The 115,343-nt window shown below is 52.9% G+C and carries 108 protein-coding genes, 5 tRNA genes and 5 pseudogenes (2 of these 118 running past the window's edge); 81 read left to right on the top strand and 37 right to left on the bottom strand.

Features of this window, described 5'->3' with window-relative positions; all coding sequences use genetic code 11:
* The 5 genes from EPYR_RS11260 to rmf all read left to right on the top strand — a co-directional run.
* Positions 1-1,534 carry the 3' portion of an ABC transporter ATP-binding protein gene (locus EPYR_RS11260; protein ID WP_012668527.1) on the top strand. Its footprint begins 383 nt before the window's first position, so only the last 1,534 of its 1,917 coding nucleotides appear in the window; its start codon lies beyond the left edge, outside the window; it ends in the stop codon at positions 1,532-1,534.
* A 15-nt stretch (positions 1,535-1,549) separates the two neighbouring features.
* Positions 1,550-2,824 (top strand): membrane integrity-associated transporter subunit PqiA, encoded by a 1,275-nt coding sequence (gene pqiA / locus EPYR_RS11255; RefSeq protein ID WP_012668526.1) that lies wholly within the window; start codon positions 1,550-1,552, stop codon positions 2,822-2,824.
* Positions 2,811-4,451, top strand: coding sequence for an intermembrane transport protein PqiB (gene pqiB, locus EPYR_RS11250; protein WP_041474010.1), 1,641 nt, complete (start codon positions 2,811-2,813; stop codon positions 4,449-4,451). The genes pqiA and pqiB overlap by 14 nt, the downstream gene beginning before the upstream one ends.
* Entirely contained in the window at positions 4,451-5,011 is a 561-nt protein-coding gene (pqiC, locus tag EPYR_RS11245) for a membrane integrity-associated transporter subunit PqiC (protein WP_012668524.1), read from the top strand. The genes pqiB and pqiC overlap by 1 nt, the downstream gene beginning before the upstream one ends.
* A 276-nt stretch (positions 5,012-5,287) precedes the next feature.
* Positions 5,288-5,455: a ribosome modulation factor gene (gene rmf / locus EPYR_RS19300; RefSeq protein WP_004156979.1), complete on the top strand. Its 168-nt coding sequence runs from the start codon at positions 5,288-5,290 to the stop codon at positions 5,453-5,455.
* A gap of 77 nt (positions 5,456-5,532) precedes the next feature.
* Here rmf and fabA read toward each other — a convergent pair whose 3' ends face one another.
* Both fabA and EPYR_RS11235 read right to left on the bottom strand, forming a co-directional pair.
* Positions 5,533-6,051 (bottom strand): bifunctional 3-hydroxydecanoyl-ACP dehydratase/trans-2-decenoyl-ACP isomerase, encoded by a 519-nt coding sequence (gene fabA / locus EPYR_RS11240; RefSeq protein WP_012668523.1) that lies wholly within the window; start codon positions 6,049-6,051, stop codon positions 5,533-5,535.
* 68 nt (positions 6,052-6,119) lie between these two features.
* The gene (locus EPYR_RS11235; RefSeq protein ID WP_012668522.1) at positions 6,120-7,883 is read right to left on the bottom strand and encodes an AAA family ATPase; all 1,764 of its coding nucleotides are present in this window, start codon (positions 7,881-7,883) and stop codon (positions 6,120-6,122) included.
* Positions 7,884-8,067: 184 nt separating this feature from the next.
* Here EPYR_RS11235 and matP point away from each other — a divergent pair, with 184 nt between their 5' ends.
* Complete coding sequence (gene matP, locus EPYR_RS11230) at positions 8,068-8,520, top strand: macrodomain Ter protein MatP (protein WP_012668521.1); 453 nt, start codon at positions 8,068-8,070, stop codon at positions 8,518-8,520.
* An 88-nt stretch (positions 8,521-8,608) separates the two neighbouring features.
* Here matP and ompA read toward each other — a convergent pair whose 3' ends face one another.
* Together ompA and sulA are read right to left on the bottom strand one after the other, a co-directional pair.
* Entirely contained in the window at positions 8,609-9,676 is a 1,068-nt protein-coding gene (gene ompA / locus EPYR_RS11225) for a porin OmpA (RefSeq protein WP_012668520.1), read from the bottom strand.
* A 350-nt stretch (positions 9,677-10,026) separates the two neighbouring features.
* Complete coding sequence (gene sulA / locus EPYR_RS11220) at positions 10,027-10,533, bottom strand: SOS-induced cell division inhibitor SulA (RefSeq protein ID WP_012668519.1); 507 nt, start codon at positions 10,531-10,533, stop codon at positions 10,027-10,029.
* A gap of 597 nt (positions 10,534-11,130) precedes the next feature.
* On the opposite strand from sulA, the gene EPYR_RS11215 reads away from it, so the two are divergent.
* Complete coding sequence (locus EPYR_RS11215) at positions 11,131-11,760, top strand: TfoX/Sxy family DNA transformation protein (protein WP_012668518.1); 630 nt, start codon at positions 11,131-11,133, stop codon at positions 11,758-11,760.
* Here EPYR_RS11215 and yccS read toward each other — a convergent pair.
* A complete protein-coding gene (gene yccS, locus EPYR_RS11210) occupies positions 11,757-13,895 on the bottom strand; it encodes a YccS family putative transporter (RefSeq protein WP_041474009.1) in 2,139 nt (712 codons plus the stop codon). The genes EPYR_RS11215 and yccS overlap by 4 nt on opposite strands.
* Before the next feature lie 9 nt (positions 13,896-13,904).
* Positions 13,905-14,351, bottom strand: a complete 447-nt coding sequence (locus EPYR_RS11205; RefSeq protein WP_012668516.1) for a YccF domain-containing protein — start codon at positions 14,349-14,351, stop codon at positions 13,905-13,907.
* A gap of 134 nt (positions 14,352-14,485) precedes the next feature.
* Here EPYR_RS11205 and helD point away from each other — a divergent pair, with 134 nt between their 5' ends.
* Complete coding sequence (gene helD, locus EPYR_RS11200; protein WP_012668515.1) at positions 14,486-16,540, top strand: DNA helicase IV; 2,055 nt, start codon at positions 14,486-14,488, stop codon at positions 16,538-16,540.
* Between the two features lie 20 nt (positions 16,541-16,560).
* Here helD and EPYR_RS11195 read toward each other — a convergent pair whose 3' ends face one another.
* Together EPYR_RS11195 and EPYR_RS11190 are read right to left on the bottom strand one after the other, a co-directional pair.
* Complete coding sequence (locus EPYR_RS11195) at positions 16,561-17,019, bottom strand: methylglyoxal synthase (protein ID WP_012668514.1); 459 nt, start codon at positions 17,017-17,019, stop codon at positions 16,561-16,563.
* 78 nt (positions 17,020-17,097) lie between these two features.
* Positions 17,098-17,736 (bottom strand): YccT family protein, encoded by a 639-nt coding sequence (locus tag EPYR_RS11190; protein WP_012668513.1) that lies wholly within the window; start codon positions 17,734-17,736, stop codon positions 17,098-17,100.
* A 190-nt stretch (positions 17,737-17,926) separates the two neighbouring features.
* Between EPYR_RS11190 and EPYR_RS11185 the strand changes: the two genes are divergently transcribed.
* Complete coding sequence (locus tag EPYR_RS11185) at positions 17,927-18,346, top strand: CoA-binding protein (RefSeq protein WP_012668512.1); 420 nt, start codon at positions 17,927-17,929, stop codon at positions 18,344-18,346.
* Between the two features lie 24 nt (positions 18,347-18,370).
* On the opposite strand, the gene hspQ is transcribed toward EPYR_RS11185, so the two are convergent.
* Together hspQ and rlmI are read right to left on the bottom strand one after the other, a co-directional pair.
* Complete coding sequence (gene hspQ / locus EPYR_RS11180) at positions 18,371-18,688, bottom strand: heat shock protein HspQ (RefSeq protein ID WP_012668511.1); 318 nt, start codon at positions 18,686-18,688, stop codon at positions 18,371-18,373.
* Positions 18,689-18,750: 62 nt separating this feature from the next.
* A complete protein-coding gene (gene rlmI, locus EPYR_RS11175; RefSeq protein WP_012668510.1) occupies positions 18,751-19,941 on the bottom strand; it encodes a 23S rRNA (cytosine(1962)-C(5))-methyltransferase RlmI in 1,191 nt (396 codons plus the stop codon).
* A gap of 89 nt (positions 19,942-20,030) precedes the next feature.
* On the opposite strand from rlmI, the gene yccX reads away from it, so the two are divergent.
* A complete protein-coding gene (gene yccX / locus EPYR_RS11170; RefSeq protein ID WP_012668509.1) occupies positions 20,031-20,309 on the top strand; it encodes an acylphosphatase in 279 nt (92 codons plus the stop codon).
* 3 nt (positions 20,310-20,312) lie between these two features.
* Here the strand turns inward: yccX and EPYR_RS11165 are convergent, their stop codons facing one another.
* Both EPYR_RS11165 and yccA read right to left on the bottom strand, forming a co-directional pair.
* Positions 20,313-20,639 (bottom strand): TusE/DsrC/DsvC family sulfur relay protein, encoded by a 327-nt coding sequence (locus EPYR_RS11165; RefSeq protein WP_012668508.1) that lies wholly within the window; start codon positions 20,637-20,639, stop codon positions 20,313-20,315.
* A 100-nt stretch (positions 20,640-20,739) separates the two neighbouring features.
* Entirely contained in the window at positions 20,740-21,396 is a 657-nt protein-coding gene (yccA, locus tag EPYR_RS11160; protein ID WP_012668507.1) for an FtsH protease modulator YccA, read from the bottom strand.
* A 164-nt stretch (positions 21,397-21,560) separates the two neighbouring features.
* Here yccA and EPYR_RS11155 point away from each other — a divergent pair.
* The 4 genes and pseudogenes from EPYR_RS11155 to agp all read left to right on the top strand — a co-directional run bounded on the left by EPYR_RS11155 (position 21,561) and on the right by agp (position 25,565).
* A pseudogene (locus tag EPYR_RS11155) lies at positions 21,561-22,770 on the top strand (IS256 family transposase).
* A 178-nt stretch (positions 22,771-22,948) separates the two neighbouring features.
* A tRNA-Ser gene (locus tag EPYR_RS11150) sits at positions 22,949-23,036 on the top strand.
* A gap of 247 nt (positions 23,037-23,283) precedes the next feature.
* Positions 23,284-23,371 (top strand) — tRNA-Ser (locus EPYR_RS11140).
* Between the two features lie 376 nt (positions 23,372-23,747).
* Positions 23,748-25,565: a bifunctional glucose-1-phosphatase/inositol phosphatase gene (agp, locus tag EPYR_RS11135; protein WP_012668505.1), complete on the top strand. Its 1,818-nt coding sequence runs from the start codon at positions 23,748-23,750 to the stop codon at positions 25,563-25,565.
* 99 nt (positions 25,566-25,664) lie between these two features.
* Here the strand turns inward: agp and EPYR_RS11130 are convergent, their stop codons facing one another.
* Both EPYR_RS11130 and EPYR_RS11125 read right to left on the bottom strand, forming a co-directional pair.
* A complete protein-coding gene (locus EPYR_RS11130) occupies positions 25,665-27,038 on the bottom strand; it encodes an NAD-dependent succinate-semialdehyde dehydrogenase (protein ID WP_012668504.1) in 1,374 nt (457 codons plus the stop codon).
* Between the two features lie 153 nt (positions 27,039-27,191).
* Positions 27,192-27,422, bottom strand: coding sequence for a YccJ family protein (locus EPYR_RS11125; protein WP_012668503.1), 231 nt, complete (start codon positions 27,420-27,422; stop codon positions 27,192-27,194).
* Between the two features lie 383 nt (positions 27,423-27,805).
* Here EPYR_RS11125 and EPYR_RS11120 point away from each other — a divergent pair, with 383 nt between their 5' ends.
* From EPYR_RS11120 to EPYR_RS11110, 3 genes are all read left to right on the top strand, one after another.
* Complete coding sequence (locus tag EPYR_RS11120) at positions 27,806-28,717, top strand: DMT family transporter (protein ID WP_012668502.1); 912 nt, start codon at positions 27,806-27,808, stop codon at positions 28,715-28,717.
* A 423-nt stretch (positions 28,718-29,140) separates the two neighbouring features.
* The gene (gene rutR / locus EPYR_RS11115) at positions 29,141-29,806 is read left to right on the top strand and encodes an HTH-type transcriptional regulator RutR (protein WP_012668501.1); all 666 of its coding nucleotides are present in this window, start codon (positions 29,141-29,143) and stop codon (positions 29,804-29,806) included.
* A gap of 24 nt (positions 29,807-29,830) precedes the next feature.
* Positions 29,831-30,811, top strand: a complete 981-nt coding sequence (locus tag EPYR_RS11110; RefSeq protein WP_012668500.1) for a metal-dependent hydrolase — start codon at positions 29,831-29,833, stop codon at positions 30,809-30,811.
* Positions 30,812-30,847: 36 nt separating this feature from the next.
* Here EPYR_RS11110 and cycA read toward each other — a convergent pair whose 3' ends face one another.
* Positions 30,848-32,278 carry a D-serine/D-alanine/glycine transporter gene (gene cycA / locus EPYR_RS11105; protein WP_012668499.1) on the bottom strand — a complete coding sequence of 477 codons (1,431 nt, stop codon included), beginning with the start codon at positions 32,276-32,278 and terminating at the stop codon, positions 30,848-30,850.
* A gap of 707 nt (positions 32,279-32,985) precedes the next feature.
* Here cycA and sdiA point away from each other — a divergent pair.
* Positions 32,986-33,708 carry a transcriptional regulator SdiA gene (gene sdiA, locus EPYR_RS11100; RefSeq protein ID WP_012668498.1) on the top strand — a complete coding sequence of 241 codons (723 nt, stop codon included), beginning with the start codon at positions 32,986-32,988 and terminating at the stop codon, positions 33,706-33,708.
* Positions 33,709-33,834: 126 nt separating this feature from the next.
* Positions 33,835-34,470, top strand: coding sequence for an autoinducer synthase (locus tag EPYR_RS11095; protein ID WP_012668497.1), 636 nt, complete (start codon positions 33,835-33,837; stop codon positions 34,468-34,470).
* Here the strand turns inward: EPYR_RS11095 and EPYR_RS21530 are convergent.
* Positions 34,467-34,589, bottom strand: a complete 123-nt coding sequence (locus EPYR_RS21530) for a hypothetical protein (RefSeq protein WP_375546910.1) — start codon at positions 34,587-34,589, stop codon at positions 34,467-34,469. The genes EPYR_RS11095 and EPYR_RS21530 overlap by 4 nt on opposite strands.
* A 187-nt stretch (positions 34,590-34,776) precedes the next feature.
* Positions 34,777-35,001, bottom strand: a complete 225-nt coding sequence (locus tag EPYR_RS11090) for a DUF2594 family protein (protein ID WP_012668496.1) — start codon at positions 34,999-35,001, stop codon at positions 34,777-34,779.
* Between the two features lie 483 nt (positions 35,002-35,484).
* Here EPYR_RS11090 and uvrY point away from each other — a divergent pair, with 483 nt between their 5' ends.
* From uvrY to EPYR_RS11060, 6 genes are all read left to right on the top strand, one after another.
* Positions 35,485-36,144 (top strand): UvrY/SirA/GacA family response regulator transcription factor, encoded by a 660-nt coding sequence (gene uvrY, locus EPYR_RS11085; RefSeq protein ID WP_012668495.1) that lies wholly within the window; start codon positions 35,485-35,487, stop codon positions 36,142-36,144.
* Positions 36,137-37,969, top strand: a complete 1,833-nt coding sequence (uvrC, locus tag EPYR_RS11080) for an excinuclease ABC subunit UvrC (RefSeq protein ID WP_012668494.1) — start codon at positions 36,137-36,139, stop codon at positions 37,967-37,969. Before uvrY ends, uvrC begins: the two co-directional genes overlap by 8 nt.
* Positions 37,970-38,040: 71 nt before the next feature.
* Entirely contained in the window at positions 38,041-38,589 is a 549-nt protein-coding gene (gene pgsA / locus EPYR_RS11075; protein WP_012668493.1) for a CDP-diacylglycerol--glycerol-3-phosphate 3-phosphatidyltransferase, read from the top strand.
* A 165-nt stretch (positions 38,590-38,754) separates the two neighbouring features.
* A tRNA-Gly gene (locus tag EPYR_RS11070) sits at positions 38,755-38,830 on the top strand.
* A gap of 73 nt (positions 38,831-38,903) precedes the next feature.
* Positions 38,904-38,977 (top strand) — tRNA-Cys (locus EPYR_RS11065).
* 12 nt (positions 38,978-38,989) lie between these two features.
* A tRNA-Leu gene (locus EPYR_RS11060) sits at positions 38,990-39,075 on the top strand.
* 150 nt (positions 39,076-39,225) lie between these two features.
* On the opposite strand, the gene EPYR_RS11055 is transcribed toward EPYR_RS11060, so the two are convergent.
* Both EPYR_RS11055 and EPYR_RS19290 read right to left on the bottom strand, forming a co-directional pair.
* Positions 39,226-39,474, bottom strand: coding sequence for an ogr/Delta-like zinc finger family protein (locus EPYR_RS11055; protein WP_012668492.1), 249 nt, complete (start codon positions 39,472-39,474; stop codon positions 39,226-39,228).
* Positions 39,475-39,513: 39 nt separating this feature from the next.
* A pseudogene (locus tag EPYR_RS19290) lies at positions 39,514-39,830 on the bottom strand (phage late control D family protein); the annotation flags it as partial.
* Between the two features lie 298 nt (positions 39,831-40,128).
* Between EPYR_RS19290 and EPYR_RS11045 the strand changes: the two are divergent.
* The 13 genes and pseudogenes from EPYR_RS11045 to EPYR_RS10995 all read left to right on the top strand — a co-directional run bounded on the left by EPYR_RS11045 (position 40,129) and on the right by EPYR_RS10995 (position 53,813).
* A complete protein-coding gene (locus EPYR_RS11045) occupies positions 40,129-41,037 on the top strand; it encodes a hypothetical protein (protein ID WP_041474175.1) in 909 nt (302 codons plus the stop codon).
* A gap of 49 nt (positions 41,038-41,086) precedes the next feature.
* A pseudogene (locus EPYR_RS19285) lies at positions 41,087-41,393 on the top strand (hypothetical protein); the annotation flags it as partial.
* 714 nt (positions 41,394-42,107) lie between these two features.
* Positions 42,108-43,160 carry a hypothetical protein gene (locus EPYR_RS11040; RefSeq protein WP_012668488.1) on the top strand — a complete coding sequence of 351 codons (1,053 nt, stop codon included), beginning with the start codon at positions 42,108-42,110 and terminating at the stop codon, positions 43,158-43,160.
* Positions 43,161-43,205: 45 nt separating this feature from the next.
* Complete coding sequence (locus tag EPYR_RS21095; protein ID WP_011078074.1) at positions 43,206-43,505, top strand: transposase; 300 nt, start codon at positions 43,206-43,208, stop codon at positions 43,503-43,505.
* A gap of 3 nt (positions 43,506-43,508) precedes the next feature.
* Positions 43,509-44,357, top strand: a complete 849-nt coding sequence (locus EPYR_RS21090; RefSeq protein WP_331387094.1) for an IS3 family transposase — start codon at positions 43,509-43,511, stop codon at positions 44,355-44,357.
* A 191-nt stretch (positions 44,358-44,548) separates the two neighbouring features.
* Positions 44,549-44,855, top strand: a pseudogene (locus tag EPYR_RS11025) (hypothetical protein); the annotation flags it as partial.
* Between the two features lie 714 nt (positions 44,856-45,569).
* Entirely contained in the window at positions 45,570-46,466 is an 897-nt protein-coding gene (locus EPYR_RS11020) for a helix-turn-helix domain-containing protein (RefSeq protein ID WP_012668486.1), read from the top strand.
* A gap of 319 nt (positions 46,467-46,785) precedes the next feature.
* Positions 46,786-47,217: a MarR family winged helix-turn-helix transcriptional regulator gene (locus EPYR_RS11015; RefSeq protein WP_012668484.1), complete on the top strand. Its 432-nt coding sequence runs from the start codon at positions 46,786-46,788 to the stop codon at positions 47,215-47,217.
* Between the two features lies 1 nt (position 47,218).
* Complete coding sequence (locus EPYR_RS11010; RefSeq protein ID WP_012668483.1) at positions 47,219-48,904, top strand: MFS transporter; 1,686 nt, start codon at positions 47,219-47,221, stop codon at positions 48,902-48,904.
* Positions 48,904-49,992, top strand: coding sequence for an HlyD family secretion protein (locus EPYR_RS11005; RefSeq protein ID WP_012668482.1), 1,089 nt, complete (start codon positions 48,904-48,906; stop codon positions 49,990-49,992). Before EPYR_RS11010 ends, EPYR_RS11005 begins: the two co-directional genes overlap by 1 nt.
* Positions 49,989-51,368 (top strand): efflux transporter outer membrane subunit, encoded by a 1,380-nt coding sequence (locus EPYR_RS11000; protein ID WP_012668481.1) that lies wholly within the window; start codon positions 49,989-49,991, stop codon positions 51,366-51,368. Before EPYR_RS11005 ends, EPYR_RS11000 begins: the two co-directional genes overlap by 4 nt.
* A gap of 618 nt (positions 51,369-51,986) precedes the next feature.
* Complete coding sequence (locus EPYR_RS20760) at positions 51,987-52,142, top strand: hypothetical protein (RefSeq protein WP_014539087.1); 156 nt, start codon at positions 51,987-51,989, stop codon at positions 52,140-52,142.
* A 198-nt stretch (positions 52,143-52,340) separates the two neighbouring features.
* Positions 52,341-53,813: a phospholipase D family protein gene (locus tag EPYR_RS10995; protein WP_012668480.1), complete on the top strand. Its 1,473-nt coding sequence runs from the start codon at positions 52,341-52,343 to the stop codon at positions 53,811-53,813.
* 615 nt (positions 53,814-54,428) lie between these two features.
* On the opposite strand, the gene mdoC is transcribed toward EPYR_RS10995, so the two are convergent.
* Positions 54,429-55,553, bottom strand: a complete 1,125-nt coding sequence (mdoC, locus tag EPYR_RS10990) for a glucans biosynthesis protein MdoC (RefSeq protein WP_012668479.1) — start codon at positions 55,551-55,553, stop codon at positions 54,429-54,431.
* A 252-nt stretch (positions 55,554-55,805) separates the two neighbouring features.
* On the opposite strand from mdoC, the gene EPYR_RS10985 reads away from it, so the two are divergent.
* The 3 genes from EPYR_RS10985 (at position 55,806) to EPYR_RS10975 (ending at position 60,299) form a co-directional block, all read left to right on the top strand.
* Positions 55,806-57,359, top strand: a complete 1,554-nt coding sequence (locus tag EPYR_RS10985) for a glucan biosynthesis protein G (RefSeq protein WP_012668478.1) — start codon at positions 55,806-55,808, stop codon at positions 57,357-57,359.
* Positions 57,352-59,910 carry a glucans biosynthesis glucosyltransferase MdoH gene (gene mdoH, locus EPYR_RS10980; protein WP_012668477.1) on the top strand — a complete coding sequence of 853 codons (2,559 nt, stop codon included), beginning with the start codon at positions 57,352-57,354 and terminating at the stop codon, positions 59,908-59,910. Before EPYR_RS10985 ends, mdoH begins: the two co-directional genes overlap by 8 nt.
* 158 nt (positions 59,911-60,068) lie before the next feature.
* Complete coding sequence (locus tag EPYR_RS10975) at positions 60,069-60,299, top strand: YceK/YidQ family lipoprotein (protein WP_012668476.1); 231 nt, start codon at positions 60,069-60,071, stop codon at positions 60,297-60,299.
* 13 nt (positions 60,300-60,312) lie between these two features.
* On the opposite strand, the gene EPYR_RS10970 is transcribed toward EPYR_RS10975, so the two are convergent.
* Both EPYR_RS10970 and EPYR_RS10965 read right to left on the bottom strand, forming a co-directional pair.
* On the bottom strand, positions 60,313-60,711 hold the full coding sequence (locus tag EPYR_RS10970) for a MysB family protein (RefSeq protein WP_012668475.1): 399 nt from the start codon (positions 60,709-60,711) through the stop codon (positions 60,313-60,315).
* Between the two features lie 183 nt (positions 60,712-60,894).
* The gene (locus tag EPYR_RS10965; RefSeq protein WP_012668474.1) at positions 60,895-61,815 is read right to left on the bottom strand and encodes a Kdo(2)-lipid IV(A) acyltransferase; all 921 of its coding nucleotides are present in this window, start codon (positions 61,813-61,815) and stop codon (positions 60,895-60,897) included.
* 208 nt (positions 61,816-62,023) lie between these two features.
* Here EPYR_RS10965 and trhO point away from each other — a divergent pair, with 208 nt between their 5' ends.
* Positions 62,024-63,076: an oxygen-dependent tRNA uridine(34) hydroxylase TrhO gene (gene trhO, locus EPYR_RS10960; protein ID WP_012668473.1), complete on the top strand. Its 1,053-nt coding sequence runs from the start codon at positions 62,024-62,026 to the stop codon at positions 63,074-63,076.
* Positions 63,077-63,126: 50 nt separating this feature from the next.
* Here the strand turns inward: trhO and EPYR_RS10955 are convergent, their stop codons facing one another.
* Positions 63,127-63,699: a YceI family protein gene (locus tag EPYR_RS10955; protein ID WP_162013510.1), complete on the bottom strand. Its 573-nt coding sequence runs from the start codon at positions 63,697-63,699 to the stop codon at positions 63,127-63,129.
* A gap of 23 nt (positions 63,700-63,722) precedes the next feature.
* Entirely contained in the window at positions 63,723-64,277 is a 555-nt protein-coding gene (locus EPYR_RS10950) for a cytochrome b (protein WP_012668471.1), read from the bottom strand.
* Positions 64,278-64,857: 580 nt separating this feature from the next.
* Between EPYR_RS10950 and EPYR_RS10945 the strand changes: the two are divergent.
* Positions 64,858-65,403: pseudogene (locus tag EPYR_RS10945) on the top strand (MFS transporter); the annotation flags it as partial.
* A gap of 100 nt (positions 65,404-65,503) precedes the next feature.
* On the opposite strand, the gene solA reads toward EPYR_RS10945, so the two are convergent.
* The 6 genes from solA to grxB all read right to left on the bottom strand — a co-directional run bounded on the left by solA (position 65,504) and on the right by grxB (position 70,345).
* Entirely contained in the window at positions 65,504-66,628 is a 1,125-nt protein-coding gene (gene solA / locus EPYR_RS10940; RefSeq protein ID WP_012668469.1) for an N-methyl-L-tryptophan oxidase, read from the bottom strand.
* 106 nt (positions 66,629-66,734) lie between these two features.
* Positions 66,735-66,989: a biofilm formation regulator BssS gene (gene bssS, locus EPYR_RS10935; RefSeq protein WP_012668468.1), complete on the bottom strand. Its 255-nt coding sequence runs from the start codon at positions 66,987-66,989 to the stop codon at positions 66,735-66,737.
* Positions 66,990-67,497: 508 nt separating this feature from the next.
* Entirely contained in the window at positions 67,498-67,743 is a 246-nt protein-coding gene (dinI, locus tag EPYR_RS10930) for a DNA damage-inducible protein I (RefSeq protein WP_012668467.1), read from the bottom strand.
* Positions 67,744-67,811: 68 nt separating this feature from the next.
* Complete coding sequence (gene pyrC / locus EPYR_RS10925) at positions 67,812-68,864, bottom strand: dihydroorotase (RefSeq protein ID WP_012668466.1); 1,053 nt, start codon at positions 68,862-68,864, stop codon at positions 67,812-67,814.
* Positions 68,865-68,990: 126 nt separating this feature from the next.
* Positions 68,991-69,554, bottom strand: a complete 564-nt coding sequence (locus tag EPYR_RS10920) for a lipoprotein (protein ID WP_012668465.1) — start codon at positions 69,552-69,554, stop codon at positions 68,991-68,993.
* A 143-nt stretch (positions 69,555-69,697) separates the two neighbouring features.
* Positions 69,698-70,345, bottom strand: a complete 648-nt coding sequence (gene grxB / locus EPYR_RS10915) for a glutaredoxin 2 (protein WP_012668464.1) — start codon at positions 70,343-70,345, stop codon at positions 69,698-69,700.
* A gap of 280 nt (positions 70,346-70,625) precedes the next feature.
* Here grxB and rimJ point away from each other — a divergent pair, with 280 nt between their 5' ends.
* The 3 genes from rimJ (at position 70,626) to murJ (ending at position 74,069) form a co-directional block, all read left to right on the top strand.
* Positions 70,626-71,219, top strand: coding sequence for a ribosomal protein S5-alanine N-acetyltransferase (gene rimJ, locus EPYR_RS10910; protein WP_012668462.1), 594 nt, complete (start codon positions 70,626-70,628; stop codon positions 71,217-71,219).
* A gap of 7 nt (positions 71,220-71,226) precedes the next feature.
* Entirely contained in the window at positions 71,227-71,883 is a 657-nt protein-coding gene (locus EPYR_RS10905) for a DUF480 domain-containing protein (protein WP_012668461.1), read from the top strand.
* Positions 71,884-72,530: 647 nt separating this feature from the next.
* Positions 72,531-74,069 carry a murein biosynthesis integral membrane protein MurJ gene (murJ, locus tag EPYR_RS10895; RefSeq protein ID WP_012668459.1) on the top strand — a complete coding sequence of 513 codons (1,539 nt, stop codon included), beginning with the start codon at positions 72,531-72,533 and terminating at the stop codon, positions 74,067-74,069.
* 59 nt (positions 74,070-74,128) lie between these two features.
* On the opposite strand, the gene flgN is transcribed toward murJ, so the two are convergent.
* The 3 genes from flgN to flgA all read right to left on the bottom strand — a co-directional run bounded on the left by flgN (position 74,129) and on the right by flgA (position 75,640).
* A complete protein-coding gene (gene flgN / locus EPYR_RS10890; RefSeq protein ID WP_012668458.1) occupies positions 74,129-74,560 on the bottom strand; it encodes a flagellar export chaperone FlgN in 432 nt (143 codons plus the stop codon).
* Between the two features lie 4 nt (positions 74,561-74,564).
* Positions 74,565-74,864, bottom strand: a complete 300-nt coding sequence (gene flgM, locus EPYR_RS10885) for a flagellar biosynthesis anti-sigma factor FlgM (protein WP_012668457.1) — start codon at positions 74,862-74,864, stop codon at positions 74,565-74,567.
* Between the two features lie 107 nt (positions 74,865-74,971).
* On the bottom strand, positions 74,972-75,640 hold the full coding sequence (gene flgA, locus EPYR_RS10880) for a flagellar basal body P-ring formation chaperone FlgA (protein ID WP_012668456.1): 669 nt from the start codon (positions 75,638-75,640) through the stop codon (positions 74,972-74,974).
* Positions 75,641-75,794: 154 nt separating this feature from the next.
* On the opposite strand from flgA, the gene flgB reads away from it, so the two are divergent.
* The 11 genes from flgB to flgL all read left to right on the top strand — a co-directional run bounded on the left by flgB (position 75,795) and on the right by flgL (position 85,740).
* On the top strand, positions 75,795-76,208 hold the full coding sequence (flgB, locus tag EPYR_RS10875) for a flagellar basal body rod protein FlgB (protein WP_012668455.1): 414 nt from the start codon (positions 75,795-75,797) through the stop codon (positions 76,206-76,208).
* A gap of 3 nt (positions 76,209-76,211) precedes the next feature.
* Entirely contained in the window at positions 76,212-76,616 is a 405-nt protein-coding gene (flgC, locus tag EPYR_RS10870) for a flagellar basal body rod protein FlgC (protein WP_012668454.1), read from the top strand.
* A gap of 11 nt (positions 76,617-76,627) precedes the next feature.
* Positions 76,628-77,302, top strand: coding sequence for a flagellar hook assembly protein FlgD (gene flgD, locus EPYR_RS10865; RefSeq protein ID WP_012668453.1), 675 nt, complete (start codon positions 76,628-76,630; stop codon positions 77,300-77,302).
* Between the two features lie 30 nt (positions 77,303-77,332).
* Complete coding sequence (gene flgE / locus EPYR_RS10860; RefSeq protein ID WP_012668452.1) at positions 77,333-78,541, top strand: flagellar hook protein FlgE; 1,209 nt, start codon at positions 77,333-77,335, stop codon at positions 78,539-78,541.
* Between the two features lie 21 nt (positions 78,542-78,562).
* Complete coding sequence (locus EPYR_RS10855) at positions 78,563-79,318, top strand: flagellar basal body rod protein FlgF (protein ID WP_012668451.1); 756 nt, start codon at positions 78,563-78,565, stop codon at positions 79,316-79,318.
* Between the two features lie 15 nt (positions 79,319-79,333).
* Positions 79,334-80,116, top strand: coding sequence for a flagellar basal-body rod protein FlgG (gene flgG, locus EPYR_RS10850; protein WP_012668450.1), 783 nt, complete (start codon positions 79,334-79,336; stop codon positions 80,114-80,116).
* Between the two features lie 90 nt (positions 80,117-80,206).
* A complete protein-coding gene (locus EPYR_RS10845) occupies positions 80,207-80,908 on the top strand; it encodes a flagellar basal body L-ring protein FlgH (protein ID WP_012668449.1) in 702 nt (233 codons plus the stop codon).
* 9 nt (positions 80,909-80,917) lie between these two features.
* The gene (locus tag EPYR_RS10840; RefSeq protein WP_012668448.1) at positions 80,918-82,024 is read left to right on the top strand and encodes a flagellar basal body P-ring protein FlgI; all 1,107 of its coding nucleotides are present in this window, start codon (positions 80,918-80,920) and stop codon (positions 82,022-82,024) included.
* Positions 82,024-82,965, top strand: a complete 942-nt coding sequence (gene flgJ, locus EPYR_RS10835; protein WP_012668447.1) for a flagellar assembly peptidoglycan hydrolase FlgJ — start codon at positions 82,024-82,026, stop codon at positions 82,963-82,965. The genes EPYR_RS10840 and flgJ overlap by 1 nt, the downstream gene beginning before the upstream one ends.
* Positions 82,966-83,098: 133 nt before the next feature.
* Positions 83,099-84,754 carry a flagellar hook-associated protein FlgK gene (flgK, locus tag EPYR_RS10830; RefSeq protein ID WP_012668446.1) on the top strand — a complete coding sequence of 552 codons (1,656 nt, stop codon included), beginning with the start codon at positions 83,099-83,101 and terminating at the stop codon, positions 84,752-84,754.
* 20 nt (positions 84,755-84,774) lie between these two features.
* Entirely contained in the window at positions 84,775-85,740 is a 966-nt protein-coding gene (gene flgL, locus EPYR_RS10825; RefSeq protein WP_012668445.1) for a flagellar hook-associated protein FlgL, read from the top strand.
* Positions 85,741-86,022: 282 nt separating this feature from the next.
* Here the strand turns inward: flgL and rne are convergent, their stop codons facing one another.
* Complete coding sequence (rne, locus tag EPYR_RS10820) at positions 86,023-89,886, bottom strand: ribonuclease E (protein ID WP_014539069.1); 3,864 nt, start codon at positions 89,884-89,886, stop codon at positions 86,023-86,025.
* A gap of 622 nt (positions 89,887-90,508) precedes the next feature.
* Here rne and rluC point away from each other — a divergent pair.
* Positions 90,509-91,471: a 23S rRNA pseudouridine(955/2504/2580) synthase RluC gene (gene rluC, locus EPYR_RS10815; protein WP_012668443.1), complete on the top strand. Its 963-nt coding sequence runs from the start codon at positions 90,509-90,511 to the stop codon at positions 91,469-91,471.
* Between the two features lie 38 nt (positions 91,472-91,509).
* On the opposite strand, the gene EPYR_RS10810 is transcribed toward rluC, so the two are convergent.
* Positions 91,510-92,094 (bottom strand): Maf family protein, encoded by a 585-nt coding sequence (locus EPYR_RS10810; protein ID WP_081441641.1) that lies wholly within the window; start codon positions 92,092-92,094, stop codon positions 91,510-91,512.
* 142 nt (positions 92,095-92,236) lie between these two features.
* Between EPYR_RS10810 and yceD the strand changes: the two genes are divergently transcribed.
* The 22 genes from yceD to EPYR_RS10700 all read left to right on the top strand — a co-directional run bounded on the left by yceD (position 92,237) and on the right by EPYR_RS10700 (position 112,022).
* On the top strand, positions 92,237-92,758 hold the full coding sequence (yceD, locus tag EPYR_RS10805; RefSeq protein WP_004169475.1) for a 23S rRNA accumulation protein YceD: 522 nt from the start codon (positions 92,237-92,239) through the stop codon (positions 92,756-92,758).
* Positions 92,759-92,772: 14 nt separating this feature from the next.
* Positions 92,773-92,943: a 50S ribosomal protein L32 gene (rpmF, locus tag EPYR_RS19265; protein ID WP_004157101.1), complete on the top strand. Its 171-nt coding sequence runs from the start codon at positions 92,773-92,775 to the stop codon at positions 92,941-92,943.
* A 22-nt stretch (positions 92,944-92,965) separates the two neighbouring features.
* Positions 92,966-94,000 carry a phosphate acyltransferase PlsX gene (gene plsX, locus EPYR_RS10795; protein WP_012668441.1) on the top strand — a complete coding sequence of 345 codons (1,035 nt, stop codon included), beginning with the start codon at positions 92,966-92,968 and terminating at the stop codon, positions 93,998-94,000.
* 6 nt (positions 94,001-94,006) lie between these two features.
* On the top strand, positions 94,007-94,960 hold the full coding sequence (locus EPYR_RS10790; protein ID WP_012668440.1) for a beta-ketoacyl-ACP synthase III: 954 nt from the start codon (positions 94,007-94,009) through the stop codon (positions 94,958-94,960).
* 34 nt (positions 94,961-94,994) lie between these two features.
* Entirely contained in the window at positions 94,995-95,924 is a 930-nt protein-coding gene (fabD, locus tag EPYR_RS10785) for an ACP S-malonyltransferase (protein WP_012668439.1), read from the top strand.
* Positions 95,925-95,938: 14 nt separating this feature from the next.
* Positions 95,939-96,673, top strand: coding sequence for a 3-oxoacyl-ACP reductase FabG (gene fabG, locus EPYR_RS10780; protein WP_012668438.1), 735 nt, complete (start codon positions 95,939-95,941; stop codon positions 96,671-96,673).
* Positions 96,674-96,826: 153 nt separating this feature from the next.
* Positions 96,827-97,063: an acyl carrier protein gene (gene acpP / locus EPYR_RS10775; RefSeq protein ID WP_004157115.1), complete on the top strand. Its 237-nt coding sequence runs from the start codon at positions 96,827-96,829 to the stop codon at positions 97,061-97,063.
* Between the two features lie 88 nt (positions 97,064-97,151).
* Positions 97,152-98,393: a beta-ketoacyl-ACP synthase II gene (gene fabF, locus EPYR_RS10770; RefSeq protein WP_014539067.1), complete on the top strand. Its 1,242-nt coding sequence runs from the start codon at positions 97,152-97,154 to the stop codon at positions 98,391-98,393.
* Positions 98,394-98,570: 177 nt separating this feature from the next.
* The gene (pabC, locus tag EPYR_RS10765; RefSeq protein ID WP_012668436.1) at positions 98,571-99,389 is read left to right on the top strand and encodes an aminodeoxychorismate lyase; all 819 of its coding nucleotides are present in this window, start codon (positions 98,571-98,573) and stop codon (positions 99,387-99,389) included.
* A complete protein-coding gene (mltG, locus tag EPYR_RS10760; protein WP_014539065.1) occupies positions 99,379-100,407 on the top strand; it encodes an endolytic transglycosylase MltG in 1,029 nt (342 codons plus the stop codon). Before pabC ends, mltG begins: the two co-directional genes overlap by 11 nt.
* Positions 100,397-101,029 carry a dTMP kinase gene (gene tmk, locus EPYR_RS10755; protein ID WP_012668434.1) on the top strand — a complete coding sequence of 211 codons (633 nt, stop codon included), beginning with the start codon at positions 100,397-100,399 and terminating at the stop codon, positions 101,027-101,029. Before mltG ends, tmk begins: the two co-directional genes overlap by 11 nt.
* Positions 101,026-102,030 (top strand): DNA polymerase III subunit delta', encoded by a 1,005-nt coding sequence (holB, locus tag EPYR_RS10750; RefSeq protein WP_012668433.1) that lies wholly within the window; start codon positions 101,026-101,028, stop codon positions 102,028-102,030. Before tmk ends, holB begins: the two co-directional genes overlap by 4 nt.
* Before the next feature lie 5 nt (positions 102,031-102,035).
* The gene (locus tag EPYR_RS10745; RefSeq protein WP_012668432.1) at positions 102,036-102,827 is read left to right on the top strand and encodes a metal-dependent hydrolase; all 792 of its coding nucleotides are present in this window, start codon (positions 102,036-102,038) and stop codon (positions 102,825-102,827) included.
* Between the two features lie 308 nt (positions 102,828-103,135).
* A complete protein-coding gene (gene ptsG, locus EPYR_RS10740) occupies positions 103,136-104,569 on the top strand; it encodes a PTS glucose transporter subunit IIBC (RefSeq protein WP_012668431.1) in 1,434 nt (477 codons plus the stop codon).
* Positions 104,570-104,796: 227 nt separating this feature from the next.
* Complete coding sequence (gene hinT, locus EPYR_RS10735; protein WP_012668430.1) at positions 104,797-105,147, top strand: purine nucleoside phosphoramidase; 351 nt, start codon at positions 104,797-104,799, stop codon at positions 105,145-105,147.
* Positions 105,148-105,173: 26 nt separating this feature from the next.
* Complete coding sequence (locus tag EPYR_RS10730) at positions 105,174-105,542, top strand: YcfL family protein (RefSeq protein WP_012668429.1); 369 nt, start codon at positions 105,174-105,176, stop codon at positions 105,540-105,542.
* An 11-nt stretch (positions 105,543-105,553) separates the two neighbouring features.
* Complete coding sequence (lpoB, locus tag EPYR_RS10725) at positions 105,554-106,150, top strand: penicillin-binding protein activator LpoB (RefSeq protein WP_012668428.1); 597 nt, start codon at positions 105,554-105,556, stop codon at positions 106,148-106,150.
* Positions 106,110-106,976, top strand: coding sequence for a thiamine kinase (gene thiK / locus EPYR_RS10720; protein ID WP_014539058.1), 867 nt, complete (start codon positions 106,110-106,112; stop codon positions 106,974-106,976). The genes lpoB and thiK overlap by 41 nt, the downstream gene beginning before the upstream one ends.
* A gap of 10 nt (positions 106,977-106,986) precedes the next feature.
* Positions 106,987-108,018, top strand: a complete 1,032-nt coding sequence (gene nagZ / locus EPYR_RS10715) for a beta-N-acetylhexosaminidase (protein WP_012668426.1) — start codon at positions 106,987-106,989, stop codon at positions 108,016-108,018.
* Positions 108,019-108,410: 392 nt separating this feature from the next.
* Positions 108,411-109,499 (top strand): PrpF domain-containing protein, encoded by a 1,089-nt coding sequence (locus tag EPYR_RS10710; RefSeq protein ID WP_012668425.1) that lies wholly within the window; start codon positions 108,411-108,413, stop codon positions 109,497-109,499.
* Positions 109,500-109,876: 377 nt separating this feature from the next.
* Positions 109,877-111,181, top strand: coding sequence for an NAD(P)/FAD-dependent oxidoreductase (locus EPYR_RS10705; protein ID WP_041474119.1), 1,305 nt, complete (start codon positions 109,877-109,879; stop codon positions 111,179-111,181).
* A 301-nt stretch (positions 111,182-111,482) separates the two neighbouring features.
* Positions 111,483-112,022: a glycine zipper 2TM domain-containing protein gene (locus EPYR_RS10700; RefSeq protein ID WP_012668423.1), complete on the top strand. Its 540-nt coding sequence runs from the start codon at positions 111,483-111,485 to the stop codon at positions 112,020-112,022.
* A gap of 226 nt (positions 112,023-112,248) precedes the next feature.
* On the opposite strand, the gene EPYR_RS10695 is transcribed toward EPYR_RS10700, so the two are convergent.
* Positions 112,249-113,349, bottom strand: coding sequence for a YopJ family acetyltransferase (locus EPYR_RS10695; RefSeq protein WP_012668422.1), 1,101 nt, complete (start codon positions 113,347-113,349; stop codon positions 112,249-112,251).
* Positions 113,350-113,635: 286 nt separating this feature from the next.
* Between EPYR_RS10695 and EPYR_RS10690 the strand changes: the two genes are divergently transcribed.
* Positions 113,636-114,676 carry an IS630 family transposase gene (locus EPYR_RS10690; RefSeq protein ID WP_012666458.1) on the top strand — a complete coding sequence of 347 codons (1,041 nt, stop codon included), beginning with the start codon at positions 113,636-113,638 and terminating at the stop codon, positions 114,674-114,676.
* A 189-nt stretch (positions 114,677-114,865) separates the two neighbouring features.
* Here EPYR_RS10690 and mfd read toward each other — a convergent pair whose 3' ends face one another.
* On the bottom strand, positions 114,866-115,343 hold the 3' end of the coding sequence (gene mfd / locus EPYR_RS10685) for a transcription-repair coupling factor (protein WP_012668421.1). 2,969 nt of this gene lie beyond the right edge of the window; the window shows 478 of its 3,447 coding nt (coding positions 2,970-3,447); its start codon lies off the right edge, out of view; it ends in the stop codon at positions 114,866-114,868.

Here is a 115,343-nt window from a genome sequence, read left to right as displayed (position 1 = left end):
TCACCAGAATCTGTGGCAGCTGGAAAGCCGTATTGTTGATGTGCTGAAACAGATTGGTCTAGACGGCGACGCGCAGCTGTCGTCGCTCTCCGGCGGCTGGCTGCGTAAGGCGGCACTTGGGCGCGCGCTGGTGAGCAACCCAAAAGTGCTGATGCTTGATGAGCCAACCAACCACCTTGATATCGAAACCATTGACTGGCTGGAAACCTTCCTGAAAACCTTCCAGGGCAGCATCATCTTTATTTCGCATGACCGCTCGTTTATCCGCAATATGGCTACGCGCATTGTCGATCTCGATCGCGGCAAACTGGTCTCATGGCCGGGCGATTATGACCTCTACCTGACCAGCAAAGAAGAAGCGCTGCGCGTTGAAGAGATGCAAAACGCTGAATTTGACCGCAAGCTGGCGCAGGAAGAAGTGTGGATCCGTCAAGGCATTAAGGCGCGTCGCACGCGCAATGAAGGACGCGTGCGCGCGTTGAAGGCATTACGTCGTGAACGTTCTGAGCGCCGCGAAGTGATGGGTAAAGCCAACATGCAGGTAGAAGAAGCCAGCCGCTCTGGCAAAATTGTCTTCGAACTGGAGAACGTCAGCTATGGCATTGCCGGGAAACAGCTGGTGCGTGATTTCTCACGCCAGGTACAGCGCGGTGATAAAATTGCCCTGATTGGTGCTAACGGCTGTGGTAAAACCACCCTGCTGAAACTGATGCTCGATCAGCTAAAAGCGGACAGCGGACGGGTGCACATCGGCACCAAGCTGGAAGTGGCCTATTTCGACCAGCATCGCGCGGAATTGGACCCGGACCGCACCGTCATGGACAACCTGGCGGAAGGTAAACAGGAAGTGATGGTCAACGGCAAGCCGCGCCACGTTCTGGGTTATCTGCAGGAGTTCCTGTTCCATCCGAAACGTGCCATGACGCCGGTGCGCGCGTTATCAGGCGGTGAGCGCAACCGTCTGCTGTTGGCGCGGCTGTTCCTCAAGCCAAGCAACCTGCTGATCCTCGATGAACCCACTAACGATCTCGACGTGGAAACGCTTGAGCTGCTGGAAGAGTTAATTGATGGCTATCAGGGCACGGTGCTGCTGGTGAGCCACGATCGCCAGTTTGTTGATAATACCGTGACCGAATGCTGGATCTTCGAAGGAAATGGCGATATCGGTGCCTTTGTCGGGGGTTATCATGATGCGCAGCTGCAACGTCGTGCATGGAAAGAGAATCGCGCGACGGCCAAAGTCAGCACTACCACTACGCCACAGACCAGTGCGAAACAGGAGATGGTAAAAAAGCCGGCTACTAAGTTAAGCTACAACCTGCAACGGGAGCTGGAGCAGCTGCCGAAGAAGATGGAAGATCTGGAAGCTAAACTGCAGTCTAATCAGGCACAGGTTGCAGATGCGAACTTTTTCAATCAGCCTCACGACGTTACTCAACCGGTGCTGGATGCGCTGGCGCAGTGTGAGCAGGAGCTGGAAGTCGCTTTTGAACGTTGGGAATATCTGGAGTCGTTACAAAACGGCGGCCAGTAAGACAGAGGGTGAAATATGTGTTCGTCGCACCATGCGCATCAATGGATGCTTTGTCCGCAGTGTGACCTGATGACACAGTTGCCCGATATCCGGCCGGGCAGCAAGGCGAGCTGCCCGCGTTGTCACACCACACTTCAGTCTAACTGGGTAGAGCCGCGCAGGCGGCCTACTGCCTATGCACTGGCAGCGCTGATTATGTTGGTGCTGGCAAATCTGTTCCCATTTATTAATATGCAGGTTGCGGGACTGAGCAGCGAAATCACGCTGATCCGCATACCTCAGGTGATGGTGAGCGACAGCTACAGCAGTCTGGCCACGCTGTTTCTGCTGTTTGTTCAGGGGGTTCCTGCCTTCTGTATGTTGGCGATCCTGCTGCTGGTCAATTCGGCGCGTATGCCGCTGGCGTTGAAACGTGCGATGGCGCGGGTGCTGTTCCATCTTAAAAGCTGGGGGATGGCCGAGATTTTCCTCGCCGGGGTATTGGTGAGCTTCGTTAAGCTTATGGCCTACGGCGATATTGGCATTGGCACCAGCTTTATTCCCTGGTGCCTGTTTTGCCTGCTGCAACTCCGGGCGTTTCAGTGTATCGACCGCCGCAACTTATGGCTGCGGGTTGCCCCTTTGCCATTGTTGCCCGTAAAGCCGCAGCCAGGAGTTAGCGGCCTGTGTCAGGGTTTGCGCTCCTGCCGTTGCTGTACCGCAGTGCTGCCGGGCGACACATTAGACTGCCCGCGTTGTCAAACCCGAGGTCATCCACGGCGCAAACACAGCCTGCAGTGGACGCTGGCATTACTGTTGACCTCGGTGCTGCTCTATATCCCGGCCAACCTGATGCCAATAATGATCACTGAAGCGCTTGGCAATAAAATCACTTCAACCATTATGGCTGGCGTCATCCTGCTGTGGAGCGAGGGATCCTACCCGGTGGCGCTGATAATTTTCATCGCCAGCATCATGGTGCCTTCGTTAAAAATGATCGCCATTGGCTGGTTATGCTGGGATGCCAAGGGGCAAACCAGTCGTGGCCAGGACAGTGAACGTATGCACAAGATTTATGAAGTGGTGGAGTTTGTCGGGCGCTGGTCGATGATTGACGTATTCGTCATCGCCGTGTTGTCAGCCCTGGTACGTATTGGAAGCTTAATGAATATCTATCCCGCTATCGGTGCGCTGTTATTCGCGCTGGTGGTGATCCTGACAATGTTTGCCGCAATGACGTTTGATCCCCGTCTCACCTGGGACCGGGTTAGAGAAAAGAGTGCTGAGGAGCCTGCAAGTGACGGACAATAACCACGCAACTGCCAGGGTGGATCAGATCAAACGCTGGTCACCCGTGTGGATCATCCCGATTGTGACCGTGCTAATCGGGGCATGGATCATTTTTTACCATTTCAGTCATCAGGGGCCGGAGGTGACTTTAATCACCACCAATGCCGAAGGTATCGAAGGCGGGAAAACCAAGATCAAAAGTCGCAGCGTTGATGTCGGCGTGGTTGAAAGCGCCGTCCTGACTGACGATTTGCACCATGTGGAAATAAAGGCACGGCTGAATTCCGGCATGGAAAAACTACTGCGCTCGGACAGTGCTTTTTGGGTGGTTAAGCCAGCAATAGGCAGCGAAGGGGTTACCGGGCTGGGTACGCTGCTTTCCGGTGTCTATATAGAGCTACAGCCCGGTGCCAAAGAGGAGAAAGCGGAGCATTATGCGTTACTGGACACGCCGCCGCTGGCACCGCCGGATGCTAAAGGCATTCGTATTACCCTGGACAGCGAGAAAGCCGGGCAGCTGAAAGCAGGCGATCCGGTACTTTTCCGTGGCTATCGTGTGGGTTCGGTAGAGACCAGCGCCTTTGATGCCGATAAACGCATGATGACCTATCAGTTGTTTATCGCGGCGCCCTACGATCGTCTGGTGACAACCAATGTCCGTTTCTGGAAAGACAGCGGCATTGCGGTGGATATGTCTGCTTCGGGTATGCGCGTTGAAATGGGCTCGCTGACCACGCTGTTCAGCGGTGGAGTCAGTTTCGATATCCCCGATGGATGGGAGTCCGGCACCACGGCAGAAAACAAAGCGGAATACCGTCTGTTTAATGACCAGCGAAGCATACAGGACTCGCTGTACAGCGTGCATAAAGATTTCCTGCTGTTCTTCAATGATTCAGTTCGTGGCCTGCAGAAAGGCGCACCGGTTGAATTTCGTGGCATTCGTCTCGGTACGGTGGCAGAAGTGCCTTTCACCATGCCGGGCATTGTCCAGCGTCTGAATAACGATTTCCGCATCCCGGTTCTGATCCGCATTGAGCCAGATCGTTTCAAGACTCAGCTTGGTTCAGACTTTAACTTTGAGCAGCATCTGAAAGATGGCGTCGCTGTCGGTCTGCGCGCTTCGCTGAAGTCTGCTAACCTGCTGACGGGTGCGCTATATGTTGACCTGGACTTCTATAATAATGTTAAACCGGCTTCCGGTCCGGCGACCTTTGCCCAATATAGCGTGATCCCCACGGCGAGTGGCGGTCTGGCGCAAATTCAGCAGAAGTTGATGGAATCACTGGACAAGATCAATCGTCTTCCGCTGAACCCCCTGTTGAACGAAGCAGCAGGCACGCTGAAGGAAAGCCAGCGGACGCTCAAAGAGCTGCAAAAAACGCTGGATAATCTTAACCAGCTAACTACCAGCCAGTCGATGAAAGAGCTACCTGCTGATATGCAGAGCACCTTGCGCGAGCTGAACAGAAGTATGAAAGGCTTCCAGCCCGGTTCGCCAGTCTATAACAAGATGGTGGGCGATATGCAGCGCCTCGATCAGGTACTGCGCGAACTGCAGCCGGTATTGAAGACGCTGAACAACAAAAGTAACGCGCTGGTGTTTGAAGCTAAACCCGGCCAGGACCCACAGCCGAAGAGAGCGAAATAATGATGAAATGGATCCCCATAGCTCTGGCCCTGATACTGAGCGCCTGTAGCGGAACCCCGAAAACGGTTTATTATCAGCTACCGATGGCGGCGACCAGCGCTGCCGTCAGCAGTACCTCAGTAATACAACCGGTTTGGGTCGAGCGGGTTACGCTACCTGATTATCTGGCGGGTAATGGTGTGGTTTACCAAAGTAATGATGTGCAGTACGTCATTGCCGCGAATAATCAGTGGGCCAGCCCGCTGGATCAGCAGTTACAACAAACGCTGATCGGCAGTCTCAGTGCTGCATTGCCGGGGGCGTTGATCTCCTCTGCGCAACCTGGCCTGCAGCATGACACGCTGAACGTTTCCGTTCATGATTTTCACGGCCGTTATGATGGTCACGCGGTAGTCAGAGGGGAATGGATCCTCGAACATAACGGCAAACTGTTTAAGCAGCCGTTTAATATGGCGCTGCCGCAGAAAGAAGATGGGTATGACGATCTGGTCAGAACGCTTGCCGCAGGCTGGCAGCAGGTTGCGGAGCAGGTGGCTAAGGCAATAATTCTCGAACAATAGCCAGATAGTTATGCAGGGCTAAGCCTTTGATTGTTGCGTGTCTGTATAGCCGCACGATCAAAGGTTTTTTTGTTTTTAATCAGCGTGCTGCGTTTTTATTACGCCATTTAGCCGGTCAGAGAGAGTCTGAGCGCGCTTCACAAAAATGACACTGGAGTGACATTTGTGCGTTGATTTTTGTGGTCAGTCGCGGTAGAAATTAAGCGTGGTTGCTCGTAAAGTAACCACTGTTTTCTTTCCACCAGATTCCACCAGACTAAATGAGGGAAACGCGGCATGAAGAGACAGAAACGAGATCGCCTTGATCGGGCGCATTCACGAGGTTATCACGCAGGTATTACCGGGCGTTCTAAGGAGATGTGCCCTTATCAATTGCTGGATGCACGATCTCACTGGCTGGGAGGTTGGCGACAAGCCATGGAGGACAGGACGGTTACCGCGTAACGCCTGTTCAGAGAAAAGGAAGAAACCTCCGCGTCTGCGGAGGTTTTCGTTTGTCCGATGTACAGGATAAATTCCTGTCAGAAGGCGGCAGTATCTTTAAACAGGCCAACTTTCAGGTCGCTGGCAGTGTAAATGACTTTACCATCGACCAGCACTTCACCGTCAGCCACGCCCATGACCAGCTTGCGGTTGATAACGCGCTTGAAGTGAATGCGGTAGGAAACGATTTTAGCAGTTGGTAGCACCTGGCCGGTGAACTTCACTTCACCAACGCCCAGCGCGCGACCTTTCCCTTCTCCGCCTAACCAGCCGAGGTAGAAACCCACCAGCTGCCACATGGCATCAAGGCCCAGGCAGCCCGGCATGACCGGATCGCCGATGAAATGGCAGCCGAAGAACCAAAGGTCCGGGTTGATATCCAGTTCAGCTTCAACAAAGCCCTTATCATATTTGCCGCCGTCTTCGGTCATCTTAACCACGCGGTCCATCATTAACATATTCCCGGATGGCAATTGTGGGCCTTCTGCGCCAAACAGTTCGCCGCGACCGGAGGCAATCAGGTCTTCTTTGCTATAGGATTCGCGTTTGTCTACCATATTTTTAATACGCCTTATTTTAGTGAATTTTGGATTTTAGCTTACAGGTGTAAGCTGAACAAATCCGATCAGCCTCGATTGAACCAGTTTAGCCAGCGCAGTGGCCAGGGTCGATGCCGGGCATCCTGCAGGGTAATTTGCGCTATGCGCTCCTGTATAGACTGAAGCAGGCAGGGACCCTGCTCCTTATCCCACTCTTTGCCGGTCAACAGCGGCAGGGCTTCATCAACACCAGATACCGCCCAAAGATGGAATTTACCCTCGCGCACAGCATCAACCACTTCCTGCTGTAGCGAAAGATGACGAATATTGGCGGCAGGGATGATAACTCCCTGATTACCGCTAAGCGTGCGCTGATTGCAGATGTGGAAAAAACCTTCAATTTTTTCATTCACTCCGCCAACGGGCTGCACGCGACCGAACTGGTCGACGGAGCCTGTAACCGCAATCTGCTGGTTGATCGGTTGTAACGCAAGGGCGCTGATAAGTGCGCAGAGTTCAGCAAGCGAAGCGCTGTCGCCATCGACTTCTGAATAGGACTGTTCAAATACCAGTGATGCTGAAAACGGCAGCTGTTGCTCAAGTTCCAGTTCTGCAATCAGCCAGGACTGCATGATCATCATGCCTTTCGCATGGATATTACCGCCAAGCTCGGCTTTACGCTCCACATCCGTGAACTCTCCATCACCAACGTGCACCACGCAGCTGATGCGCGAGGGTTCACCAAACGCACGCGGATGGCCGGGGAACTCCATCACCGACAGGGCGTTAATCTGCCCAATCATCTCGCCTTCAGTTTCGATCAGGATTTGCTCCTGCAGGATTTCATCGCGCATTCGTTCAGACAGGAAGCCCTCCCGCCATTCGCGGGTGCTCAGGGCATCCTGCAGATTTTCCGCACTCAGGCTTGCGCCGTCACTGTACAGCGCGGCCTCCTGAAGCTGACGTCCCAACCACTCGGGATCCAGCGGCAGCATATCCTGGTCGCCGGTGTCACGTACCGCTTCACGGATCAAAACCGGCCAGAAATCAGCGGCTGGGGCAGGGCAATCAAGACTTTCTGCAACGCTTTTTACCCACATCAGCCAGTGATGGAACTCATCGTCATCTGCCAGTTGGATATTATCTTCGAACTCGCTGTAAAGAGACATGCTGGCCAGTTCAGGCTCCATATCCTGGAAGTCGGCCAGCGCATCGCGCTCACCGATCAGTACCAGGCGGAACTGCATTGGCATTGACGGAATATCCAGCGGGAGAGGTCGGGTTTCGTCCTGGGAGTACCAGTCATATCGCTGATTGACGAGGATCTGTTTCAGACGCAGCCACATCAATGGCTGGGCAAGTAGGGTACGCAGAGACAGGATCAATACACCACCGTTAGCGCGGTGAACTAATCCAGGCGTCAGTGAAATCGTGGACTGATGGACGCGCACGCAGCCAAAAAGCTGCTCAGGTTCGATCCAGCCAGCCTGACAGATGCCCCCCTCGCTGGCGAAATTATCACTGACTGCTTGCGCTTTATGCCAGTATATCTGGTGTGTCGTGACTTCATAACGTCCACCCCAGATCTTCGATGAATCGTCTTCGTGATCCTCTGCCATTGAAGACAACATATTCTGCAGTAACGTCAGGTATACAGCGCTTTCGGGACTTTTGACCAGCATTAACGGTACTTTTGCCCGGGTTTGCAGTAACAGATTCAGGCCATTACATAGCCGTGCCTGAACGGCGTCAAAGCAACCGGCGTCGGTGGCCTGGTTCTGCGAAAGCAGGTGCTGGAAGCGTTCGGTATCGGGCTGTAGGGCGCGCCACTCTAATCGGTAGTTGGTCAAAGTTATCGTTTTTTTCTGAAATGAATAAAAGCGGCATTATACTAGATTTAGACCCGTTAAGCACCGAAGACGTGTGCTTTGCGGCGGCCTGGTATAACAATCCTGAGCCTGACTCTGTTTTCTTTAAGGCCACATGAAAAAAACTGTTATTCTTAAGCGGTTATATAGTCAGCATGAGATCCCGATGAAATATCAACAGCTGGAAAATCTTGAAAGCGGGTGGAAATGGAAATATCTGGTCAAAAAACATCGTGAAGGTGAATTGATCACGCGCTATATCGAATCAAGCGCGGCGCAGGCAGCCGTTGACGAGCTGTTGCAAATGGAGAACCGGCCGATTGATGTGTTGCAGTGGATAAACCTGCATATGAGCCCGGCGCTGGAAAACCGGATGAAACAGACTATTCGTGCGCGGCGTAAGCGTCATTTCAACGCAGAACATCAGCATACCCGCAAGAAGTCGATAGATCTGGAATATCTGGTGTGGCAACGTCTGGCCGCCCTGGCTCAACGGCGGGACAGCACGCTGTCTGAAACCATCGTGCAGCTTATAGAAGATGCCGAGCGTAAAGAGCAATATGCCAGTCAAATGTCTTCACTGAAGCAAGATTTGCAGGCGATCCTAGGTAAACCCTGAACCGAAAACGGACCGGCCTTGCTCTTTAGTGCAGTTATCCAGGCAAAAAAAACCCCGCAGCGGCGGGGTTTGATCAAAACGGGGCGACTTAAGCCTGTGGCTGAGTCACAACGTCTTTGATGCCTTTAACCTGGATTTCTACACGACGGTCTGGACTCAGGCAGTCGATTAGGGCTGCACGGCCTTTCACGCTGTCACAAGTATTGCCGGTGACAGGGTTAGATTCACCCTCGCCACGCGCAGAGATCTTGTTAGAAGGGATGCCTTTAGAAACAAGGTAGTCCACTACGGACTGAGCACGTTTCTCAGACAGTTTCTGGTTGTACTGCTCTGAACCGATACGGTCAGTGTAGCCCAGAACGACAACAGAACCATCTTTAGGATCCAGATTGCTCAGCTGAGTATACAGCTGATCCAGAGCCTGCTGACCTTCTGGTTTCAGATTAGCTTTGTTGAAGGTGAACAGCACGTCAGACTTCAGGGTGAAACGCTTGGTTTCCACAACTGGAGCTGGAGCTGGTGCTGGAGCAACAACTGGCGCCACGTCATCCTGACCGAAACGGTAAGAAACGCCAACGCTCAGCATAGAGTTATCAGGACGCGCACCAACGGTACCTGCATCACCGATGTTGTTAACCCACTGGTAGTCCAGGCGAGTTGCCCAGTTTTTGGTCACTGCATATTCAACACCAACGGCTGCCAGTGGAGAAACACCGGTGTCGTGGTTGCTGATGCGGCCAAAGGTTGGGTTGGTCTGAGTCGCGTCAGCGCGCCATACCATACCACCCAGACGAGTGTACACGTCCAGATCGTCAGCAATTGGGTAGCTTAACTTAGCTGCCATCTGAATGCCCTGAGCTTTGAAAGCACCGTTAGTGACGTCGCCTTTGTTAGGCATACGACCCAGCCAGTCATAACCCAGCTCGAAACCAAGGTACTGGTTCGCCTGATAACCAAGGAATGCACCAGCACCCAGTTGGCTTTCATGAGTTGGACCATCGTTGTTTTCGTAACCGTTACCGTAGTAACCAGTATCATGGTACTGAGACCAGCCCAGCTTACCACCGGTGTACCAGGTGTCATCTTTTGGGGCGGCCTGCGCTACGGTAGCGAAGCCAGCCAGTGCCACTGCAATTGCGATAGCTGTCTTTTTCATTTTTGCGCCTCGTTATCATCCAAATAGGCAATGAGCTTAAATTTAGCTCTTTGGTTTAATCCTTCGCCGGGTTGTAAAGCTCGATTATGACTCTTCCAGAAAATGGAGGTTATTGAGCACCCTGGCGAGCTAAAGTCTACAACGTACCAGCAAACTTACAAGTACGATGTGACGATGCTCAGCAAAAAAAAAGGACTTCATACACAAATTTTAACATTTAAGAGTGAATTTTTTGCTGAAAAAGGAGTCGTGAATGGCAGCTAAACCATTGTCCCGCCGCGCCCTGACTAACATCCGTCACACGGAAGCGGTTTGTTAAAAAAAATTTCTGAGAAAAATCTCGTTTTTACTTAATGATACAAACTTGATTGAATTCTTAACCCATGTAAAGGTCTGGCAGACGGCAAAACATTGCATTCCGATCTCATAATCAGCCCCAACGCCTGGCCGGACTTAGCTGCTTGCTGCAAACGCTTACGCTCAGTCTCAGATATTTCATCTGCCAGCCAGCCCAAAACGACACTATAGTTCCCCGTTTGTAAGGCTTTAATCATCGCCTCTACGGTGGTAATGGTGCCGCAATAGGGTGACTGCATAACTTTGTCCAGAGGCAGCCCGGAGCGCAGTAACCAGTCACGACTGAGTTTCTGTTGCGATGTTAGCCATAGCTGCCAGCGAGATTGCGTACCCAGTTGCTGCAACAGTGGCAGCAGCAATAGCTGAGTCATACCAGGATGATCCTCATTATGAACCAGTTCGCTGATCAGGCCGTCGGCACAGATCGATGCGGGGATCGCCGGTGTTGAAACGTGCTGATTGCGTTTAACGGATTGATTTTTCATGAAATGAGTACGCATAAGGTCTTCGCTCACCAGTTGACTGTATGAATATACAGTATAGCGAGGTTGAGTAAAGATCAACCTTAATCTTACTTTATACCCAGCCATAAGCAGGATGTTTCAGTCCGCCCGTCGTTCTCTTGCCTGATAAGGCGGCCCTTTGTGCATGTTTACGCGGTGAGCAAAAAAACAATGGCGTGTGCTTAACAAATTTTTGTCGACATCTTCTGCCCTGTCTCTGCGTATGTACGACATTGGTATCAACAATTTCAGATATATTATTGGATATCAGCGTTCATTCAGACTTCGATCCCAAAGCACAGTATTGATGGTCATTAACGCTTCAACCTTCAGGCGGATGTCGTAAACGCGCGAATCAACTCTTTTTCCCACAGCCTGGCAAGCCAGAAATGAACAGTGGCACACTGTGCAAAATCCGGGAGTTACCAGCGCATTTCACCGCCGCCAGATGTTTTTTCGTAACGTCTCGCAAAATCACAATGTAAACCCGCCGGACGCGATTTATTGATTGAACCCTTAATGAAGATTGCATACTTTCTAAAACGCAAATTAGAGAGGGATATACGCATTTTCTAATCGATACAGGGAGAGATCATGGATTGTTCAAGGCGTAAGACAGAAGAAGCTAAACAGCGGTTGGCCCGGCTTGGCGAAGTCAAGTCACGTACTCAGTTTGGCGGATATTGCCTGTCAGTGGAAAAAACTGTGTTTGCGGTCGTGGCTGAGGGGGAATTGTATCTGCGCGCCTGTGAGCAGGTGCAGCCCTATATCACCGAACGCAGGATGGAAGCACTAAGTCTGAACAAGCGCGGCGTGCCGGTGGAGCTAAACTATTATCGCGTCGACCGGGCGCTATGGTCCGACAATGACCTGCTGCTGGCATTCTCGCAGCTTTGTCTGCTGGGGGCGCGCAGGCAGCAGCAGGATCGGCAAAAGAATCGGCGACTCAAGGATTTACCCAACATGGGCATTCGTATGGAGATGCTACTGCGTCAGGTCGGTATTTGCAGTATTGAAATGCTGATACAGCAGGGCGCGAAGCGCAGCTGGCTAAGACTTCACGCATGTAACAAAAATTTGGGGATAACGGTTCTCCTGGCACTGCAGGGTGCGATTGTCGGAAGGCATTACGAGGCGCTGCCGCTGGCGGTGAAAGAAGAGCTGCGCAGCTGGTTTCACCGATATGCGCAGTGGGAAGCCAATAAGCAGCACTCCGGAAATTAGTCTCGCAGTGAGAGATCGTTTTTTAGCCTTGCAATCTCCGGTAGAAGAGCCACCAGCAGGCCCATCTGCTGTAGCACCAGTGGCTCTTTCGTTTCCGTGTCAGTCTCGCTTTGCCGGATACGTGAGGCCAGGCTGCCCATCATCTGTTTAGTCCTGTTCCCGTCCACTGTTTCAGTGTGCAGAACATCATTGACGTAGCTGACGGTGTCATCCATCAGTTGGAGCAGGGCAGCATTTTCCAGTTTTTCACGGTGAGCTCCCAGGGCAGAAATATAGCTGAGAAAGGAATGATTAAGGCATAACAGTCTGAAGGCCGCTTCACGGAGGGCAAGTCCCGCTTTATTTTCTACTGACAAATTAGACACCACTGATGCCAGTTCAGCATCGCCATTGTGGGCATCGCGCCGTGCAATACGATAATCCAGACGATTATCCTTGCCTTGATGGTATTGTTCCATAATGGCGTCCAGATAACGGCAGTTTGCATACAACGAACGCCCGGCCACGGCAGGAAGCCGATGAAAGTGCCAGTCAGGCCAGATAAACGCCACAGCCAGCCAGGCTATGCCGCAACCGATTAACGTGTCGACAATACGCGGTATCGCCACTTCAAAGCCTTCACCCAGCAGGTTAAAACAAAGTAATACCAGCAGGGTGATAAACGTTGTTGCATGAGCATACCGCACATGGCGGAAGGCAAAGAAAAGCACCCCGGAGACGACGATCAGTATCAGTTGCCCCTCGGTCGATGGAACCAGCCACAATAGCGGCAACCCAAGCACTATCCCCGCCAGCGTGCCGATGATGCGTAACGCCAGGCGACGGCGCGTGGCGTGATAGTTTGGCTGGCAGACAAACAAACTGGTCAACAATATCCAGTACCCGTGATCAAGTCCGGTGATTTGAATCAGGGCGTAACCGGTGCACAGTAAAAGCGAAAGCCGAACGGCATGACGAAACAGCGGCGACTCCGGGCTGAGATGACGGCTGAGACGCAGGCGAATATCGCTCCAGCCAGTCAGACCTTCGCTTGAAAGCGTATGGTTGTGCTGCGCGCTCCCTTCAGCCAGAATTTGTTCAGACTCGATGGTCGCCAGCTGGGCATCAATCGCTTTTAAATTGTTAAGCAGGTAGTTCATCGCTTTAACTTCGCTGCTGCCGGGCTGTTGACTTGCCAGACGCTGCATGGCAGCGTGAAGATTGGCGAAGACCCGCTCAAAATGGGGATTGTGATGCCAGGGTTCACTCAGCAGAATAGTGCGCGAAAGCTGCTGACATGCCTGAGCCTGCAGCGTCAACAGGCGCTGAAAGCGGAACAGGATATCGCTGTCCCCCCATGCTTCACGCAGCGCGTGATACTGGACATGGGACGAGCTGGCGCGTTCATGGATGTCTTGTGCTACGAAATAATAGTGCAGGGTGCGGCGCGTGCCACGTTGCCCCCGGTCACCGCGCAGCCGCGACTGAATAGAGGCTTTAGCCTGATTCAGCTGCATCACCAACTGGCTGTTAGCCATTGCCATATCGACCAGCGTCCGACGGTCGTCATCTCCCAGGTCGGGGTCAAACAGGCTGGCCTTGGCTTCGAGATAACCGGCCAGCAGGGAAAAGCAGCGCGAGATGCTCTCCTGCAGCGGGCGAATGGGAAACAACAGATGCCCTGCCAGCGTCAGCAGGTTGTACCAGACCGCGCCCAATAGCAGCAGGGCAGGTTGCAGATACCACTGTGGAAACAGGTTGATCCCCAGCATGGTATAGATAGCGATCAGTAGCGCACCGAAAGCAATGGTCGCATAGCGCGGGCCTAAAGCACCCAGCAAAATAAATCCCCAACCGGACAGAGCAAGGCCGATAATAAACAGCCAGGGATGGGGAAATAACAGTTCGACCGAAACCGAAGCAATACAAAAGCAGAACAGTGTAATGATGAGGTTGCGCAGTCTGCCACTCAGGCGGTCGTCAAGATCGGTCAGCGCCGCCGCCACTGCGCCCAGCGTCAGAGGAATGGTCCAGGTCACCTGATCCAGCCACCACGGTAAAAAAGCGGTTCCGGCCAGCGCCAGGCTAATACGGATAAGGTATAGCCAGGCACTGTTGTAAGCGTGACGGCGCCAGTTGTCGATCACCATGATAATATTGCTCTCTTAACGGAAGCGTGCACGGGCATTGGCTTCTCGTGCTGCCCGAGCCACTTCGACTGACACCACTCGCCGGCCCACTGGCCACAGTGCAATGGTGGCAATTTTGAAATTGGCAATGCCCACCGGAATACCAATAATGGTCAAGCACTGTGCGATACCCGCCATGATGTGCATTACGCACAACCACCAGCCAAAAAACAGCAGCCAGAGCATATTGAGCAGCGTACCACCCGAGTTAAGTAGCGCACTTTTGCTCGCGGGATTTAACTCATCAACGTGTATTGCTTCATTGCCATAAGGTAGCAGCGACAGCTTAGTGATTTCCCAACATGAACGCGTCAGTGGCAGAGTGAAGATGAAGATAATGCTGACAATCGTTGCTATCAGCCAGGAGAGGGTCGTAAGGAAACCACCCAGCACAAAATTCAGAACATTCAACACCGTACGCATGGCAGGCTACCTCTCTGTAATCAATGATTATTTGGCGACAATCCATTGATTGTACCGCGTTCAGGTACTGGAGAGGTATACTCCAGCCAGTTAAACTGTTGGATGATTAAAATAACCGCAGCCAGGGCATCTGAATGGAACTTAAAGCAACATCGTTGGGTAAACATTTGGCACAACACCCTTATAATCGGGTGCGGCTGCTAACCGCAGGCGTCGAGGTCAGCGGTGAAAAGCATGAATATATGATCCCTTTCAATCAGCTTTTGGCCATTAAATGCAAACGCGGACTGGTTTGGGGCGAGCTTGAGTTCACGCTGCCTGACAACAAAGTCGTGCGTTTGCACGGCACAGAATGGAGTGAAACTCAACGCTTCTATCACCATCTTAGCCAGTTATGGCAGCAGTGGAGCAGGGAAATGAGTGACGTTTCCGCCACGGTGCTCGCCGAGCAGAAGCACCAGATTCAGCAGGCGGAACGTCAGGACAAATGGCTGACGCGCAGTGACATTACAGGCTGGCAACAGGCAATACATCGAGCCTTCGCTTCTGTACCGCTGCCTGCTGAGCGGCTGGAGGAATTTGACAACTGCCGCAGCGCTTACTACTTCTGTCTTAAGTGGCTCAACGAGGGGGAATATCAGCGCATAAAGCGTAACGAAGACTGGACGGAACGGATGCTGCAACAGCATACCGGTTTCTTTAATCAGGTAGAGTCGTCCCCGCTTAACGCTTCGCAGGCGCGTTCGGTGGTCAATGGCGAAGACGCTGTGCTGGTGCTGGCAGGGGCAGGCAGTGGTAAAACCTCGGTGCTGGTGGCGCGTGCTGGCTGGTTGATGATGCGCAGGCAGGCCAACGCCGGGCAGCTCCTGCTGCTGGCGTTTGGCCGTCAGGCAGCGGAAGAGATGAACGACCGTATTCGTGCGCGTCTGGGAACGGAGGACTTGCAGGCGCGAACGTTTCATGCGCTGGCGCTGCATATCATTCAACAGGCTGGCAATAAGTCTCCTGCTATCAGCAGGCTGGAAACCGATAGTGATAAGCGGCAGTCGCTGCTAATTAACGTCTGGCGCCAGCAGTGTGATGAGAAAAAAGCCCAGGCAAATGGCTGGCGTCAGTGGCTGACTGATGAACTGAAATGGGACGTGTCCGACGGGAGTTTCTGGCAGGACGATCGCCTGGCGCGGCGGCTTGTTGGCCGGCTGGAAAGCTGGCTGGGACTGATGCGCATGCACGGCGTGGCTCAGGCGGCGATGATTGAAACCGCACCGGAAGAGGTACGATTACTTTTCACTAAACGCGTAAAATTAATGGCTCCATTAATGAAGGCCTGGAAAGGCGCGTTGAAAGAAGAAGGCGCTGTCGATTTCGCCGGGCTTATTCATCAGGCGGTAAACCTTCTTGATAAGGGGCGCTTTATCAGCCCGTGGAAGCATATCCTGGTCGATGAGTTTCAGGATATCTCGCCACAGCGTGCGGCCCTTCTTGCCGCGTTACGTCGACAAAATACGCAAACTTCGCTTTTTGCGGTGGGCGATGACTGGCAGGCTATCTATCGGTTCAGCGGTGCTGAAATGGTGTTAACCACCGCTTTCCATCACTACTTTGGTGCCGGCGATCGTTGCGTGCTGGATACAACCTACCGCTTTAACCAACGCATTGGTGAAGTGGCCAATACGTTTGTACAAAGCAATCCTTTTCAACTAAAAAAAACGCTTAACAGCCTGAGCAAGGGCAACAAAAAAGCGATTTCGCTGTTGCCTGAAGAGCAGCTGGAGCCGCTGCTGAATAAAATCAGTGGCTACGCCACACCCGCTGAACGAATTTTGCTGCTGGCTCGCTATCACCATCTGCGCCCGGACGTGCTGGATAAAGCGGCAACGCGCTGGCCGAATCTTAATATTGACTTTATGACGATCCATGCCAGTAAAGGGCAACAGGCAGATTATGTGGTTGTGCTGGGGCTGTCGGAGGGTAAAGACGGCTTCCCCGCTGCGGCCAGAGAGTCGGTGATGGAAGCTGCGCTGTTACCGGTTCCTGAAGACTTTCCGCATGCTGAAGAGCGCAGGCTGGCCTACGTGGCGATGACTCGTGCCCGTCAGCAGGTGTGGTTACTCTACGACCGTGATGCGCCTTCGGTATTTGTTGCCGAATTGAGCAGACAGGGCGTGCCAACACTGCGCAAACCCTGACATGATCTGCGCGTCGGGAATTATTTCAAACGTTCTTGCAGGTAACGCGAATAATCCGGGATCTGAATCTCAACCTGTTCGGCAAATAGCGGTGAGTGGATGATAAAGTCGGCGGAGGCGCGATTGGTCGCGACCGGAATATTCCACACGGTGGCGAGGCGCAGAAGCGCTTTGACATCCGGATCGTGGGGTACGGCATTGAGCGGATCCCAAAAGAAAATGAGCAGGTCGATGCGCCCTTCTGAAATCAGCGCGCCAACCTGCTGGTCGCCACCCATCGGCCCGCTCAACATGGCGGTAACGGGCAGCCCGGTGGCTCGCTGAACCAGATTGCCGGTGGTGCCGGTGGCGTATAACGTATGATGCTGTAACTTCTCTTTATGAATACCAACCCACTGCATCAGAGAGCTTTTACAGTGGTCGTGAGCCACCAGCGCAATATGCTTTTGCGCCTGGAGGGTGCGGGTAGTCTGATCCATTCGGTTATCCTGGTTGGCTGGAGCCGGAAATAAATGAGCAAACAGAGGGATGAGTGTAGCTCCTGAACTAAACGGCTATCAACTGGTATGCAGGGCATCCATCAACATAATAAGACGCTGACGCGTGGCGCTATCGACCTGAAGAAACCACATGCGCAGCATCGGTTGTGCGGGCTGGAGACTGCTGGCCATATCAGGCAGGTGGCCAGTCTGCGCGCTGGCAGGTAAAGGTCTGGCAAAGCGCGGTACTGATGCCACTTTGTTCGCCAGATTATAGACTTGCATCGCTTGCTCACAACTGTCGTGCAAATTTGCCGTTAAGTGGTCGCGTTTTGCCACCACCTCTGCGCCATGCTCATCGTTCAGGGTAAACTGCGGATTATTATCGAAACGTTTAGCCTCGTGCAGGCTATGGAGTGCCGGCAGCTTGATATACACGGATGTCGTACCGGCTACAAAAGTGGCGATCTGGGGAAAGGATGTCCAGTTCACAGGGTCGCCTGACCGATCTTTAACCGTTTTTTCCACTCGAAACACTAACTGATGTTCACCACGTTCCAGCTCCAGCCCGTCTGCCCCTTTGAGTAACGAACCCGAAATTTTTCGTCCATCCAGAACCAGAAGGTCAGTATCAGCAGACAGTTTCAGCGTTGTCGCCTGTAAATTTGCAGCCACCAGCAATGCCAGTAACCCGGTGATGGCCATACGCAGCTTCATTGTGACTCCAGAGCGGAACAGCGAGAGATAAGACACGAGTGTATCAAAGTCTTACAGTATGGCAGCATATTAACATTTGAACATATTTATTTGTGCAAAATATCGCAAAAAGTCAGTTCGTTATATTTTTATTCTCCATATAAGGCGCAAAATTAGCGCAGACAAGTGAATTATTAAGCAGGAGGCTAAAATGAGTGATCAAACGATCGCAGATATTCTGCGAACAACAAAAACGATTGCCCTGGTCGGGGCCAGTGATAACCCTGCACGCCCAAGTTATGGCGTCATGGCATACCTGTTGCAACAGGGTTATCAGGTTATACCGGTCAGCCCTAAGCTGGCCGGGCAAAAGCTACACGGGCAGACAGTTTATGCCGCACTGGCGGATATGCCCATGAACGTTGATATGGTCGATGTATTTCGTCAACCGAAGGCGGCTTGGGAAGTCGCACAGGAGGCGATAGCAATCCATGCCAAAACATTATGGCTGCAAATTGGGGTGATAAACGAGCAGGCGGCGGTGCTGGCGAAAGAGTCGGGATTACAGGTGGTGATGGATCGCTGTCCAAAAAACGAGATCCCACGACTGGGGCTGGCGAAGATACGGTAAAACCCCGCGCAGGGCGGGGGTCAATCAGTTTCTCAGACGAGGTGCCTGCAACTGTCGGCGGATAGAGGCTGCAAGTTCATCCATAGAGGGCTGTTCCGGGTGTTCGCCGTGAACTTCCCATGACAGCTGAGCTTCAGCCAGGTAGGTTTGAACCGTCTGGCCGTTATCATCTTCCATCACAACATGATACCAGGGGGCGCTTCTTAACGCTTCACTGGCGGCGATATCGTCTGCCTCCGTCTCATCTAATGAGTATTCCGGATCGACATCAACGATTACGCCAAGAAAACCGAATAGCTGATGGCGTACCTGCTGCCCAAGACCAAATTTGCTGGCAATCATTCTAACCTCCTGAGAAACGTTGCGCCTAACCTCTATATGGAGACGGCAGTGACGTTTTCAAGTCAGATGACGCGGCAGGCAAAACCTTTCAGATACATACCTTCAGGGTAGCTGCTGATCACCGGGTGATCGGCGGCCTGGCGGAACTGTTCGATAAACTGCACCTCTCGCTGTGCATCGACAGCCGCATCCGCAAGGATTTTCTGAAACAGGTCGGTTGCCATCAGGCCGGAGCAGGAAAAAGTCATCAGCATTCCGCCCGGGTTCAGCAGCTGCATCGCCAGCATATTGATATCCTTATAACCCCGGCATGCTCCTATGAGCTGATTTTTGTTTTCAACGAATTTGGGCGGGTCCATGATAATCAAATCGAACTTCTCGCCCTCGTCGCGATAGCGGCGCAGCAGCTTGAAAACGTCATCGCGCAGAAACTGAGCCTTGCTGACGTCCAGTCCGTTCAGCGCAACGTTTTGACGCGCGACATCCAGCGCCACCTGTGAGGTATCAACACTGATAACCTCAGTACAGTTACCCATCAGGGCAGAGACGGCAAAGCCGCCGGTGTAGGAGAAGCAGTTCAGTACGCGACGACCCTGAGCGTAGCGCCGGGTTGCCAGACGGCTGTCGCGCTGGTCGAGATAATAGCCCGTTTTATGCCCGGTCTGGATATCCACCAGCAGCTTCATGCCGTGCTCGGTGATGGGCAACAGTGGCGGCGGTGCGTCACCAAGCACCACGCCCTGAGTGAGTTCCAGTCCCTCTTTCTTACGCACGCTGACATCAGATCGGTCGTAGATCGCACATTCAGGATAGCAGCGTTGCAGCGCAGTAATCAGCGCAGCGCGCTGGTACTCGGCACCAGCTGATAACAGTTGCAGCACGAGGAAGTTGCCGAAACGGTCGATAGTGATCCCCGGTAGTCCATCAGATTCACCGGCGATCATGCGGTAGCTATCGAGATTATCGCGCTGCGCCAGCCAGTCACGCAGCTGCTGTGCAACATGGAGTCGGCGTACGAAAAAGTCGATATCTATCGACTCATCCTGCTGCCAGCTCCAGACGCGTGCGCGTATCTGGGACGACGGTGACCAGGCAGCCCGCGCCAGCCATTTACCCTGGCTGTCACAGACATCCAGCGTTTCTCCAGGCTGGGCTTTACCTTCCATACGGGCAATGGCACCGGAGAATACCCACGGATGACGACGAAGTAAGGACTTTTCACGTCCTTTGGCAAGAATTAAACGAACAGTCATGTTTTGCTATGCTTACATTCAGAGGTTCAGACGATATTGTCCGGTGCCATCCGTTAAAAAGCAAACGGTGTTGATCAGAGGAGGTGGAAATGGCAATTATTTGTATCCGCGTAGGGGTTCATGGCAGGGTGCAGGGCGTCGGGTTTCGTTACAGCACCCGGGTAGAGGCACAAAAAAATGGTCTGAGTGGTTACGCTATAAACAGGGATGATGGCAGCGTAGATATCGTCGCCTGTGGCGAGGCACCGCAGGTCGAGGCGCTGCTGGCGTGGCTAAAAGCCGGTGGTCCCCGCAGTGCCCATGTCGATAAAGTATTGGCTGAACCCTGGCATCCCGCCCGTTTACCTCAGGGTTTTATCACCGGTTAATGTCTACAGACATTTAGCCGGCTTAGGCAGCCCGGCAATTTTTGTTGCCTGTTTAGCCGGGCCTTTTGGAAACAGGCGGAAAAGGTAGCGACTGTTGCCTTTGTCTTCACCATACTTTTGTGCCATCGCTTTGACCAACATACGCACCGCAGGGGAAGTATTAAACTCCAGATAGAACGCTCGGACAAAATGCACCACTTCCCAGTGAGCTTCACTCAGTTCAATCTCTTCCTCTGCCGCCAGTTCCCGCGCCAGATCCTCGTTCCAGTCCGTGGTGGACTTCAGGTAACCTTGCGCGTCGCGCGCTATTTCTTTGCCATTAAACTGCACTGTCTTGCCTCACCCTTGTTGACCCGCACCAAGTTTAACTTTTTGCTCCGGCAAAAATAAAGCCCCGCAATGACGGGGCTATGGTTACTGCGGACATGGCTTAGCTGCTGCGCGACATCCCCAGCAGGCTGAGCAGGCTAACGAAAAGGTTATAAATTGATACATACAGACTGACGGTGGCACGAATATAGTTGGTTTCGCCGCCGTGAATGATATTGCTGGTTTTCCACAGGATTGCTCCGGTAGAGAACAGCACGAACAGGACGCTGATCGCCATATGCAGGGCTGGAATATTCAGGAACAGGTTGGCTACCACGGCGATGAGCATGACGACAAAGCCAGCTATCAACATGCCGGACAGGAAAGACATATTCTTGCGGGTGGTCAGCACATAAGCCGAGCAGCAGAAGAAAACAAGAGCCGTACCACCTAAGGCCAGACCAATAACATCGCCCATTCCGGCAGAAAGAAAACGGTTTAGAACCGGGCCGAGACAGTAGCCAAGGAAGCCGGTGAAGGCGAATGCTGCGAGAATACCGCTTGGGCTGTTTGCCAGACGGTAGGTTAAGAACATCAGGCCATAAAAACCGGCAAGCATCAGAATAAATCCCGGTGCCGGTAAGGATAAAAGGGTGCTTAGTGTGGCGGTCACAGCGGAAAATGCCAGCGTCAGGCCGAGAAGAAAATAGGTATTACGCAGAACTCTGTGCGTGCTCAGTAATGAACTGTCGCGCGTGGAGGAAACGATGCGATCCATAAAGCGCCTCTCAGGATTAAGAAATTGGGGAAAAGTCTGCCAGCGAGCATAAGGAGAGCAACCTGGCGGGAAAAGGCGTTTTACCCTTCTTTAGAGCCTGTAATTTAAATTGTGTATCTGCCTGTTTTTGATATGTTCATTCCAACAACGGAGACAGGCACATTATGGACGAAAAGAAACTCAAGGCCCTTGCGGCTGAACTGGCTAAAGGCCTTAAAACCGAAGCCGANCTCAATGCGTTTTCCCGCATGCTGACGAAGCTTACCGTTGAAACAGCACTCAATGCTGAGCTGACTGACCACCTCGGGCACGAGAAAAACGCCCCAAAAGCAGGCTCCAATACCCGCAACGGCTATTCGTCAAAAACTCTGCTGTGCGATGACGGCGAGATTGAACTCAGCACACCGCGTGACCGTGAAAACACCTTTGAACCTCTGCTGATAAAGAAAAACCAGACGCGTATCACGCAGATGGACAGCCAGATTTTGTCCCTGTACGCCAAAGGCATGACGACCCGAGACATCGTCGCCACGTTCAGGGAAATGTACGATGCGGACGTGTCGCCCACGCTGATTTCAAAAGTCACGGATGCCGTTAAAGAGCAGGTTGCTGAATGGCAGAACCGCCCGTTGGATGCACTTTATCCCATTTGTTTATCTTGACTGTATCGTGGTGAAAGTTCGTCACGATGGCAGCGTGATTAACAAGGCCGTCTTCCTCGCTCTGGGCATTAATACCGAAGGCCAGAAAGAGCTGTTGGGCATGTGGCTGGCAGAAAACGAAGGCGCGAAGTTCTGGCTCAGCGTGCTGACAGAGCTTAAAAANCGGGGCCTTCAGGACATCCTGATTGCCTGTGTGGACGGACTGAAGGGCTTCCCGGATGCGATAAACAGCGTTTATCCTCAGACGCATATCCAGCTGTGTATTATTCATATGGTGCGCAACAGCCTGAAATACGTGTCGTGGAAGGACTACAAAGCCGTCACCGGCGGGCTGAAAAAGGTGTATCAGGCTCCGACAGAAGAGGCGGCGCTGATGGCGCTGGATAAGTTTGCAGGCATCTGGGACGAGAAATACCCGCAAATCAGTAAGAGCTGGCGCACACACTGGGAAAATCTTAATACGTTCTTCGGCTATCCGCCCGATATCCGTAAGGCTATCTACACCACGAACGCCATCGAATCACTGAACAGCGTGATCCGCGCAGCCATCAAAAAGCGAAAGGTGTTCCCGACAGATGACTCGGTGAGAAAGGTCATTTATCTGGCGATCCAGTCGGCGTCAAAAAAATGGAATATGCCGATCCAGAACTGGCGGCTGGCAATGAGNCGTTTTATTATCGAGTTCGGTGANCGCCTGAGCGATCACCTTTAATACGGTGGCAGTTACACAGAATTATTTACAGGTTCCTTCTTTACGCTAACCGCTGCTGGTTTTGTCAACGCTTTGGTGATAATTACAGCATATTCGGGCCAGATGAGTTTTATTTGCGCGACTGAAACAAAAGCTGCTTTACAAGCTTAACGCGGATGTTTATAGTGCCGCCCATCGTGGAGGAGTGGCCGAGTGGCTGAAGGCACCGGTCTTGAAAACCGGCGACGGGAAACCGTTCTAGAGTTCGAATCTCTACTCCTCCACCATCAAATTTAACGGGTCAGCGTAAAGCTGGCCCGTTTTGCTATGTGCGAAAAAATACCGTTCCGCCGCCCGGGCTGTGCAAAGAAACTCATCCGGCGTCCGCGATTGCTGATTTTTTTTGCCACTTTAGCGCAAATGCTCACAAAATCAACAAAGTAGCAAAAAATAGTGTTGGCAAAGGCAAAAACATTCCCTATACTGCGCCCCATCAGTTAGCGGAATGCATAATTCGTTAGCGGGTAACCGTGTGGAGGAGTGGCCGAGTGGCTGAAGGCACCGGTCTTGAAAACCGGCGACGGGAAACCGTTCTAGAGTTCGAATCTCTACTCCTCCACCATCAAATTTGCCCCTGAGCTTGCAAAAGCTCGGGGGTTTTAGTTTTCGGCCTTTCCGGATGAGCGCTTCTGCCGCTGCGCGCAAGAAAGCGCTTACGACGCGCATTTACCGTTTTTTTACCCGCTGTCTACCGGCTTTCAAGGTTGATGCCAAATGAAGCACGTTTAAACATCTTGTTGCTTTTATCCCTTTTAAGCCACTCAACCCCCGGTTTAGAATCTGATATATTCTCATTAATTTATGATTGATATGAACCTCTGGTCTTTACTCTGGAGAGGTGGCCACCCCCAGTCAGCCTGTAAGACGCGGGTTGTTGCCCGGGCGTTAAGCTTCGCTGGCCAGCAGATTCATTCCCTTCGCATCAATGGAACACACACATGATTAAAAAGTTCAGTCTCTGCGCATTGGCCGTTTGCTCAGCACTTCCAGGCATTTCTGCTCGCGCAGCGGAAAGTGATTATCAGCTGGAACAAGTGCTGATGATGAGCCGCCACAACCTGCGAGCGCCTTTAGCGGATAATGGCAGCCTGCTGGATAAGGCGACCCAAAAGGCCTGGCCAAAATGGGATGTGCCCGGCGGAGAGCTGACCACAAAGGGCGGCGTGCTGGAAGTTTATATGGGGCGTTATACCCGCGAATGGCTGGAGCAACAGGGGGTAACTAAACAGGGTGAATGCCCGGCTTCCAACGCCATCTACGCCTATGCCAACAGCCTGCAGCGCACCGTGGCCACCGCACAGTTCTTTATTACCGGCGCTTTTCCGGGCTGCGATATTCCCGTCTCGCATCAGGACGCCATGGGCAGCATGGACCCGATATTCAGCCCGGTGATTACCAATGACAGCGAAGAGTTCAATAAACAGGCGCTGACCGCTCTCAACAGCCAGAGCGAAAAACTGGTGCTTAAGCCCGCTTTCCAGCGCCTGGAGAAAATCATCAACTATAAAAACTCCCCGGCGTGCAGCGGTAAAAAGTCGTGTGATCTGACCAGTGACAATCAGAATACCTTCACGGCAGATAATGGAAAGGAACCCGGCGTTTCTGGCCCACTGAAGGTGGGGAATTCGCTGGTGGACGCATTCACCCTGCAATATTACGAAGGCATGCCGATGGAGCAAGTCGCCTGGGGGCAGGTCAAAACGCCCGACCAGTGGCAAGAGCTGGCGGCGATCAAAAATGGCTATCAGGACACGCTTTTCGCATCGCCGGTGGTGGCGCGTGAAGTTGCTGCCCCGCTCGTGGATTATATCCGCAGCGCACTGGTCGACCAGGATCAATCCACTGCGCCGAAAGTGACGCTGATGGTTGGCCATGATTCGAATATCGCCTCACTGCTGAGTGCGTTGGATTTTAAACCTTACAAGTTGCCAGGACAGAATGAGCAGACGCCAATTGGCGGTATGGTGCAGTTCCAGCGTTGGCATGATAAGAAAAATGACCGTCAACTGGTCAAAGTGGAATATGTCTATCAAACCTCCTGGCAACTCCGCGATGAACAGCCGCTATCACTGAGTAATCCGCCGCAGCGCGTCACGTTGCATATGGCGGGTTGTCCGACCGATGCCAACGGTTTCTGCCCGTGGGATCGGTTCACTCAGGTGCTGAATAAGTCATTGCAGGGAACGCCGCTTCAGGTGCCTGAAACTGCGCCGGCAGAACCTGTTGCATCGGATCATGATGCGAAACCGGTCGATCATGACACAGCAGTCAATAAAGCGCTGGCTGCAAAGGCTGCTGAAGACAGAGCCGCCATGGAAAAAGCCGCCGCTGATAAAGCGGCTGCGGACAAAGCCGCTGAAGCTGAAGCTGCCGCAGAGAAGGCCGCCGTAGAGAAAGCGGCTGCTGATAAAGCCGCTGCAGAGAAAGCTGCGGCCGAAAAAGTCGCCACAGACCGGGTTGCCGCAGCGAAAGCCGCCCTTGAAAAAGCGGCTGCAGGGACTGCACTGCCTAAACAGGGGGCGCAAGATAAAGCCGAAGCGGATAAGGCTGCCGCCGATAAAGCCGCTGCAGACAAAGCAGCGGCGGAAGAAGTCGCCGCGCACAGAGCTGCCGCAACCCAAGCCGCTCTCGAAAAAGCCGCTGCCGGGACGGCATTGCCAAGGCAGGCAGCGCAAGATAAAACCGAAGCGGATAAGGGCAAAACGGATAATAAGCAGGCAGATAGCGGATCCGCTTCTCCAACGTCTGCCAAGTGATCAACAGCAGGGGCGAGTTTGCGCATTACCCGCCCCGAGAGGTGAAGTCTGAGATAAGCCGATACCCGTGCGCTCCGTTACGCGCTGCGCACGGGCGGTTTAGCCCTTACTCACCACCACCAGTTTCTGGTTAACGAACTCTTTAATTCCCAGGTCAGATAGCTCGCGACCAAAACCGGAACGCTTAACCCCGCCAAACGGCAGTTCTGCCGAAGTATTAGTGGCAGAATTGATGTAGACCATGCCGGTTTCAATTCGTGATGCCAGCGCCTTACCACGCGCAACATTTTGGGTAAACACAGAACCCCCTAAGCCATAATGGGAATCATTGGCCAGTTGCACAACTTCATCATCATCCTTCACGACGTACACCTGGGCTACCGGGCCAAAAAACTCTTCAAAATAGGCCGGATTGCTGCGCTTGATGTCAGTGAGGATGGTTGGCTGATAAAAACACCCTTCACCCGCCACCGGGGCGCCGCCCAGCACCCGTTTTGCACCTTTAGCAATGGCCTGCTGTACCTGCTTATCCAGACCATCGCGTGCCCCGGCAGAAGAGAGTGGGCCAAGCGTGGTGGATTCATCAAGCGGGTCGCCGATTTTTATCGCCTTAAAGGCAGCGGTGAATTTCTCCAGGAATTGATCGGCAACCTTTTCGTGCACCAGGAAACGTTTGGCTGCGGTACAAACCTGTCCGCAGTTACTCAGGCGCGCTCCAGCCGCCGCCGCAACGGCTTTATCCAGGTCAGCATCATCCAGCACCACAAAGACATCGTTGCCGCCCAGCTCAAGGGTCGTTTTCTTCAGATATTTGCCGGCCTGCTGGGCAACGGCGCTACCTGCACGCTCGGAACCGGTCAGAGCCGCGCCCTGGACGCGGTCATCGGCGATAAGAGCCGCGATCTGTTCGCTGCTCACAAACAGGTTGGTCCAGGTGCCTTGTGGGGCGCCGGCTTCGTGAACCAGTTGCTCAAATAACGTAGCGCAATGAGGAACGTTGCTGGCATGTTTGACCAGTACTGGGTTACCGGCCGCAAGGTTGGGGGCCAGTACGCGCATCAGCTGGTAATACGGAAAGTTCCAGGGTTCCACGGCAACCAACACGCCTATCGGATGATGTTCAACCCAGGCTTCACCCAGCTCACTGGGGTAACGGGTTGGAGCAAGGAAACGTTCTGCATTCTCGGCGTAGTAACGCGCGATTTGCGCACAAAGTTCGACTTCGCTACGGCTTTGCGCAATCAGTTTACCCATTTCCACGCTGGCAACTTTCGCCAGCTCTTCAACACGGCTGTCTATCAGGTCAGCCATTTTTTTCAGCACCTGCAGGCGAGGCTGAATATCACCTTTTGACCAGTTCGAGTGGTATAACGCATCAGCCGTGGCCAATGCCTGTTCAACCTGACGTTCACTGTGTTCAGGCCAGGATTTAAGTAGCTTATTACTTGCGGGGTTGATCGTCTGATAAGGCATAACGCACTCCTTGATGAGTAATCAGCCGGGTTCTGGCTGTCAGTGAATAAAAAGGATGGGATTTAGCGTAGTAAACAAGTCGGCAACATGACAGTTTATCGGACCAGTCAGAAGATGGAGAGCGATGGGCGGATCTCTCCGCCCGGCGAGGAGTCAGACGTTTTTACGCTCAACCACTTTATTATCCCAGGTCAGCACGTCCCGGTCGGTTTTTTCGAAGGCGCGTAACAAAACTTCGTCACTACCCTGTTGTTCCCAGATACTTTCAGCAAGCTTTTCATCATAATTAGCGACTTCAAAGATCGCTTCGGCGATTTCTGTTGAGGTACTACGCACGTTTGCCCATTCCCCAACGCGATGAGCTTTAGATTGTTGCGTTGCCATATTGGTCTCCGGTAGTTGATATTATCCGTTTTGAACCTGACTTTTCAGTATAGAAGATAGCGGGTGGTCTGCCCGCCAGCCGCTGGAATTTTGCTCAAATGCCGTTATTTACCGCACGTTGCAACAAGCAGCGTTAAGGATCGTTCCCATCCCGCACTTCGGATGACACAAAGTTTTGCCGGCACGCGCCGATCGTCGAATAAATTTCGCTTATCAGTGTGGCGGTCAAATAAGCGGCGGGAAGCCCTAAACGGACTGGCCACGCGGTACGACACCATCATTAATATAATGATTCAGGTGGTGTAACAGGGTTACCTCTCTCGTTCTTGCCCCTGCGGCATTAATCACGCAAACTGACGCCAAATTTTTTGAAGAGTACGCTGATGGTCACTTTTTTATCTCGTTATAAATTTGTCGTGAACCCCCAGGAAATGGTGTTAATCCTCATTACTGTGGTCTGGGGGGGGACATTCCTCGTCGTTAATCATGCAATGACTGTTAGCGGGCCGTTCTGGTTTATCGGGCTGCGCTTTGCTACTGCGGCAGTGCTTTTGGCGCTGATATCATGGCCGGCACTGCGCGGGTTAACCTGGCAGGAAATCAAAGCCGGTACGTTCGTGGGGCTGGCAATCGGCGCTGGCTATGGTCTGCAGGCTTATGGCATGCAAACTATTTCCGGCAGTAAATCGGCGTTTATTACTGCCCTTTATGTGCCACTGGTGCCGCTATTGCAGTGGATATTTCTCGGACGTATGCCGGGCCTGATGTCATGGATTGGCGTAATACTGGCTTTTTGTGGTCTGCTGTTGCTGGCAAACCCGGGGAGTGGGGCAATCTCGTTTAACCCGGGTGAAATGGCCACTTTGCTCAGCACCCTGGCTATCGCGGCAGAGATTATACTGATTGGTGCCTGTGCAGGTAAGGTCAACGTGCAGCGTGTAACGATTATCCAGCTGGCGGTCGCTTCATTATTCGGATTTATTGTTATGGTGCCCAACGGCGAATCGGTGCCGCCTTTCAGCCCTTATCTGTTGTATAGCGCCGTCGGGCTGGGTATTGCCAGCGCGCTGATCCAGGTAACGATGAACTGGGCGCAGTGCAGCGTTTCACCAACACGAGCTACGGTAATTTATGCCGGCGAGCCTGTCTGGGCGGGAATAGTTGGGCGCATAGCCGGGGAACGACTGCCGGGAATGGCCCTGCTGGGAGGCGCTCTTATCATCCTGGGTGTACTGGTCGGTGAACTGAAAATCAAGCGTAGAAAGAAGGATAAGCGGCGAGCTTCTGCTTCTTAAGCACCAGCGCGGCAATGATAGCTTTCAGTAGGGTTTGTCGGTCAAAGGATGTCAGGCCGGGCAAAATCACTTGCTTGTCCGGTGTATTATCAGAGATAAATTAGCCATTATTGCCGAACGACATCCACAGGCCACTTTTATTGTGCCTTCTGAGTCAGTGAAAAAACGAAATTCGCTGCCGTTGAGGATTCAGCTATATTCTGATGACGCTATTGTTAATATAAATTATATAATCGCGCAGACGATATCACTGTAAATAAGGGTAATATCAAACAGCCGATTGTGAATTTAAGAAATCAATATCACGTTGTTGCTCCGTGAGAGCACTTTAGCCAGTTGCGTCTGCGCAATTAACGGGTGGCGTTGTGCCAGTATAGTGAACGGGTATATCTGGAGCGATTGGCTATTATCCCCTAACCGCACATGAATTATGGAGTCAAGGTGAATTCTGTCAATCATTTACCTGCTAATGCCCCTACGCGCCGTTCGCGCGCGGTAGCGGCAAAACGTTCGGCCATACTAGCCGCCGCGCTGGAATTTTTCTCACAGTATGGCATTCATGGCACCACCCTGGACAAGGTGGCCGAACGTGCGGGTGTCTCAAAAACCAATATTCTCTATTATTTCCCGTCAAAAGAAAAACTCTATATTGCGGTTTTAAAAGATTTGCTCGATGTCTGGCTCACCCCATTACGCGCGCTGCGCCCCGAGCAGCAGCCGCTTGATGCTATTCGCCACTATATCCGCATTAAGCTGGAAGTGTCGCGAGACTATCCCCAGGCATCCAGGCTGTTCTGCCTGGAAATGCTTCAGGGCGCGCCGTTGTTGAAAGCGGAGCTGGCTGGTGGACTGCGTCATCTGGTGGAGGAGAAAACAGCGGTAATGGAAGCCTGGATGTTACAGGGCAAAATGTCGGCGGTGCAGCCGCAACATCTGATCTTTATGCTGTGGGCCACCACCCAGCACTATGCGGATTTTGCCACCCAGGTACAGGCAATAACCGGGCAAACTCTTGAGGACGAACACTTCTTTAACCAGACGGTGGAAAACGTCCAGCGCATGGTGGTTGAGGGTATTCGCGTACGCTAAACACACAGATTACCGGGAGCGACAATGGATTTCGTTTCACAGTTAATACTGGGCGCGGTAGTTACCGTCGCCCTGTTAGGGCGCAGAATGCCGGTGTGGCAAGCGGCATTAGTTGGCGTAGTGTGCGGTACGCTACCCGATCTGGACATGTTTATTGACCGAGGTGACGCCATCAGCAATATGACTCAGCACCGGACCGAAAGCCATTCTCTGCTCTGGCTGACACTGATATCACCTTTACTGGCCTGTTTGCTCTGGCGCATATTCCGTCAGCCATCGGCGTTCGCCCGCTGGTGGACAGCAGTGTGGTTGGCGCTGATGACCCATCCGTTGCTTGATCTCACTACGATATATGGTACGCAGCTGGCGCTTCCTTTTACCGATCGCCCTTTTGCCATTGGCTGTATGTCTGTTACAGACCCGCTGTACACTCTGCCGCTGTTGGTCGGGCTGATTGCCGCGCTGATATGGCGCAACAGAAAAGGATGGCGCTGTAACTCATCAGGCCTGATTTTTAGCTGTCTGTACCTGGCCTGGAGTATGGCCGCGCAAACGTGGGTCATCCATGTCGCACACCGTCAGCTTCTGATGCATCATGGGGACGTGCGGCAATTGCTGGTTACCCCAACCGCGTTTAACACGCTGCAATGGCGCATCATGGTGGTGACACCTGAAAGCTATCTGGAAGGATTCTATTCACTACTTAATCCCTTAAAGCCGCTGGTATTAAGTACGCATGCCAGAGGGTGGGAGTTATATCAACAGTACAGCGCTAACCAGTACGTGCAGCGTGTAGCGTGGTTTAGCCGTGGTTTCTTTGCGATGAAAAAGGTGGGTAACCGGGTTGAAATCACCGATCTGCGAATAGGCGAGGAAGCGGCTTACCCATTTTCCTTCGATCTCGGCACTGAACCACTGGAGGAGACTCCGGGTAAACCAGAGCGGGTGAGTTTTAAGCGCCTGCCGTTAAGAAAGGCGCTGGATAAATTGTGGTCACGTTTTTGAAGCTATGAATGGCTATGGCAAAAGGCGGCTTTAGCTTTACCGCCTCTTGCCCGGCGCTAGTCTGTTGTCAGGCGACCCTGCTTTACGCTTGCGCAAGAACCAACCTGCTGCCAGCATCACAAACCACAGTGGCGTTACCATCAGCGCATGGCGAGTATCGTCTTCCAGCGTCAGCAGAACCAGTACAAAAGCAAAGAATGCCAGACACACCCAGCACATAAATTTACCCAACGGCATTTTATAACCCGACGTGGCATGACGCTGCGGGTGCTTCTTACGATACGCCAGATAGGAGCAAAGGATAATGGTCCAGACAAACATAAACAAAATTGCTGATACGGTTGTGACTAGCGTAAATACCGTCATCACGTTCGGGATCAAATAAATTAGCGCCACACCTCCCAGCAGACACAGGCAGGAGAAAAGCAGCCCGGTGGTAGGTACTGCGCGGCGTGAAAGGATACCAAAACTGCGATGAGCCACACCCTGTTGCGAGAGGCCATAAAGCATACGGCTGGTTGAGAAGATGCCGCTATTAGCCGAAGAAGCAGCGGAAGTCAGCACCACGAAGTTGACAATGCTGGCGGCTGCCGGCAGGCCAATCAGTACAAACATTTCTACAAACGGGCTGCGATCGGCTACCACATGATCCCATGGGGTGACGGCCATAATGACGACCAGTGCCAGTACATAAAACATGATAATGCGCAGAGGGATAGCGTTAATTGCACGCGGCAGCACGGTTTTTGGGTTATGCGTTTCCGCTGCTGCCGTGCCAACCAGTTCGATGCCAACAAAAGCAAACACCGCAATCTGGAAACCGGCAAAAAATCCGCTCAAGCCTTTAGGGAACATGCCACCGTGATCCCAGATATTGCTCAGTGCAGCGTGGCTACCGCCCGGGGAAGGGTAGTGCAATGCCACCAGCATGATGCCGGTGACGATCAGCGCCACGATGGCGACAATTTTAATAATTGCAAACCAGAACTCCATTTCGCCAAATAGCTTAACTGTGGCAATGTTCAGAGACAAGAACACCACGATGCAGAGAAGGGCGCTCATCCATATGGAGAAGTTCGGCAACCAGAGTTGAAAATAGGAACTGATGGCGACAACATCGGCAATGCCGGTAACCACCCAGCAAAACCAGTAGGTCCAGCCTGTGAAGTAACCTGCCCATGGCCCCAGCAGATCGGCGGCGAAATCGCTAAAGGATTTGTACTCAAGATTAGACAGTAGCAGCTCACCCATTGCCCGCATGACAAAGAAAAGCATAAAGCCGATGATCATATAAACAAATATGATCGATGGCCCGGCAAGGCTGATGGTTTTCCCAGACCCCATAAACAGGCCGGTGCCGATAGCGCCACCGATGGCGATTAGCTGGATATGACGATTATGCAGATTGCGCCGGAGTGTGTCAGGCGCTTCTTCACAGGCGAAAGGTTCTTTTGATTGATCAACCATTGGGGTTTCCTGTCCAGTTTTATTGAAAATAAAGCTCTGTTGGCTTTTAACGTATCAGAAGATATCAGCGTTGTGCGTTCAAGAGCTTAACGCAAAACTTTACGCTATAAAGCAAAATTGAGACTAAACTGCTCATACGGCGTATTACCCGGTTAAAAACCCGGCACTGCCCAGCGCCAAAGCGATTCCGGGCGCTGGGTGGCAGAAGAAAAGATGATTCGTGAGAGGGACATTTACTGACAAATATCATCAAAACTCTTTAATGTGCTTAACCCATCATCCATAAGCCAAATGGTGACAAAATTTGAATAAGAATTCACATTATCTTCATTTTTGCTGTTAATCCTGGCGTTTGCCTGCGGGTGACATTATCATGATGCTATCGATTCAGCTAAAATCACCGCTGATAAATAGAACAAATAGCCGGTCAAAATTATTGAATGTTTACAGGAAAAATCCTATGCTAATCGGGTGTGTTCAGATCGAATAAAGTCGCTGAATATACCGGTGCAGGATAAAAATAATCACTAATATGATTATTTTTATCTGGGCATTTACCGCTGCTGTCAACCTATCATGTGCCATGGTGTGGTTCCTGCAAGTTTAATCCTGGTGATAAGAAGATTCGATTGCGTTCTTTTTGCTGCTGCTTGTTTACATAACAATAATTTGGGTGAAGGTTTTCACCTTCCTCCGCTGAGGTGTTGATGACATCCGAAGACTATTTCATTTGGCGAGCCGATATAAAATCAGCCTATGAAAAGGGCGGTGGCATTGTTCACATTACACGTATAATTGAGCAACAGTTGAGAGAACTGGAACTCGATTTTTACTCACTTTTTATTCGGCACCCGGTGCCATTTACCCGGCCGAAGACCTTTCTTTACAGTAATTATCCTGAAGACTGGCTTGAACACTATTTTCGGGAAGATTTCTATCAGCTTGATCCGGTGCTGAAAATGTGCGGTTCACCAGGGAAAATCTGGCTCTGGGATGATGAAGCGATTAGCAGTGGTGTGCGCGTTTTTGAAAATGCCAGAAATTACGGTATTTTTCATGGTCTTTCTTGCTCTGTGATGGCCAGTAATAGATCCGTTGGTATCTTTTCGATGTCGACAGCAAACTCCCTTAAAACCATAGAGTTAACTCCAGTGATGGAGCTAAAAATACAATATATATCGGAATTGTCGATGGCTTCCCTGATCAAGATTAATGATATTTCCATGGCGACAACTAAACTGGATTTAAGCCAACGAGAATTAGAAATCCTTAAATGGACCGCAGAGGGAAAAACATCGGCTGAAATATCACTGATCCTCTCTATATCGGAAAACACGGTTAACTTCCACCAAAAAAAGATGCAGAAAAGGTTTAATGCGCCTAACAAAACACAAATTGCCTCCTATGCAGCAGCAATCGGTTTAATCTGAAAAACCCTTAACTACCAATTTTGGTAGTTTCCTATTGCAAGGGGCTTGTCTAACCTGCGCCCAAGTCATACCGCTGCCCAAACCATCAGGAGAGGCACTCACAAGGGAATGCGATCGGGGATCAAAATGAAAATAATTCAAACCAAGCTCAAGGATATGCCATCCTCCTTTCTGGCAGAGTTAGGGAGTTATCGCTATAACGTGTTTGTTAAAAGCGAAGGATGGGCTATTCCCTCACGTCTCAGTTCTCCCGGGCAGGAGTACGATCGTTACGATTGTTCTGATGTTATCTGTTTGATCGCCTGGACTGCGCAGTATGGCATTTGTGGTTATGCTCGTCTGATGGCTGGCCGTTTGTCCGGCAGCAGCGGCTTGGAAGCAGGGGGTACGCCAAGTACAGGAGAACAAGACATCTTTTGGGAGATGTCACGCTTTTCTGCCCGGATGGAAATTGATGCTGAATTGCCGCTGAATATCCTGTGGCATGCGACACAGCTGGCTGAGCAATCAGGCATACATTATCTGTATAGTGCTGCAACGCCGATGCTGGAAAAGATGTTTGACCAACATCAAATCAGTTATCAGTCTCTGATGCCGGGGGTTGTTCAGTCGGAAGATAATCTGTTTTCGATAAAAATACCGGTAAACCAGCCTTGTCTTGCAGCAAAATTTCGTGGCTCACGGCGCTTCACTCCTGAAGAGGTGTTACCCACTTTCGGCGTTTCCGCCAATTTTGGGCTGCGCGGACGCCATAATAATTAAATGTCTACCATTTTGACCACAGCACTACCAGCACCCACGCTGCTAACCCCCCAACATGAAACCGCTGCCAGCAGCGCTGCAGTTCCTTGCTCACTGGCAACAATGAAATGGGCCAGCAAGGCGAAGGCAGGGAAAAGCGCTATCAAACCGGCAAGGTGGTAGTGATTTGGACAGGATGACGTTCAACACCGCCGCCGCCCCTAAAACAGCGTTGAAAAGTAACCCCATTGCTGTTTTCAATCAGTTAAAACGGCCGAGAAAGCAATGGGCATTTTCTATCTGCCTGCAGCAGATGGCTGATGGTTTTTACTGGCGAAAGGCTTGTTTGATTTGATGGACGGTATTAGTGAACACTTCTGCCTGCTGCGGGTCTTCTAAATCCGCGATGCAGCGCTCCATCTTAATGATCACTTTACCGGCGTCCGCCTGACCCATTGCTTTAAGCATCAGCGTGACCAGGGCTTTCATACAGGTTACTTCATTAGCTAACGCCTGCGCTTCTTCGCTGGTTGAAAAGTCAATCTGACTCATAATCTCTCCCGATAGTCATAAAACCGTGTCGCCAGCACCTGTGGCATCCACTAAAGTTGTTGAAAGTATATCATATAATAGCATCACGAAATCAAAGCATCAGTTGAATGCTGTACGTTAGAGCCAATGCTTTCCAGACGGAAAATAGGCTGATATGAAGCCTGTTATGCCAGCAAAATGAGTTATCGACAAAACTATCAGCTGAGTTAAATAATGTTGTCGTAATTTAATCTTTTGTTATTTATGATTTATTTTCAAACGTTAGTGATCTGTTATATGTATTTTATCCATATTAAAATTTACCGTTAAAATGTTAATTTGCAGGGTGGTTGCCTTATTCTCAATCCGTTTAATATTACCCGTCATTTGTAGTTGCTCCGACTGCTACGTTATTTCTGTTCTAACAGCATGGAAAAAGGAGTAAGATAACCGACCTGCCACTGTCGCAATAGTTACCTGCCTTAGCTATTTAGGGAGCTTCGTTTGATTAGCGTTTTTCTTGTTGATGACCATGAACTGGTGCGCGCAGGTATTCGACGCATCCTGGAAGATATCAAAGGTATTCAAGTAGTCGGTGAAGCTAACTGTGGCGAAGATGCAGTGAAGTGGTGCCGCACCCACAGTACTGATGTGGTACTGATGGATATGAATATGCCGGGTATTGGCGGTCTTGAAGCCACGCGGAAAATTATCCGTTACGCGCCAGATTGTAAAATCATCATGCTGACCATCCATACCGAAAACCCGCTACCAGCCAAAGTGATGCAGGCGGGAGCTTCCGGGTATCTGAGCAAAGGTGCTGCACCGCAGGAAGTGGTTAGCGCAATCCGTTCAGTCAATTCAGGACAGCGCTACATTGCCTCTGATATCGCTCAGCAGATGGCGTTGAGCCAGCTTGAGCCGCAAAAGTCAGAATCTCCGTTTTGCTGTTTGTCGGAACGCGAATTGCAGATTATGCTGATGATTACCAAAGGCCAGAAGGTGACGGAAATTTCCGAACACCTTAATCTGAGTCCTAAAACCGTCAACAGCTATCGCTACCGCATGTTCAGCAAACTTAGTATCAGCGGTGACGTAGAGTTGACACATCTGGCCATTCGACATGGCCTGTTCAGTGCGGAGTCGTTAATCAGTAGTGAGTAATGTGTTTGATTCCAAATATTTCCTGAAAACGGTTACCAGCCAGCCGGGCGTCTATCGAATGTACGATTCGGCGGGTACGGTTATCTATGTTGGTAAAGCGAAAGATCTTAAAAAACGTCTTGCCAGCTATTTTCGTGGCAACCTCGCCAGCCGTAAGACCGAAGCGCTGGTGGCATTGATCGAGCAGATAGACGTGACGGTTACCCACACGGAAACCGAAGCGCTGCTGCTGGAACATAATTACATCAAGCTTTACCAGCCTCGTTATAACGTGCTGTTGCGCGACGATAAATCCTATCCCTATATTTTTCTAAGCGCCGACCATCATCCCCGTCTTGCCAGCCATCGTGGTGCCAAACATGCAAAGGGTGAATACTTCGGCCCCTTCCCCAATGGCTATGCGGTACGTGAAACCTTGTCGCTATTGCAAAAGATTTTCCCGGTTCGCCAGTGCGAAAACAGTGTTTACCGTAATCGCTCACGACCTTGCTTGCAGTATCAGATTGGGCGCTGTCTCGGGCCATGTGTTGAAGGACTCGTTACGGAAGAGGAGTATGCCCGTCAGATTGACTACGTTCGCTTATTTCTCTCTGGCAAGGACGATCAGGTACTTAACCAGCTGGTAACGAGAATGGAACAGGCTAGCCGCGAACTGCGCTTCGAAGAAGCTGGACGTCTACGCGATCAAATCCAGGCAGTACGCCGGGTTACGGAAAAACAGTTTGTGTCCAATCAAGGCGATGATATGGATGTTATCGGCGTCTCTTTCGATTCCGGTATGGCCTGTCTGCATGTGCTGTTTATCCGTCAGGGCAAGGTGCTTGGCAGCCGCAGCTATTTTCCTAAAGTACCCGGCGGCACCGAGCTAGCCGAAGTCGTGCAAACCTTTGTTGGCCAGTTTTATCTGCAGGGTAGCCAGGCTCGAACCTTACCTGCAGATATCCTGATTGACTTTACGTTACCGGAAAAAGAGTTGCTTGCAGCTTCCCTGACGGAGCTGGCGGGGCGGCGAGTCACTATTCAAAGTAAGCCGCGCGGCGACCGTGCTCGTTACCTGAAACTGGCGCGCACCAACGCGGCTACCGCTCTTACCTCCCGCCTGGCGCAGCACTCAACAATCCACCAGCGCCTGGCAGAGCTGGCGCAAACGTTGAAGCTGCCGGCCATCCGCCGTATGGAATGTTTCGATATCAGTCATACGATGGGTGAACAAACCGTTGCCTCGTGCGTGGTTTTCGACACCAATGGGCCGTTACGCAGTGAATATCGCCGTTACAACATTAGCGGTATTACGCCCGGCGATGATTATGCAGCGATGAATCAGGTGCTGCGTCGTCGTTACGGCAAGGCAATTGAGCAGAGTAAAATCCCGGATGTCATCGTCATTGATGGCGGAAAGGGGCAGCTGGCACAGGCCAAAGAGGTCTTTGCGCAACTTGATGTCGCCTGGGACAAATCGCATCCGCTGTTACTGGGTGTGGCAAAAGGCAGCGATCGTAAAGCCGGACTGGAAACGCTTTTCCTGGAGCCGGAAGGTGAAGGCTTTTCTCTGCCGCCGGATTCCCCGGCATTGCATGTCATTCAGCATATCCGGGATGATTCCCATAATCATGCCATTACCGGACACCGAAATAAGCGCGCAAAAGTGAAAAATACCAGTGCTTTGGAGACAATCGAAGGTATTGGGCCAAAGCGCCGTCAAATGCTACTTAAATATATGGGTGGCCTGCAGCCGCTTATTAACGCTTCAATGGAGGAGATTGCCGGCGTACCGGGGATTTCACACGCGCTGGCCGAGAAAATCTTTCATGCGCTGAAACACTAAGCATTGCAACACCTTTAGCAATATAGGAACATAGAGACAAATTGGACTTTGCCCAGGCAGTTTGCATAACTATGCCACTTAATATTCCGACCTTGCTCACCCTGTTTCGCGTAGTTTTGATCCCATTCTTTGTGCTGGCTTTCTATTTGCCATTTCAATGGGCTCCGCTGGTCTGCGCGTTGATTTTCATTTTTGCCGCGATGACCGACTGGTTCGACGGCTTTCTTGCCCGTCGCTGGAAACAGACGACCCGATTTGGTGCCTTTCTTGACCCGGTAGCCGACAAAGTGATGGTGACAATGGCGCTGGTACTGGTCGCCGAACATTTTCACTCGTGGTGGATCACATTGCCAGCAGCAACCATGATTGCCCGCGAGATCATCATCTCTGCACTACGTGAATGGATGGCGGAGATCGGTAAGCGCAGCAGCGTGGCGGTATCGTGGATTGGCAAGGTGAAAACCACGGCGCAGATGCTGTCGCTGTTCGCGTTGTTGTGGCGTCCTGACAGTATTGTCGAAGGGGTAGGGGTGGTGGCGCTGTACATTGCTGCGGTGCTGACATTCTGGTCAATGTTCCAATATTTGAATGCCGCACGCGGTGATCTGTTCGAACACTGATCGAAGCGAGTTAAAAAGCAGCAAACGAATGCATTTTGAGGATAATTTTATTGACTCATTCCACTAAGTCAGTAGAATGCAGCGCATCGAAAGGCAGTAGCGTCTGCCAGAAGATAAGGCAAATCAGCAAGTTCTGTTAGTACGGTATTATGCATAACAGGCTAAGCGGGAATAGCTCAGTTGGTAGAGCACGACCTTGCCAAGGTCGGGGTCGCGAGTTCGAGTCTCGTTTCCCGCTCCAAATTTTGCCCGGTTTATCTTCACGATCTAATCAAGTCTCACAAGAAACAGTTTTTTGTGTAAGCAAGAATTAAGGCGCGTTGGCAGAGTGGCCATGCTACGGATTGCAAATCCGTCTACCTCGGTTCGACTCCGGGACGCGCCTCCACTTTACACCCTGGCCCGGGTGGTGAAATCGGTAGACACAAGGGATTTAAAATCCCTCGGCTTATGGCTGTGCGGGTTCAAGTCCCGCCCCGGGCACCATCTTCAGAATCAACAATAAAAACAAGCAGTTAAAGCAATATCCTAACCGCCTTTAAGGGCGGTTTTTTTGTGCCTGTGATTTGGGGATTGGCGATGAAATGGCAGCAGGGTGGCAGCGTAAGAATTGCCCCGCGTTGCGGGGCAGGTAAATCACAGCGCCAGATTTAACTGGTCTCTGCCGTAGTGTGATGCCGGAAAGGCATCGCGTGGCACAAAATCAGGCGGTAGCGGTTTAGCATCTGCACGCCGGGTCACTTCGCGTTCAACGCTGTTTAGTGTGGTAAATGAACGGCTGCATTCCAGGTTCTGGCACTGGTGATATTGCCGGATGGTCATATCGGTTATCTTACGGCTGGTACGGGTACGAGCCATAGCGCCGCAAAAAGGGCATCTGAACATAATGGTGGCTCCCCTGTGGGAGTTGAACTCCATGACATTTTATTCAGTTTCTGCTATCCAGTCAGGTATTTTTGCTTCCAGCTCCAGCCGGGTGGTAAATCCGTTGTCGTCGATCGTATGTTCGGCGCGGGCAATTATCCAGTCCTGACTGTCAATTTCATCCTTAAATCCACTGATGGTAAGGTGCAGTCCGGGTACAGTTCGGCGCGGCCGCGTGTCAGGGTGATTGAGAATACCGCCGCACCGCGCTGAAGCTGCTGCCACTTTGCTGCCGCTGCACGTTTCGCGGCGGCTTCATTCTGGTAAGTTTTGCGCAGCACATACACGTTGCCGTCCGCCCACTCCATATAGTCACCCGGATTTTTGTGTCTGATTAACCGTCCGCGATTATTNTCAATCTTTCCCGACCCACCGGTAAGGCGAANGCTTTAATTTTTGCGTTATAAATGCCAGACCGCTCAACTCTCCTTATACTCCGGCATCGCCCCTGTTTATTATNTGAATAATCATCTCAATGAAGTTTATCATTTTTTCTGCCGAATTTATGATGAGTTATTTGAATATGCCTGAAAGATCNAGAAGCAATTTTTTATATACGGCTACTGATATCGTGTATATAAATAGTACTTGTGTCTCGTTCACTCAGGAAAATTAATGTTTACTCCTATTAAATTGCAGCCACCTCATGGGAATGATATCAGCGGCTGGATGAGCCAAAGTTCACGGGCAGTCCCGCATNACAGCGTTCTTAACCGGATAAGCGGGGTTCAGAATGGACCGGTTCATCTGCTGCCAGCTAATGACTATATGAAAACTGTCCAGGATGGAAAACTCTTGATAAACAATCTGGCGTCAGTAAAGCCTGCTGAGGCTGCACAATCTTCGTCATCCCATCCCAGTNAGCCAGAGATTTATCGCAGACAGAGATATTACCCTAAATTTGTTGAAATAATTAAACAAGAGCTGCTCACCAAAACAGTTCGGCAAGTGGCAGAACAATATGGTCTTCCTTATCAAACAGTCTACAAATGGGCGAATAAGCCTGATGGTGCCATAGAGAAGATTAAGTGTGATAATATTAGTGAGATAGCTATACAGAGCCGTTTTCACTTACTATCTGAGCTAAGAAAGCATTGTATTGATAGGGTGAACGATCTCTGCTCACAGCGGAAAAACCTCCGCTGGATAAGTAAAAGAGAGATTATCATTCAGGTTGCAGAGGAAGAGGACATTAAAATAACGACAGTCAGCAACTGGGTAGCGAGGGGAAGAAAATATTCGTCAGATTCCAGGCGTGTCTCTCAGTTACCGAAGCGTACCCCGTATGAAAGACACAGTGTTAAAAACGTTCAGACACATCAGAGTGTCAACCGTAATTCCGATGCACATCAGCTAAATGCACAGAACAATATTGGTTCAGTTGAACTTTGGGCGAATGAGTCATCCACAGCACCTCCCACCGTCCGGACTGATTCAACAAATGATGAAAAAAACGCAAAAAGTTTTGCAGAGTGTTTACAAGAACTTAAAGAATGGCAAGATAAACATNTTTGTCGCATGTGAGAGCGCGCTCTGCCACTATCGTATAAAGCGGATGTTGCCACCTGGTCTGATGCGCATTTGTCGTGAACCCTGGGGCAAGGGCAGGTCACAAAAGGGGATGATGGCATTAGTGCGCGAAAATTTTACCCACAGCAAACTTAATGAGTTTATGGCAGACTGCACAATGGCTACCGTTGTGATGGAGGCCTGTGTCGGTACCCATTTTATGGCTCGCCGGATCGCTGATACAGGTCATGAAGCAAAATTGATTTCCGCAGTTCGTCCGCCCTATTGTTAAGAGCAACAAGAACGATTTTGTCGATGCGGAAGCTATATGCGAAGCTGCATCCAGTCCTTCCAGGCGAGTTGTGCAACCATGAACCGAAGCTCAACAGGTCATGCGGGCGCTTTACCGGGCCAGGCGCAGCTGGCAAGAACTGCGTAGGGTGTTGTGCGCTGGCCAACAAATTAGCCCGGATAGTATGGGCAATCCCCCTCACGGCAGACCGTGTTCTAAAGGTAACGATGACGCCAGTTTGACTGGCAGGTTAATCGTTAATCAAGCCGTTCCCAATCTGGTTTTGCGGAGACTGATTATTGATGACATGAACGGTCTGTCGGCCTGCTGAAAAACTTACAGACAATATGACTCTCTGNAGCCGTGCGGTTTTATAAGGCTCCATCAGGTGCGGAACGCATCAAGGCGTGGGCATCCATGCCCATAGTGACGCCGGATAGATTCAGGCAAGCCAACAGGAATCAAAAATCAGCGATGCAAAAATGGTGGTAACCCTGGATTTTTGTGTCTGATTAACCGTCCGCGATTATTNTCAATCTTTCCCGACCCACCGGTAAGGCGAAGGCTTTAATTTTTGCGTTATAGATGACAGGCCACTCAACTCTCCTTATACTCCGGCATCGCCCCTGTTTATTATNTGAATAATCATCTCAATGAAGTTTATCATTTTTTCTGCCGAATTTATGATGAGTTATTTGAATATGCCTGAAAGATCNAGAAGCAATTTTTTATATACGGCTACTGATATCGTGTATATAAATAGTACTTGTGTCTCGTTCACTCAGGAAAATTAATGTTTACTCCTATTAAATTGCAGCCACCTCATGGGAATGATATCAGCGGCTGGATGAGCCAAAGTTCACCGACAGTCCGGCATGACAGCGTTCTTAACCGGATAAGCGGGGTTCAGAATGGACCGGTTTTTCTGCTGGCAGCTAATGAGTATATGAAAAATTTCCAGGATGGAACATTCTTTAAAAACAATCTGGCGGAAGTAAAGCCTGCTCAGGCTGCAGCATCTTCGTCATCACATTCCAGTCAGCCAGAGATTTTTCCCAACAAGAGATATAGCATTGAATTTGTTAATAAAGTTAAACAAATGCTGTCCACCAACACAATTCGAGAAGTGGTAGAACGATATGGTCTTCCTTATCACACAGTCTACAACTGGGCGAACAGGCCGGGTGGTGCCAGAGAGAAGAATAAGCAGAATAATATCAGTGATATGGCTAATCGGAGCCGTTTTCACTCACTATCAAAGCCTGATCTGACTGCAGCCAGTCAGCAAAAGATTCATAGCAACCGGAGATTTAGCCCTGAATTTGTCAATCGAGTTAAACAAAATCTGTTGACCCAATCAATTCAGCAAGTGGCAAAAATATATGGTCTTCCTTATCAAACAGTCTACGCATGGGCGAATAAGCCGGGTGGTAACAGAGAGAAGATTAAGAAGGATAATATCACAGAGATAGCTAAACGGAGCCGTTTTCACTCACTATCTGGGCTAAGAAAGTATTGTATTGATAGGGTGAACGATCTCTGCTCACAGCCGCAAAACCTCCGCGAGATAAGTAGAGCAGAGATTATCAGACAGGTTGCAAAGGAAGAGGGCATAAAAATAAGTACAGTCATCAACTGGGTATCGAGGGACAGAAATTATTCATCATATTCCAGGCCTGTCTCTCAGTTACCGAAGAGTACCCCGGATGAAAAACACAGTGTTAAAAACGTTCAGACACATCAGAGTGTCGAAGGTGATTCTGGTGCACATCCGTTAAATAAACGCCTCAGTATTGGTTCAGTTGAACTTTGGGCGAATGAGTCATCTGATCCTACCCGCCAATAGTGGACACGCGACTAAGTGAGTAAACTCTCAAGCAAGAGGTGACTCATGACAAAACCAGCATCAACCAGCAAAAAGCCACGCAAACAACATACGCCTGAATTTCGCAACGAAGCCCTGAAACTTGCTGAGCGTATCGGTGTGGCTCCAGCTGCCCGTGAACTCCGTCTGTATGAATCGCAGCTTTATGCCTGGCGCAGCAAGCTCAAAAATGCACATTCCTCTTCTGAACGTGAGCAGGAAATGTCTGTTGAAATTGCCCGCCTTAAGCGGCAACTGGCGGAGCAGGCTGAGGAGCTGGCCATTCTCCAAAAGGCCGCGACATACTTCGCGAAGCGCCTGAAATGAAGTATGTCTTTATCGAAAAAAATCGGGCTGAGTTCAGTATCAAGGCCATGTGTCGTGTGCTTAGAATTGCCCGAAGCGGCTGGTATGTCTGGTGCCTGCGTCGCCATCAAATCAGCCCGCGCCAGCAGTTCCGCCTCATCTGCGATAAGGCCGTCGGTAAGGCATTTACTGAGGCAAAACAGCGTTATGGCGCACCTCGTCTTGCTGACGAGCTGCCGGAGTACAACATCAAAAACCATTGCCGCCAGCCTGCGACGTCAGGGGCTGCGGGCGAAAGCGGCCCGCAAGTTCAGTCCGGTCAGTTATCGTGAACACGGCCTGCCCGTGTCAGAGAACCTGCTGAAACAGGATTTTTACGCCAGCGGCGCAAACCAGAAGTGGGCAGGTGACATCACCTACTTACGTACAGATGAGGGCTGGCTGTATCTGGCGGTGGTCATTGACCTGTGGTCGCGTTCCGTCATTGGCTGGTCGATGTCGCCGCGTATGACCGCACAACTGGCCTGCGACGCACTGCAGATGGCGTTGTGGCGGCGAAAACGTCCTGAAAAAGTGATTGTTCACACTGACCGTGGTGGGCAGTACTGTTCATCGGATTATCAGAGCTTGCTGAAATGTCATAATCTGCGCGGGAGCATGAGCGCAAAAGGCTGCTGTTATGACAATGCCTGCGTGGAAAGCTTCTTTCATTCGCTGAAGGTGGAATGTATCCACGGAGAACGCTTTGCCAGCCGGGAAATAATGCGGACAACGGTGTTTAATTATATCGAGTGTGATTACAATCGGTGGCGTCGTCACAGTGCCTGTGGCGGCCTTAGTCCTGAACAATTTGAAAACCAGAACCTCGCTTAGGGCTGTGTCCACATTACGTGGGTAGGATCAATCCACAGCACCTCCCACTGATTCAACAAATGATGAAAAAAACGCAAAAAGTTTTGCAGAGTGTTTACAAGAACTTAAAGAATGGCAAGATAAACATNTTTGTCGCATGTGAGAGCGCGCTCTGCCACTATCGTATAAAGCGGATGTTGCCACCCGGCCTGATGCGCATTTGTCGTGAACCCTGGGGCAAGGGCAGGTCACAAAAGGGGATGATGGCATTAGTGCGCGAAAATTTTACCCACAGCAAACTTAATGAGTTTATGGCAGACTGCACAATGGCTACCGTTGTGATGGAGGCCTGTGTCGGTACCCATTTTATGGCTCGCCGGATCGCTGATACAGGTCATGAAGCAAAATTGATTTCCGCAGTTCGTCCGCCCTATTGTTAAGAGCAACAAGAACGATTTTGTCGATGCGGAAGCTATATGCGAAGCTGCATCCAGTCCTTCCAGGCGAGTTGTGCAACCATGAACCGAAGCTCAACAGGTCATGCGGGCGCTTTACCGGGCCAGGCGCAGCTGGCAAGAACTGCGTAGGGTGTTGTGCGCTGGCCAACAAATTAGCCCGGATAGTATGGGCAATCCCCCTCACGGCAGACCGTGTTCTAAAGGTAACGATGACGCCAGTTTGACTGGCAGGTTAATCGTTAATCAAGCCGTTCCCAATCTGGTTTTGCGGAGACTGATTATTGATGACATGAACGGTCTGTCGGCCTGCTGAAAAACTTACAGACAATATGACTCTCTGNAGCCGTGCGGTTTTATAAGGCTCCATCAGGTGCGGAACGCATCAAGGCGTGGGCATCCATGCCCATAGTGACGCCGGATAGATTCAGGCAAGCCAACAGGAATCAAAAATCAGCGATGCAAAAATGGTGGTAACCCTGGATTTTTGTGTCTGATTAACCGTCCGCGATTATTNTCAATCTTTCCCGACCCACCGGTAAGGCGAAGGCTTTAATTTTTGCGTTATAAATGCCAGACCGCTCAACTCTCATTATACTCCGGTATCGCCCCTGTTTATTATGTNAATAATCATCTCAATGAAGTTTATCATTTTTTCTGCCGAATTTATGATGAGTTATTTGTATATGCCTGAAGGATAGAGAAGCAATTTTTTATATACGGCTACTGATATCGTGTATATAAGTAGTACTGGTATCTCGTTCACTCAGGAAAATTAATGTTTACTCCTATTAAATTGCAGCCACCTCATGGGAATGATATCAGCGGCTGGATGAGCCAAAGTTCACGGGCAGTCCCGCATAACAGCGTTCTTAACCGGATAAGCGGGGTTCAGAATGGATCGGTTTATCTGCTGCCAGCTAATGAGTATATGAAAACTGTCCAGGATGGAACACGCTTGATAAACAATCTGGCGTCAGTACAGCCTGCTCAGGCTGCACAATCTTCGTCATCCCATCCCAGTGAGCCAGAGATTTATCGCAGACAGAGATATGACCCTGAATTTGTTAAAAACATTAAAGAGGAGCTGTCCACCAAAACAGTTTGGCAAGTGGCAAAAGAACATGGTCTTAATTATCGAACAGTCTACCACTGGGAGAATGGGTCGGGTGGTGCCAGAGAGAAGATTAATAAGAATAATATCAGTGAGATAGCTACACGGAGCCGTTTTCGCTCAACATTTGCTCTAAAAAAGCATTGTGTTGATAGGGTGAACGAACTCTGCTCACAGCAGCAAAACCCCCGCGAGATAAGTAACGAAAAAAAGATTATCAGTCAGGTTGCAAAGGAAGAGGGCATTCATAAAACGTCACTCACATGGTGGGTAGCGAAAACCAGAAAAAATTCGTCAGATTCCAAGCGTGTCCTTCTGTTACCGAAGCGTACCCCGGATGAAACACACAGAGTTAACAACGTTAAGCCACATCAGAGTGTCAGCGGTAATTCCGATGCACATAAGCTAAATGTACAGAGCAATATTGATTTAGCTAAACTTAGGGCGAATGAGTTACCCACAGCACCTCCCACCGTCCGGACTGATTCAACTAATGATGAAAAAATCGAAGAAGGTTTTGCAAGGTGTTTTCAACACATTGAAAGATGGTTAAATAAATAATATTGTCGCATGTGAGAGCGCGCTCTGCCACTATCGTATAAAGCGGATGTTGCCACCCGGCCTGATGCGCNTTTGTCGTGAACCCTGGGGCAAGGGCAGGTCACAAAAGTTTACTACACAAAGAGTATGTTATCCCGCCGGGCGTGCAGGACGATCGTTCGCAACATAACATGACCCCTACCTGTGACGCATCCTTCCCTGGCAGAGAAGGTCACTATTATCTAAACTCAGGGCTGACTCGCTTCCATAGTTTGCCCGGGCAGGTTTATAATGGCCGGATGTTTTTAGTTAGAACCCTAATAATCAGGCATCTCACAATTTGAACTCTCATGAACTTAACTTCTCGCGGCTGCTACACCTGACTGCCAATGCCTGGCGTCAGGCGATAGATCGCCGGATGAAGGATAATGGACTTAGCATGAGCAGCTGGATGGCGGTGGCGACCATTGCTGTTCAGGAACAACCGATGAATCAGAAAGAGCTGGCGCAGGCGCTGGGGCTTGAGGATGCCAGCGTGGTGCCGCTGATCGACCGTCTGGTCAAACAGCAGCTGGTAGAGCGTGTTCAGCCGGCGGAGGATCGCCGTAAACGGCTGCTGCATGTCACGCCGAAAGGGCTGCTGCTCAACGAGCGCCTGAAAACTGAAGCCGATGCGTTACGTAATGAACTGCTATCTGGCCTCAATCCTGATGAGCTGGCGACCACCCAACGTGTTTTGCAGCAACTGCTGACGGCCACCGAGGCGAAATAACGTGTCGGGTAAGCAACAAAATCCTTATGCGCCGCGTGAGTGGGCGCCCGGCGAAAAACCCATGTTGCCCGGTTCTCCTTCCACACCGCTGCATCCGCCCCATAAGCGCATAGCCTTTTGCATTGTTGGCCTGCTGATCTGCATCACCGGGGCGCTCAGTAATGCGCTGGTCACTGCGAATCTCACCAGTTTGCAGGGCGTTTTCGCTGCCTATAACGATGAAATCGCCTGGCTTCCGGCCGTGTATGTGATGGGCAATATCTCAATTAACCTGCTGTTGGTGAAATTTCGCCAGCAGTATGGTCTGCGCATATTTACCGAAGCATTCCTGGTGCTCTATGTGCTGGTGGCATTTTTCCATCTGCTGGTTAACGATCTCAGCTCGGCAATTATCGTCCGCGCGTCACACGGTATGGTGGGGGCCGCGCTCAGTTCGCTTGGCATCTATTATCAAGTGCAGGCGTGGCCGGCAAGACATCGGCTAAAGGCGTTGGCGATAGGCTTAGGGGCTTCGCAGCTGGCGATCCCGCTGGCGCGCTTGTTTTCCACCGAACTGTTACAGCTGGAACAGTGGCGCGGTCTGTATCTGTTTGAACTGGGGTTGGCGTTAATGGCTTTGGGCGCGGTGCTGATCCTCAAGCTGCCACCCGGTGAACGCACCAAAGTCTTCGAGAAAAAAGACTTCCTCACCTTCTTTTTGATGGCACCGGGCATGGCGCTGTTCTGCGGCGTGTTGTCGCTGGGGCGCATTGAGTGGTGGACCAGCACGCCGTGGCTGGGTATTTGTCTGGGGCTGGGGCTGGTGTTGGTGACGGCAGCGGTGCTGGTAGAACATCATCGCAGCAACCCGCTAATTAACACGCGCTGGCTCGGTAGCGGAGCAATATTCCGCCTGGGTATTGTAATGATCCTGCTGCGCATTATGCTCGCGGAGCAAAATACCGGCGCAATGGGTTACCTGCAACAGATCGGGTTGCAGAACGACCAGATGCAGGGCCTGGCGCTGGCTATTCTGGCAGGTGTTGCTGCGGGGATTATTTGCAGTGCGTTGACGATTAACCCCAAACATCTTAACTGGCCGATTGCACTGTCGCTGGTTATCGTGATGGTGGCCTCGCTGATGGATGCGCAGTCCAGCCCGTTGACCCGTGCCAACAATATATACTTCAGCCAGTTCTTGCTGGGTTTCAGCACCTCATTCTTTATCGCCCCGGCCATGCTGCTGGGCGTCAGCAGCGTGGTCACTCAGCCGAAAAACCTGGTCAGCTTTGTGGTGTTGTTCGGCATGAGCCAGAACCTCGGCGGGCTGATGGGGTCGGCCCTGCTCGGCACGTTTCAGACCTGGCGCGAAAAGTATCACTCCAGCCTGTTGGGCGACAGGCTATCGCTACTCGATCCTAACGTCACCGACCGTTTGATGCAGTACAACAATCTGTTTGCCAGCCAGATTGGCGATAATACCCTGCTCAGTGCACAAAGCACCACGCAGCTACAAACGGCGGCAACGCTGCAGGCAAACGTACTGGCGTATAACGATGTTTATATTTTGACGGCTGCGCTAGCGGGAGTCACTTTACTTTGGGTGCTATGGCGTTTGTCGCGCCTACGCTACCTCAACTGGCAGCAGGCCAAACGCGAAGCGGAATCGGAACAGCGGGCCATGCAACAAATGAACGTGGAGAAATAATGAGTCAACAGGAACAGCAACTCGCTGAACGTCAGAGAAATAACAAGCTGCGGATTATCTCCATCGCGCTGGGATCTGGCTTTGTGCTGGTTGGTGTGCTGGTGATCCTCTATGCCTGGCAGCTGCCGCCGTTCACCAGCCAAAAGCAGTCTACGGAAAACGCCTACGTACGTGGTCAGGTGACCTTTATCAGCCCCCAGGTCAGTGGTTACATTACTGCGGTGGAAGTGCTGGATTTTCAGCCGGTGCATCGCGGCGATCTGTTAATGACCATTGATGACCGCATTTATCGCCAACGCGTGCACCAGTCCGCCGCACAGCTGAATATGAAAAAAGCCGCGCTGGCCAATAATCAACAACAGCGGCGTAGTGCCGAAGCGGTTATCAAGCGCAACGAAGCCGCGCTGCACAACGCGAAGGCACAGGCGCTGAAGGGCGGGCTGGATTTAAAACGCGTGGAAAATCTGGCTGCCGATGGATCCTTATCCGTGCGTGAGCGTGATGCCTCTCGCGCCAGCAACAGCCAGATGCTGGCGGGGGTCCAGCAGGCGCAGGCCACGTTAGAAGTGTCGCGCCAGGATCTGCAAACCACCATCGTTAACCGCGCTTCGCTGGAAGCGGATGTCGCCAATGCTCAGGCGGCGCTGGAATTGGCACAGATTGATCTTGATAACACCCGGATTAGTGCACCACGCGACGGGCAGCTGGGGCAGATTGCGGTGCGCCAGGGCGCCTATGTAACGGCCGGTTCCCGCCTGACTTCGCTGGTTCCGCAGCAAATGTGGGTGATTGCCAATATGAAAGAGACGCAGATGGCGCGCATCCGCCCCGGTTTGCCGGTCAGTTTTACCGTTGATGCGCTGGATGGTGAAGGTTTCAACGGGGAAGTGGAGTATATCTCACCCGCAGCCGGTTCTGAATTCAGCGCCATATCGCCGGATAACGCTACCGGTAACTTTGTCAAAATCGCTCAACGTATTCCGGTGCGCATTAAGATCACCGGCGATAACGCCGCCCGTCTGCGTCCGGGCATGTCGGTGGAAGTCACTATCAATACTGCGGATGCGCAGGATGGAGCGAAAAAATGAGGTACGTAGCCAGATCGCTCAGTGTGATAACGCTGGTGGTCGCGCTGACGGGGTGTGCCACCCACCTTGAGCGTGCGCCGTCTTCGTTGCCGATCCCCACGCAGTGGCGCCATCAGGTAGGGCCGGGCGCGGCCGTTGAGGCCGGCTGGTGGCGCGCCTTCAACGATCCTGTACTGAATCAGCTGGTGGAGCAGGCGCTGCGCCATAACCCGGACATACTGATTGCCCGCTCGCGGGTCGATCAGTATCGTGCTCAACTGCGTGGTGCAGAAGGGGATAACTTCCCGACGCTGGATGCAGGCATGGCGGGCAGCCGTGCGCGGGCAATCTCGGCGGTGACCGGTCAGCCTTATCAATATTCGGTTTTTCAGGGGTTGTTGCAGGCTAACTATAACGTCGACTTATGGGGCGAGCGCAGCAGCAGCATTGATGCGGCTAAAGCGACCCTGGCAGCGCAGCAGGCTGCCGCAGCCGCAGCCGGGTTAACCATTGCCAGTTCGGTGGCGTCCGGCTATATGACGCTGGCCTCACTGGATGAACAGCTGCGTGTGACCGAAGCCACGCTGGCATCGCGCAACAATTCGCTGAAACTGGCGCAACGTCAGTTTGAGACGGGTTATACCTCCCGGCTGGAGTGGCTTCAGTCGCAGTCCGAGTATCAGACGGCGAAGGCACAGATCCCGCTGTTGCAGCATCAGATTGCGGAACAGGAAAACGCTCTGAGTATTTTGGTGGGCATGAACCCACGCCAGATCGCGCGGCAGAATCACTTTGAACATCTGGCGGTGCAGACGATGCCCGCCGAGATGCCGTCTCGCTTGCTGCAGCGCAGACCGGATATCGTACAGGCCGAACGTCAGCTTCTGGCGGCGGATGCGTCGCTGCACTCCGCGCGCGCCAGCCTGCTGCCGTCGCTGAATCTGACCGCAAGCGGCACGTTGCAAAGCTCGGTGCTGCATCAGCTGGTCGATAATCCCTTCCGGTTGTGGAGCGTTGGCGGCAGCATACTTGCCCCGTTGCTTAATCGTGAAGCGCTGACGGCGCAGGTGGATGTGTCGATGGCAACGCGCAACCAGGCGCTGTACAACTATGAGAAAGTGGTGCGCGCAGCGTTCAGTGAAGTGAACAACGATCTCGATGCCATCACCCGCTATCAGCAGCAGCAGGCCGAATTGCAGATCCAGCAGCAGGTGGCTCAGGAGGCGCTGCGTATTGCCAGAAACCGCTATCAGAACGGCTACGCATCTTATCTTGATGAGCTGGATGCCCAGCGCACGCTGTTCACTACCCAGCTCAGCGTAGTGCAGGCAAAAAATAACCTGCTGCTGGCGCAGATCGATCTTTACCGTGCGCTCGGCGGGGGCTGGCAGCCCTGATATATCACTGCGGGTCTGTCGGCCCCAAACCCGGGACAAAGTAAACCCCAGGTAATACCGGCAGGCGCCAGGTTCATACCGCTGGCATTCAGTCGTACAACTATGCTTTTGGTGGCATTAATTCCTCGCTTATCCTCCGCCGCTTGAACAGATAGCGCGGCTCGAAAGCCTCATCAACGAGGCTGCGCCGCGCCCGATTACCCGAACTAAGTCCAGGGTTTATTCATAATCTGGCGCAGCCTGACCACATTCAAACAGCAAGGAAGCGGGCTGCATTACCCGCCGACTGAAAATTCAATCATAATTAACAATCAAACTTTAAAAAAAATTAACAGTAACTTTGCCTGATTATTCAACAGCAACGGCTGAAATTGTCCTGTTGATAGATTGTTTCGACGCATTTTATGTTTTTGGTAACGTCCTGAAATCAATTTGTTACGCTAACCAATTCGGGCTTTGTGCTATCCTTCATGACTGACAGGTAACAATAATTTCTAACCAACAGAGACTCACGCTGTTTGATCCCGATTGAGTTAGCGTGAAGATCTCTTATTCTCCTTGTGAAACGGACGTCTTTTCATTTTTTTACCGGCCCCTTAAAAGGAATGTTTTGCCGGTATGCTGTGGTTAAACATGAAAAACAGTTCTGAAACTGAGCCAGAAAAAAAAGAGCGAGTACCGTTAGAAGACGCGCCTTTTACCATTATGGTTTTTGCCATCGCCTCCTTTACGCTGATCGCTTTTGTCCTCGTTATTACACTGTGGGTATCATGATGATGCCCCGTCATTGAATCGATTCGCATCGCCATCTTGCCAATCCTGAATGTCATTACCGCTCAACGGCAAGATAAAATGCTGTCGGGATGGATGAATGCGCACGCTGCCGCTAGCTGATGTTTGATTAACCGGGCATAATCTTAGGCTGCCGGCGCTGTCAGGCCGGATTACCGTAGAGCAATTCAAGGATCGTCGATGACCGAACTACAGCAGTCGCCCGATGCTAACCTTTCGGCGGCTGTGCGTCCACGGCTGGCGCAGGCCGTTGTACCGCTGGCGCAGCAACACCCGGAACACAGCGGCATTTTTCCTCTGTCGGAGGGGCTTGATGCTTTTGCCGCTCGTTATCTGTTGATTTCCATGGCTGAACGGTCACTGGATATTCAGTATTACATCTGGCAAAACGACATGTCAGGGCGATTACTGTTCAGTGCCGTGCTGGACGCAGCACAGCGCGGGGTGAAAGTGCGGCTGCTGCTGGATGACAACAACACTCGTGGGCTGGATAACACCCTGAGTGAGCTTAATCGTCATCCCAATATTGCCGTGCGCTTATTTAATCCTTTCTCATTTCGAACGCTGCGGGCTATTGGCTATATTACGGATTTTGCTCGCCTTAACCGCCGCATGCACAATAAAAGTTTTACCGTAGATAACACCGCAACCATTGTTGGCGGTCGTAATATCGGCGATGAATATTTTGCTGCCGGAGACGAACCTCTGTTTACCGATCTCGATGTGCTGGCTGTCGGGCCGGTGGTGGATGATGTCGCGCAGGATTTTGACCGTTACTGGCAGAGCAAGGCCGTTGCACCACTCAACAGGGTGGTAGACGAGGATGTGGGGGAACCTTCTGCCGTCACGCTGCCGCACACCTGGCGCGACACCCCGCAGGTGCAGGGCTATCTGCGCCGGGTCGATGAGACGCCGTTCGTCAGCCAGCTGGAAAACCGTTCTTTGCCGTTTATCTGGGCAAATACCCGCCTGCTAAGCGACGATCCACGAAAAGGGCTGGGGCGTGCCAGAACCAGTACACTTCTGCCACAGCGCATGCTGTCGGCGATTGGCAAACCGCAACGCCAGTTCGATATTATCTCTGCCTATTTTGTTCCGACACGCGCCGGGGTGGCGCAGCTGCTGTCGCTGGTGCGTAACGGGGTGAAAATCGCCGTTCTGACCAACTCGCTGGCGGCCAATGACGTTTCGGTGGTTCATGCTGGCTATGCCAAATGGCGAAAAAAACTGTTGCGTCACGGCATTACGCTGTATGAATTAAAGCCCCACGATGGCATGAGTCAGGCCCCGCACGACCGTGGCTTAACCGGTAACTCAGGTGCCAGCCTGCATGCTAAAACCTTTAGCGTGGATAATCAGCAGCTTTTTATCGGCTCGTTTAATTTTGACCCGCGCTCGGCAATGCTGAATACCGAAATGGGGCTGGTGATTGAGAGCGAATGCCTGGCGACGCAAATTCATCAGCGTTTTATGGCCAGTATCCCCGACAGAGCATGGACGCTGCGGTTGGATAAGTGGGGGCGTATCAACTGGGTGGAATATCCCGGTGACCCGCAAAAAGAGGTGGTGCATAAGCACGAGCCACGAACCAGACTGATGCAGCGGCTGTTAGTGCGCCTGGTATGGCGTTTGCCGATTGAATGGCTATTGTGATCCGCTGTGAGCGGGGCGCAGACCCTGTGCGCTTCACTTAACAGAGCAACTTGAATTGGATCACCTCTTGTGCTGGCAGTGGCCATGAGTGATTTTGCCTTGAGAACTTCTCTGGTTTACTTATCTTAGAAAAGATTGGCACAGCATTCTTTACGATTGTTTTTTGGCTGTTTCCTGTCGGATATAAAGATACTGTCGTATCTGTTTTAAAACAGGGAGCAGCATCATGCCGATTAAAGGTATTGGAAATCCGGAGGTTAGTCCTGTCAGTGACAGATCAGAACCTAAACAAACGGATCAGGCTATATCAATATTCCTTAGAAGTATGTTCAATGTACAGCAGTCTGAACCCGGGACCGAGCCAGGCGAATTCCAGTCAGGGCATCGGCGAACTAACGCTGTATGCCTCACCAAAAACACACCTAAACTCGACAGCGCTTCTGGCTCATCAAGCGACCGGATACTGCTCACCAGGTCCGGAGATAGTTTTGATCATAGTCGCCGTCCACCAGGTGCCCTTGGCCCGATTGATGAATAGGTATCCAGCCTCAATGCTTCGCTATGGCTCCACCTTCGTGGGGCTTTTCGCCTTTGAGCAGACGCCCGGGTGGCATATTAACGCTGCGCTTTTCCGGAGAACAGAAAACGCAGCAGCGGAATACGCAGGTGGATTTCGTACAGCAGAAAAGCGAGACCAAAGACAAACACCAGACCGGCGAAGAACCCGACGGTGTTATTGCCTATCTCGTTGACAAAAAGAATGCCGTAGAGAATGGTCAACGGGTGATGCACCAGATAAATAAACAGCGAGGCGTTAACCAGATATTTCACGCGCGGTGAGTGTGAGTTCAGCAGGCGATGACCGAATGAAAACACTACGTTGATCATCCACAACCCCATCAGCATCGATACCACTGCATCAATTTCGTACAGCCAGCCGCCGCCATGACTCAACGTCTGATTGGCGACATAAGCAGCGAATGCCAGGGCGGAACCGACAAAGACCCGGGGAGCCGGATGAACAAACAGCGCTTTAATGGCGGGATATTTCCATGCCATTGCCCCCAGTACAAAGAACGGCAGGTAAAACAGCGTCTGCATCACCGCGATACTGAACAGAGCATCGCCAAGGATCGACGGGGCGCAGACAAACATCACCCGACGGAAAATCGCCCAAGCCAGGCCGTAAAGCAGTAACCAGAGGGTAAGTTGGCCCCAGCTTATCTCGGAATAATCTGATTTTTCTCCTTTACTGTTGCGCAGCACGGTAAAAATCCAAAAACCGGCGAGCGTCAGCAGCACCAGCACTAACAGGAACCAGAGATGGGAAACCAGGTCCCATACCAGCGCATTATAGCGCTGATATAGCGTCATGCTGGCCCAGTCCCCGATTTTGCTGGTCCACTCTTTAAGCATAAAAAATTGCGGCAGGGTGACTAGCGGTATCGCGGCCAGCAGCGGGATGCCAACCCGCTCCACGCGCACCTTCAGCCATTCAGAAGGGCGGTAACGCAGGAAAAGCATGTAGGAAAAATAGCCAGAAATCACAAAGAATACCTGCATACGAAAAGCATGGATGAATTCATTCAGCAACGTCAGCCACTCAGACGGCGAGCTGCTGTTAACCGACCAGCTTTGTGCGGAATAAATCAACGAAACATGAAATGGCACGCCTAATAGCATCAGCCAGGCGCGAATCGAATCGAGGTAGTGCTCTCTCTGCTGTGTTTCTTTAGTCATAAATTTCCGTTATTCAACACGTTATACTTTCGGTGGATCCTTGAGCAGCCTAAAGCTTACCGCTTACTTTAACCGTAAGAATAAGCGTATACTATCAGCCGAATCTGTTTCCGTTAAACGCTTGAGAATCGTATGCTTAGCGAATCAGATTATCGGAACAAAAACGCGCTCATGCTGTCGGAATGCCAGATTATCCTTTAAGATGAATTAATTGTTTTAAGCACCCGAAATGGGGGGGATGTACGAATTAAAATGAACAATAAACCAAAACTCTTGCAATTGCGCTGGGTTGGCGCCGCCGTTTTACTTTCAATGTATGCCAACAGCAGTTGGGCTTTCAACATTGATGATGTGGCAAAACAGGCGAAAGATTTAGCTGGGAAGGGCTTTGAAGCGCCCAAAAGCAATCTGCCATCACAGCTGCGTGAAATGAAATACGCCGATTACCAGCAAATCCAGTTCAATCATGATAAAGCTTACTGGAACAAACTGAAGACCCCTTTCAAACTTGAATTCTACCATCAGGGTATGTACTTCGATACGCCGGTACGGCTCAATGAAGTGACTGCCAACAGCGTGCGCGAAATCAAATATTCTCCCGAATACTTCAACTTCGGTAACGTCAAACACGACGCGGATACGCTGAAAAACCTCGGTTTTGCGGGTTTCAAGGTGCTTTACCCGTTGAACAGCAAAGACAAGAGAGATGAAATCACCAGTTTTCTTGGTGCAAGCTACTTCCGCGTGATTGGTGCCGGACAGGTTTACGGACTTTCCGCCCGTGGTCTGGCAATAGATACCGCACTGCCTTCTGGCGAAGAATTCCCGCGCTTCAAACAGTTCTGGATTGAGCGCCCTAAACCGCAGGATAACCATCTGGTCATCTATGCGCTGCTTGACTCGCCGCGCGCGACCGGAGCGTATCGCTTCCTGATTACCCCGGGCCAGGAAAGCACTGTTGACGTGCAGTCTAAGGTTTATCTGCGCGATAACGTTGGAAAACTGGGCGTTGCGCCGTTAACCAGCATGTTTCTGTTCGGCGCTAATCAGCCTTCCCCGCAGACCAACTTCCGGCCGGCGCTGCATGATTCGAACGGCCTGTCGATTCATGCCGGTAATGGCGAGTGGATCTGGCGTCCGCTGAATAATCCGAAACATCTGGCGGTCAGTACCTTCACCGTCGAGAACCCACGCGGTTTCGGCCTGCTGCAACGCGGTCGTGGTTTCGATAACTATCAGGATCTGGATGACCGTTACGACTTGCGCCCCAGCGGCTGGATAGAACCGCAGGGCGATTGGGGTAAAGGGCGCGTTGAACTGGTTGAAATCCCCACGGCTGACGAAACCAACGACAATATCGTGGCATTCTGGTCGCCGGAAAGCCTGCCTGAACCGGGTAAAGAGATGAAGTTTGCCTATCGTTTGCACTTTACCCGTGACGAGAGCCAGCTGCATTCACCGGAAACGGCGTTCGTGAAAAGCACGCTGCGTTCAATCGGGGATGTTAAGCAGTCCAACCTGGTACGTCAGCCGGACGGCACTGTTGCCTTTGTCGTCGATTTCGTTGGCCCGGAGATGAGTAAACTGCCTGAAAACACCCCGGTGACACCACAAGTCAGCATTGGTAATAATGGTGAACTGGTGGAAAACAGCGTTCGCTATAACCCGGTAACACAAGGCTGGCGTCTGGTGCTGCGTATGCGCATCAAAGACGCCAAACAACCTACGGAAATGCGTGCTGCACTGGTAAACGGTGACAAAACGCTGACGGAAACCTGGAGCAATCAGTTGCCTGCCAATGAATAAGTCTACCGTAATACCCGCTGAATATATTGATGCGCTGCCCCTTTCCCCTGAAAGAAAAGGGGCGCTGCGTGACGCGCTGCCGGCTAACCCGGAAGAGACCTTCAGCCAGCTGCATCACCAGCTGGCTGAACGTGCTGCGGGCGAAAAGCGCGCCGACGATGCGCCGCAGCAGTCGGTGAAAGCACGTATCGAAATGAGCTGGCCTGAATCGATCGACAAGGGCCATCAGTTCGACCAGGATGCGCTGGAACGAACCACGCTGAAAGCGATGCCGGAGCACACCCGTTCTTCGATGTATCCTGAAGAGTGGCGTACTAACCCGGTGGCTCGTGCGTGGGACGCAGTACGCGGGCGTAAAAGTACCCCGCGCTACGCCAGCAAAGAAGAGCAAAAGAGGGAGGATAAATGGCGTCACGTTGGCTCTATTCGTCGCTACATCTTGCTGTTTCTGACCCTCTTTCAGACGGTGGTGGCGACCTGGTACATGAAGACCATCCTGCCATACCAGGGCTGGGCGCTCATCGACCCGATGGAGATGATCAACCAAAACTGGCAGCAGTCGGTACTGCAAATTCTGCCTTATGTGTTGCAGACCGGGATCCTGTTCCTGTTCGCCGTGCTGTTTTGCTGGGTGTCTGCCGGGTTCTGGACGGCGCTGATGGGCTTCCTGCAGCTGCTGATCGGTAAGGATAAATACAGTATTTCTTACCTGACCAGCGGCGATGAGCCGATTAACCCGGAACATCGCACGGCGCTCATCATGCCAATCTGTAACGAAGACGTAGAGCGTGTGTTTGCCGGCCTGCGTGCCACCTGGGAATCGGTGGTTCGTACCGGTGAGCAGGCGAACTATGACGTGTATATTCTCAGTGACAGTTACAACCCGGATATCGTCATGGCCGAGCAAAAGGCCTGGATGGAACTGGTGCGTGATGTGGGCGGGGAAGGGCGCATTTTCTATCGCCGCCGCCGCCGCCGCGTAAAGCGTAAATCCGGTAACATCGATGACTTCTGCCGCCGCTGGGGCAGCCAGTACAGCTACATGGTGGTTCTGGATGCGGATAGCGTCATGAGCGGCGGCTGCCTGAATGGCCTGGTACGCATGATGGAAGCCAACCCGAATGCGGGTATTATCCAGTCATCGCCGAAGGCATCGGGTATGGACACGCTGTATGCACGCTGTCAGCAGTTTGCTACCCGCGTCTACGGGCCGCTGTTTACCGCCGGTCTGCATTTCTGGCAGTTGGGTGAGTCGCATTACTGGGGCCACAACGCCATTATTCGCGTTAAGCCGTTTATAGAGCATTGCGCGCTGGCTCCGCTGCCGGGTGAGGGTTCCTTTGCCGGTTCCATCCTCTCGCACGACTTTGTCGAAGCCGCGCTGATGCGTCGTGCCGGCTGGGGCGTGTGGATCGCTTATGATTTGCCCGGCTCCTATGAGGAGCTGCCGCCAAACCTGCTGGATGAGCTGAAGCGTGACCGCCGCTGGTGCCACGGTAACCTGATGAACTTCCGTCTGTTCCTGGTGAAAGGTATGCACCCGGTTCACCGTGCGGTATTCCTGACCGGCGTAATGTCCTATCTGTCTGCGCCGCTGTGGTTTATGTTCCTGGCGTTATCAACCGCTTTGCAGGTGGTGCACACGTTGACGGAGCCGCAGTACTTCCTGCAACCGCGCCAGCTGTTTCCGGTGTGGCCGCAGTGGCGGCCTGAACTGGCCATCGCACTGTTCTCCACCACGCTGGTTCTGCTGTTCCTGCCGAAGTTGTTGAGCATCATACTGGTTTGGTGCAAAGGGGCGAAACCCTATGGCGGCGCGCTGCGCGTACTGACTTCTCTGTGTCTGGAGATGCTGTTCTCGGTGCTGTTGGCACCGGTACGTATGCTGTTCCACACCGTCTTTGTGGTTAGCGCATTCCTCGGCTGGGAAGTGGTATGGAACTCACCGCAGCGTGATGATGATGCCACGCCGTGGGGCGAAGCGTTTAAGCGCCACGGTTCGCAAATGTTGCTTGGCCTGGTCTGGGCTGGTGGCATGGGCTGGCTGGATCTTAATTTCCTGTGGTGGCTGTCACCCATCGTCTTCTCGCTGATCCTGTCACCGTTTGTTTCGGTTTTGTCCAGCCGTCGTAGTCTTGGTCAGGCATCTAAACGTGGCAAGCTGTTCCTGATACCGGAAGAGTACCAGCCGCCGCAAGAGCTGCTGGACACCGACCGCTACGTGGAGCTTAACCGCGAGCGCGCGCTGCAAGATGGCTTTATGCATGCCGTATTCCATCCGTCGTTCAACGCGCTGGCAAGCGCGATGGCAACATCGCGTCACTTGCACAGTGACATCCTTGACTTCGCCCGCGACCGGCGCGTAGAGCAGGCGTTGAGCGGGTCGCCGGCTGAGCTGGATCGCGATAGTCGCCTGGCGTTGCTAAGCGATCCGGTTACGCTGTCGCGCATGCATTATCGTTTGTGGCAGAACGCCGACAAGTACCATGACTGGGCAGATTATTACCACACGCTGAAACTGAATCCGCTGGCGCTGAACAACGCGAAATAACGCCGAGGTGATCCATCGCGCCAGCACGCGACAGCCGGGACAAACGTCCCGGCTTTTTTTATTTATTTTTTGCACCTGCGCTGATGGCATATTCACCAGCAGACGCTAGAATAGCGTGCTTTAATGTCGGAAAATCTGGGGGCTAAGCGGTGACAAAGATGATACGCGCAGTGGTAACAGGGTTTAGCATCCTGTTATTGAGCGGCTGTGGCAGCATTATCAGCAGAACCCTACCCGGACAGGGGCAGGGTAACCAATATTACCCCGGCGTGCAGTGGGATGTGCGCGACAAGCCGTGGCGTTTTATCGCTATTATTGACCTGCCGCTATCGCTGGTGGTTGATACGCTGTTGTTGCCGGTGGATGCGCATCACGGGCCATACGAATAATTCGCCAGCCGGTTCAGAGCAGGTTATCAGACTCGCTGTTATCATCTTCCCACTCTTCAGCTGCCGCCTTACCCTCTTCGCTATCACCAGGGGGTTCCAGCTGGAATTCGCCGTCGTCCCATTCGTGCAGGGTGTTTTCCGGCAGCCACTCCCGACGCAGCTCCACCTCATCAAAGTCGCCATCAAATATCGCCTGTGCGGCTTCACCGCTGCGCGACGCCGGGCATTCACCTTCGTCGCCCTCGTCGGTGAGGAATTCGGCCTGCCACATGATGTCGCCATCCTGCATCACGTATTTTTGCAGGTTGAACTGGCTAACTGAAGCTTCATCCTCTTCCTGTTCCGGGTTGGCAGCCAGGTACTCCTCGCGTGCGGCATCAATGGCTTCTTCCAGCGTGGCATAAAGGTTCATCGTTATCTCCGTGGTGTGAATAACTAAAGGGTAATTGTTGTCGCTATACGTAAAGTTGCAAGGGCGAGGCAACAAAATATCTGTTTGAAGACCACAGAATGTTAAATGCGATGGTGTGGCAAAAGAAACAAGCGCAGTGCGGACGTAACCTTGAGGCAGGCCGGAGAACCGGCCTGATGCAAATCAGTACAGGGCTGGATGGCCTTCAGGACGGGTCTTAAAGCGGCGGTGCAGCCACATGTACTGATCGGGAGCCATCAGTATGCCATGTTCAACAATACTGTTCATGCGCGCCGCCGTAGCCGCTTCATCGTCCAGTGGAATGCTCTGCTCTTCAGGCAGGATCACCATCTCGTAGCCTTTACCCTCTGGCAACCGGCGTGGCACGAATGGGATCACCGCCGGGTTTCCGCTGCGGATAAGCAGGTAGCTGCCTTTAGTCGATGCCGCCTGGTCAACGGCGAAAAACGGAACAAACACGCTGCTTTTTGGCCCGTAATCGTGGTCTGGCGCGTACCAAATAATATCGCCATTTTTCAATGCGCGGATCATCCCCTTTAAATCTTTGCGATCCAGCATGCTCTTATTGGAACGCATACGTCCCCACGTCTGCAACCAGTCGATCAGCGCATTATCATTCGGACGATATACGCCAATACCCGGATTATGAATGCCGAAAATACGTGCTCCCAGTTCCAGCGTCAGAAAATGCATACCGATAAGCAGTACCCCTTTCTGGTCGGCTGCGGCCTTGCTGATATGTTCTAACCCGCTAACCCGGAACCATTTTGTAATGCGCCAGTCCGGCCAGAACCAGGCCATGCCGGTTTCAATCAGTCCCATGCCAAGCGACTCAAAGTTACGCTTTACCAGCGCTTCACGCTCGGCACCGGGCATCTGTGGAAAGCACAGTTCAAGATTGCGCCGGGCAACGTCTACACGGCGTTTAAGGAAACGCATGGAGAGTCTTCCCAATCCGCAGCCAATATAATAAAGCACCGGATAAGGCAGTAAAACCATCAGCCAGAGCAGAGCCATACCCAACCAGGTAAGCCAGTAACGGGGATGCAGCAAAGCACGACTAAATTGAGGCAGCTGAGTCATGAGTTTCCAGATCGTCAAAAAAAGGAGCTATTGTGAAGCTCAAAAAAGTTTTGTTATGGCCTATTGTGCCATTATTAACAATATAATTAAAATTATCTGCTGCTAATGCATTAGTAGCGATATCTCAAGGCTGAGGACAGGGCGCGTTAACTGATGTATTATAGGCGCGCAAAAAAATTTACCCTATTTGAATTCAGGAAAGTACACCATGCCAGTGTTACATAACCTTGTTTCCAATGAAGAGTTAAAGGCGCGCATGCTTGCGGAAACCGAGCCGCGCACCACCGTCTCTTTCTATAAATATTTCACTATCCAGGATCCGCGCGCCTTTCGGGATGCCCTCTACATAGAGCTTACCCGGCTGAAGGTTTTTGGCCGTGTTTATGTGGCGGCAGAAGGGATTAACGCCCAGATCAGCGTGCCGGCAAGCCAGTATGAGCAGATGAAAAGCACCCTGTATGGTTTTCATCCGGCGCTGGACAATCTGCGCATGAACATTGCGCTGGACGATGATGGCAAATCCTTCTGGGTACTGCGCCTGAAAGTCCGCGAGCGCATTGTGGCGGACGGGATCACCGATGAGAGCTTTAATGCCAGCGATGTTGGAGCCTACCTGAAAGCGGCTGAAGTGAATGCCATGCTGGACGATCCCGACGCAGTTTTTGTCGATATGCGTAACCACTATGAATATGAAGTGGGGCATTTTGACAAGGCGTTGGAAATCCCGGCTGATACCTTCCGCGATCAGCTGCCGATGGCGGTTGATATGCTGCAGCAGGAAAAAGACAAGAAGATCGTCATGTACTGCACCGGTGGGATCCGCTGTGAAAAAGCCAGCGCCTGGATGCGTCATAACGGATTTGACAATGTTTACCACATTGAAGGCGGCATTATTGAATACGCCCGCCGTGCTCGCGAGCAGGGCTTGCCGGTGCGTTTTAAAGGAAAGAACTTTGTCTTTGACGAACGCATGGGCGAACGTATTTCCGACGAGGTTATTGCACATTGTCACCAGTGTGGTGAAAGCTGTGACAACCACGTTAACTGTCTGAATGACGGTTGCCATCTGCTGTTTATTCAGTGTCCGGCCTGTGCGGCGAAGTTTAATCACTGCTGTAGCCCGCTGTGCATGGAAGAACTGGCATTGCCGCCAGAAGAGCAGCGCGCCCGCCGGGCGGGACGTGAGAACGGGAACAAGATTTTCAATAAATCGCGTGGCCTGCTGAGCACAACGATGCATATCCCTTCTGCGAAAGAGTAATGCGCTATCTCGCCGGGATGCTTCCCGGCGAGACGATCTACGGCCGGCCTTTACTGGCGCACGCCTTCCAGTGAAATAATCAGGTCTACTTCCTGCGAAGCCGGGCCTAAATCCGTTTTGATGTTGAACGCTTTCAGCGCAATCGTGCCTTTTGCCTCGAAGCCAGCGCGGTAGCCCCCCCACGGGTCTTTGCCTTCGCCAATCAGTTTCGCCGCCAGTTTCACCGGTTTGGTGACGCCGTTCAGCGTCAGATTACCGTTAACGGTTAATCCATCACCCTCCTTCACCACGCCGGTAGAGACATAGGTCGCCTGTGGGAATTTAGCGACGTTAAGGAACTCGGCGCTGCGCAGATGCTTATCACGTTCCGCGTGGTTGGTGTCCACGCTGGCGGTATTGATAATGACATTGACCTTATCTTTGGCGGTATCGGCTTCGTCAAACGTGAACCTGCCATCGAAATCCTTAAAGCTGCCGTACAGCCAGCTATAACCCAGGTGCTTGATACGGAACTGGACAAATGCATGCTGCCCTTCCTTATCAATTTTATATTCGGCTGCGCTGGCGGTGGCTGCCGTCATGAATAGCGCGGCGGTGGTCAGGCCAAGAATCGTTTTCTTCAGCATTGCTTTCTCCTTATGAGAGGTTAGTCGATGCGGGTTCCCAGCATCCTTTTCAACGTGATGTCGCGATCGATAAAATGGTGTTTCAGTGCGGCCAGCCCGTGCAGCGCGGAAAGGATCACCACGCTCCATGCCAGCCAGAGATGGACGTCGCCGGCCAGGTCGGCCTGTTCGCCCGTCCCGCTAAACAGGGCGGGCACCGGCAGTACGCCAAATACATCGACAGGTTTGCCCTCTGCCGTAGAGATCAGATATCCGCTAAACATAATGGCGAACAGCAGGCCGTAAAGCAGCACATGGGCTGCCATTGCGCTGTGACGCACCACCGGACTGTAACTGGCAAGCGGTTTGGGTGGGGGAGAAAGGAAACGCCATATCACGCGCAGCAGCATGACGGCGAACAGCACCATGCCGATACTTTTATGCAGCTCGGGCGCCTTGTGATACCACTCGTCATAATAGCCCTGCGTGACCATCCACAGCCCGAGAGCAAACATGGCATAGACCACGGCCGCCACCAGCCAGTGCAGACCGATGCTGAATGCACCATAACGTGAAACGCTATTTTTCCACTGCATAGTAATACCCGCCTGTCATAAATTTAAACAAGACTGACCATAACTTCTGGCAAAATCAACAAATAACTTTGCAGTTTTTGGTATTTATTATCATCGTGAAATATTTTGACCAATTCTCTTTCTTTTGAACAGAAAATCAGAAAACAGACCGGTCGTAACGATAATCAGTATTGACTATGAAAGGGTTTGTGCCCGACGTGCGGGTTATTTTTATTTTTCTGATTTTTTGCACGCTTTACCGGCGACTGTCACTTTTAAGCTCTGATTTGTCAACGAATTGAAGCAGATATCGTTATGCAATTTTATGGTTTTCAGCAATCTGGTTACGATGGAGTCGCGAAAGTTTCGTCAATGATGATTTCATCGATGTGAAATATCGTAATTTTTCATTGTTTCAGCTAACGCTGCGGAAATCTTAAATATTTGCGATTTCTTGCCTGGGTTAGAGTGTGTAAATAATCACTATTATAAGATTTACTTTTAATGACACGCTAATGTGCTGTGCTATCGCTTTCTCCGACCACTATTTCACTCATTTCAGGGCGAGGAAAGTTATCTGTGGCAACAATCGGGAGCGCTAATGGGCGATACGTCAGCGGGGCAGCAGCCTCAAAAACAACATTTCTGGAACAAAAACAAGCCGGCCAGCCAGGAACTCCACATTGACGACATCACGATTGTTGATAACTCGATGCTGAAACGCGCTGTCGGTGCCGCCGCGCTCGGTAATGCGATGGAGTGGTTCGATTTCGGCGTGTACAGCTATCTTGCCGTCACTATCGGCAAGGTGTTTTTCCCCGGCGGCAGCCCGGCGGCACAGCTGCTGGCTACTTTTGGTGCCTTCGCCGCCGCGTTCCTGGTGCGCCCGGTCGGTGGACTGGTCGTCGGGCCGCTTGGTGACCGCATTGGGCGTCAGAAAGTACTGGCGATCACCATGATGATGATGTCGATTGGCACCTTCTGTATCGGGATTATTCCCGGGTATCATTCGATAGGGATTATGGCACCGGTACTGCTGCTGCTGGCACGTTTGTTACAGCGGTTCTCAACCGGTGGCGAATACGGCGGAGCGGCAACCTTTATCGCCGAGTACTCAACCGATGAACGCCGTGGCTTTATGGGAAGTCAAGCTGCGTATGCGCCGTAAAAAAGCGGCTCCGGCGGCAGAATAAAGAGCGACCCACTGCACAATGGCTCAGAGGACGAGCCATTGTGCCTTTGGCCGGTTATGCATCTGGCGCAAAGCGTGACAGCGAAAATGGCGTTAAATCAAATTCGCTCTGTTTCTCCTGAGCAAACTGCGCCGCAATCTCCCCCAGCACGCTGGCGAATTTAAAACCGTGGCCGCTTAACCCGCTTATCACCATGCGGTCAGGTTCATCCGGCAAGGTATCGATAATAAAATCGCCGTCCGGTGAGTTATCGTAGGTACAGGATTCGCCCCGCAGACAAACCCCCACGCCCGGCAGAAACTGGCGTATAAAAGTTAACAGTTCGCTGCCATCGGACGCCAGGCTGCCGAAGGGTTTACGCCCGACGGGCGAATCGATTGGCTGGCCGCCCTCATGCTTGCCCATCTTGATGGCGTTGTTATCGGCGGGAAAACCGTAATAGTGATTGCCGTCCGGCATCTGCACGGCAAATGCCGGGAATTGATTGTTTTCACTGTAGCGGCCGTCCGCCTGGTGCCAGGCAAAAACTTTGCGCATCGGGTTGATGGGTAGCCGGGGGCAGAGCGTTTTCACCCAGGTACCGGCGCTGAGCAAAAGCTTTTTCGCCTGATAAACGCCGTCTGCCGTGGTCACGGTCTGCAGGCCGTTCTGCGTTTCGATATGGGTAACCGGGCAGTTAAACAGCTGTGCGCATCCTGCCTCTTGCGCCATACGGATCCAGCTTTTGACCGCGATTTCTGCTTTCAGATAGCCAGCGGCGGGTTCAAACACGCCGATGTAGCCTTTTGGTACGGCGAACTGCGGCCAGCGCTGCACGATCCCGGCATCATCAAGGATTTGCACTTCCAGTTGGAATTGCTCCGCAGTGCGTTTCACGTTGTGGATAAATTCTGAGTGGTGCGGCGCAAGGTTGAGCACGCCGCTGCGCTGCATAACGCGTTCACCGCTCTCCTGCTCCAGCTGGTGCCAAAGCTGACGGGCGCGCAATATCATTGGCACATAGTCAGCCCCCTCGCCGTAAGCGTAACGTATCAGACGGCTTTCACCATGATGGCTGCCTTCACGGTGCGGCGGATGGTGGGCATCTATCATCAGCACTTTCAACCCTGCCTGAGTGGCGTACCATCCGGCGGCGGCGCCCACGGAGCCGCTGCCAACCACAATCAAATCGTAAACCATTGATATCAACCTTAGTAATGGATGCAATTCAGGCAGAATAACAAATTATCACGGGCATGAAAAAGGCACCTTTATGAGGTGCCTTTGAGAAACCGGATCGGTTGATTTAATGCTTCTTGTAGTCACGATCCTGGTAGTCGGTGGCTTCTATTTTGGCAATGCCAGCTTCGAGAATAGAGATAAATTGCCTGGCAACATCGGTAGTCAGCCAGTAGGTCTGGCCTACTTCGGCTTCATCAGTTTGCTGTTGGTTGGAAGACAGCGAATGCAAACGGATCATCATGGCATCATAGCTGTCTACGGTACTGATATCCCACCCGATGAGGGGATGTGTCTGGATGACATCTTTGTTACTGTCCATTATAACCCCCTTATTACTCGTGAATGATGACAACGAAGTGATTTTTATCGAGGTTCAATGCGGCTTTTTTCCTGGAGCCAACTGATTATAACAGCAGTTCTATTCGCGCGCAGGATTTAACGTTAGCGCTGCATTTATCGGCTGCGTCTGGTGCAAATAAAACATCAGCGCATCCTCTTATGATAAATAACGGCATTATGCAGATGTTACTATCAGATTAAACTGATACTGGAACTGGGCGGGCTATCCGTTGCTGATGGGAATCAGAGGGTATGGGCGATCCGGTCAGGGAAAGCGGGGGCTGCTTGTCCGGGTTGAAACGGTATCCCAGCAATGTGACTGCCGCTGTTGAATCACTGACAGCATGATGAAAACCTGCTGGATAACCTGTCGGTCCCGTCAACGATTTATTTCTGCCGTTTTAACTGCCCGGTTTTAGCAACAAAATGACATAAAAAAGCCGGAAGGCGTTTCCGGCAAAGTTGACACAATTTTAGCAATACGGCCTTTAATCTGTCATAAACCAGTCGTCTGCGCTCTCCCATGTTTCCTGTAAAATATGGGTAATCTGATCCTTTGCGTCTTTCCCTCCTCCCATCACCGTCAGGTTATTGGCGCTGGCGTAGCGTACCGAAATGGTATTGCTGCCATCAGGGAAATGCCTATCAATCCGTTTGGTTAACTCCAGCGTAAGCGCATCAATAGCGCCGGCAGGCAGGGAAGTGGTTTTTGCTACAGTGACTTCAATACGCATGATAGCCTCCGGTTGAATAACTGTAAATATATACAGTTATTCCTCTGGGGGCAATCACTATTAAGAGGTTAAATGCTTACCCGCCAGTTCAGCGTTTCACCGGCAAGGAACGGCACCACGCGATGGCCATCACTGCCGACCGCAATGCTTGCCGGCACCGTCCAGGGTTGACGCAGCAGCGTCACCTCACCGTCATTGAGCGGCAGCCCGTAGAAGCGCGGGCCGTTTTCAGAGCAAAAGGCGGCAAAATGCCCCAGTGCACCCATTTCTTCGAATACCGTAGCGTAGGCGGCCAGCATCGACGGAGCGTTAAATACGCCAGCGCAGCCACAGCTGGTTTCCTTACGATCTTGTGTATGAGGCGCGGTGTCGGTACCGAGGAAGAAACGCGGATGACCGCTGGCAGCGGCATCACGCAGCGCCTGCTGGTGAATATTCCGTTTGAGAATCGGCAGGCAATAGAGATGCGGGCGAATACCGCCAACCAGCATATGATTACGGTTAAACATCAGGTGCTGTGGCGTAATGGTGGCCGCAAGGTATTCGTTCCCTTCCAGCACATAAGCCGCGGCTTCCTTAGTGGTGATATGCTCGCAAACGACCTTCAGCTGCGGGAATTGCTTGCGCAGCGGGTGCAGCACGGTGTCAATAAAACGCGCTTCACGGTCAAAAATATCGATCTGCGCGTCGGTGACTTCACCGTGGATTAACAGCGGCATACCGATTTTCTGCATCCGATCCAGCACCGCAGCAATTGAGGCAATGCGGGTGACGCCGTGGGCAGAGTTAGTCGTGGCGTGCGCCGGATAGAGTTTGGCTGCGCTAAAAACGCCTTCAGCAAAGCCGGTTTCGATTTCATCCGGATCCATACCATCGGTCAGATAGCAGGTCATCAGCGGGGTGAACGCGTGGCCGGCAGGTACGGCTGCCAGGATACGCTGGCGGTAGGCGCGGGCGGCGGCTACGCTGCCGATCGGCGGTACCAGATTAGGCATCACAATGGCGCGGCCACAAATCTCACTGGTAAACGGGACGACCGCCTCCAGCATTTCTCCGTCACGCAGATGGATATGCCAGTCGTCAGGGCGACGTATAGTCAGTTGTTGGGGGGGGATGTTCATGTCATATGCTCCGGCAATAAGAGTAAGCAGGTTTCAGCCGGGTTCTAAGAATAGGGATAACGCGCCGGAATTGCATCAAATTTATGCGCGGGTGAACAGGTACGGTCAAGCCGTACCCGGCGGTTTTCACTCGGTAAATGGAATCACTAATTCACCCGGTTTAACTTCCAGTCCTTTGGCGAAGCGTTTCGCCAGCGACTCGGCTTTGCTGCGGTCGCTGCTCAGCGCCCAGGCGGGCTTCTGGTTAAAGTAACTTTTCAGCGATTGATTCAGGTAAGGCGTCAGGGTTTTCAGCACACCCTGCATTTTTTCCGGTTGAACCTGGATATCGGTCAGTTCCATGTCCTTCAGATAGACAGCCCCTTCCTGCTGATTAAATACCGGTTGGGCTTTCATGGTCAGGTTCATTTCTGCCTGCTGCGGGCCGAAAAGTGAGCTGATACTGACGTTAGCCTTGCCGGTCAACGTGACCCGGTCAGGTTCTTCGCGACCAATCTGGCTGTGCAGACTGCTCAGGGTTATATGCGCATCGACCAGCCCGGAAACGCCGATATTTTTCTCATAGCGGTTATGCTTTTCCAGCGCCTGGTTAATTTCCTGTTCACTGATGCGGTATTGGGCAATCTGGTTACAACCGCTGACCCACAGCGCTAACAGTAAAGCACTGATGGCAAAAAGGGGTTTCTTCACGATATTCCTCTGTTTCATTTCACCGCTCAATCCTGAGGGCACCAGCACATAGCATGCATCAACGCGACGCATTCGTCACCAGGAGAACGCCGGATAATGCGTAACGCAGATGAGCGGGGCCGCCGGGTGGCGGCCGGTGAGCGTCAGGATGCGACGGAGGAAAGCAGGTTGATTTGCGTCTGTTTAGCCATATTATCGCGGTAATCGGCCACCCGTGTAGGATATTCAATCCCGGCAACCAGCGACAGCGAACGCAGCAGTGGGAACAGATGAATATCGTCAAGCGATAGTTCACCGTTGACCGCATTCGGTTGCATGATCAGCTTGTCGAGTTTGCGCAGGTCATCGTTAACGTTTTTGATTAAACCGGGTGAATGTTCCTTCAGTTCGGCAAAATCACCGTAAACCCCCTGCTTTTTGTTTTTGAAATAGCCACGGGCTTGCGGAGTGGCGAACTCGGCAAACGGCGCTTCCGCCACGCGGGGAATCAACAGTTTGTTGACATAACCCCCGATGTGGCGCAGCCAGTCGGCAATCGCCGCGTTGCTACTGCCGGTGAGCAGCGGCTGGTGGTCGAGGGCATCAACGTAATGGACGATATCAAGGCTTTCTGCCATACAGCTGCCGTCATCTTTCATCAAAATGGGTGCCATTTTCTGACCAATCATTCGCTGTGGCGTGGCTTCATCGTCATTCAACATCACCACCAGCTCCAGCGGAATATTTTTCAGGCCAAAGATCATACGCGCTTTAACGCAAAACGGGCAATGTTCATAAATATAGAGTTTCAACGTTGTCTCCTTTTACCCTTACTATTGGAAGGGGATGTTGCTGATTAATCATCCGAATATCATTGATAAGTATGGAGGCGAACAGGCAGAAGGGCAAACGGAGGGGCGAAGTGTTGGCTTGTTTGCTATGTTCCGCTACTTTTCGTGCAATATTATCTCGCCGCATTTCACTCTTCCACGGCATGGCGTTTATAGTGATATATGCGGAATGATGCGCGAATAAACCCCGGTCAGCTCCGGCGCATAACGTTGATACCCGTTACAAATTTCAGGAGAAAAAATGTTTGGCTATCTTACCCACGCGCCAAAAGTGCGGTTAGCGACCGATCGCCTGGTGGTGCGTTTGATCAATGAGCGTGATGACTGGCGACTGGCTGACTACTACGCCGAAAATCGTGCTTTCCTTAAGCCCTGGGAACCGGTGCGTGACAACAGCCACTGTTATCCGTCGGGCTGGCAGACTCGTCTGGCGCTTATTGGTGATATGCACAAGCAGGGTAACGCGTGCTATTTCGCCGTGTTGGATCCACAGGAAAATGAGGTGCGCGGCGTGGCAAATTTCAGCAATATCGTGCGCGGCTCGTTCCACGCCTGCTATCTCGGCTATTCGCTGGGAGAGAAATGGCAGGGCCAGGGAATGATGTTTGAAGCGCTGCAAAGCGCTATCCGCTATATGCAGCGTCAGCAGCGGATGCACCGTATCATGGCGAATTATATGCCGCATAATCACCGCAGCGGAGCGCTACTGGCACGCCTCGGTTTTGAAAAGGAAGGGTACGCCAAAAATTATTTACTCATTGACGGATGCTGGCAGGATCATGTCCTGACGGCATTGACCTGTAACGAATGGATGCCGGAGCGGCGGGGAACGTAACACTACAATGAATAAGCTGATTTTTAACGCCGTTGAGGCGCGGGTGGTCGGGTGCCTGTTAGAGAAACAGGTGACAACTCCGGAGCAGTACCCCATGTCGCTGAACGGCGTGACCACCGCCTGCAACCAAAAATCCAATCGCGAACCGGTGATGTCGCTCAGCGACGGCGAGGTTCAGAACACCCTTGATATGCTGGTGAAAAAACACCAGCTGACGGCGCTGAATGTTGGCGGTAGCCGGGTGGTAAAATATGAACAGCGTTTCTGTAATTCGACGTTTGGTCAATTGAGGTTCAGCGCCGCCGAGGTGGCGCTGATCGCGACTCTGTTACTGCGTGGCGCGCAAACGCCGGGAGAGCTACGCATACGCAGCGCGCGCCTGCATGACTTCGCTGATACGTCTGAAGTGGAGCAAACGCTGGAGCGGCTGGCACAACATGAACATGGCCCGCTGGTGGTGCGTCTGGCACGCGAACCGGGTAAGCGCGAAAGCCGCTATATGCACCTGTTGAGCGGGGAGGTAGATGAGAACCCGCGTGCCGACAGTCTTCGTGCGGATGATAACACGGGCGAGCTGGAAGGGCGCGTGACGCAGCTGGAACAGCAGGTGGCAACGCTGCAACGGCAGATCGCCCTGCTGCTGAACAACGGGGAGGCGCAATGAGCGCAATGTGGGTGGGTATTATTGGATGTTGCCTTTTTTAGGCTACGTTTCTCTACTTTCATCCAGCGTCAAAAGAGGTAAAGGCCGCGTATTCTCATAACACGGCTGACTCAGGGTTCCGTTCAGGCAGGGCGCTCCGGGCTGGGCTGTGTGCATAATCCCCCCGTTCAGCCCGGCCGCTGCCTCTGTTGCGGTAACTATCGTTTGAGTCCAGCCCGCTATCATGTGCGCTGCTGGCAAACGCCATCCTCACATACGGCCAGCAGGCAACCAGAATAAGACCCGCGATGAAAACCACACTCATCAGGACAACGATAGCTCTCCCCATAACCCCATTCCGTGTTGTTTCACTGCGGCCTGATTGACGATAACGCCGGTTGCGCGTTCCGGATAAGCGTGGGTTGTCGACATCTTGCGCAAAAAAAAACCGCGCATAACGCTGAACATGTGCAGGGTTTAGCGTTATACGCGGGGCCTTAACCCACGCCAACATTGGCTTGCATCCTCCCCCCGGACAAAGGGTGTAACAATCGACAGTGGTTATTTCGTTCTATATCAGTAGACTATTCCCACCTTGAACTGGCCGGGCGACTCTGGCCAGAGATTGCCGCAAGCCGGAACTCCCGGATATCAAAATCAGGAAACACATGAACCTGTTGAAATCACTGGCAGCGGTCAGCTCCATGACCCTGTTTTCGCGCGTGCTGGGCTTTGCCCGCGATGCGATTGTGGCGCGCGTATTTGGTGCCGGCATGGCGACCGATGCCTTTTTCGTGGCCTTCAAACTGCCTAATCTGCTGCGCCGTATCTTTGCCGAAGGCGCTTTTTCCCAAGCCTTTGTGCCGATCCTCGCCGAATATAAAAGTAAGCAGGGAGAAGAAGCGACGAAAGTCTTTGTCGCCTATGTCTCCGGACTGCTGACGTTGATACTGGCGATAGTCACGGTGCTGGGGATGCTTGCCGCCCCTTGGGTGATCGCCCTCACCGCGCCCGGCTTTACCGACACCGCAGACAAGTTTGCGCTGACTTCGGCGCTGCTGCGCGTGACGTTTCCCTATATCCTGCTGATTTCTTTAGCATCACTGGCGGGAGCCATCCTCAACACCTGGAACCGTTTTTCCGTCCCGGCGTTTGCGCCGACATTGCTGAATGTCAGCATGATTGGCTTCGCGCTGTTTGCCGCACCGCATTTTCACCCACCGGTGATGGCGCTTGCCTGGGCGGTGGTGGCGGGTGGCGTGCTGCAACTGGGCTATCAGCTGCCGCATTTGAAAAAGATTGGCCTGCTGGTGTTACCGCGCCTGAATCTGCGTGATGCCGGCGTGTGGCGCGTGATGCGTCAGATGGGGCCTGCCATCCTCGGCGTCTCCGTCAGCCAGATATCCCTGATCGTCAACACGATTTTTGCCTCTTTCCTCGTTTCCGGCTCGGTGTCGTGGATGTATTACGCCGATCGGCTGATGGAGTTTCCATCCGGTGTGCTGGGGGTAGCGCTGGGCACCATCCTGCTGCCGTCGCTGGCAAAAAGTTTTGCCAGCGGTAACCAGATTGAGTATTCGCGGCTGATGGACTGGGGGCTGCGTCTCTGCTTCCTGCTGGCGTTGCCGAGCGCGGTGGCACTGGGGATCCTGGCTAAGCCGCTCACCGTTGCCCTGTTTCAGTACGGCAAATTCTCCGCCTTTGATGCGGCGATGACCCAGCGAGCGCTGGTGGCTTATTCGGTCGGTCTGATGGGGCTGATTGTGGTGAAGGTGCTGGCGCCGGGCTTCTATTCCCGCCAGGACATTAAAACCCCGGTGAAAATCGCCCTCTTTACGCTGTTGGCCACCCAGGTGATGAACCTGGCGTTTATTGGCCCGCTAAAACATGCCGGGCTGGCGTTGTCCATCGGGCTGGCAGCCTGTCTTAACGCCGCGCTGCTTTACTGGCAGCTGCGCAAGCAGGACATCTTCCAGCCGCAGCCGGGCTGGTTAAGCTTCCTGCTGCGCCTGCTGGCTGCCGTGCTGGCGATGGCCGCCGCGCTGGTGGGCATGCTTTATCTGATGCCGGACTGGGCGAACGGAAATATGTTGTCGCGCCTGCTGCGACTGGCTGCGGTGTGCGCCGTTGGCGGCGGCGTCTATTTTGCCGTACTGGGCGTATCAGGGTTCCGCCCGCGCGACTTTGCCCGCCGAAGCCAAATCTGAACGGAAAAAACCCCGCTGCCGGCAGCGGGGGTGAAGTGATACCAGAAACAGGCTGGCGCTCAGGCTTTACGGCTCACCGATCTGGCGCTTATCGCCTGGCCATCCGGGCCATAAAATTTTTGCGAATGATACGGCTTGAGTACCTGCAACGCCTGCTCGTTATGTTTGATTTGATGGTTGAGCAGCATCCCGTTGTGCGTGTTGGTATCGCGCAGCTTCAACGTGTTGGCCTGAATCGCGGTCCAGCGCTGCGCCAGTTCAGGATGGCGGCTGTAAGGCTCGTACAGTCCGGCGTTCTTTTCCGCATCCCGGCGCATCTGTTCAAGGAAGCTTAGCGTTGCCAGCAGCGAACTTTTATCTTCGGTAATGCGCTGTAATAAGCTGCTATTGATCTGACCCGCCGAAAGCTGCTCTTGCTCAGCATTCATTACCCCGGCCAGCGAAGAAAGCACTTCCAGCATTTTATCAAGCGCATTCTGCAGCTTATCCATGTTGTTAATGACCTTGCAGTGTTTCTTTGGCTTGCTGGATCAGCGCGTCGGCAATTTTGCCGCTGTCCATCTTCAGTTCGTCATTGCGAATGGCGGTTCTAAGCTCTTCCACGCGAACGGTGTTGATGTCCTGTGAGCTGGCTTTTGATAACTGGGACTGTGCACCGCTTAACAGCACCTGGGTGCCGCTGGCAACAGAGGGTTTGCTCTCGGCCGAACGCGCTTTGGGCGGAGTCGCGTCATTGGTTTCGCGCGGTTGAACGCTGCTGGCCGGTTTCATGGGCTGGGTTCTGTCGATGCTCATTTCAGGTTCCTCTGATTCAGGCATTCGCTATGCCTGCTGTTCGTTATTCTGATTATATTATGCGTGTTACTTCCACTATCGGCAGAACTGGCGTGTTCTTTAGCGTTTTATAGCGATATCAGAATATTCCCATCAGCATCGATCTTACCGGTCACGATTTGTCCCGAATTCATTCTTACTCTCACCGACTGCATAGCGGCGGCATTGTTCATCGCTTTACCTTCGCTGTTGATGGTAAAACCCTCACCGCTGGCGTAGACAGTCACCGTCTGACCCGCCTTCACGCGCCAGGGCTGGCGCATCATCATCATCGTCACCGGCTGGCCCGCCGTGATAGCGCGCAGGGCGATAGCCCCCGTGGCGTCATCGGCACGTAGCAGCGTGCGGGCCGGCAGGGTGTCCAGCCGGCCATGCTCAATGCGCACATCGCTGGCGCTAATCACCTCTCCCTGTGACAGCTGGCGGGTGGCTATCAGATAGCTTCCGGTTACCTGCAGCTGCACCTGAATATAGCGCCGGTTGTGCTCACAGTTAGCCGCCACGCTGATATAGCCCCACATGCGGCTATTCGCCGGCAGAGAGAATTGCGGGTTGTCACAGGCTGGCCACATGTCTTTTGCCGTTTTCACCACCACCTTGAGCTTATCGGCGCTGGTGCCGTTTTGTTCATAGCGGCTTTTGAAAAACTGACTGAGCTGCGCGGGTAAATCACCGGCGCTGGCGGTAGCGCTAAGCAGGGAAATCAGGGCGGCCAGCAGCAGGGTAAATCTTGCCATCACGAATACCTGTTAATCATCATGACACCGATTCTAACCGTACGCGTGCCGGGTCAAGGCGCAAATTAGCGACGGTTTTTAGCGCTATTCAAGCGATAGGCTTTGCGCGCGAAGATTATGCTGTCAGCTGTGAATTTTCACTTGCGGAGGACGCATGCTCGACAAACTGGACGCAGCACTGAGGTTTAACACCGAAGCCCTGAATCTGCGTGCACAACGGCAGGAAATCCTGGCATCCAACATCGCTAATGCCGACACGCCGGGTTATCAGGCGCGTGATATCGATTTCGCCAGCCAGTTAACTAAAGCGGTTGAACACGGGCGCGCGCAGGGTTCCGGAATGTCGTTGACGGTGACGTCGGCACGCCATATTCCTGCAGAAACGCAACAGCCACCCTCGATGGATCTGATGTATCGCATTCCCGATCAGCCCGCATCAGACGGCAACACGGTAGATATGGATCGGGAACGTACAGAATTCGCCGACAACAGCCTGAAATATCAAACGGATTTGACCCTAATCAGTAGTCAAATCAAGGGCATGATGTCGGCTCTACAGGGGCAATAAATAATGGCACTTACCCGTATTTTCGATATTGCCGGTTCGGCGATGGCTGCGCAATCGCAGCGTCTTAACGTCAGCGCCAGTAATCTGGCCAATGCTGACAGCGTGACCGGGCCGGATGGTCAGCCTTACGTGGCGAAGCAGGTGGTCTTTCAAACCAACGCCGCGCCCGGATCGCCGACCGGAGGTGTAAGAGTGGCCGAGGTCATTAACGATCCGACGCCGGCAAAGCTGGTATACGAGCCGGGTAATCCGATGGCCGATGCCAGGGGCTACATTAAAATGCCGAATGTGGATGTGGTAGCAGAAACGGTGAATACCCTGTCGGCCTCGCGCAGTTATCAGGCCAACGTTGAGGTGTTAAACACCGTAAAACAGATGATGATGAAAACCTTAACGATGGGTCAATAAGGAACTTGCCGATGAGCATTGCCGTAGGCGTAAACGAAAAACAGGCGGCCACCACGCTGACGTCGTCTTCCTCCTCCTCCTCTGACACGTCAGCGGCGGATCTGCAGAATAACTTTCTGACGCTGCTGGTGACCCAGCTGAAAAATCAGGACCCCACTAACCCGATGGATAACGCTCAGTTGACAACACAGCTGGCGCAAATCAACACCCTGAGCGGCGTTGAGAGGCTGAATACCACACTGGGTTCCATTTCCGGCCAGATCACCAGCGGTCAGTCGTTACAGGCTTCCACGCTCATCGGTCATGGCGTGATGCTGAATGGAACACAGATTTTAGCGGGCGGCGGTACCACCACGCCGTTCGGCGTAGAGCTGGCGCAGGCCAGCACCAGTACCACCGCGACGATGACCGATGCCAGCGGAAAAGTGGTGCAAACCATTGACCTGGGTGCGCAAACTGCCGGTGTGCATACCTTCGAATGGGACGGTAAGGCCAGCGATGGCACCACCGCTGCAGATGGTAAATATACCGTTGCCATCAGCGCCAGCAACGGCAGCGGACAGCTGGTGGCGCAGCCGCTCAACTACGCCCTGGTCAGCGGCGTAAGCAGCAACTCAAGCGGGGCAGTGCTGGATCTGGGCACCATGGGAACCACCACCCTGGAAAAAGTCCGTCAGATTATTTAATCCACTAATTTATTTTTCAGGAGTGACTACATGGGCTTTTCACAAGCGGTAAGCGGTTTAAACGCCGCATCCAGCAACCTCGACGTTATTGGTAACAACATTTCCAACTCCGCAACGGCAGGATTTAAATCCAGCACCGTGGCCTTTGCCGACATGTTTGCCGGTTCTAAAGTCGGCCTGGGAACAAAAGTCGCATCAGTCGTGCAGGACTTTAACGACGGTACCACCACCAATACCAGTCGCGGGCTTGATGTTGCCATCAGCTCAGCGGGCTTCTTCCGTATGGCCGATGCCAACGGCGGCGTTTTCTACAGCCGAAACGGGCAGTTTACCCTCGACCAGAATCGCAACATCGTTAACATGCAGGGCCTGCATTTGACCGGTTACCCGGCAACCGGAACCCCGCCAACCGTGCAGACCGGGGCGAATCCGGTGGCGCTTAGCGTGCCAGCTACGGCGATGGCGGCGAAAGCCACCACCACCGCTGCGATGACCGCTAACCTGAACTCCACGGATGCGGTGAAGAACTACGCGAATCTGAATATAAACGATTCAACGACTTACAATGCCAAGTCTTCGATGACCGCCTTTGACTCGCTGGGCAACGCGCACACGGTAAACCTCTACTTTGTCAAAACTGCCGATAACAACTGGACGGTGCACCCGGTGGATGCCTCTACCGGTACTGCAGGCGCTGATACCAATCTGGTGTTTAACGCGAATGGTCAACTAGTTACGCCAAACAACGGTCAGGTCAGTTTCACCATGGGCCAGCTGAATGGTTCTAATGGCCCGACCACGCTGAATGTCAATCTGACCGGCAGCCAGCAGCAAAACAACGGTAAAAGCACCTTTGGTAACCCGACACAGGACGGCTACAAGCCCGGTGAACTGACCAGCTATCAGATCAACGATGACGGTACGCTGGTCGGAACCTATTCCAATGAGCAGACCCAGGTGCTCGGTCAAATCGTGCTGTCCAATTTTGCCAACCCGGAAGGTTTGAAGTCTGAAGGCGATAACGTGTGGTCAGCGAGCGCAGCATCTGGCCAGGCGTTGAGCGGCATCGCTGGTACCGGCAACCTCGGTACGCTGACCGCCGGAGCGCTTGAGTCGTCCAACGTCGATCTGAGTAAAGAACTGGTCAATATGATCGTTGCACAGCGTAACTATCAGTCGAACGCTCAGACCATCAAAACTCAGGATCAGATCCTGAACACGTTGGTCAACCTGCGTTAATTCGCTTAACAGGATCGTCTTATGGATCACGCGATATATACCGCCATGGGGGCGGCAAGTCAGACCCTCGATCAGCAGGCGGTAACCGCCAGCAACCTGGCCAACGCCTCGACCCCTGGCTTCCGTGCGCAGCTTAACGCCGCGCGCGCGGTGCCGGTGGAAGGGCTTTCGTTGCCGACGCGCACGCTGGTGACCGCCTCTACGCCGGGAGCGGATATGTCCCAGGGGGCGCTGGATTACACCGAACGTGCGCTGGACGTGGCGATGCAGGGTGATGGCTGGCTGGCGGTACAGAACGATGATGGCACCGAGGCTTACACCCGCAACGGTAATATGCAGGTCAGTCCGACCGGGCAGCTTACCGTGCAGGGCAAAGCGGTGATGGGCGACGGCGGGCCGATTGCCATTCCGCAAGGCGCGCAGATAACCATCGCTGCTGACGGCTCTATTACCGCGCTGAACCCCGGCGATGCGCCGAACGCTACCGTGCAGCTGGGCAAACTGAAACTGGTCAAAGCCGTGGGTAATGAACTGACGCGCGGTGATGACGGCATGTTTCGCGTTTCAGCCGCCGCGCAGGCGCAGCGCGGTGCCACGCTGCCGCTTGACCCGACGGTGAAAGTGATGCCCGGCGTACTGGAAGGCAGTAACGTTAAGGCCACGCAAACCATGGTCGATATGATCGCCAATGCCCGCCGCTTTGAAATGCAGATGAAAATCATTTCCAGCGTCGACGAAAATGAACAAAAAGCCAACCAGCTGCTGTCAATGGGCTGACCGGAGGAGTAAAGCATGATCCGTTCTCTATGGATTGCCAAAACCGGCCTTGACGGCCAGCAGACCAATATGGACGTTATCGCCAACAACCTGGCCAACGTCAGCACTAACGGCTTCAAGCGCCAACGCGCGGTGTTCGAAGACTTGATGTATCAAACGCTGCGCCAGCCGGGCGCACAGTCATCTGAGCAAACCACGCTGCCTTCCGGCTTGCAGATTGGTACCGGGACGCGTCCTGTTGCCACCGAACGCCTGCACAACCAGGGCAACCTGTCGCAGACCGATTCGTCAAAAGACGTGGCTATCAACGGCCAGGGCTTCTTTTCCGTGCAGTTGCCGGACGGCACCGCAGCCTATACCCGTGACGGTTCTTTCCAGACCGACCAGAACGGTCAGTTAGTGACCAGCGCCGGTTTCCCGGTGCAGCCCGCGATCGTTATCCCGGCTAACTCCCTGAGTATGACCATCAGCCGTGACGGCGTGGTGAGCGTGACGCAGCAGGGCCAGGCCAATCCGGTACAGGTCGGCCAGCTGACCCTCAGCACCTTTATGAACGATGCCGGGCTATCGAGCATGGGTGAAAACCTGTACCAGGAAACGCAAGCCTCCGGTGCGCCTAACGAAAGTAACCCTGGCAATAACGGAGCCGGTACGCTGTATCAGGGCTATGTGGAAACCTCCAACGTTAACGTAGCGGAAGAGCTGGTCAGCATGATCCAGACTCAGCGCGCCTACGAGATTAACAGTAAGGCTATCAGTACCTCCGATCAGATGCTGGCCAAACTGACGCAGATTTAATCTGGCAACAGACGGGTTAACCGTCGCGGGTGCCGGGCATCTCCGCCCGGCCCGTTGATAAAATATTCACGTAATGAAAGGTTTATTTCCATGGCACGGCAGGTCTCATTGTCTGGACGTTGGTTAGTAGCCACCTTGCTGCTGACGCTCAACGGTTGTGCGTTAGTTCCCCGTAAGCCACTGGTCGAAGGTTCGACAACGGCTCAGCCGCTGCCCGCTTCACCCGCCATGGTCAACGGCTCCATTTTTCAGGGCGTGATGCCGATGAACTACGGCTACCAGCCGCTGTTTGAGGATCGGCGTCCGCGCAATATTGGCGACACATTAACCATCACGCTGCAGGAAAATGTCAGCGCCAGCAAAAGTTCTTCTGCCAATGCCGGGCGCGACGGCAGCGCCGAATTTGGCCTGACCGCCACGCCGCGTGCGCTGGTTGGCCTGCTCGGTGGCGATAAAGCCACCCTTGGCGGAAGCGGTAAAAATGATTTTGAAGGCAAAGGTGGCGCGACCGCCAAGAACACCTTCACCGGTACCATCACCGTCACCGTCAATCAGGTATTGCCCAATGGCAACCTGAACGTGGTCGGTGAAAAGCAGATTGAAATTAATCAGGGAACAGAGTTTATCCGCTTCTCTGGCGTCGTTAACCCGCGCACGATTAGCGCCAGTAACAGCGTTGTTTCAAGCCAGGTGGCAGATGCGCGTATTGAATACGTCGGTAACGGCTATATCAACGAAGCACAAACCATGGGCTGGCTGCAGCGGTTCTTCCTGAACATATCACCGATGTAAGAGGCTCCAATGCGTAATGTACTGATTCGAACCGCCCTGCTGCTCATGCTGGCATTAAGCGCCCTGGCCCAGGCCGATCGTATTCGCGATCTCACCACCGTGGGTGGGGTGCGTGAAAATTCCCTGATTGGCTACGGTCTGGTGGTGGGGCTGGACGGCACCGGCGACCAGACTACCCAGACTCCGTTTACTACGCAGAGTTTGAGTAACATGCTGTCGCAGTTAGGCATCACCGTGCCGGCCGGCACCAATATGCAGCTGAAAAACGTGGCGGCGGTGATGGTAACGGCGAAACTGCCGGCGTTTGGCCGCCAGGGGCAGGTGGTGGATGTGGTGGTTTCCTCGCTGGGCAATGCCAAGAGTTTGCGCGGCGGTACATTGCTGATGACCCCGCTAAAAGGGGTGGATAACCAGGTCTATGCGCTGGCACAGGGCAACATTTTGATCGGTGGTGCCGCCGTCGCCGCCGGCGGCAACGCCGTGCAGGTCAACCAGGTTAACGGTGGGCGTATTACCGGTGGTGCCACCATCGAGCGCGAACTGGCGAATAACTTCGGCACCAGCAACGTGGTCAGTCTGTTTCTGAACCAGGAAGATTTTGGCATGGCCCAACGCATCAGCGATGCGATTAACAGCCGTGGCGGCTACGGTATGGCGCAGGCGGTAGACGGTCGCACCGTACAGATCCGTACCAGCGCCAATAATACCTCGCAGGTGCGTCTGCTGGCCGATATTCAGAATATCGATGTTTCCGCACCGGTTCAGGATGCCAAAGTGATTATCAACTCGCGCACCGGCTCGGTAGTGATGAACCGCGAAGTGATGCTGACACAGTGTGCCATTGCGCAGGGCAGCCTGTCGGTCACGGTCAACCAGACCCAGAACGTCAACCAGCCCAATACGCCGTTTGGCGGTGGTCAGACGGTGGTGACGCCGCAGACGCAGATTGATATGCGCCAAAGCGGCGGCGCGCTGCAAACCGTTAATGCCAGCGCCAATCTGAACAGCGTGGTGCGCGCCATGAACGCGCTGGGCGCGAAACCCATCGACCTGATGTCTATCCTACAGGCGATGCAGAGCGCCGGTTGTCTGCATGCCAAACTGGAAATTATCTGATGAGTGACCACAGCCAGTCTCTGACGAGCGCGGCCTATGACAGCCGCTCGCTCAACGACCTGAAACGTTTAGCCACCAGTGACCCCAAAGCGCATGCGCGTGAGGTGGCTAAACAGGTAGAGGGGATGTTTGTGCAGATGATGATGAAAAGTATGCGGCAGGCGCTGCCGCAGGATGGCCTGCTAAGCACCGAGCAGACGCGGCTTTACACATCGATGTACGATCAGCAGATTGGCCAGCAGATCGGGGCGAAAGGCTTAGGCCTTGCTGACCTTATCGTTAAACAGATGGAAATCCAGAAGGTGCCGGATGAGAAAGCCGGCACGGTGCCGATGCCGCTGGATAAAAGCGTTATCAACCGACTGCCGCCATCAGAGATGGAGCAGATGGTGCGTAAAGCGGTACCGCGTTTCTCTGGTAACGAGATGCCGCTGTCCGGTGACAACGGCGACTTTATCGCCAGACTGATGCAGCCCGCCCAGGCGGCCAGTGAACAGAGTGGGATCCCGCACCATCTGATCCTCGCCCAGGCGGCGCTGGAATCCGGCTGGGGACAACGGCAGATCCTCACGCGTGACGGGAAACCGAGCTACAACCTGTTTGCCATCAAAGCGACGGGCAGCTGGCAGGGTAAAACCACTGAAGTGATGACCACGGAATATGAGGGCGGTGCAGCGAAGAAGGTGAAGCAAACGTTCCGCGTCTACGACTCTTATTTCGAGGCGCTAAACGATTACGTGAACTTACTGAGTAACAACCCGCGCTATGCGGCGGTGACCCGCGCCTCGTCGCCGGAGCAGGGAGCAAAGGCCCTGCAGGCTGCGGGTTACGCTACCGACCCGAACTACGCGCAAAAGCTGGTTGGCATGATCCAGCAGTTCAAAAACATGGGCGAAAAAGTGGTCAAAGCCTATAGCCAGGATTTGGGTGATTTGTTTTAGAATTTTTGCCGAAACCGTTCAAGTTTACCGCAACTTTACCGATAACCTCTTCAGGCCGGATCTGAGTTAACCCTTTACCGGCAAAAGAATCGTCAATGCTGGCGCTGCAGTTGCCGGTTAACAAGGACCCGACATGTCAAACTTAATTAATACCGCGATGAGCGGATTGAGCGCTTCATCGGCTGCGCTTAACACCACCAGTAACAACATCACCAACTATGCCGTTACCGGTTATTCACGCCAGACCACGGTGCTGAACCAGAGCGCCAGTACCCTCAGCGGTGGTAACTACTATGGTAATGGTGCGGCCGTCTCCAGCGTATATCGCGAATATGACCAGTTCATCAACAAGCAACTATTGGCCGCCAGTACTCAGTCGAGCGCTCTCAGCACGCAGGCTGGCCAGATGTCAAATATTGACGATATGATGTCCGGTACCACCAATACCCTGTCGACCACTATTCAGGATCTCTTTAAATCGCTGCAAACCCTTGCCAGCAATGCCAGCGATTCCTCATCCCGCCAGGCTGTTCTGGGTAAAGCCGAAGGGCTGGTTAATCAGTTCAAAGCGACCGATACCTACCTGACCAATGTGGATAGCGGCCTGAACACCTCGGTGAAGTCTACGGTCGAACAGGTCAATAATTACGCCAAACAGATTGCCAATGTTAACCAGCAGATCGCCAAGCTGAAAGGCGCGGGCGCTGGCAGTGAGCCGAACGATCTGCTGGATAAGCGCGATCTGCTGGTCAGCCAGCTGAACAAGCTGGTGGGCGTCAACGTGAGCCAGCAGGATGGCGGCAGCTACAGTATCAGCATCGGCAACGGCATTTCTCTGGTTCAGGGCGACCGCTTTGAACAGCTCGCGGCCGTTCCTTCCAGCGCCGATCCGGCCCGCACCACTATTGCCAACGTTGACTCCGTCACCGGGGCGAAAACTGAAATAGCAGAATCTCAGTTCACCAGTGGTTCACTCGGGGGATTACTGGCATTTCGCCACGATCTTGAAGGCGTGCGCAATCAGATTGGCCAGCTGGCGCTGGCGCTGGGCAGCAGCTTTAATACCCAGCATCAGGCCGGGGTTGACAGCGACGGCGATAAAGGTGAAGCCTTCTTTAAACTTGGCAATCCATCAGCGATGTCCAACAGCCTGAACAAAGGCAATGCCAGCCTGTCAGTAGCGTATGACGCCAGTAAAACCGGTGATGTCAAAGCATCCAACTACAAAATGACCCTGGAAAACGGTAGCTGGAACGTGGTTCGACTGTCGGATAACAGCAAGGTCAAGGACGTGGACACCAGCACGGACGGCACCTTAAAGTTTGACGGACTGACGGTCACCGTTGGCGCTACCGGTACCGCGCAAAATAATGACAGTTATATCATCAAGCCCGTCAGCAGCGTGATCTCGGGTATGAGCGTCAACATCACCGATGCGGCAAAGCTGGCCGCGTCCAGCCCCACAGGCGGCGAGAGCAATAATGAGAACGTCAAGTCGCTGCTGGGGTTACAAACCCAGGATTTGATTAACGGCAAAAGTACCCTGACGCAGGCCTATGCCAGTCTGGTGGCCGACGTCGGTAACAAAACCAGCTCGCTGGAGGCCACCAACACCACTCAGTCAGCGGTGGTCAAACAGCTGACCAGTCAGCAGCAGTCGGTATCCGGCGTCAACCTTGACGAAGAGTATTCCAACCTGGCGCGCTATCAGCAGTACTACATGGCAAATGCCCAGGTATTGCAGACGGCTTCCACCCTATTCCAGTCGCTGCTTACAGCGGTCAGCTAATTTTTGAACAAGGATTAACCATGCGACTCAGTACCGGCATGATATACGACCAGCAGATACAGGGCATCCAGTCTGCCAATAGCAGCTGGTTAAAGGCAGGCAATGAACTGGCTACCGGCAATCGCGTCAACAAGCCGTCGGATGACCCGGTAGCTGCGGCTCAGGCCGTTGTGCTCTCGCAGGCGCAGTCAGAAACATCGCAGTATGAAACCGCGCGTGTTTTCGCTACGCAAAATCAGTCGACTGAAGAGACCACGCTAAAACAGGTGGCGGATGTGGTGATCAGTGCACAGACTACCGTGGTGGCAGCCTCCACCGGGACTCTGTCCGGCGAAGACCGCGCGTCTTACGCCACGCAGTTAGAAGGTATTCGTGGCCAGCTGCTGAACCTGGCCAACAGCACGGACGGCAACGGCCGCTACATGTTTGCCGGTTACCAAAGTGATAAAGCCCCATTTACCAGCGATGCCGGGGGCAAAGTCACCTATATCGGTGGAAATGTCCCGATCGCGCAAAAAGTCGATGCCAGCCGCACGCTGGTGACTAACCATACCGGTAAGCAGGTCTTTGACTCGCTAACCAGCGATGCGGTAAAAGAGCCAGACGGCGCGGCAAGTGAAAGCAATATTTTTACTATCCTGGACACGGCGATTAAATCACTCAAGGTGTCACTGACGGGTGCGGACAAGGCCACGGTTGATGCCGATGGCGAAGTTATGGCTAAGGTTAACCGTGGTCTGCGTAATGTACTGAACAACGTGTCGAGCGTACGCTCTGAAATTGGCACTAATCTGCAGGAACTGTCCAACCTTGATTCGAAAGGGGACGACACCGCCCTGAGTCTAAAAACCCAGATGAGTTCACTGGTGGGCGCCGATACGACGGAGGCTATCTCCGAATATACCCTGCAGCAGGCCGCCTTAAAGGCTTCTTATACCGTATTCCAGCAGATGTCGAAGCTGTCACTGTTTAGCCTCAATGCGTAAACCATTTACGACGTAATGAACGCGCCATAAACGTGGCCGTTTATTTTACCCGCTCTCAGTAGATCTCTGCTGTTAGCGGGTTTTTTTTGCGCCAGTTTCCGTGGCGCGCAGCCTGAAGCCGCCTCCGGGGAGCATCAGAGTTGCTGGCGTTAGCGTAAAGCATGAGTTGCGAAAGCGCAGCACAACACTGCGGTGGGCATCAGAGTTGGGGCGCAGCAAAACGGGCGCATAAAAAAAGCCCCGGCCAGAAGGACGGGGCTTCAACTCAGCGGTTAGAGCCTGTTACGGGCGGGTTGCCGGAGCCGTAGCCTGATGGCTGGCTGCATGCGCGCCTGCCGCTCCCTTACCTTCAAAGTTGAAGGCCGGACGAACCCAGTCGCTGCGACGTGCAGGTTCTGGCTGATAAGCCGGAGCCGGCGCTTTGGTCATCGGGGCGGTAGCATGATGCTTATAGCGACCCGCCTGCACGGTCGCGGCGTCAACCGGTTCATCACGCACCGGAACCGGCGCATGAGGTTCTGCCGCTGCTGAAGGCTGTTGCGCCGATGCGTCAGCCGCGTTCAGCACCCTGGCAACCTGCTGCTCAACCTCTGTGCTGACTTCCACAGGGGCTACGCGGCTGGCTGCTGCCTGCTGTGCGGAAACGTCCACCGATTTATCAGTTACAGCGTCTGCGGGTTCAGGCTTCACTTCTTCAGCCGGGACGGCTTCGGCTGCCGTTTCTGCCGCTACTGCTTCATCCACAGCGGAAATCACAGCAGGCTGCTGATTGACCGGTGCATCAATAGCCGCAGTGTCTTCGGCCGTTACCGGGGTGATCTCAGGCAGATGGACTGACGCTGCTTCAACAACCTGTACAGCTTCAGCCTGTTCAACCGCCGGAGCTGCTTCAACCGCCGGAGCTGCTTCAACCGCCGGGGCTGCTTTAACCGCCGGNGCTGGTTGAACCGCCGGAGCTGGTTGAACCGCCGGAGCTGGTTGAACCGCCGGAGCTGNTTCAACCGCCGGGGCTGCTTTAACCGCCGGAGCTGNTTCAACCGCCGGGGCTGGTTGAACCGCCGGAGCTGGTTGAACCGCCGGAGCTGGTTNAACCGCCGGGGCTGGTTGAACCGCCGGAGCTGGTTGAACCGCCGGAGCTGGTTGAACCGCCGGAGCTGGTTNAACCGCCGGGGCTGGTTGAACCGCCGGAGCTGGTTGAACCGCCGGAGCTGGTTGAACCGCCGGNGCTGGTTGAACCGCCGGAGCTGGTTGAACCGCCGGAGCTGGTTCAACCGCCGGAGCTGCTTCAACCGCCGGAGCTGCTTCAACCGCCGGAGCTGCTTCAACCGCCGGAGCTGCTTCAACCGCCGGAGCTGGTTCAACCGCCGGNGCTGGTTCAACCGCCGGAGCTGGTTCAACCGCCGGAGCTGGTTCAACCGCCGGAGCTGCAACGCTTTCCGTCACGCTGGCGTGCATTGCAACGGTTGCCGCCGTGTCCAGCGCATCCCGCTGGGCGATATCTGCATGACCGTAGGCAGGCACCACAGAATGTGGATGCTCTTCATGGGTTTCATGGTCGCTCACCTGGGCTACCGGATAGGAGATCCACACTTTACCTGACGCCGATTCTGGCGATGCGGCGGCGTGAGCCAGCGGCATTGGTGACTGTGTTGGATAGCGCTCGTCACGGTAGCGACGGCGGCGCTGACCGCTAACCCGCAGGTGGCGCGGAGAGCGGCGAGAGCGGCGAGGGATACTGTTGCCATCGCGATCGTCGTGATCTTCCGTTTCCACCACGGGCTGGGTAACGGCTGGAACAGCCGGCACAGCCGGTTCACTCTCTTGTGGCGCGAACGAACGGGCTGCAGTCTGTTCAGCGGTTTCGATACGCACTTTCTGGTTTAGCTGGCGCTGTTTACGGCGCGGCATCACCTGTACGCTCTCCTCCAGAACTTCTGGAGCCGGCACGTTTTCGACTACCGGCTCAGGGATCTTCTCTTCCTGCACCAGAGAACGTTTTTCTTCCTGGTTTTGACCAGAACGCCGACGCTGGCGATCCTGACGTGGCTGGCGCGGCTGAGTGGTTTCACTGCGCTCAAACTCGTCCGGCACCATACGCTCACTACGTGCATCGGTCTGCTGAGGATTGCGACGTTGATTATTACGGCGGTCTTCACGACCTTCGCGGGCTTCGTTATTACGCTCACGCGGTGCGCGTTCGCTCTGCGCTGCGCTGCGTTCGTTACGCTCTGCGCTGCGATCGTTGCGTTCACCGCTGCGATCATTACGCTCGTTGCGATCGCCGTTACGGTCACGACGGTTATTCTGGCGGCGATGGTTACGACGCTCGCCGCGCGGAGCCGATGCTTCAGCGCTTTTCTCTTCAGCCACCGGCGGCTGTGGCTGTTCCGCTGGCTTCTCTGGCGCAGCAAACAGTTTTTTCAGGCTGCTAACGATGCGGCTAACCAGACCCGGCTGGGCTGAAGCAGGGGCTGGGGTTTTAACAGCGGCCTTTGGCGCGGCGGGTTCAGCAACGGCTTCCTGCAGTGCCGGTGGCGCATCTGGCATCACAAAAGCGGCGAGGGCAGGCTGCTCCGGGCTTTTGCGCTCGGCATGTTCTTCTTCAGAAGGCAGCGCCATTTCAGCTTCATGCAGTTTCGGCAGATGATAGCTTAAGGTCTGGGTTTCTTCGCCACTGCGAACGCGCAGTACCGAATAGTGCGGAGTCTGCATGTTATCGTTTGGTACGATAATGGCACGTACGCCGCCCTGGCGTTTCTCAATGGCGCTTACCGCATCACGCTTCTCGTTCAGCAGGTAGGAGGCCACCTGTACCGGCACGATGGCGTGGACTTCTTTGGTATTCTCTTTCAGCGCTTCTTCTTCAATCAGGCGCAGAATAGAGAGCGCCAGCGATTCATTATCACGAATAGTGCCGGTGCCGCTACAGCGCGGGCATACGTGATGGCTGGACTCACCCAGTGACGGACTGAGACGTTGACGTGACATTTCCAGCAGGCCGAAACGGGAAATATGGCCGATCTGGATACGCGCACGATCCTGGCGTACCGCTTCGCGCAGGCGATTTTCAACCGCACGCTGATGGCGAACCGGGGTCATGTCGATAAAGTCGATGACGATCAGGCCACCGAGGTCACGCAGACGCAGCTGGCGGGCAATCTCGTCGGCAGCTTCAAGGTTGGTGTTAAAAGCTGTCTCTTCGATGTCACCGCCCCGGGTGGCGCGAGCGGAGTTGATATCGATGGCGGTCAGCGCTTCGGTGGTATCAATAACAATCGAGCCGCCTGATGGCAGGCGCACTTCACGCTGGAAGGCGGATTCAATCTGCGATTCGATCTGGTAATGGCTGAACAGCGGTATTTCACCGGTATAAAGCTTGATTTTGCTGCTGAAATCCGGACGTCCCAGTGCGGCGATATGCTGGCGTGCCAGCTCCAGCACTTTCGGGTTATCAATCAGGATTTCGCCAATGTCCTGGCGCAGATAGTCGCGGAAGGCACGTACGATGACATTGCTTTCCTGATGGATCAGGAACGGAGCCGGGCGGCTGTCAGCGGCTTTCTTGATCGCTTCCCAATGCTTGATGCGGAAACCTAAATCCCACTGTAAGGCTTCGGCGGATTTGCCCACGCCTGCAGTGCGCACAATCAGGCCCATGCCGTCGGGTAGCTCAAGCGAAGAGAGCGCTTCTTTCAGTTCAGTACGGTCATCACCCTCAATGCGGCGCGAAATGCCGCCAGCACGCGGGTTATTCGGCATCAATACCAGATAACTGCCCGCCAGACTGATAAAGGTGGTCAGAGCGGCGCCTTTATTGCCACGCTCTTCTTTATCAATCTGAACAATCACTTCCTGGCCTTCACGCAGCACATCTTTGATATTAGGACGGCCGTGAGCATGGTAATGAGAAGGGAAGTATTCGCGGGATATTTCTTTCAGAGGCAGGAAACCATGCCTTTCGGCGCCATAATCAACAAATGCGGCTTCAAGACTGGGTTCAATACGGGTGATCTTGCCTTTATAGATGTTGGCTTTTTTCTGTTCGTGTCCCGGGCTTTCAATATCCAGGTCGTACAGGCGCTGTCCATCGACAAGGGCAACACGCAACTCTTCTTGCTGAGTCGCGTTTATCAGCATTCTTTTCATCGTAACTTACTCATTATTCTTACATTATTGACAAAGCTACGGGCAAAGTAACGCTGGACGTGAGGAACCGATGACCCCGTGTCTTATCGCAAAGCCGTCAACCTCCCGGTTGTCGCCAGCTCAAGGGGTGCAAATACTCGGTAGCCTGTTTTACATATGGAAAAACAGCGCTTTGAAGGGGGCCGCCAGTGAATGACCAGGAGAACCAATCCCGCTTTATCGTCCAGGCTGCAACCCGCAGCCCGCTAAATGCCTGATTGCTCACTACGTCTTACGCCATTGCTGCGCGTGTGGGCTATCCGGCAAAATTGCTTATTACACCCTGTCGCTTTCGCCTGCCATTGTGCAGCACGACGAAAATCCTGGGTTTACGCTATTTATTCCCCTGTCTTCACAAGTTATAGCGTCAAAAAACGTAAACATTATTTCATCGCTAAGCAGGTGATCGCAAGGTGACTTTATCCGCGAGGCCATGTTTCTTACAGTTTTCAGAATATATTGCAGTGCTTTTCAGCAAATTGTCTAAAAACCGTTCATAACCCGGCAGCGATAACCGTCTCAGTCAGTTAAGCACATAAAAAGAGGTGGCGCTATCACAGCGCACTATTTAGAATCGCCAACCATGAAAACCAATACACCAGCCGTACATTTTATTGCCATTTCTGCTGATGAAGCGGGACAGCGCATTGATAACTTTTTGCGTACCCAGTTGAAAGGGGTGCCGAAAAGCATGATTTATCGCATTTTGCGTAAGGGCGAAGTGCGGGTGAACAAAAAGCGCATCAAACCAGAATATAAACTTGAGGCCGGGGACGAAGTGCGCATCCCTCCGGTGCGCGTGGCTGAACGCGAAGAGGAAAATGTTTCGCCTAAGTTGGCCAAAGTCGCCGCGCTGGAAGCCGCTATTATTTTTGAAGATGATTATCTTCTGGTCATGAATAAGCCTTCCGGCACGGCGGTTCATGGCGGCAGCGGCCTGAGCTTTGGGGTGATTGAAGGGCTGCGCGCCCTTCGCCCGGATGCGCGTTTTCTCGAATTGGTGCACCGCCTGGATCGTGATACCTCAGGCATTTTGCTGGTAGCGAAAAAACGCTCCGCTCTGCGATCGCTGCATGAGCAGCTGCGCGAGAAGGGGATGCAGAAAGATTATCTGGCGCTGGTACGCGGCCAGTGGCCGTCCCATGTGAAAGCGGTTCGTGCGCCACTGCTGAAAAACATTTTGCAAAGCGGCGAGCGGGTGGTCAAGGTAAGCAGTGAAGGCAAACCGTCTGAAACGCTGTTTAAAGTGGAAGAGCGCTACGCTATCGCCACGCTGGTGAAAGCCAGTCCGGTGACCGGACGCACACACCAAATCCGTGTGCACACGCTGCATGCCGGACATCCGATTGCCTTAGACGACCGCTACGGCGAAACTGAATTTGACCAGCAGCTCAGTAGTACCGGCCTTAAACGACTGTTTTTACATGCCGCCGCATTGCGCTTTACCCACCCGAATACCGGGGAGATAATGCGCGTGGAAGCGCCGCTTGATGAACAGCTGAAGCGTTGCCTGGCGGCGTTGCGAAAAACGGCCATCACCGGCTGACAGCCGGTGTGCTACGGCGGCATCCCGCTGGCGGGCTATCAGCCGGCCAGCGGGTTAAGCCCGGCTTTTCTTAGCATCTCTGCCAGCGCAATCAGCGGCAGCCCGACCAGCGTATTCGGGTCGCGGCCTGATAAGCGGTCAAACAGCGCTATTCCCAGCCCCTCACTTTTGAAACTGCCCGCGCAGTCCAGCGGTTGCTCTTTACGCACGTAGTTTGCCATTTCATCCTCGCTTAGCGTCCGGAAATGGACGCTAAAGGGTTCGCACAAAAGCTGCATGGTAGCGTCACGGCTGTCAAACAGGGCCAGGCCGGTGTAAAACACCACGCGTTGACCACTGGCGGCGCGCAGCTGCGCAAGGGCGTTTGCTTCATCGTGTGGCTTGCCGCAGATTTTACCGTCAAGCACGCATACCTGATCGGCACCGATAATCAAATGGTCAGGGAAAAGGGGGGCCAGCGCCCGCGCTTTAGCGGCGGCCAGGCGCGTGACCAATTCAGTAGCCGGCTCCTCCGCCCGTGGCGTTTCGTCTGTTTCGGGTGCTGCGCTGATAAAAGGCAGCTGCAGCTTGCTTAATAAAGCTTTGCGATAGGTTGAAGTAGAGGCTAATACCAGTTGCCGCATAATTTTTTCCAGAATATATAGCGAATCATTGTCAGACATTTTAAACTATGCGCCGCACTGGATGCGAATCATGGGTGAAAGATGTCGTCATGCGGCCTTTTTCTTTGACTCTATGTCGTTACAAAGTTAATATGCGCGCCCTATGCAAAAGGTAAAATTACCCCTGACTCTCGATACGGTTCGTACCGCTCAGAAACGCCTGGATTATCAGGGTGTTTACACCCCTGAACAGGTTGAGCGGATTGCCGAATCGGTAGTGAGTGTGGACAGTGATGTAGAATGTGTCATGTCGTTCGCTATTGACAATCAGCGTCTGGCCGTACTGAAAGGTACTGCCGAGGTTTCTGTAACGCTGTGCTGTCAACGCTGCAACAAGAATTTTCCACAACATGTCCACGTATCGTACTGTTTCAGCCCGGTCGTCACTGACGAACAGGCCGAAGCACTGCCGGAAGCGTACGAGCCGATCGACGTCAACGAGTTTGGCGAAACCGATCTGCTGGCGATGGTTGAGGATGAAATCATCCTCGCCCTGCCTGTCGTTCCGGTGCATGATTCTGAACACTGTGAAGTGTCCGAGGCGGACATGGTCTTTGGTAAGTTGCCTGCAGAGGCAGAAAAGCCAAATCCATTTGCCGTATTAGCCAGTTTAAAGCGTAAGTAATAGGAGTAAGGTCCATGGCCGTACAACAGAATAAACCAACCCGTTCCAAGCGTGGCATGCGTCGTTCACACGATTCCCTGACCACTGCAGCACTTTCCGTAGATAAAGTTTCTGGCGAAACTCATCTGCGTCACCACATCACTGCGGATGGTTACTACCGTGGTCGCAAGGTCATCGTAAAGTAATTCCGCAGCTCGCGGCGCTACTTTGAAACGTTTGACCCTGGCGATAGATGCCATGGGCGGGGACTTCGGCCCCCGCGTGACGGTGCCTGCATCACTGCAGGCACTGGCTTCTGACCCGCAATTGCGTCTTCTTCTGGTCGGCGATACCGACATCATCACGTCATTACTTGCCACAGCGGATTCAGCCTTACGGGCGCGCCTGCAAATTATTGCTGCCGAATCGGTTATTGCCAGTGATGCCAGGCCTTCTCAAGCGATCCGCGCCAGTCGTGGTTCGTCCATGCGCGTGGCGCTGGAGCAGGTAAAAGAAGGGCGGGCGCAGGCCTGCATCAGTGCGGGTAATACCGGTGCGCTGATGGGGCTGGCAAAATTATTATTAAAACCGCTGGACGGCATCGATCGCCCGGCGCTAATGACCGTGTTACCGCACCAGCAGCAGGGTAAAACCTTGGTGTTGGATTTAGGCGCTAACGTTGATTCGGACAGCGCCATGCTGGTGCAGTTTGCCGTAATGGGTGCGGTGGTGGCTGAAGAAGTATTAGCCATCAACCGGCCCCGGGTGGCTTTGATCAATATTGGTCAGGAAGAGAGTAAAGGGTTAACTTCCATTCGTGACGCTGCGGCCAAACTGCGCGCTTCAGCGGACATTAACTTTATCGGCTACCTTGAAGGTAACGATCTCCTTACCGGTAAGACGGACGTGCTGGTCTGTGATGGGTTTGTTGGCAACGTCACGCTGAAAACGATGGAAGGCGTGGTTAGAATGTTCCTTTCGCTGTTGAATTCACAGGGCGAAGGTAAAAAAAGGGCCTGGTGGCTGAGATTACTGGGGCGCTTCTTACAGAAGCGTCTGGCGAAGAAATTCGGTCATCTCAACCCTGACCAGTACAATGGCGCTTGTCTGTTAGGATTACGTGGCACCGTAATAAAAAGTCATGGTGCCGCTAATCAACGCGCATTTACCGTGGCGATCCAACAGGCAGAGCAGGCGGTGCGGCGGCAAGTTCCTGAGCGGATTGCTGCGCGCCTTCAAGCTGTATTACCTAAGAGTGACTGAGCGTACATGTATACGAAGATTATCGGTACGGGCAGCTATTTGCCCGAACAGGTGCGGACTAACGCCGATCTGGAAAAAATGGTGGATACGTCAGACGAGTGGATTGTCACTCGTACCGGCATCCATGAACGTCGCATCGCCGGCCCGGATGAAACCGTGGCAACCATGGGCTTTCAGGCAGCCATGCGTGCGCTGGAGATGTCCGGTATCGATAAAAACGACATTGGTCTGATCGTCGTCGCTACCACCTCCTCCAGTCACGCTTTCCCCAGTTCAGCCTGCATGATCCAGCAGATGCTGGGAATTGATGATGCGGCTTCATTCGACCTTGCGGCAGCCTGTGCAGGCTTTACCTACGCCTTAAGCGTGGCCGATCAGTACATCAAAAATGGTGTGGTCAAAAATGCGCTGGTGATCGGTGCCGACGTATTGGCACGTATGCTGGATCCCAACGATCGCAGCACCCTGATTTTGTTCGGTGACGGAGCCGGAGCCGTGGTGCTGGGAGCCAGCGAAGAGCAGGGCATTATCTCTACCCACCTGCACGCGGACGGGCGCTATGGCCAGCTGTTAACGCTGACTAATCAGGATCGCCAACGTCAGGAAAACCCGTCTTATGTCACCATGGCCGGCAATGAAGTATTTAAAGTTGCTGTGACCGAGCTGGCGCATATCGTTGAAGAAACCCTGCAGGCGAATAACCTTGATCGCACCGCGATTGACTGGCTGGTACCGCATCAGGCTAATCTGCGCATTATCAACGCCACCGCCCGCAAGCTGGGTATGGATATGGACAAAGTCGTGGTAACGCTTGACCGCCATGGCAATACGTCTGCGGCTTCGGTTCCTTCGGCGCTGGATGAAGCGGTACGCGATGGTCGTATTCAGCGTGGGCAGCTGGTTCTGCTGGAAGCTTTTGGTGGCGGGTTTACCTGGGGTTCGGCGCTGGTTCGCTTTTGATAAAAAAAGTAATGGCGATTAACAGGAAATAACAATGACGCAATTTGCAATGGTATTCCCGGGACAGGGTTCACAAACAACAGGCATGCTGGCCGATCTGTCTGTGGCCAATCCCCTGGTAGAGAAAACCTTCCGTGAAGCCTCTGATGCACTGGGTTACGACCTCTGGCAGCTGGTGCAGCAAGGCTCTGCTGCAGAATTGAACAAAACCTGGCAAACTCAGCCCGCCTTGCTGGCTGCCTCTGTTGCCATTTTCCGCGTTTGGCAGGAAAAAGGCGGAAAAGCGCCCGCAATACTTGCAGGGCATAGCCTTGGTGAGTACAGTGCGCTGGTTTGTGCAGGCGTCATTGCGTTTGCAGATGCAATAAAACTGGTAGAGCTGCGCGGCAAACTGATGCAGGAAGCCGTTCCTGAAGGAACTGGCGCGATGCAGGCTATCATTGGTCTGGACGATGAATCAATTGCCCGAGCTTGTGAAGAATCCGCGCAGGGGCAGGTGGTGTCGCCGGTGAATTTCAACTCGCCGGGCCAGGTAGTGATTGCGGGCAATAAAGAAGCGGTGGAGCGCGCGGGTGCAGCATGTAAAGCTGCCGGTGCCAAGCGTGCATTACCGTTGCCGGTCAGCGTGCCTTCTCACTGTGCATTAATGAAGCCCGCAGCGGATAAACTGGCGGTTGCTCTGCAACAGTTGACCTTTAATGCGCCAGTCTTCCCGGTGGTCAACAACGTTGACGTGAAGATCGAGACCGCGCCTGAAGCAATCCGCAGCGCACTGGTGCGTCAGCTTTATAGTCCGGTACGCTGGACGGAAAGCGTAGAATTTATTGCCCGGCAGGGTGTCACTACCCTGCTGGAAGCGGGTCCGGGCAAAGTGCTGACCGGACTGACTAAGCGTATTGTGGACGCGCTAACGGCGGCGGCGGTTAACGACCAGGCCAGCCTGTCAGCGGCGCTTGAACAGTAACACGGAGAAATAACATGAGCTTCGAAGGAAAAATCGCGCTGGTTACCGGTGCAAGTCGCGGCATTGGTCGTGCTATTGCAGAAACCCTGGTGGCACGCGGTGCTAAAGTGGTGGGGACGGCGACCAGCCAAAGCGGTGCCGATGCCATCAGCAGCTATCTGGGCGATAACGGTAAAGGGCTGCTGCTGAACGTGACCGACGCAACTTCCATTACCAACGTGTTGGAAAATATTCGCGCCGAGTTTGGCGAAGTGGATATTTTAGTCAATAATGCAGGCATCACGCGTGATAATCTTCTGATGCGCATGAAGGATGATGAGTGGCAGGATATTCTTGACACCAATCTGACTTCCGTATTCCGTTTGTCAAAATCGGTAATGCGAGCGATGATGAAAAAACGTGCGGGTCGAATTATTACCATTGGCTCCGTAGTTGGAACAATGGGTAATGCGGGTCAGGCAAACTACGCGGCAGCAAAAGCGGGTTTGATTGGCTTTAGCAAGTCACTGGCGCGCGAAATTGCGTCTCGTGGCATCACTGTTAACGTCGTGGCACCTGGTTTTATTGAAACCGACATGACGCGCGCGCTGAGCGAAGAACAGCGCGCGGGCATTCTGGCGGAAGTGCCTGCAGGTCGTCTCGGCAGCGCGCAGGAAATCGCCAATGCCGTTGCATTTTTAGCCTCTGACGAAGCAGCCTACATCACCGGTGAAACGCTGCACGTCAATGGCGGAATGTATATGGTTTAAAAATCACGAAATGATTTGCGTTGTTTAGGGCAAAAGCCGCAAAATAGCGTAAAATCGTGGTTTGACCAGCCGAGATTTAGTTGCATCTTTTTCAACATTTTATACACTACGAAAACCATCGCGAAAGCGAGTTTTGATAGGAAATTTAATAGTATGAGCACTATCGAAGAACGCGTTAAGAAAATCATTGGCGAGCAGCTGGGCGTTAAGCAGGAAGAAGTTGTTAATACTGCCTCTTTTGTGGAAGATTTGGGCGCTGATTCTCTTGATACCGTTGAGCTGGTAATGGCTCTGGAAGAAGAGTTCGATACCGAGATCCCGGACGAAGAAGCTGAGAAAATCACTACCGTTCAGGCTGCTATTGATTATATCAATGGTCACCAGGCGTAAGTGAGCATCTCCAGGCGGTCATTCGACCGCCTGAGTTTTATCTGAACATCCCACACAGTGTCAATCTTTCCCTCCCTGGAGGACGAACGTGTCTAAGCGTCGTGTAGTTGTGACTGGTCTTGGCATGTTGTCTCCTGTCGGCAATACCGTAGAGTCTACCTGGAATGCTCTTGTTGCCGGTCAGAGTGGCATCAGCCCGATCGACCATTTTGATACTAGTGCCTACGCAACGCGTTTTGCTGGCTTAGTAAAGGATTTTAATTGTGCTGACTTCATCCCGCGCAAAGATCTGAAAAAGATGGATGACTTCATTCAATATGGAATTGTCGCTGGCATTCAGGCCATGCAGGATTCCGGCCTGGAAATTACCGAAGAGAACGCTTGTCGTATTGGTGCCGCTATTGGTTCCGGTATCGGCGGTCTTGGCCTGATCGAAAAAAACCACACCTCTCTGATGAACGATGGTCCGCGCAAAATTAGCCCGTTCTTCGTTCCCTCAACCATCGTTAATATGATTGCCGGGCACCTGACCATCATGTTTGGTATGAAAGGTCCCAGTATTTCTATCTCCACCGCCTGTACCTCTGGTGTGCATAACATCGGCCATGCGGCACGCATTATCGCCTATAACGATGCTGACGTTATGCTGGCGGGCGGTGCCGAGAAAGGCAGTACGCCGCTTGGCGTTGGTGGTTTTGGCGCGGCTCGTGCACTCTCTATGCGCAACGACGATCCGCAGGCGGCAAGCCGTCCGTGGGATAAAGACCGTGACGGCTTTGTACTGGGTGACGGCGCTGGCGTTGTCGTGCTGGAAGAGTACGAGCATGCGAAAAAGCGCGGTGCGAAAATCTATGCCGAAGTGGTCGGTTTTGGTATGAGCAGCGATGCTTACCATATGACGTCTCCACCGGAAAACGGTGCCGGGGCAGCGCTGGCGGTTGTCAATGCTCTGAAAGACGCGCATCTCTCCGCTGAGAAAATTGGCTATATCAATGCCCACGGCACCTCAACGCCTGCCGGGGATAAAGCCGAAGTTCAGGCGGTGAAGTCCGTATTTGGCACCAGCGCACGCAGCGTCATGGTTAGTTCGACTAAATCCATGACCGGTCACCTGTTAGGGGCGGCGGGCGCGGTAGAGTCGATCTTCAGCATCCTCGCGCTGCGTGACCAGGTGGTTCCACCGACCATCAATCTGGATAACCCGGATGAAGGTTGTGACCTGGACTTCGTCCCGCATACCGCGCGTCAGACAAAGGGCATGGAGTACGTACTCTGTAACTCATTTGGTTTCGGCGGAACCAACGGCTCGTTGATCTTCCGTAAAATCTGAGTCGTTTCAGCCTGTTTACAAGGCCCGCGCTGCGGGCCTTTTTTTTAGTGCGAACCGGGATAAAAACCTACCCGACCGGCTATCCAGCAAGCAGACGTTTAATTTTGAACCGCAATCAGATGATTGTGGCGCGCTATGCGGGTAAGCTGACCTGGGAAATGATATCGGAGAGTAAGCATGATATGGGTGAACGGTGAAGCGCGGGACACTATCGAAGCCCGCGATCGTGCTGTCCAGTTTGGTGATGGCTGCTTCACCACTGCGCGCGTGCAGCAGGGTCGCGTCCAGCGGCTGGCGGCGCATCTGCAACGTTTACAACAGGGCTGTGAGCGGCTGAGGATTAGCGGAGTGGACTGGATGGCGCTGGAAGCGGAGATCATTCAGGCCACAGTCAGCTGCGATGATGGTGTGTTAAAAGCCATCCTCACCCGTGGCAGCGGTGGGCGTGGTTACAGCGCCCAGGGGTGCCAGAAGCCGGGACGTATCATCTCACTCTCTGCTTATCCTGCCCATTATCATCAGCTGCGCCAAAAGGGCGCCCGGCTGGTATTGAGTTCGGTTCGGCTGGGTAAAAACCCCCAGCTGGCCGGCATCAAACACCTTAACCGCCTTGAGCAAGTCTTGATCCGCACAGAGCTTGAACAGACCGGTGCCGATGAGGCGCTGGTGCTTGACAGTGACGCTATGCTGGTGGAATGCTGTGCGGCAAATTTATTCTGGCGCGTGGGGAAGCAGGTGTTTACCCCTGATTTAAGCAGCAGTGGAGTGAATGGGATCCAGCGCCAGCGGGTGATGAAGCGGGTAGTGCAACTCGGTTATACCCTGAGCGAGGTACGTGCCGGTATTGACGTGCTGGCAGCGGCAGAAGAGGTGCTGATCACCAATGCACTGATGCCGGTTCTGCCGGTTTATCAGGCAGAATGCTGGCATTACGCTTCGCGCCAGCTGTTTAACCTGCTCAACCCGATTGTGAACGACGTGGAAAATGATGACTAAAAGCAAAAAGTGCGTGCTGGCGCTGTTGGCGGCAGCACTGTTGATTATCGCTTATGGCTACTGGCAAACGCGGCAGTTCGCCGATGCTCCTTTGACAATTGATCGCGAGACTATTTTCACGCTACCCGCCGGTGCGGGCCGTGTGGCGCTGGAGGCCGGGCTGGAGTCCCAGCATATTATCAGCAGTACCCCGTGGTTCGGCATATTACTTAAGCTGCAGCCCGAGCTGGCCAGGTTCAAAGCCGGAACCTACCGTTTTACGCCAAAAATGCGCGTGCGTGAGATGCTGCAGCTGCTGGCCAGCGGCAAAGAAGCCCAGTTTCCGCTGCGCTTTGTGGAAGGGTCCCGCATGCAGGAGTGGCTAAGCCAGCTACGCAGCGCACCTTACCTGAAGCACACGCTGGCGGATGACAAACTGGCGACCGTGGCTGCCGCCCTGAAACTCAGCGGCGAACAGCAGGGGGTGGAAGGCTGGTTCTACCCTGATACCTATCTTTACACGGCTAACACCACCGAGGTGGCGCTGCTGAAACGCGCTCTTGAGCGTATGAAAAAGCAGGTTGATGATGAATGGCAGGGGAAGGTGGCTAATCTGCCGTACAACAGCAAAAATGATATGCTGACAATGGCATCGATTATTGAGAAAGAGACGGCGATAAGCGCCGAACGTGGCAAAGTAGCCTCGGTCTTTATCAATCGCTTACGGCTGGGGATGCGCCTGCAAACCGATCCAACGGTGATCTATGGCATGGGCGACAGCTACCAGGGCATTCTGACGCGCAAAAATTTGGAAACACCATCAGCCTTCAATACCTATGTGATCAGCGGCCTGCCGCCAGCGCCGATTGCGATGCCGGGCAAAGCTTCTCTGCAGGCGGCTGCGCATCCGGAGCAGACTGACTTCCTCTATTTTGTTGCCGACGGTAAAGGTGGTCATACTTTTACCACCAATCTGGCCAGCCACAATAAAGCCGTACAGGTTTATCGCCTGGCGCAGAAGGAAAAGCATGAACAGTAAATTTATCGTTATTGAAGGCCTGGAAGGGGCAGGGAAAACCACAGCGCGTGATGCGGTTGTCAGCGAACTACAGCGCCACGGTATTAACGATATTGTCTTTACCCGCGAGCCGGGCGGGACGCCGCTAGCCGAGAAGCTGCGGGATTTGATCAAGCAGGGGATTGAAGGTGAACGTGTCACCAACAGCGCGGAGCTGTTGATGCTGTATGCCGCACGCGTCCAGCTGGTGGAAAACGTGATTAAACCGGCGCTGGCGCGTGGGGCGTGGGTAGTCGGAGATCGTCACGATCTCTCTTCTCAGGCTTATCAGGGCGGTGGCCGTGGTATGAACAGCGATCTGATGAACTGCCTGAAACAGGCGGTACTGGGCGATTTTTCCCCGGACCTGACGCTGTACCTTGATGTTACCCCGCAAATCGGTTTGCAGCGCGCGCGCGCGCGCGGAGAACTGGACCGCATTGAGCAGGAGTCGCTCAACTTCTTCACCCGCACACGCGAGCGTTATCTCGCCCTGGCGTCGGCCGATAGTCGTATCAAAACCATCGATGCCACTCGGCCGCTGGAGCAGGTGACGGCCGCGCTGCAACAGACGCTGAACCAGTGGTTACAGGAACAGCAATGAACTGGTATCCGTGGCTCAACCACAGTTATAAGCAAATCATCGCGCAGCATGTTGCGCAGCGCGGCCATCATGCACTGCTGATCCAGGCGCTGCCCGGCATGGGGGACGATGCGCTTATCTGGGGTATCGGACGCTGGCTGATGTGCCGGCAACCTGAGGGGCTTAAAAGCTGCGGAAAGTGTCATGCCTGTGCGCTGATGCTGGCCGGTAATCATCCTGACTGGTATCAGCTGGAGGCCGAAAAGGGTAAAAACGCCCTGGGTATCGATGCGGTGCGCGGCGTAACGGATAAGCTTTACCATTATGCACAGCAGGGCGGTGCAAAGGTGGTCTGGCTACCGGATGCACAGCAGCTAACCGAAGCGGCCGCCAATGCGCTGTTGAAAACCCTGGAAGAGCCGCCAAAAAACACCTGGTTTTTACTGAGCAGTCGTGAACCCTCGCGCCTGCTGCCCACGCTGCGCAGCCGCTGCCTGTTGTGGCATCTGGCTCCGCCGGATGAGGGGCAAAGCCTGCAATGGCTGCAGAAACACTGTGCTGCCGGCCTTAATGAGCGTAGCGCCGCACTGCGGCTGTCTGCCGGGGCGCCCGCAGCCGCTCTGGCATTTCTGGACGAAAAAACCTGGCAGCAGCGCCTGCAGCTGTGTCAGGCGCTCCCTGCTGCACTGTCCGACGATCTACTGAGTTTACTGCCTGTGTTACATCATGATGACGTGGCACGGCGTATCGCCTGGCTATGTTCCCTGCTGGTGGATGCGGTGAAATGGCAGCAGGGCGGCGGTCAATTTATCAGCAATATTGACCAACAGGCAGTGGTTATCCATCTCGCCAGCCTGTTACCGTCCAGCGTGCTTGATGCCAGCCTGCGCCAGTGGATGGTCTGCCGCGATCGGTTGTTGACGGTGGTGGCGGTCAACCGTGAGCTGCTGCTGACGCAACAGTTGTTAAGCTGGGAAAGCATCATTAAGCCGGTATTTTCCGATTCAGCGTTTAAAGAGTAAATATGATGTTTTTAGTTGATTCCCACTGCCATCTTGATGGTTTGAATTATGAAACCCTGCATCAGGATGTGTCTGACGTGCTGGCGAAAGCGGCGGCGCGTGATGTGAAATTTATGCTGGCGGTTGCCACAACCCTGCCGGGCTATAAGGCGATGGTCGAACTGATTGGTGAACGGCCGAACGTAGCTTACTCCTGCGGGGTGCATCCGCTCAATCAGGAAGAGGAGTACGACTTTTCGGAGCTGCGCCTGCTGGCCGCTGACCCACGCGTGGTGGCGATGGGAGAAACCGGACTTGACTACTTCTATCAAAAAGAGACTAAGGCGCGCCAGCAGGCCTCATTCCGCGAGCATATCCGCATCGGGCGCGATCTGAATAAACCGGTGATTGTGCATACGCGGGATGCGCGTGAGGACACGCTGGCGATCCTGAGAGAAGAACAGGCAGAGGGCTGTGGGGGCGTGCTGCACTGCTTTACCGAAGATCGCCAGACGGCAGAGAAGCTGCTTGATATGGGCTTTTATATCTCGTTTTCCGGCATTGCGACTTTCCGCAATGCTGAACAAATCCGTGATGCTGCGCGCTATGTGCCGCTCGATCGTATGCTGGTGGAAACCGACTCGCCGTACCTGGCGCCTGTACCCCATCGGGGCAAGGAGAACCAGCCAGCCTATACGCGTGATGTCGCGGAATATATGGCGGTGGTAAAGGGAGTCACCATTGAACAGATGGCACAGGCGACGACGGAAAACTTTTCGCGTCTCTTTCATGTGCCGATGTCGCGCCTGACGGACTGACCAGCCGACCGTCATTTTTATTTCTCGAATTTACCAAAAAAAAGTCGTAAAGTGCGGCGCTGAAAAGTAGCGCTGCGCTTTTTATGGCGTAAAAAAGGCGCATTTATCACGATTTAATAACAGTTAACTGGCGCACTTTCGGCAAAACGTGATAGTCATCAAACAAATTTTTTCAGATTTATTTTATACTTAGTAATAAATATCGAGAGCGCCAAGCGCTCCATATGCAAAGGATCCTCCCCCTTTGCCACGCGCAGTGATTCATCATCGCGCGTAAAAAAAGCACTCATACTCAGGAGCTTCACACTATGTTCAAAAATGCATTTGCAAACCTGCAAAAGGTCGGTAAATCGCTAATGTTACCCGTATCGGTACTGCCGATTGCGGGTATTCTGCTGGGCGTTGGTTCTGCCAACTTTAGCTGGTTGCCTGCCGTCGTTTCGCAAGTGATGGCGGAAGCCGGCGGCTCGGTATTTGCCAATATGCCACTGATTTTTGCAATCGGTGTGGCGCTGGGCTTCACCAATAATGATGGTGTTTCGGCACTGGCAGCGGTCGTGGCATACGGCATTATGGTGAAAACTATGGCGGTTGTGGCACCACTGGTATTGCATCTGTCTGCCGAAGAGATTGCGGCTCAGCATCTGGCGGATACCGGAGTACTGGGAGGTATTATTGCCGGCTCTATTGCCGCCTATATGTTTAACCGTTTCTATCGCATCAAGCTGCCCGAGTATCTGGGCTTCTTCGCCGGTAAACGCTTCGTACCGATTATCTCCGGTCTGGCGGCGATTTTCCTCGGCGTTGTGCTCTCCTTTATCTGGCCTCCGGTGGGTACGGCGATCCAAACGTTCTCACAGTGGGCGGCATATCAGAACCCGGTGGTTGCGTTCGGCATCTACGGTGTAGTCGAACGTTCACTGGTACCATTTGGCCTGCATCATATCTGGAATGTGCCTTTCCAGATGCAGATTGGTGAGTATACCAACGCAGCGGGGCAGGTATTCCACGGCGATATCCCCCGCTATATGGCAGGTGACCCTACCGCCGGTAAATTGTCGGGTGGCTTCCTGTTTAAAATGTACGGTCTGCCGGCGGCAGCAATTGCTATCTGGCATTCAGCTAAACCTGAAAACCGTGCCAAAGTGGGCGGTATCATGATCTCCGCCGCGCTGACCTCCTTCCTGACCGGCATTACCGAACCGATTGAATTCTCGTTCATGTTCGTGGCACCGATCCTGTACGCCATCCACGCCATCCTGGCAGGCCTGGCATTCCCAATCTGTATTCTGCTGGGCATGCGTGACGGAACCAGCTTCTCACATGGTCTGATCGACTTTGTGGTGCTGAGCGGTAACAGCAGCAAGATCTGGCTGTTCCCGATTGTGGGTGTGATCTACGGTCTGGTTTACTATACGATTTTCCGCGTGCTGATCGCTAAACTGGATCTGAAAACTCCTGGTCGTGAAGATACCACCAGTGAACAGACGACAGGTTCAGCCAGTGAAATGGCTGCCAGCCTGGTTGCAGCATTTGGCGGCAAGGACAACATCACTAACCTGGATGCCTGCATCACCCGTCTGCGCGTCAGCGTGGCAGACGTGGCAAAAGTAGACCAGGCAGGTCTGAAGCAGCTTGGCGCTGCCGGGGTGGTGGTGGCTGGTTCCGGCGTTCAGGCCATCTTCGGTACTAAATCCGATAACCTGAAAACCGATATGGACGACTACATCCGCAGCCATTAAACCGCTGCGCAAGGTTTTCACAGGGGAGCTGAAGCTCCCCTTTTTTTTGCTGCTGCGGATGTCAGGCAGTAGCGGGCCGCACCAGAACTGCGAGCGAGCTACCGAAATTGGGTGAAATCCTCGGCAAGGTGGCGTTTTCGATAAAAGAAAAATCACTCACAGGTTGAAACAACACGAATTTCTCGCTCATACTGCGTGGACTCACTCACAGCTGAAGGATAGCAGGCATGGCTGAAGAAACTATTTTTAGCAAAATCATCCGTCGCGAAGTTCCGGCCGACATCGTTTATCAGGATGAGCTGGTTACCGCGTTCCGCGATATCGCCCCTCAGGCTCCGACACATATTCTCATCGTCCCCAATCTTTTAATCCCGACGTCAAACGATGTGGTTGCAGGTCATGAAGCCGCGCTGGGAAGGATGATCACCGTGGCGGCAAAAATTGCCAGGGATCAAGGTATTGCTGAAGATGGTTACCGCCTGATCATGAATTGTAATCAGCACGGCGGGCAGGAGGTTTACCACATCCACCTGCACCTCGTCGGTGGCCGTCCATTAGGCCCTATGCTGGCATCCTGAACGTTCACCAAAACGGATATCATTCTATGCGGGCAAGTATCATTGCCATTACGCTGCTGACGGCCTTAAGCGGATGCAGCCGCGAGCGCACCAGCATCAATACCTCACAGCCCCTGGTCATGGAGTCAGCGGTGCTGTCGGCCGGGATCACCGCTGCTGCACCGGGGATTGAAGAGACGCAAGGGCAGCAACGTGCGTCAACGGTGTTGTTTAACCAGCAGGAAAAACCGGTTCAGGTCAGTTACCGCTTCTACTGGTATGATGATAAGGGATTGGAAATTCTGCCTTTTGAGCGGCCGCATACGGTTGCGGTGCCCGCACAGGGTAAAGCCGAAATCTCATCTCAAACCGGTAATCTCACGGCGAGCAAAGTTCGTCTCTACCTGTATTTGTAAGGAGTTATCAAATGAGCTGGATCAGGATAAAGCGTTCAGGCGTGCTGATATTAGCACTGGTTCTGAGCGGCTGTATCAATCAGCAGCAACAGCCTCAGTCACCCGCCCCGGTTGAACCCGTACCGCCGCCGGTTAGTGTCCCGCTGCCACCGAAAGCGGAGCCGGGTCAGAATGTGCCGCAGCCGCCGAAAATGCAGCCCCTGAACTGGTCAGCAACGGTATCGCCACTGGTGGGGCAGATGCTGAAAGCAGACGGCATTAATGCGGGTAATGTGCTACTGGTAGACAACGTTAAAAACAGCACCAACGGCAGTTTGCAAAGCGCCAAAGCGACCGACGCCCTGCAAAACTCGCTGTTAAATAACGGCCAGTTTACGCTGGTTACCCCTCAGCAGCTGGCGGCTGCCAGGCAAACTCTGGGTCTGTCGGCAGACGACAGCCTGGTTTCACGCAGTAAAGCCATCGGCCTGGCGCGCTACGTCGGAGCGCAGTATGTGCTGTACAGCAATGCCGAAGGCGATATTAAGTCGCCATCTCTGCAAATGCAGCTGATGCTGGTGCAGACCGGTGAAATCATCTGGTCGGGTAGCGGTGCCGTTGTACACTGATCCCGCCCTGCAACGTTTGCTGGCGCAACATTTTCCGGCGGCATTTGATGCCGCTTCTTTTCTGCCGCTTGACGGGCTGAGCGGCTTCAGCGTGAAAGTGTCACTCCCCGGCAGCGCCCTGGTGGCACGCAGGGTGGCGCGTGGCGTGATGATGCCCGGCGTTGACCGCCAGCGTGAATACCGGCTGTTGCGCAAGCTGGCCGGCAGCGATGGCGCGCCGCGCGTCTATGGACGCAACCGCCACTGGCTGTTACTGGGCTGGCAGCCGGGGGAGCCGCTGACGCCGCCGCAGCTGGACGCCCGGATAGAGGATGCGATTGACGAAGTGGTTAAACTGCACCGCATGCCGCTAACGGGCTATCGGTTGCAGCTGCTGCCGCTGCTGCTGAGTTACTGGCAGCGTAGTGATGTGCGGCGACGAAATTTACACTGGCTGCGCGCATTACAGCGCTGCCAGCGTCTGCGGGAACCACGGCCGTTACGACTCGGCGTGCTGCACATGGATATTCACGGCGCTAATTTGCTGGCTGACGGTGACCGGCTCAGGCTGATTGACTGGGAATACGCCGGGGATGGGGATGTCGCGCTGGAACTGGCGGCGATGATTAGCGCAAACGCGTTTGATCATGTACAGCAGCAGCGATTAATCATCCATTACGCCCGCTTGCAGCATATCAATGAACAGCGACTGGGGCAGCAGGTGGCGCGCTGGCGACCGTGGCTGGAACTGCTGGCAACCAGCTGGTACGAACTGCGCTGGCAGCAAAGCGGTGAACAACATTTTCATACGCTGGCGGCGGTGGGCTGGCGGCGGATAACAGGCTAAGAGGTGAATGATGGGTCCGGTAATGTTAGACGTGCTCGGTTGCGAGCTGAATGCGGAAGAACGTGAAATCTTACAGCATCCGCTGACGGGGGGACTGATCCTGTTCAGCCGCAACTATCACGATCCGGCGCAGCTGCGGGAGCTGGTGCGCCAGATCCGCAGTGCATCGCGTCATCGTCTGGTGGTGGCGGTGGATCAGGAAGGCGGGCGCGTACAGCGCTTCCGTGAAGGATTTACCCGGCTGCCCGCCATGCAGGCGTTTGCGGCGCTTAACCCATCGACTGAGGCCGAAAAGCTGGCGCAGCAGGCTGGCTGGCTGATGGCGTCAGAGATGATCGCCATGGATATTGATATCAGCTTTGCTCCGGTACTGGACATTGGCCACGGCAGCGCGGCTATCGGCGAGCGCTCATTCCATGAAGATCCGGCCATCGCCTTACGGCTGGCTCGCTGTTTTATTCGCGGGATGCACGAAGCAGGCATGAAAACCACCGGCAAGCATTTTCCCGGGCATGGTGCCGTCAGTGCAGATTCACATAAAGAGACTCCGCGCGACACGCGCAGCGAAGCGGAAATCCGCCAGCATGATATGCCGATCTTTCAGCAGCTGATAGCGGAACAGGCGCTGGATGCCATTATGCCCGCCCACGTTATCTATACGCAGGTGGACCCGCGTCCTGCCAGCGGCTCCCCGCACTGGTTAAAAACCGTGTTGCGTCAGGAGCTGGGCTATGACGGCGTGATTTTCTCCGACGATCTGTCAATGGAGGGCGCAGCGATTATGGGCAGCTACCCCGAGCGCGCCCGGGCCGCGCTGGACGCCGGATGCGATATGATCCTGGTGTGTAATAACCGGGCTGGCGCGGTCAGCGTGTTGGATAATCTGCCGGTGATGGTGTCTGAAAGGGTTGCCCGGCTGTACCACCGGGGGAACCTTACCCGGCAACAGCTTATCGACTCACCGCGCTGGAAGGAAACCAGCGCCGCGTTGGCCCGGCTACAGGATCGCTGGCTAACCCATAAAGCGGGTGAAGGCAGCTAACTTCTGGGTGCACGCGTACCTCAGCCAGTAGAACGGATTGGCAAAATGCGGCCGCATTTTATGTCGGCCCGCTGGTCTATCCCGCCCGGTGACCGGCAGGCGGCCGAGAGTAAATGCGGCTGCCTGCTTTCACCCGCATTGGTTCTCCTTAATGAGCAGGTGGAACTAAACCGCTGGTCACGACACTTAATAGTGCAGGATTCATGTGACATTTGTAACAAACATGGATACCTGCAACCTCCCTGTCGCTAAAATCATAAAACCCGATCACGTAGTCATGAGATAAAAACTTACCAAACTGCGTTTTATTACACCCTTACACATCAACTTGTGAAAAAGAGTGTCGCTCCCGGGTTTCTGACGCACAGGAAATGCTAATAAGAACAGTCAACATGGAAAAGATGAAAAAAATACCTTTATATTACGTCCGTGGCGGAACCTCGTCGGGTGTTGTTATTCTTAAAGAAAATCTGCCAGAAGAAAAAGAAGAGATTAATAAAGTCATGAGATGCATCCTTGGGACGCCGAGGAAGGAAAGCCAAAAGCCCGATCCGTATCAAACAGAAGGAATTGGTAAAGGTAAAAGCACCAGCAATAAAGCCTTCATTATCGATATTGATAAACATAATAAGGTGGTGACCAGCACCTTCTTACAACTGGAATCAACCAGCCCGACAGTATCCTGGAGAGTGAACTGCGGTAATATGATGTCGTCGATCCCGCTGGTACTTGAAGATATGGGGGTTGTCGATCAGCTAGTGGTTAACGGAGCCATACACATCCGTAACACAAATACGCGGAAAGATATTTATTGTAAAATTTACCGCCGGAACGGGGGGCTGGATACCTGCCTGCTGCCAGGAATCGAAAACGAATACCCTAAAATTGACATGTCATTCAAAGATCCGGCCGGGGCGGTGACGGGGAGCTTATTCCCTACCGGGAACAAAATTGACATGATAGATGACGTGGCAGTGACATGTATTGATGCGGTGATGCCGATGGTGATTATAGATGCCGCTTCACTGGGTATTAACGGGGATGAAGAAAGACAGAAACTGGTTGCTATGGATCTTCTCCTTGAAAGGGTCAACTCAATCAGGATTAAGGCCGGAATAATGATGCGGCTAAAGAACAGCGACGGTTTCCTGATGACAGAGTGCGAAATTAAAAACTCAATAACTTTGCCTAAAGTCGCCATAATAAGTCAAGGAAATGAGCAGTGTGATATATCGATGATCTATTTAACGCCGAAGGAGATCCATCATTCCATCGCTGTTTCCGGCGGTTGTTGTCTGGCATGTGCCTGTGGCATTGAAGGCACGCTGGCAGCGAAACAATTCAACGCTGAAAGCGAAATCAGGATAAAACACTTTGCAGGAATCTCTGTTTTTGGTTTTTCTGGCAGTGGTGAAGAGCTTGAAGTTTATACTCAAAGGAACGCGCAAATATATATGAAGGGCGATTTCTTTATTTACTGATATTTGTAGCACTTATCCTGCAGCACCTGCCCTGCAACCGTCCGGGCTGGCCATGTTAGCCGACGTTTTGCGCGGCACGGGGCAGGTGCGCCGGGGATCAATACTGATAAGGGCAACAGGCGCATCCCGGCCTGGAAAGAGGGTTGCCCAGGCGGCAATCAGAACAAAGGGGACTACCACAGGTTTAACAAGGGCTTAGCAATATGAAATTCCCCGATTAAACGGATAAAATTGACCAGGATCAATTTTCATAGAACAGATGAATTCCCCCGTGCTATTCTGACGCCAGATTGCGAATTAGAATCGCCAACCCTATGTTAATTAAGGTTATTCTATTAACCTTTCATTAACGATTGGTTTACTTTTATGAGGGTCGTTTGACAACACCTATGAAAAAAATTGTTATCGTCGGCGGGGGTGCCGGAGGCCTGGAACTGGCTACTCAGCTTGGTCACAAGTTAGGGCGTAAAAACAAAGCTCAGATCACGCTGGTGGATCGTAACCATAGCCATCTGTGGAAACCGTTACTGCATGAGGTAGCCACCGGCTCACTGGATGAAGGCATTGATGGTCTGAGCTATCTGGCACATGCCCACAAGCATGGGTTCAGTTTCCAGATCGGCACGCTGACCGATCTGGATCGCGAGAATAACCGACTGCAGCTGGCGGAAATCCTTGATGAGCAGGGCGACGTTCTGGTTCCTCAACGCGAACTGGAATATGACACCCTGGTGATGGCGCTGGGCAGTACGTCTAACGACTTCGGTACGCCGGGGGTGAAGGACAACTGTATCTTCCTTGATAACCCGCATCAGGCGCGTCGATTCCACAATGAAATGCTCAACCTGTTCCTGAAATTCTCCGCCAGTGAAGGTCAGCAGGAAAAGGTCAATATTGCCATTGTGGGCGGGGGAGCAACCGGAGTTGAACTGTCTGCCGAACTGCATAATGCGGTTAAGCAGCTACACAGCTACGGCTACAAAGGGCTGGACAACCAGGCGCTGAACGTGACGCTGGTCGAAGCCGGTGAGCGTATTCTTCCCGCATTACCGCCGCGTATTTCCAGTGCGGCGCACAGCGAACTGAGAAAAATTGGCGTGCGCGTGCTGACGCGGACGATGGTGACCAGCGCAGAAAAAAATGGCCTGCATACCAAGTCTGGTGAATTTATTGATGCTGACCTGATGGTGTGGGCGGCCGGTATCAAGGCACCCGACTTTATGAAAGACCTCGGCGGCCTGGAAACCAACCGCATCAATCAGCTGGTGGTGGAACCGACATTGCAGACTACCCGCGATGCCAATATTTATGCTATTGGTGATTGCGCTTCCTGTCCGCTGCCTTCTGGCGGTTTTGTTCCACCGCGTGCGCAGTCTGCTCATCAGATGGCGTCCCGCGTGCTGGCTAACATTATGGCCAATATCAATGGCCAATCGCAAAGTCAGTACGTTTATAAAGATCACGGCTCGCTGGTCTCGCTCTCACGCTTTAGCACCGTGGGAAGCCTGATGGGCAACCTGATGCGCGGTTCAATGATGGTGGAAGGGCGCATTGCACGCCTGGTTTATATCTCACTGTATCGTATGCACCAGGTTGCCCTGCATGGCTATTTCAAAACCGGGCTAATGATGCTGGTCGGCAGTATTAATCGGGTGATCCGCCCGCGTCTTAAACTGCATTAATCTTTTATTGCCCTTTATGGCGATTAAATGACCCTTAAACGGCTTATCAGCGTAATTTTCTCATGACGTGATAAGCCGTTCTTATGTTTTACCCTCTCCTTCCTCCCGATAAGAACACTCTTAAAAGCTTTTACTTATGGCCGGGGAGCGGTTTTCTTCCAAAATTCTGATAGTCACAACCTCTTACACAGCGCAAAATTCGCTTAATTACCACGGCGCTTCGCGCACGCCGAGTATGCCGTAGCAGGCATCGGATGGCATCAGGCGAGAATGCGCGGTCACTTTGTCAGGAGGTTTACCTGTGAACAAATCCATGTTAGCGGGTGTCGGCATCGGCGTAGCGGCAGCATTGGGCGTCGCGGCCGTTGCCAGTATGAATGTATTCCATAGCACGCCACAGTATGCGCAGGTGATTTCGGCTACTGAGATCAAACAGACGCTGAAGAATCCACGTCAGGAGTGCCATAACGTCACGCTGACTCATCGTCGCCAGGTGCAGGATGAAAATCGTATCGCCGGCTCGGTTCTGGGGGCGGTGGCAGGTGGCGTACTGGGGCACCAGTTTGGTGGGGGGCGCGGTCGTGATGTCGCCACGGTAGCAGGTGCTCTGGCCGGGGGTTACGGCGGCAATCAGGCGCAGGAGGCATTGCAACAGCGGGATACCTACACCACTACCCAACAGCGTTGTAAAACCGTGTATGACAAACAGGAAAAGATACAGGGATACGACGTGACCTATAAGATCGGTGACCAGCAGGGTAAAATCCGTATGGATAACGACCCCGGTACGCGAATACCGCTGGACAGCAACGGTCAGCTGATGCTGGGCGATAAAGCCTGAACGCATAATCAGGTCGGAAAATAACATGTCGACAAGGTCAACGCTGTGGAACTTGTCTGGTGCGCTAAGATTGTTAATTTCAGGTTTTTTAAATTTCATATAGAAAGGGGCATGTGGCGATCATGTCCCCTTTTACACCAGCTGCGGGATCGGTGTTACCACTGTAGGGTGACATCTGAAAATGAGTGTCTTGAATAAATTCAGAAACAAAGATCCAGTCATGCCATTATTTATTTTCGCAAATTTCTTTGTTCAACTGTTCCATGATATTTTCATGTAATTTTTTACGAAAAAAGTCAATGGAGTTGCTGAATGTAATAGTTTCTTTTTTACCTGTTATTTTTTCTACTCTATATTTTTCATGTGTCTCTAAAAGAGAACCTGCTGGACTAACAATTCCCTCCCTTATTTCCTTTGAGAGTTTGTTAATTCTTTTGGAGGAATGGGCATGTTGATAATAATATGAGCCTAAAAGTTTTTCAGAACTCTGTAAGTTTAACAAGTGTCGTACATTCCTCTTCTTCGATTTAGCACCATTAATGTTGAGTTGATGTTGAGAAATTATATTCGGATCTATAGCCGTTTGCTCTGCAAATGCCAGGCTAAAATACTTACATCCCGTATAATTTCTTTGAAGATCAGTTTGAAGATTAAGCATTGACAATTTACCTTCTTTGATATCCCAATTGCCAAATATTTCGCTGGCTAGTGCAGTATCCGGGGCATCATCACCCTCAACTTTTCTGCAATCAATCGTAATTATTGAAATATTATCTTCTTTGTCTTTGAAAGCATCTACGCAAATGGCATGGCCTTCATTATAATAGACAAATTGTTGCTGACCACTTGGTCCCTCAACGATGTGTTTTGCAACATCCCGTGCATCTGTAAAGTAATGTATTACATTTGGTATGATTTTGTTATTAGAAACAACAATCAATGGGAATACTAATTCTTGCAGATCTTTTATTCTGTCAATGGTTGAGTTTTTCGGCAACTCTGGATGATTGAAAAATGCATGTTTACATGATTCAATATATTCAATAATATTTTCCTTTTCATTCTCTAATCGACAAGATATGTCACCCTGCGGACGTTGGCTGTAAATGGCATTTAGCGCTTCATTATTTTCTTGGACGCCTTTGTGTCTTTGAAAGTTGGTGCCATCTATTTTTCTTTTTAGGGAGGTATCAGGTGAAGCACTTACGCGAGCAACTTTGTGCCGGAATATTGAGAAGACTAAACTTCTGGTTAAACTTTTTTCTGTGCTCAATTTAGTCTTACAAGTATAAGCGTGGTGGTTTTTAGTAATATCATATAAATGCATTAGAGGCCCCTAGTCATCTATCTGTAGCAGTATTTTAATATCGTGTGATATTGTAAGCTGCATATTTATAAATGGGAAGTTATATATTTCTTAATTGCATTAATAGAGAATGCGATTATATAAATGTAGTATCAAAAAGGTCATCGAGAAATCAGCACAGTATATTTTGCCATCCGGACNGCCTAAATAGCTGCGCGGAATAGTAGATCACTTTGAGGGAACTCAGCCCGGATTGTGCGATCTGATCAATCGCCAAATCAAAACAAATCACCAACCGGACTGAGCAATGCCGATCATAGCACCCATTTCCCGTGAAGAACGACGCCTGATGCGAAAAGCTATCCATAAAACGCGCGATAAAAATCATGCCCGCAGGCTGACGGCCATACTGATGTTGCACCGGGGAAACCGTGTCAGCCACGTCGCCAGAACGCTCTGTTGCGCCCGTTCATCCGTCGGGCGCTGGATTAACTGGTTTACGTTGTCCGGTGTTGAAGGTCTGAAATCGTTGCCCGCAGGGCGCTCCCGCCGATGGCCATTTGAGCATATCTGCACTCTGTTACGTGAACTGATAAAGCACTCTCCCGGCGATTTTGGTTATCAGCGTTCACGCTGGAGTACGGAATTGTTGGCTATAAAAATTAAAGACATAACCGGCTGCCGGTTGCATGCAGGAACCGTCCGTCGCTGGTTGCCCGCTGCCGGGCTGGTGTGGCGCAGAGCTGCGCCAACCCTGCGGATCCGTGACCCGCACAAAGATGAAAAGATGGCGGTGATCCGCCAGGCGTTGGACAAATGCAGCGCAGAGCATCCGGTATTTTATGAAGATGAAGTGGATATCCACCTCAATCCAAAAATCGGTGCTGACTGGCAACTGCGCGGGCAGCAAAGACGCGTGGTAACACCGGGTCAAAATGAAAAATATTACCTGGCGGGTGCGCTGCACAGCGGAACGGGCAAAGTCAGTTACGTTGGCGGTAACAGCAAAAGTTCGGTGCTGTTTATCAGCCTGCTTAAGCACCTGAAAGCGAGTTACCGCCGGGCAAAAACGATCACGCTGATTGTCGATAACTATATCATCCACAAAAGCCGTGAAACGCTGAGCTGGCTGAAACAGAATCCAAAGTTCAGGGTGATTTACCAGCCGGTTTACTCGCCGTGGGTCAATCATGTTGAGCGCCTGTGGCAGGCGCTGCACGATACCATTACACGCAATCATCAGTGCCGGTCAATGTGGCAACTGTTGAAAAAAGTACGCCACTTTATGAAAACGGTCAGCCCGTTCCCGGGCGGTAAACACGGACTGGCAAAAGTGGAGCGCTATTAGACGCAGCTATTTAGTCTGTGACTTTACGAGAGAACAGGTCTACGACCATACCTGTATTTTACGTACCGGCGTAAAGCTGGAACTGACAGCACCCTATTTTAGGGAAATTTAGTTGAGGATGCTCCGACCTGTTTTAGCGTATATCCAGTCCAGGGGCCGCTATAAAGCAACGGCCCCACGGTCAGCCGGTTATGCGCTGGCGTTATCTACCATCTTATTCATAAACTCACTCACCCACTTTATGCGCACTTTGCGTTCCGACAGGTCACGCATAAACCGGATGCGCGTGGGTCCATCAAGACGCCAGTGTTGCGGTTCACGCTGTAAAAGGCCGATTAACCACGCGGGATCAACCTTGTTTTTCTCGGCAAACTCGACAAAACCGCCTTTCTCACTGGCCTCTACCCGGCGTACGCCCAGCTTTTTCGCCGCAAGACGCAGTGCGGCGATACCCAGCAGATTGCGCGCTGCGTCCGGCAGCAGGCCGAAACGGTCAATCAGTTCCACCTTGAGAACGTCCAGTTCGTTGCTGTGCTGGGCGCTGGCAATACGCTTATAGAAAGACAGGCGAGTATTGACGTCGGGGATAAAATCATCCGGCAGCAGCGACGGCATACGCAGCTCAATATCAGTCTGATTATTGGTCAGATCTTCCAGCGAAGGTTCA

Source organism: Erwinia pyrifoliae DSM 12163 (genome assembly GCF_000026985.1).
Taxonomy (GTDB): domain Bacteria; phylum Pseudomonadota; class Gammaproteobacteria; order Enterobacterales; family Enterobacteriaceae; genus Erwinia; species Erwinia pyrifoliae.
The sequence above is the reverse complement of the archived record's forward strand: the minus strand, read 5'-3'. Positions and strand labels throughout refer to the sequence as shown.

Excerpts from the sequence above, each read along its gene's own strand:
- flgM (WP_012668457.1), bottom strand. The coding sequence starts at position 74,864 with ATGAGCATCGACAGAACCCAGCCCATGAAACCGGCCAGCAGCGTTCAA.
- mltG (WP_014539065.1), top strand. The coding sequence starts at position 99,379 with ATGATGACTAAAAGCAAAAAGTGCGTGCTGGCGCTGTTGGCGGCAGCA.
- EPYR_RS10745 (WP_012668432.1), top strand. The coding sequence starts at position 102,036 with ATGTTTTTAGTTGATTCCCACTGCCATCTTGATGGTTTGAATTATGAA.
- EPYR_RS10810 (WP_081441641.1), bottom strand. The coding sequence starts at position 92,094 with ATGCGGCAACTGGTATTAGCCTCTACTTCAACCTATCGCAAAGCTTTA.
- matP (WP_012668521.1), top strand. The coding sequence starts at position 8,068 with ATGAAATATCAACAGCTGGAAAATCTTGAAAGCGGGTGGAAATGGAAA.
- EPYR_RS10995 (WP_012668480.1), top strand. The coding sequence starts at position 52,341 with ATGACCGAACTACAGCAGTCGCCCGATGCTAACCTTTCGGCGGCTGTG.
- flgC (WP_012668454.1), top strand. The coding sequence starts at position 76,212 with ATGGCACTTACCCGTATTTTCGATATTGCCGGTTCGGCGATGGCTGCG.
- EPYR_RS10710 (WP_012668425.1), top strand. The coding sequence starts at position 108,411 with ATGGAAAAGATGAAAAAAATACCTTTATATTACGTCCGTGGCGGAACC.
- tmk (WP_012668434.1), top strand. The coding sequence starts at position 100,397 with ATGAACAGTAAATTTATCGTTATTGAAGGCCTGGAAGGGGCAGGGAAA.
- pyrC (WP_012668466.1), bottom strand. The coding sequence starts at position 68,864 with ATGAACATCCCCCCCCAACAACTGACTATACGTCGCCCTGACGACTGG.
- rmf (WP_004156979.1), top strand. The coding sequence starts at position 5,288 with ATGAAGAGACAGAAACGAGATCGCCTTGATCGGGCGCATTCACGAGGT.
- solA (WP_012668469.1), bottom strand. The coding sequence starts at position 66,628 with ATGGTTTACGATTTGATTGTGGTTGGCAGCGGCTCCGTGGGCGCCGCC.
- EPYR_RS10790 (WP_012668440.1), top strand. The coding sequence starts at position 94,007 with ATGTATACGAAGATTATCGGTACGGGCAGCTATTTGCCCGAACAGGTG.
- flgD (WP_012668453.1), top strand. The coding sequence starts at position 76,628 with ATGAGCATTGCCGTAGGCGTAAACGAAAAACAGGCGGCCACCACGCTG.
- EPYR_RS10695 (WP_012668422.1), bottom strand. The coding sequence starts at position 113,349 with ATGCATTTATATGATATTACTAAAAACCACCACGCTTATACTTGTAAG.
- pqiC (WP_012668524.1), top strand. The coding sequence starts at position 4,451 with ATGATGAAATGGATCCCCATAGCTCTGGCCCTGATACTGAGCGCCTGT.
- fabD (WP_012668439.1), top strand. The coding sequence starts at position 94,995 with ATGACGCAATTTGCAATGGTATTCCCGGGACAGGGTTCACAAACAACA.
- EPYR_RS11120 (WP_012668502.1), top strand. The coding sequence starts at position 27,806 with ATGGTCACTTTTTTATCTCGTTATAAATTTGTCGTGAACCCCCAGGAA.
- dinI (WP_012668467.1), bottom strand. The coding sequence starts at position 67,743 with ATGCGTATTGAAGTCACTGTAGCAAAAACCACTTCCCTGCCTGCCGGC.
- yccA (WP_012668507.1), bottom strand. The coding sequence starts at position 21,396 with ATGGATCGCATCGTTTCCTCCACGCGCGACAGTTCATTACTGAGCACG.
- EPYR_RS11110 (WP_012668500.1), top strand. The coding sequence starts at position 29,831 with ATGGATTTCGTTTCACAGTTAATACTGGGCGCGGTAGTTACCGTCGCC.
- flgB (WP_012668455.1), top strand. The coding sequence starts at position 75,795 with ATGCTCGACAAACTGGACGCAGCACTGAGGTTTAACACCGAAGCCCTG.
- sdiA (WP_012668498.1), top strand. The coding sequence starts at position 32,986 with ATGACATCCGAAGACTATTTCATTTGGCGAGCCGATATAAAATCAGCC.
- fabG (WP_012668438.1), top strand. The coding sequence starts at position 95,939 with ATGAGCTTCGAAGGAAAAATCGCGCTGGTTACCGGTGCAAGTCGCGGC.
- rpmF (WP_004157101.1), top strand. The coding sequence starts at position 92,773 with ATGGCCGTACAACAGAATAAACCAACCCGTTCCAAGCGTGGCATGCGT.
- EPYR_RS11095 (WP_012668497.1), top strand. The coding sequence starts at position 33,835 with ATGAAAATAATTCAAACCAAGCTCAAGGATATGCCATCCTCCTTTCTG.
- rutR (WP_012668501.1), top strand. The coding sequence starts at position 29,141 with ATGAATTATGGAGTCAAGGTGAATTCTGTCAATCATTTACCTGCTAAT.
- EPYR_RS10985 (WP_012668478.1), top strand. The coding sequence starts at position 55,806 with ATGAACAATAAACCAAAACTCTTGCAATTGCGCTGGGTTGGCGCCGCC.
- trhO (WP_012668473.1), top strand. The coding sequence starts at position 62,024 with ATGCCAGTGTTACATAACCTTGTTTCCAATGAAGAGTTAAAGGCGCGC.
- yccX (WP_012668509.1), top strand. The coding sequence starts at position 20,031 with ATGGCAATTATTTGTATCCGCGTAGGGGTTCATGGCAGGGTGCAGGGC.
- flgG (WP_012668450.1), top strand. The coding sequence starts at position 79,334 with ATGATCCGTTCTCTATGGATTGCCAAAACCGGCCTTGACGGCCAGCAG.
- ompA (WP_012668520.1), bottom strand. The coding sequence starts at position 9,676 with ATGAAAAAGACAGCTATCGCAATTGCAGTGGCACTGGCTGGCTTCGCT.
- mdoH (WP_012668477.1), top strand. The coding sequence starts at position 57,352 with ATGAATAAGTCTACCGTAATACCCGCTGAATATATTGATGCGCTGCCC.
- holB (WP_012668433.1), top strand. The coding sequence starts at position 101,026 with ATGAACTGGTATCCGTGGCTCAACCACAGTTATAAGCAAATCATCGCG.
- EPYR_RS10965 (WP_012668474.1), bottom strand. The coding sequence starts at position 61,815 with ATGACTCAGCTGCCTCAATTTAGTCGTGCTTTGCTGCATCCCCGTTAC.
- EPYR_RS20760 (WP_014539087.1), top strand. The coding sequence starts at position 51,987 with ATGCTGTGGTTAAACATGAAAAACAGTTCTGAAACTGAGCCAGAAAAA.
- helD (WP_012668515.1), top strand. The coding sequence starts at position 14,486 with ATGGAACTTAAAGCAACATCGTTGGGTAAACATTTGGCACAACACCCT.
- EPYR_RS10845 (WP_012668449.1), top strand. The coding sequence starts at position 80,207 with ATGGCACGGCAGGTCTCATTGTCTGGACGTTGGTTAGTAGCCACCTTG.
- agp (WP_012668505.1), top strand. The coding sequence starts at position 23,748 with ATGATTAAAAAGTTCAGTCTCTGCGCATTGGCCGTTTGCTCAGCACTT.
- pqiA (WP_012668526.1), top strand. The coding sequence starts at position 1,550 with ATGTGTTCGTCGCACCATGCGCATCAATGGATGCTTTGTCCGCAGTGT.
- murJ (WP_012668459.1), top strand. The coding sequence starts at position 72,531 with ATGAACCTGTTGAAATCACTGGCAGCGGTCAGCTCCATGACCCTGTTT.
- rluC (WP_012668443.1), top strand. The coding sequence starts at position 90,509 with ATGAAAACCAATACACCAGCCGTACATTTTATTGCCATTTCTGCTGAT.
- rlmI (WP_012668510.1), bottom strand. The coding sequence starts at position 19,941 with ATGACTGTTCGTTTAATTCTTGCCAAAGGACGTGAAAAGTCCTTACTT.
- pabC (WP_012668436.1), top strand. The coding sequence starts at position 98,571 with ATGATATGGGTGAACGGTGAAGCGCGGGACACTATCGAAGCCCGCGAT.
- EPYR_RS10950 (WP_012668471.1), bottom strand. The coding sequence starts at position 64,277 with ATGCAGTGGAAAAATAGCGTTTCACGTTATGGTGCATTCAGCATCGGT.
- fabA (WP_012668523.1), bottom strand. The coding sequence starts at position 6,051 with ATGGTAGACAAACGCGAATCCTATAGCAAAGAAGACCTGATTGCCTCC.
- EPYR_RS10975 (WP_012668476.1), top strand. The coding sequence starts at position 60,069 with ATGATACGCGCAGTGGTAACAGGGTTTAGCATCCTGTTATTGAGCGGC.
- flgN (WP_012668458.1), bottom strand. The coding sequence starts at position 74,560 with ATGGATAAGCTGCAGAATGCGCTTGATAAAATGCTGGAAGTGCTTTCT.
- flgA (WP_012668456.1), bottom strand. The coding sequence starts at position 75,640 with ATGGCAAGATTTACCCTGCTGCTGGCCGCCCTGATTTCCCTGCTTAGC.
- EPYR_RS11185 (WP_012668512.1), top strand. The coding sequence starts at position 17,927 with ATGAGTGATCAAACGATCGCAGATATTCTGCGAACAACAAAAACGATT.
- hspQ (WP_012668511.1), bottom strand. The coding sequence starts at position 18,688 with ATGATTGCCAGCAAATTTGGTCTTGGGCAGCAGGTACGCCATCAGCTA.
- pgsA (WP_012668493.1), top strand. The coding sequence starts at position 38,041 with ATGCCACTTAATATTCCGACCTTGCTCACCCTGTTTCGCGTAGTTTTG.
- EPYR_RS21095 (WP_011078074.1), top strand. The coding sequence starts at position 43,206 with ATGACAAAACCAGCATCAACCAGCAAAAAGCCACGCAAACAACATACG.
- EPYR_RS10970 (WP_012668475.1), bottom strand. The coding sequence starts at position 60,711 with ATGAACCTTTATGCCACGCTGGAAGAAGCCATTGATGCCGCACGCGAG.
- EPYR_RS11195 (WP_012668514.1), bottom strand. The coding sequence starts at position 17,019 with ATGGATCAGACTACCCGCACCCTCCAGGCGCAAAAGCATATTGCGCTG.
- EPYR_RS11090 (WP_012668496.1), bottom strand. The coding sequence starts at position 35,001 with ATGAGTCAGATTGACTTTTCAACCAGCGAAGAAGCGCAGGCGTTAGCT.
- rimJ (WP_012668462.1), top strand. The coding sequence starts at position 70,626 with ATGTTTGGCTATCTTACCCACGCGCCAAAAGTGCGGTTAGCGACCGAT.
- bssS (WP_012668468.1), bottom strand. The coding sequence starts at position 66,989 with ATGGACAGTAACAAAGATGTCATCCAGACACATCCCCTCATCGGGTGG.
- yceD (WP_004169475.1), top strand. The coding sequence starts at position 92,237 with ATGCAAAAGGTAAAATTACCCCTGACTCTCGATACGGTTCGTACCGCT.
- EPYR_RS11190 (WP_012668513.1), bottom strand. The coding sequence starts at position 17,736 with ATGAAGCTGCGTATGGCCATCACCGGGTTACTGGCATTGCTGGTGGCT.
- EPYR_RS11215 (WP_012668518.1), top strand. The coding sequence starts at position 11,131 with ATGGATTGTTCAAGGCGTAAGACAGAAGAAGCTAAACAGCGGTTGGCC.
- EPYR_RS10905 (WP_012668461.1), top strand. The coding sequence starts at position 71,227 with ATGAATAAGCTGATTTTTAACGCCGTTGAGGCGCGGGTGGTCGGGTGC.
- EPYR_RS11005 (WP_012668482.1), top strand. The coding sequence starts at position 48,904 with ATGAGTCAACAGGAACAGCAACTCGCTGAACGTCAGAGAAATAACAAG.
- cycA (WP_012668499.1), bottom strand. The coding sequence starts at position 32,278 with ATGGTTGATCAATCAAAAGAACCTTTCGCCTGTGAAGAAGCGCCTGAC.
- ptsG (WP_012668431.1), top strand. The coding sequence starts at position 103,136 with ATGTTCAAAAATGCATTTGCAAACCTGCAAAAGGTCGGTAAATCGCTA.
- mdoC (WP_012668479.1), bottom strand. The coding sequence starts at position 55,553 with ATGACTAAAGAAACACAGCAGAGAGAGCACTACCTCGATTCGATTCGC.
- EPYR_RS10690 (WP_012666458.1), top strand. The coding sequence starts at position 113,636 with ATGCCGATCATAGCACCCATTTCCCGTGAAGAACGACGCCTGATGCGA.
- EPYR_RS21090 (WP_331387094.1), top strand. The coding sequence starts at position 43,509 with ATGTCTTTATCGAAAAAAATCGGGCTGAGTTCAGTATCAAGGCCATGT.
- lpoB (WP_012668428.1), top strand. The coding sequence starts at position 105,554 with ATGAGCTGGATCAGGATAAAGCGTTCAGGCGTGCTGATATTAGCACTG.
- EPYR_RS11055 (WP_012668492.1), bottom strand. The coding sequence starts at position 39,474 with ATGTTCAGATGCCCTTTTTGCGGCGCTATGGCTCGTACCCGTACCAGC.
- EPYR_RS10855 (WP_012668451.1), top strand. The coding sequence starts at position 78,563 with ATGGATCACGCGATATATACCGCCATGGGGGCGGCAAGTCAGACCCTC.
- flgL (WP_012668445.1), top strand. The coding sequence starts at position 84,775 with ATGCGACTCAGTACCGGCATGATATACGACCAGCAGATACAGGGCATC.
- EPYR_RS10840 (WP_012668448.1), top strand. The coding sequence starts at position 80,918 with ATGCGTAATGTACTGATTCGAACCGCCCTGCTGCTCATGCTGGCATTA.
- EPYR_RS11000 (WP_012668481.1), top strand. The coding sequence starts at position 49,989 with ATGAGGTACGTAGCCAGATCGCTCAGTGTGATAACGCTGGTGGTCGCG.
- flgK (WP_012668446.1), top strand. The coding sequence starts at position 83,099 with ATGTCAAACTTAATTAATACCGCGATGAGCGGATTGAGCGCTTCATCG.
- flgE (WP_012668452.1), top strand. The coding sequence starts at position 77,333 with ATGGGCTTTTCACAAGCGGTAAGCGGTTTAAACGCCGCATCCAGCAAC.
- sulA (WP_012668519.1), bottom strand. The coding sequence starts at position 10,533 with ATGCGTACTCATTTCATGAAAAATCAATCCGTTAAACGCAATCAGCAC.
- EPYR_RS11130 (WP_012668504.1), bottom strand. The coding sequence starts at position 27,038 with ATGCCTTATCAGACGATCAACCCCGCAAGTAATAAGCTACTTAAATCC.
- flgJ (WP_012668447.1), top strand. The coding sequence starts at position 82,024 with ATGAGTGACCACAGCCAGTCTCTGACGAGCGCGGCCTATGACAGCCGC.
- EPYR_RS10730 (WP_012668429.1), top strand. The coding sequence starts at position 105,174 with ATGCGGGCAAGTATCATTGCCATTACGCTGCTGACGGCCTTAAGCGGA.
- EPYR_RS11125 (WP_012668503.1), bottom strand. The coding sequence starts at position 27,422 with ATGGCAACGCAACAATCTAAAGCTCATCGCGTTGGGGAATGGGCAAAC.
- EPYR_RS11040 (WP_012668488.1), top strand. The coding sequence starts at position 42,108 with ATGTTTACTCCTATTAAATTGCAGCCACCTCATGGGAATGATATCAGC.
- hinT (WP_012668430.1), top strand. The coding sequence starts at position 104,797 with ATGGCTGAAGAAACTATTTTTAGCAAAATCATCCGTCGCGAAGTTCCG.
- EPYR_RS11020 (WP_012668486.1), top strand. The coding sequence starts at position 45,570 with ATGTTTACTCCTATTAAATTGCAGCCACCTCATGGGAATGATATCAGC.
- nagZ (WP_012668426.1), top strand. The coding sequence starts at position 106,987 with ATGGGTCCGGTAATGTTAGACGTGCTCGGTTGCGAGCTGAATGCGGAA.
- EPYR_RS11205 (WP_012668516.1), bottom strand. The coding sequence starts at position 14,351 with ATGCGTACGGTGTTGAATGTTCTGAATTTTGTGCTGGGTGGTTTCCTT.
- acpP (WP_004157115.1), top strand. The coding sequence starts at position 96,827 with ATGAGCACTATCGAAGAACGCGTTAAGAAAATCATTGGCGAGCAGCTG.